The sequence below is a fragment of the Planomonospora parontospora genome (assembly GCA_014647935.1).
In the GTDB taxonomy this organism is placed as follows: domain Bacteria; phylum Actinomycetota; class Actinomycetes; order Streptosporangiales; family Streptosporangiaceae; genus Planomonospora; species Planomonospora parontospora.
Window position 1 is genome coordinate 1 of the sequence record BMQD01000019.1, and the last position, 114,744, is coordinate 114,744.

General features: G+C 73.7%; 94 protein-coding genes (1 of these 94 only partly in view). 53 read left to right on the plus strand and 41 right to left on the minus strand.

Annotated features, from left to right (window positions below; translation table 11 throughout):
* The first annotated feature begins 260 nt into the window (after positions 1 to 260).
* Both IEZ07_RS25980 and IEZ07_RS25985 read left to right on the plus strand, forming a co-directional pair.
* Positions 261 to 1,001, plus strand: a complete 741-nt coding sequence (locus IEZ07_RS25980) for an ABC transporter ATP-binding protein (protein WP_204054615.1) — start codon at positions 261 to 263, stop codon at positions 999 to 1,001.
* Positions 998 to 1,825 (plus strand): ABC transporter permease, encoded by an 828-nt coding sequence (locus IEZ07_RS25985; RefSeq protein ID WP_191897146.1) that lies wholly within the window; start codon positions 998 to 1,000, stop codon positions 1,823 to 1,825. Before IEZ07_RS25980 ends, IEZ07_RS25985 begins: the two co-directional genes overlap by 4 nt.
* A gap of 42 nt (positions 1,826 to 1,867) precedes the next feature.
* Here IEZ07_RS25985 and IEZ07_RS25990 read toward each other — a convergent pair whose 3' ends face one another.
* The gene (locus IEZ07_RS25990) at positions 1,868 to 2,467 is read right to left on the minus strand and encodes a TetR family transcriptional regulator (RefSeq protein ID WP_191897147.1); all 600 of its coding nucleotides are present in this window, start codon (positions 2,465 to 2,467) and stop codon (positions 1,868 to 1,870) included.
* A 296-nt stretch (positions 2,468 to 2,763) separates the two neighbouring features.
* Between IEZ07_RS25990 and IEZ07_RS25995 the strand changes: the two genes are divergently transcribed.
* Together IEZ07_RS25995 and IEZ07_RS26000 are read left to right on the plus strand one after the other, a co-directional pair.
* Positions 2,764 to 4,008, plus strand: coding sequence for a glycosyltransferase family 4 protein (locus IEZ07_RS25995; RefSeq protein ID WP_239320646.1), 1,245 nt, complete (start codon positions 2,764 to 2,766; stop codon positions 4,006 to 4,008).
* Positions 4,009 to 4,036: 28 nt separating this feature from the next.
* Entirely contained in the window at positions 4,037 to 5,776 is a 1,740-nt protein-coding gene (locus tag IEZ07_RS26000; RefSeq protein ID WP_204054614.1) for a serine/threonine-protein kinase, read from the plus strand.
* Between the two features lie 50 nt (positions 5,777 to 5,826).
* Here IEZ07_RS26000 and IEZ07_RS26005 read toward each other — a convergent pair whose 3' ends face one another.
* Together IEZ07_RS26005 and IEZ07_RS26010 are read right to left on the minus strand one after the other, a co-directional pair.
* Positions 5,827 to 6,897, minus strand: a complete 1,071-nt coding sequence (locus tag IEZ07_RS26005) for a CU044_5270 family protein (protein ID WP_191897149.1) — start codon at positions 6,895 to 6,897, stop codon at positions 5,827 to 5,829.
* Complete coding sequence (locus tag IEZ07_RS26010) at positions 6,890 to 7,507, minus strand: RNA polymerase sigma factor (RefSeq protein WP_373868885.1); 618 nt, start codon at positions 7,505 to 7,507, stop codon at positions 6,890 to 6,892. The genes IEZ07_RS26005 and IEZ07_RS26010 overlap by 8 nt, the downstream gene beginning before the upstream one ends.
* Positions 7,508 to 7,676: 169 nt before the next feature.
* Here IEZ07_RS26010 and IEZ07_RS26015 point away from each other — a divergent pair, with 169 nt between their 5' ends.
* A complete protein-coding gene (locus tag IEZ07_RS26015) occupies positions 7,677 to 8,303 on the plus strand; it encodes a nucleoside/nucleotide kinase family protein (RefSeq protein WP_191897150.1) in 627 nt (208 codons plus the stop codon).
* Positions 8,304 to 8,440: 137 nt separating this feature from the next.
* Here the strand turns inward: IEZ07_RS26015 and IEZ07_RS26020 are convergent, their stop codons facing one another.
* From IEZ07_RS26020 to IEZ07_RS26030, 3 genes are all read right to left on the minus strand, one after another.
* A complete protein-coding gene (locus IEZ07_RS26020; protein ID WP_191897151.1) occupies positions 8,441 to 9,463 on the minus strand; it encodes a TerC/Alx family metal homeostasis membrane protein in 1,023 nt (340 codons plus the stop codon).
* A 219-nt stretch (positions 9,464 to 9,682) separates the two neighbouring features.
* Positions 9,683 to 10,834, minus strand: a complete 1,152-nt coding sequence (locus tag IEZ07_RS26025) for an epoxide hydrolase family protein (protein ID WP_191897152.1) — start codon at positions 10,832 to 10,834, stop codon at positions 9,683 to 9,685.
* Between the two features lie 107 nt (positions 10,835 to 10,941).
* Positions 10,942 to 11,898: a phosphotransferase family protein gene (locus tag IEZ07_RS26030; RefSeq protein ID WP_204054613.1), complete on the minus strand. Its 957-nt coding sequence runs from the start codon at positions 11,896 to 11,898 to the stop codon at positions 10,942 to 10,944.
* Positions 11,899 to 12,435: 537 nt separating this feature from the next.
* Here IEZ07_RS26030 and IEZ07_RS26035 point away from each other — a divergent pair.
* The 9 genes from IEZ07_RS26035 to IEZ07_RS26075 all read left to right on the plus strand — a co-directional run bounded on the left by IEZ07_RS26035 (position 12,436) and on the right by IEZ07_RS26075 (position 22,100).
* The gene (locus tag IEZ07_RS26035; protein ID WP_191897153.1) at positions 12,436 to 13,449 is read left to right on the plus strand and encodes a glycosyltransferase family 2 protein; all 1,014 of its coding nucleotides are present in this window, start codon (positions 12,436 to 12,438) and stop codon (positions 13,447 to 13,449) included.
* Between the two features lie 362 nt (positions 13,450 to 13,811).
* On the plus strand, positions 13,812 to 14,546 hold the full coding sequence (locus IEZ07_RS26040; protein ID WP_239320643.1) for a hypothetical protein: 735 nt from the start codon (positions 13,812 to 13,814) through the stop codon (positions 14,544 to 14,546).
* A gap of 26 nt (positions 14,547 to 14,572) precedes the next feature.
* Complete coding sequence (locus IEZ07_RS26045; RefSeq protein ID WP_191897154.1) at positions 14,573 to 15,415, plus strand: glycosyltransferase family 2 protein; 843 nt, start codon at positions 14,573 to 14,575, stop codon at positions 15,413 to 15,415.
* Entirely contained in the window at positions 15,412 to 16,638 is a 1,227-nt protein-coding gene (locus IEZ07_RS26050) for a 2-phospho-L-lactate transferase CofD family protein (protein WP_191897155.1), read from the plus strand. Before IEZ07_RS26045 ends, IEZ07_RS26050 begins: the two co-directional genes overlap by 4 nt.
* Positions 16,635 to 17,414, plus strand: a complete 780-nt coding sequence (locus tag IEZ07_RS26055; protein WP_191897156.1) for an HAD family hydrolase — start codon at positions 16,635 to 16,637, stop codon at positions 17,412 to 17,414. The genes IEZ07_RS26050 and IEZ07_RS26055 overlap by 4 nt, the downstream gene beginning before the upstream one ends.
* A complete protein-coding gene (locus IEZ07_RS26060; protein WP_239320640.1) occupies positions 17,407 to 18,180 on the plus strand; it encodes an NTP transferase domain-containing protein in 774 nt (257 codons plus the stop codon). Before IEZ07_RS26055 ends, IEZ07_RS26060 begins: the two co-directional genes overlap by 8 nt.
* Positions 18,177 to 19,433, plus strand: coding sequence for a glycosyltransferase family 4 protein (locus tag IEZ07_RS26065; protein ID WP_191897157.1), 1,257 nt, complete (start codon positions 18,177 to 18,179; stop codon positions 19,431 to 19,433). Before IEZ07_RS26060 ends, IEZ07_RS26065 begins: the two co-directional genes overlap by 4 nt.
* 103 nt (positions 19,434 to 19,536) lie before the next feature.
* Positions 19,537 to 20,841, plus strand: a complete 1,305-nt coding sequence (locus tag IEZ07_RS26070) for a lipopolysaccharide biosynthesis protein (RefSeq protein ID WP_191897158.1) — start codon at positions 19,537 to 19,539, stop codon at positions 20,839 to 20,841.
* A complete protein-coding gene (locus tag IEZ07_RS26075; protein ID WP_191897159.1) occupies positions 20,838 to 22,100 on the plus strand; it encodes a glycosyltransferase family 4 protein in 1,263 nt (420 codons plus the stop codon). The genes IEZ07_RS26070 and IEZ07_RS26075 overlap by 4 nt, the downstream gene beginning before the upstream one ends.
* A 64-nt stretch (positions 22,101 to 22,164) precedes the next feature.
* On the opposite strand, the gene IEZ07_RS26080 is transcribed toward IEZ07_RS26075, so the two are convergent.
* The gene (locus tag IEZ07_RS26080) at positions 22,165 to 22,959 is read right to left on the minus strand and encodes an endonuclease/exonuclease/phosphatase family protein (RefSeq protein ID WP_191897160.1); all 795 of its coding nucleotides are present in this window, start codon (positions 22,957 to 22,959) and stop codon (positions 22,165 to 22,167) included.
* Positions 22,960 to 23,089: 130 nt separating this feature from the next.
* Between IEZ07_RS26080 and IEZ07_RS26085 the strand changes: the two genes are divergently transcribed.
* On the plus strand, positions 23,090 to 23,788 hold the full coding sequence (locus IEZ07_RS26085; RefSeq protein WP_191897161.1) for a DUF4291 domain-containing protein: 699 nt from the start codon (positions 23,090 to 23,092) through the stop codon (positions 23,786 to 23,788).
* The gene (locus IEZ07_RS26090; RefSeq protein ID WP_191897162.1) at positions 23,785 to 24,633 is read left to right on the plus strand and encodes a hypothetical protein; all 849 of its coding nucleotides are present in this window, start codon (positions 23,785 to 23,787) and stop codon (positions 24,631 to 24,633) included. The genes IEZ07_RS26085 and IEZ07_RS26090 overlap by 4 nt, the downstream gene beginning before the upstream one ends.
* 76 nt (positions 24,634 to 24,709) lie before the next feature.
* On the opposite strand, the gene IEZ07_RS26095 is transcribed toward IEZ07_RS26090, so the two are convergent.
* Entirely contained in the window at positions 24,710 to 25,612 is a 903-nt protein-coding gene (locus tag IEZ07_RS26095) for a hypothetical protein (RefSeq protein WP_191897163.1), read from the minus strand.
* A gap of 180 nt (positions 25,613 to 25,792) precedes the next feature.
* Positions 25,793 to 26,251 (minus strand): NYN domain-containing protein, encoded by a 459-nt coding sequence (locus IEZ07_RS26100; protein WP_191897164.1) that lies wholly within the window; start codon positions 26,249 to 26,251, stop codon positions 25,793 to 25,795.
* A gap of 104 nt (positions 26,252 to 26,355) precedes the next feature.
* On the opposite strand from IEZ07_RS26100, the gene IEZ07_RS26105 reads away from it, so the two are divergent.
* The 4 genes from IEZ07_RS26105 (at position 26,356) to IEZ07_RS26120 (ending at position 31,374) form a co-directional block, all read left to right on the plus strand.
* Positions 26,356 to 27,159, plus strand: a complete 804-nt coding sequence (locus IEZ07_RS26105; protein WP_191897165.1) for a hypothetical protein — start codon at positions 26,356 to 26,358, stop codon at positions 27,157 to 27,159.
* 91 nt (positions 27,160 to 27,250) lie between these two features.
* Positions 27,251 to 28,351, plus strand: a complete 1,101-nt coding sequence (locus IEZ07_RS26110) for a hypothetical protein (RefSeq protein ID WP_191897166.1) — start codon at positions 27,251 to 27,253, stop codon at positions 28,349 to 28,351.
* A gap of 129 nt (positions 28,352 to 28,480) precedes the next feature.
* Positions 28,481 to 30,007, plus strand: a complete 1,527-nt coding sequence (locus IEZ07_RS26115; RefSeq protein ID WP_191897167.1) for a hypothetical protein — start codon at positions 28,481 to 28,483, stop codon at positions 30,005 to 30,007.
* Positions 30,004 to 31,374: an AAA family ATPase gene (locus IEZ07_RS26120; RefSeq protein WP_239320637.1), complete on the plus strand. Its 1,371-nt coding sequence runs from the start codon at positions 30,004 to 30,006 to the stop codon at positions 31,372 to 31,374. Before IEZ07_RS26115 ends, IEZ07_RS26120 begins: the two co-directional genes overlap by 4 nt.
* Before the next feature lie 87 nt (positions 31,375 to 31,461).
* On the opposite strand, the gene IEZ07_RS26125 is transcribed toward IEZ07_RS26120, so the two are convergent.
* A complete protein-coding gene (locus tag IEZ07_RS26125) occupies positions 31,462 to 32,490 on the minus strand; it encodes a helix-turn-helix transcriptional regulator (protein WP_239320634.1) in 1,029 nt (342 codons plus the stop codon).
* Between the two features lie 32 nt (positions 32,491 to 32,522).
* Here IEZ07_RS26125 and IEZ07_RS26130 point away from each other — a divergent pair, with 32 nt between their 5' ends.
* Entirely contained in the window at positions 32,523 to 33,908 is a 1,386-nt protein-coding gene (locus IEZ07_RS26130; protein ID WP_191897169.1) for an MFS transporter, read from the plus strand.
* Positions 33,909 to 34,106: 198 nt separating this feature from the next.
* Here IEZ07_RS26130 and IEZ07_RS26135 read toward each other — a convergent pair whose 3' ends face one another.
* Positions 34,107 to 35,093, minus strand: a complete 987-nt coding sequence (locus IEZ07_RS26135) for a GNAT family N-acetyltransferase (RefSeq protein WP_191897170.1) — start codon at positions 35,091 to 35,093, stop codon at positions 34,107 to 34,109.
* Here IEZ07_RS26135 and IEZ07_RS26140 point away from each other — a divergent pair.
* The 3 genes from IEZ07_RS26140 to IEZ07_RS26150 all read left to right on the plus strand — a co-directional run bounded on the left by IEZ07_RS26140 (position 35,092) and on the right by IEZ07_RS26150 (position 46,732).
* On the plus strand, positions 35,092 to 35,865 hold the full coding sequence (locus tag IEZ07_RS26140; RefSeq protein ID WP_191897171.1) for a hypothetical protein: 774 nt from the start codon (positions 35,092 to 35,094) through the stop codon (positions 35,863 to 35,865). The two genes, IEZ07_RS26135 and IEZ07_RS26140, sit on opposite strands and share 2 nt — an antisense overlap.
* A gap of 411 nt (positions 35,866 to 36,276) precedes the next feature.
* Positions 36,277 to 41,322, plus strand: coding sequence for a non-ribosomal peptide synthetase (locus tag IEZ07_RS26145; protein ID WP_191897172.1), 5,046 nt, complete (start codon positions 36,277 to 36,279; stop codon positions 41,320 to 41,322).
* Between the two features lie 55 nt (positions 41,323 to 41,377).
* The gene (locus IEZ07_RS26150; protein ID WP_191897173.1) at positions 41,378 to 46,732 is read left to right on the plus strand and encodes a non-ribosomal peptide synthetase/MFS transporter; all 5,355 of its coding nucleotides are present in this window, start codon (positions 41,378 to 41,380) and stop codon (positions 46,730 to 46,732) included.
* Positions 46,733 to 46,824: 92 nt separating this feature from the next.
* On the opposite strand, the gene IEZ07_RS26155 is transcribed toward IEZ07_RS26150, so the two are convergent.
* The gene (locus IEZ07_RS26155) at positions 46,825 to 48,417 is read right to left on the minus strand and encodes an MDR family MFS transporter (RefSeq protein ID WP_204054612.1); all 1,593 of its coding nucleotides are present in this window, start codon (positions 48,415 to 48,417) and stop codon (positions 46,825 to 46,827) included.
* A 143-nt stretch (positions 48,418 to 48,560) separates the two neighbouring features.
* Here IEZ07_RS26155 and IEZ07_RS26160 point away from each other — a divergent pair, with 143 nt between their 5' ends.
* The 5 genes from IEZ07_RS26160 (at position 48,561) to IEZ07_RS26180 (ending at position 50,736) form a co-directional block, all read left to right on the plus strand.
* Positions 48,561 to 49,112, plus strand: coding sequence for a TetR/AcrR family transcriptional regulator (locus tag IEZ07_RS26160; protein ID WP_068903012.1), 552 nt, complete (start codon positions 48,561 to 48,563; stop codon positions 49,110 to 49,112).
* Positions 49,109 to 49,249, plus strand: a complete 141-nt coding sequence (locus tag IEZ07_RS26165; RefSeq protein ID WP_191897174.1) for a hypothetical protein — start codon at positions 49,109 to 49,111, stop codon at positions 49,247 to 49,249. Before IEZ07_RS26160 ends, IEZ07_RS26165 begins: the two co-directional genes overlap by 4 nt.
* Positions 49,246 to 49,530 carry a DUF4031 domain-containing protein gene (locus IEZ07_RS26170; protein ID WP_191897175.1) on the plus strand — a complete coding sequence of 95 codons (285 nt, stop codon included), beginning with the start codon at positions 49,246 to 49,248 and terminating at the stop codon, positions 49,528 to 49,530. Before IEZ07_RS26165 ends, IEZ07_RS26170 begins: the two co-directional genes overlap by 4 nt.
* Before the next feature lie 69 nt (positions 49,531 to 49,599).
* Positions 49,600 to 50,145, plus strand: coding sequence for a type 1 glutamine amidotransferase domain-containing protein (locus tag IEZ07_RS26175; protein ID WP_191897176.1), 546 nt, complete (start codon positions 49,600 to 49,602; stop codon positions 50,143 to 50,145).
* Between the two features lie 138 nt (positions 50,146 to 50,283).
* The gene (locus IEZ07_RS26180; RefSeq protein WP_191897177.1) at positions 50,284 to 50,736 is read left to right on the plus strand and encodes an ATP-binding protein; all 453 of its coding nucleotides are present in this window, start codon (positions 50,284 to 50,286) and stop codon (positions 50,734 to 50,736) included.
* Here the strand turns inward: IEZ07_RS26180 and IEZ07_RS26185 are convergent.
* Positions 50,701 to 52,137, minus strand: a complete 1,437-nt coding sequence (locus IEZ07_RS26185) for a WS/DGAT/MGAT family O-acyltransferase (RefSeq protein ID WP_191897178.1) — start codon at positions 52,135 to 52,137, stop codon at positions 50,701 to 50,703. The genes IEZ07_RS26180 and IEZ07_RS26185 overlap by 36 nt on opposite strands.
* A 3-nt stretch (positions 52,138 to 52,140) precedes the next feature.
* Positions 52,141 to 52,299: a hypothetical protein gene (locus tag IEZ07_RS26190; protein ID WP_157237508.1), complete on the minus strand. Its 159-nt coding sequence runs from the start codon at positions 52,297 to 52,299 to the stop codon at positions 52,141 to 52,143.
* 362 nt (positions 52,300 to 52,661) lie between these two features.
* Here IEZ07_RS26190 and glyA point away from each other — a divergent pair, with 362 nt between their 5' ends.
* Positions 52,662 to 53,975 carry a serine hydroxymethyltransferase gene (glyA, locus tag IEZ07_RS26195; protein WP_191897179.1) on the plus strand — a complete coding sequence of 438 codons (1,314 nt, stop codon included), beginning with the start codon at positions 52,662 to 52,664 and terminating at the stop codon, positions 53,973 to 53,975.
* 194 nt (positions 53,976 to 54,169) lie between these two features.
* Positions 54,170 to 54,811, plus strand: a complete 642-nt coding sequence (locus IEZ07_RS26200; protein ID WP_191897180.1) for a TetR/AcrR family transcriptional regulator — start codon at positions 54,170 to 54,172, stop codon at positions 54,809 to 54,811.
* A 43-nt stretch (positions 54,812 to 54,854) separates the two neighbouring features.
* Here the strand turns inward: IEZ07_RS26200 and IEZ07_RS26205 are convergent, their stop codons facing one another.
* The 3 genes from IEZ07_RS26205 to IEZ07_RS26215 form a co-directional block, all read right to left on the minus strand.
* On the minus strand, positions 54,855 to 56,333 hold the full coding sequence (locus IEZ07_RS26205; protein ID WP_191897181.1) for an SDR family oxidoreductase: 1,479 nt from the start codon (positions 56,331 to 56,333) through the stop codon (positions 54,855 to 54,857).
* A 133-nt stretch (positions 56,334 to 56,466) separates the two neighbouring features.
* Entirely contained in the window at positions 56,467 to 57,006 is a 540-nt protein-coding gene (locus IEZ07_RS26210) for a DinB family protein (protein ID WP_191897182.1), read from the minus strand.
* A 107-nt stretch (positions 57,007 to 57,113) separates the two neighbouring features.
* Positions 57,114 to 58,298 carry an RNA-guided endonuclease InsQ/TnpB family protein gene (locus IEZ07_RS26215; RefSeq protein WP_239320631.1) on the minus strand — a complete coding sequence of 395 codons (1,185 nt, stop codon included), beginning with the start codon at positions 58,296 to 58,298 and terminating at the stop codon, positions 57,114 to 57,116.
* A 277-nt stretch (positions 58,299 to 58,575) separates the two neighbouring features.
* Here IEZ07_RS26215 and IEZ07_RS26220 point away from each other — a divergent pair, with 277 nt between their 5' ends.
* A complete protein-coding gene (locus IEZ07_RS26220; RefSeq protein WP_191897184.1) occupies positions 58,576 to 59,244 on the plus strand; it encodes a phosphotransferase in 669 nt (222 codons plus the stop codon).
* Between the two features lie 30 nt (positions 59,245 to 59,274).
* Here IEZ07_RS26220 and IEZ07_RS26225 read toward each other — a convergent pair whose 3' ends face one another.
* The gene (locus IEZ07_RS26225) at positions 59,275 to 60,180 is read right to left on the minus strand and encodes a Sco1979 family transcriptional regulator (RefSeq protein ID WP_191897185.1); all 906 of its coding nucleotides are present in this window, start codon (positions 60,178 to 60,180) and stop codon (positions 59,275 to 59,277) included.
* A gap of 116 nt (positions 60,181 to 60,296) precedes the next feature.
* On the minus strand, positions 60,297 to 60,533 hold the full coding sequence (locus IEZ07_RS26230) for a DUF397 domain-containing protein (protein ID WP_191897186.1): 237 nt from the start codon (positions 60,531 to 60,533) through the stop codon (positions 60,297 to 60,299).
* 160 nt (positions 60,534 to 60,693) lie between these two features.
* Between IEZ07_RS26230 and IEZ07_RS26235 the strand changes: the two genes are divergently transcribed.
* Positions 60,694 to 61,269 carry an ATP-binding protein gene (locus tag IEZ07_RS26235; RefSeq protein ID WP_191897187.1) on the plus strand — a complete coding sequence of 192 codons (576 nt, stop codon included), beginning with the start codon at positions 60,694 to 60,696 and terminating at the stop codon, positions 61,267 to 61,269.
* Positions 61,270 to 61,446: 177 nt separating this feature from the next.
* Here the strand turns inward: IEZ07_RS26235 and IEZ07_RS26240 are convergent, their stop codons facing one another.
* The gene (locus IEZ07_RS26240) at positions 61,447 to 62,082 is read right to left on the minus strand and encodes a hypothetical protein (protein WP_191897188.1); all 636 of its coding nucleotides are present in this window, start codon (positions 62,080 to 62,082) and stop codon (positions 61,447 to 61,449) included.
* A gap of 17 nt (positions 62,083 to 62,099) precedes the next feature.
* On the opposite strand from IEZ07_RS26240, the gene IEZ07_RS26245 reads away from it, so the two are divergent.
* Positions 62,100 to 62,285, plus strand: coding sequence for a hypothetical protein (locus IEZ07_RS26245; RefSeq protein WP_191897189.1), 186 nt, complete (start codon positions 62,100 to 62,102; stop codon positions 62,283 to 62,285).
* A gap of 107 nt (positions 62,286 to 62,392) precedes the next feature.
* Here IEZ07_RS26245 and IEZ07_RS26250 read toward each other — a convergent pair whose 3' ends face one another.
* Positions 62,393 to 63,298 (minus strand): diacylglycerol/lipid kinase family protein, encoded by a 906-nt coding sequence (locus tag IEZ07_RS26250; protein ID WP_191897190.1) that lies wholly within the window; start codon positions 63,296 to 63,298, stop codon positions 62,393 to 62,395.
* Positions 63,299 to 63,611: 313 nt separating this feature from the next.
* Between IEZ07_RS26250 and pgm the strand changes: the two genes are divergently transcribed.
* Entirely contained in the window at positions 63,612 to 65,249 is a 1,638-nt protein-coding gene (pgm, locus tag IEZ07_RS26255; protein ID WP_191897191.1) for a phosphoglucomutase (alpha-D-glucose-1,6-bisphosphate-dependent), read from the plus strand.
* Between the two features lie 65 nt (positions 65,250 to 65,314).
* Here pgm and IEZ07_RS26260 read toward each other — a convergent pair whose 3' ends face one another.
* Positions 65,315 to 66,037, minus strand: coding sequence for an NADPH-dependent FMN reductase (locus tag IEZ07_RS26260; protein ID WP_191897192.1), 723 nt, complete (start codon positions 66,035 to 66,037; stop codon positions 65,315 to 65,317).
* A gap of 162 nt (positions 66,038 to 66,199) precedes the next feature.
* Positions 66,200 to 66,793 carry a MarR family winged helix-turn-helix transcriptional regulator gene (locus tag IEZ07_RS26265; protein WP_191897193.1) on the minus strand — a complete coding sequence of 198 codons (594 nt, stop codon included), beginning with the start codon at positions 66,791 to 66,793 and terminating at the stop codon, positions 66,200 to 66,202.
* Between the two features lie 272 nt (positions 66,794 to 67,065).
* Here IEZ07_RS26265 and IEZ07_RS26270 point away from each other — a divergent pair, with 272 nt between their 5' ends.
* From IEZ07_RS26270 to IEZ07_RS26290, 5 genes are all read left to right on the plus strand, one after another.
* The gene (locus IEZ07_RS26270) at positions 67,066 to 67,662 is read left to right on the plus strand and encodes a TspO/MBR family protein (protein WP_191897194.1); all 597 of its coding nucleotides are present in this window, start codon (positions 67,066 to 67,068) and stop codon (positions 67,660 to 67,662) included.
* A gap of 188 nt (positions 67,663 to 67,850) precedes the next feature.
* A complete protein-coding gene (locus IEZ07_RS26275) occupies positions 67,851 to 68,960 on the plus strand; it encodes a cellulose binding domain-containing protein (protein ID WP_191897195.1) in 1,110 nt (369 codons plus the stop codon).
* Positions 68,961 to 69,110: 150 nt separating this feature from the next.
* A complete protein-coding gene (locus tag IEZ07_RS26280; protein WP_191897196.1) occupies positions 69,111 to 69,617 on the plus strand; it encodes a low molecular weight protein-tyrosine-phosphatase in 507 nt (168 codons plus the stop codon).
* Between the two features lie 163 nt (positions 69,618 to 69,780).
* On the plus strand, positions 69,781 to 71,193 hold the full coding sequence (locus IEZ07_RS26285; protein WP_191897197.1) for a dihydrolipoyl dehydrogenase family protein: 1,413 nt from the start codon (positions 69,781 to 69,783) through the stop codon (positions 71,191 to 71,193).
* 427 nt (positions 71,194 to 71,620) lie between these two features.
* A complete protein-coding gene (locus IEZ07_RS26290; protein ID WP_191897198.1) occupies positions 71,621 to 73,009 on the plus strand; it encodes an MFS transporter in 1,389 nt (462 codons plus the stop codon).
* Here IEZ07_RS26290 and IEZ07_RS26295 read toward each other — a convergent pair.
* The 3 genes from IEZ07_RS26295 to IEZ07_RS26305 form a co-directional block, all read right to left on the minus strand.
* Positions 72,911 to 74,920, minus strand: coding sequence for a tetratricopeptide repeat protein (locus IEZ07_RS26295; RefSeq protein WP_191897199.1), 2,010 nt, complete (start codon positions 74,918 to 74,920; stop codon positions 72,911 to 72,913). The genes IEZ07_RS26290 and IEZ07_RS26295 overlap by 99 nt on opposite strands.
* Positions 74,917 to 75,807: an SIR2 family NAD-dependent protein deacylase gene (locus IEZ07_RS26300; RefSeq protein ID WP_230881763.1), complete on the minus strand. Its 891-nt coding sequence runs from the start codon at positions 75,805 to 75,807 to the stop codon at positions 74,917 to 74,919. Before IEZ07_RS26300 ends, IEZ07_RS26295 begins: the two co-directional genes overlap by 4 nt.
* Positions 75,808 to 75,904: 97 nt before the next feature.
* Entirely contained in the window at positions 75,905 to 76,093 is a 189-nt protein-coding gene (locus IEZ07_RS26305) for an FxSxx-COOH-like cyclophane-containing RiPP peptide (protein ID WP_191897200.1), read from the minus strand.
* 187 nt (positions 76,094 to 76,280) lie between these two features.
* Here IEZ07_RS26305 and fxsT (IEZ07_RS26310) point away from each other — a divergent pair, with 187 nt between their 5' ends.
* A complete protein-coding gene (fxsT, locus tag IEZ07_RS26310; RefSeq protein ID WP_301549353.1) occupies positions 76,281 to 78,839 on the plus strand; it encodes an FxSxx-COOH system tetratricopeptide repeat protein in 2,559 nt (852 codons plus the stop codon).
* Positions 78,840 to 78,852: 13 nt separating this feature from the next.
* Here the strand turns inward: fxsT (IEZ07_RS26310) and IEZ07_RS26315 are convergent, their stop codons facing one another.
* Entirely contained in the window at positions 78,853 to 80,181 is a 1,329-nt protein-coding gene (locus IEZ07_RS26315) for an HEXXH motif domain-containing protein (protein ID WP_191897202.1), read from the minus strand.
* Positions 80,178 to 81,362, minus strand: coding sequence for an FxsB family cyclophane-forming radical SAM/SPASM peptide maturase (locus tag IEZ07_RS26320; RefSeq protein WP_239320625.1), 1,185 nt, complete (start codon positions 81,360 to 81,362; stop codon positions 80,178 to 80,180). Before IEZ07_RS26320 ends, IEZ07_RS26315 begins: the two co-directional genes overlap by 4 nt.
* 245 nt (positions 81,363 to 81,607) lie before the next feature.
* Here IEZ07_RS26320 and IEZ07_RS26325 point away from each other — a divergent pair, with 245 nt between their 5' ends.
* On the plus strand, positions 81,608 to 84,151 hold the full coding sequence (locus IEZ07_RS26325; protein ID WP_191897204.1) for an FxsB family cyclophane-forming radical SAM/SPASM peptide maturase: 2,544 nt from the start codon (positions 81,608 to 81,610) through the stop codon (positions 84,149 to 84,151).
* Between the two features lie 14 nt (positions 84,152 to 84,165).
* On the opposite strand, the gene fxsT (IEZ07_RS26330) is transcribed toward IEZ07_RS26325, so the two are convergent.
* Positions 84,166 to 86,631: an FxSxx-COOH system tetratricopeptide repeat protein gene (gene fxsT / locus IEZ07_RS26330; protein WP_239320622.1), complete on the minus strand. Its 2,466-nt coding sequence runs from the start codon at positions 86,629 to 86,631 to the stop codon at positions 84,166 to 84,168.
* 336 nt (positions 86,632 to 86,967) lie between these two features.
* Here fxsT (IEZ07_RS26330) and fxsA point away from each other — a divergent pair, with 336 nt between their 5' ends.
* From fxsA to chrA, 6 genes are all read left to right on the plus strand, one after another.
* Positions 86,968 to 87,144, plus strand: coding sequence for an FxSxx-COOH cyclophane-containing RiPP peptide (gene fxsA / locus IEZ07_RS26335; RefSeq protein WP_239320619.1), 177 nt, complete (start codon positions 86,968 to 86,970; stop codon positions 87,142 to 87,144).
* Positions 87,145 to 87,327: 183 nt separating this feature from the next.
* Positions 87,328 to 88,089 (plus strand): SIR2 family NAD-dependent protein deacylase, encoded by a 762-nt coding sequence (locus IEZ07_RS26340; protein ID WP_191897206.1) that lies wholly within the window; start codon positions 87,328 to 87,330, stop codon positions 88,087 to 88,089.
* Between the two features lie 5 nt (positions 88,090 to 88,094).
* Positions 88,095 to 90,080 carry a tetratricopeptide repeat protein gene (locus tag IEZ07_RS26345; RefSeq protein WP_239320649.1) on the plus strand — a complete coding sequence of 662 codons (1,986 nt, stop codon included), beginning with the start codon at positions 88,095 to 88,097 and terminating at the stop codon, positions 90,078 to 90,080.
* Positions 90,081 to 90,227: 147 nt separating this feature from the next.
* Positions 90,228 to 90,986, plus strand: coding sequence for a hypothetical protein (locus IEZ07_RS26350; RefSeq protein WP_191897208.1), 759 nt, complete (start codon positions 90,228 to 90,230; stop codon positions 90,984 to 90,986).
* A gap of 23 nt (positions 90,987 to 91,009) precedes the next feature.
* Entirely contained in the window at positions 91,010 to 95,251 is a 4,242-nt protein-coding gene (locus tag IEZ07_RS26355; RefSeq protein ID WP_444980677.1) for a HAMP domain-containing protein, read from the plus strand.
* Entirely contained in the window at positions 95,248 to 96,387 is a 1,140-nt protein-coding gene (chrA, locus tag IEZ07_RS26360) for a chromate efflux transporter (protein ID WP_191897209.1), read from the plus strand. Before IEZ07_RS26355 ends, chrA begins: the two co-directional genes overlap by 4 nt.
* Positions 96,388 to 96,500: 113 nt before the next feature.
* Here the strand turns inward: chrA and IEZ07_RS26365 are convergent, their stop codons facing one another.
* Positions 96,501 to 97,955, minus strand: a complete 1,455-nt coding sequence (locus IEZ07_RS26365; RefSeq protein WP_191897210.1) for a carboxylesterase/lipase family protein — start codon at positions 97,953 to 97,955, stop codon at positions 96,501 to 96,503.
* A 32-nt stretch (positions 97,956 to 97,987) separates the two neighbouring features.
* Positions 97,988 to 99,037, minus strand: a complete 1,050-nt coding sequence (locus IEZ07_RS26370; protein WP_191897211.1) for an ATP-grasp domain-containing protein — start codon at positions 99,035 to 99,037, stop codon at positions 97,988 to 97,990.
* Between the two features lie 299 nt (positions 99,038 to 99,336).
* On the opposite strand from IEZ07_RS26370, the gene IEZ07_RS26375 reads away from it, so the two are divergent.
* From IEZ07_RS26375 to IEZ07_RS26390, 4 genes are all read left to right on the plus strand, one after another.
* Positions 99,337 to 101,103, plus strand: a complete 1,767-nt coding sequence (locus IEZ07_RS26375; protein WP_191897212.1) for an ABC transporter ATP-binding protein — start codon at positions 99,337 to 99,339, stop codon at positions 101,101 to 101,103.
* Positions 101,100 to 103,004, plus strand: a complete 1,905-nt coding sequence (locus IEZ07_RS26380) for an ABC transporter ATP-binding protein (protein ID WP_239320613.1) — start codon at positions 101,100 to 101,102, stop codon at positions 103,002 to 103,004. Before IEZ07_RS26375 ends, IEZ07_RS26380 begins: the two co-directional genes overlap by 4 nt.
* Positions 103,005 to 103,130: 126 nt before the next feature.
* Entirely contained in the window at positions 103,131 to 103,700 is a 570-nt protein-coding gene (locus IEZ07_RS26385; protein WP_191897213.1) for a hypothetical protein, read from the plus strand.
* A 187-nt stretch (positions 103,701 to 103,887) separates the two neighbouring features.
* Complete coding sequence (locus IEZ07_RS26390) at positions 103,888 to 104,454, plus strand: hypothetical protein (RefSeq protein ID WP_191897214.1); 567 nt, start codon at positions 103,888 to 103,890, stop codon at positions 104,452 to 104,454.
* A gap of 18 nt (positions 104,455 to 104,472) precedes the next feature.
* On the opposite strand, the gene IEZ07_RS26395 is transcribed toward IEZ07_RS26390, so the two are convergent.
* The 3 genes from IEZ07_RS26395 to IEZ07_RS26405 all read right to left on the minus strand — a co-directional run bounded on the left by IEZ07_RS26395 (position 104,473) and on the right by IEZ07_RS26405 (position 106,794).
* A complete protein-coding gene (locus IEZ07_RS26395; RefSeq protein ID WP_191897215.1) occupies positions 104,473 to 105,618 on the minus strand; it encodes an RNA polymerase sigma factor in 1,146 nt (381 codons plus the stop codon).
* A 6-nt stretch (positions 105,619 to 105,624) separates the two neighbouring features.
* Positions 105,625 to 106,032 (minus strand): YciI family protein, encoded by a 408-nt coding sequence (locus IEZ07_RS26400; protein WP_191897245.1) that lies wholly within the window; start codon positions 106,030 to 106,032, stop codon positions 105,625 to 105,627.
* Between the two features lie 144 nt (positions 106,033 to 106,176).
* On the minus strand, positions 106,177 to 106,794 hold the full coding sequence (locus tag IEZ07_RS26405; RefSeq protein WP_191897216.1) for a TetR/AcrR family transcriptional regulator: 618 nt from the start codon (positions 106,792 to 106,794) through the stop codon (positions 106,177 to 106,179).
* 125 nt (positions 106,795 to 106,919) lie between these two features.
* Here IEZ07_RS26405 and IEZ07_RS26410 point away from each other — a divergent pair, with 125 nt between their 5' ends.
* Positions 106,920 to 107,282: an ester cyclase gene (locus tag IEZ07_RS26410; RefSeq protein WP_191897217.1), complete on the plus strand. Its 363-nt coding sequence runs from the start codon at positions 106,920 to 106,922 to the stop codon at positions 107,280 to 107,282.
* Between the two features lie 93 nt (positions 107,283 to 107,375).
* On the opposite strand, the gene IEZ07_RS26415 is transcribed toward IEZ07_RS26410, so the two are convergent.
* The 7 genes from IEZ07_RS26415 to IEZ07_RS26445 form a co-directional block, all read right to left on the minus strand.
* On the minus strand, positions 107,376 to 108,341 hold the full coding sequence (locus tag IEZ07_RS26415; protein ID WP_068903086.1) for a TIGR03557 family F420-dependent LLM class oxidoreductase: 966 nt from the start codon (positions 108,339 to 108,341) through the stop codon (positions 107,376 to 107,378).
* 106 nt (positions 108,342 to 108,447) lie between these two features.
* The gene (araA, locus tag IEZ07_RS26420; protein WP_191897218.1) at positions 108,448 to 109,953 is read right to left on the minus strand and encodes an L-arabinose isomerase; all 1,506 of its coding nucleotides are present in this window, start codon (positions 109,951 to 109,953) and stop codon (positions 108,448 to 108,450) included.
* 26 nt (positions 109,954 to 109,979) lie between these two features.
* Complete coding sequence (locus tag IEZ07_RS26425) at positions 109,980 to 110,663, minus strand: L-ribulose-5-phosphate 4-epimerase (RefSeq protein WP_189235912.1); 684 nt, start codon at positions 110,661 to 110,663, stop codon at positions 109,980 to 109,982.
* Positions 110,664 to 110,811: 148 nt separating this feature from the next.
* On the minus strand, positions 110,812 to 112,512 hold the full coding sequence (araB, locus tag IEZ07_RS26430) for a ribulokinase (protein ID WP_191897219.1): 1,701 nt from the start codon (positions 112,510 to 112,512) through the stop codon (positions 110,812 to 110,814).
* Positions 112,513 to 112,565: 53 nt separating this feature from the next.
* Positions 112,566 to 113,564, minus strand: coding sequence for a galactofuranose ABC transporter, permease protein YjfF (gene yjfF / locus IEZ07_RS26435; RefSeq protein WP_191897220.1), 999 nt, complete (start codon positions 113,562 to 113,564; stop codon positions 112,566 to 112,568).
* Entirely contained in the window at positions 113,561 to 114,613 is a 1,053-nt protein-coding gene (locus IEZ07_RS26440; protein ID WP_191897221.1) for an ABC transporter permease, read from the minus strand. Before IEZ07_RS26440 ends, yjfF begins: the two co-directional genes overlap by 4 nt.
* Positions 114,610 to 114,744, minus strand: partial view of a sugar ABC transporter ATP-binding protein gene (locus IEZ07_RS26445; protein WP_191897222.1) — the 3' portion only. The gene runs 1,377 nt beyond the window's last position; 135 of the gene's 1,512 nt are visible here — the last part of the coding sequence; its start codon lies off the right edge, out of view; its stop codon occupies positions 114,610 to 114,612. The genes IEZ07_RS26440 and IEZ07_RS26445 overlap by 4 nt, the downstream gene beginning before the upstream one ends.

Sequence of the window (114,744 nt, forward strand, 5' to 3'; positions counted from 1 at the left end):
TTCCGTGTCAATTTGACCCGGTCTGGCCGATCTTTCTGGAATTCGGACCGCCCCGTTTCCGGGGCAACCCCTCGAACTTACCCGAACATCCGATTCGCGTCGAATCGAGTGGAGGTGATCAAGGGATCCCGAGTCCCGGCGTCACCGCCGGCTCCTCAGGCCCGGTGAACTTTATGCACCCTCGCCCACCTCGTCAAATCGACCCGGCCACCTCCGAAAACCCTTTGCCCGGCCCCTGTGACGGGGCGCACGCTTGGACGGTGACGATTCTGGAGGCCAAGGCCCTGGCGAAGCGATTCGGTGCGGTGACCGCCGTCCACGAGGTGAGCCTCGACGTCGGCGCCGGCGAGATCATCGGGCTCCTCGGCCCCAACGGTGCCGGCAAGTCCACCACCCTGCACATGCTCCTGGGGCTCATCACTCCCGACTCCGGGAGCATCCGCATGTTCGGCCTGGACCTGGAGCGCCACCGCGTCGAGGTCCTCAGCCGGATCAACTTCGCCGCCAGCTACGTGGACCTGCCCGGGGTGCTGCAGGTCCGCGAGGTGCTGGACGTCTTCGCCCGCCTGTACGGCGTGCGCGACCCCGGGGCCCGCGTCGGGGAGCTCATCGAACTGCTCGACCTCGGCTCCTTGCACAGGCGCAAGGTGATGGAGCTCTCCTCCGGCCAGCGCACCCGCGTCCAACTGGCCAAGGCGCTCGTCAACGAACCCAGCCTGCTCATCCTCGACGAGCCGACCGCCAACCTCGACCCGGACGCCGGAGACCGGATCCGGAGCCTCCTGGTCCGCGTCGCCCGGGAACACGGCCGGGCCATGCTGATCACCTCTCACAACATGCAGGAGGTGGAGCGGATGTGCGATCGCATCCATTTCATGTCCGCCGGACGAATCGTCGCGAGCGGCAGCGCCGCCGAACTCGCCGACGTCTACAGCGCGGACAGCCTGGAGGAGGTCTTCCTCAAGGTGGCCCGCTCGCGACCCGAGGTGACCCGCCCATGACACCCGTGACCGTGACCCATCCCCCGCTCAGCGTCCCGGCGCGCATGACGCGCATCGGAGGCGTGGTCCGCCGGGACTTCGCCGCGTTGCGGCGCAGCCCGATCCGGATGTTCGAGATCGTGTTCTGGCCGACGATCGAGTTGCTCGTCTGGGGCTTCGTGACGGTGTTCCTGCAGTCGCAGCGGGTCCCGTTCGTGGTGGCCTTCCTGATCGGGGCCGTCCTCCTCTGGCAGGTGCTGCAGAAGGCCAGCAACGAGATCTCGATCGCGTTCCTGGAGGACATCTGGAGCAGGAACCTGCTGAACGTCCAGGTGAGTCCGCTCTCCACCGTCGAGTACGTGATCGGCCTGATCCTGTTCTCCCTCGGCAAGGTGGTCTTCGCCGTGGCTGTCATGTCGGGTCTGGCGCTGGCCTTCTACGGCTTCGGCGTCACCTCCTTCGGCGCCGGGCTGGTGCCGTTCATGGCGCTGCTGCTCGTGATGGGCTGGTCCCTGGGCCTGGTGGGCATCTCGGCCGTCCTCCGCTTCGGGGAGAACGCCCAGGTCATCGCCTGGTCGCTGGTCTTCGTCGTGCAGCCGCTGGCCGGGATCTTCTATCCGGTCGAGGTGCTGCCCGCGCCGCTCCAGGCCGTCGCCTCGTTCCTTCCGGCGACGCACGTGTTCACCGGCATGCGGACCGTCCTGGGCGGCGGCGCCGTACCGTGGGACTCCCTGGCCTGGGCGGCGGTGCTGGCCGTCGTCTACCTGGCGGCGACGCTGGGACTGTTCGCGTGGACGCTGCGCTACGCCCGCTCCCACGGGAAGCTGTCCCGTTTCGGAGAGTGACCGCGGGAGGAACGGCCCCGGGAGGAGCGGCCGGGGGACGGGTCAGCGGGGACGGGCCGCCGATGCCGGGGTGACGGACATCGCCGCCACGATCACGCTGACCAGTCCCTCGACGACCTCGGTCCGGTCCACCTCGGGATGCTCCAGCCACCAGTCCCCGGTGGCCTGGACCATGCCGACGAAGGCGTGCCCGAGCACCTGGGCGCGGACCGGGTCGGGGACGTCCGACTCCGCGGCGATCACCCTGCCGAGCTCCTCCCCCAGCCCGCGCACGACCGAGGTCATCTGGGAGTGGGTCCGGCTGTCCTCCGCGCCGGCCCGATGGAAGAGGAACCGGTAGAGGTTCAGGTTGGCCGAGATCATGTCGAGGTAGGCGGTGACCGCGGAGCGGGCGCGGCCACGCAGGTCGGCCCCGGCCCTGTCGAACTCGGGCCGCAGGAGGCCCACCACGCTCCGGACGTGCCGGCCGGCCAGCGCCTGGTAGAGCCCGCTCTTGTCGCCGAAGTGCCGGTAGAGGATGGGTTTGGTGACCCCGGCCTCCGCGGCGATCGCGGCCATGGACGCCTCCGGGCCCTCCCGCCGGATCACCCGGTCGGCGGCGTCCAGGAGCGCCCGCCGCCGCTCCGGATCCCGTCCGCTCACGAGTGTCCCCTCTCGGAAGAGATCAGGATAAGCGGGAAGGCCGATCCCGGGTCCGCCGGTTCCCGCCCCGTCGGAGGATCCCGCCCGAGTGCCCCGTCAGGGAGGTCCTGCCTCCCGTAAAGGTCTCATGGCGGTTTCCAAAGGATATTTCCCTGCATCCCGGGCAGGGCCAGCCTCGCAGGACGCGCCTTCGGGCGGGCGGACCGGTCGGGCAGGGGACTCTTCAGGTGACGGGCGATTCGATGGGGAAAGCGGCGAGGAAGGCTGCGGGGAGGATTCGCGGACTGGCGGCGCGGGTGGCGCTGTGGTTGCTGCAGGCGCTCAACGCCAGGCGGGCGCGCAGGGCGCCGGCGCCGGACGCCGGGACGGTCCGGGTCCTGCTGCAGCACGCCTACGGCATGGGCGGGACGATCCGTACCGTGTTCAACCTCGCCGGCTACCTCGCGAGGGAGCGCGACGTGGAGATCGTCAGCGTGGTCCGGACGGCCAGGGAGCCGTTCTTCCCCGTTCCGCCCGGCGTGCGGGTGTCGTTCCTGGACGACCGGACCGGGCCGGCCGGGCCGCTCGCCCGGCTGCTGTCGCGCTTCCCCAGTCTCCTGGTGCCCGAGCAGGAGCGGGTCCACCACGCGTTGAACCTCTGGACCGACCTGTGCCTGGTGCGCCGCCTGCGCTCGTTCCGCTCCGGCGTGGTGATCTCCACCCGCCCCGCGTTCAACCTCGTCACCGCGCTGTTCGCGCCGCCCGAGGTCGTCACCGTCGGCCAGGAGCACGTCACGTACGGCGTGCACGCCCCGGAGGTCCTGCGCCTGGCCAAGCGGAGGTACGGCAGGCTCGACGCCTTCGTCACCCTCACCCGGGCCGACCGGGACCAGTACGCCAGGCTGCTGCGGGCCGCCCCGCCGCGGCGGCTGGTCCGCGTCCCCAACGCCCTTCCCGACCTCGCGGGCGACGTCTCGGGGCTGGAGGAGAAGGTCGTGGCGGCCGCCGGCCGGCTGGTGCACGCCAAGGGCTTCGACCGCCTGGTCACGGCCTGGAAGCACGTCTCGGCGGAGCATCCGGACTGGGTGCTGCGCATCTACGGCGCGGGCACGCGGAAGGCGGAGGACCGGCTGCGCGCGAGGATCGAGGAGGCGGGCCTGTCCGGCAGGGTGTTCCTGATGGGGCGCACGGCGGAGCTCGGCGTGGAGCTGTCGAAGGCGTCGGTCTACGTCGTCAGCTCGCGCTACGAGGGGTTCGGCATGACGATCCTGGAGGCGATGAGCAAGGGCGTGCCGGTGGTGAGCTTCGACTGCCCGCACGGGCCGGGGGAGATCATCACGGACGGGCACGACGGGCTGCTCGTGGGTTCCAAGAAGCCGTCCGCGCTGGCCGAGGCCGTCTGCCGGCTCATCGAGGACCGGGAGCTGCGCCGCAGGCTCGGCGGGAACGCCCTGGTGACGGCCGCCGGGTACGACCTCGACACGGTCGGCGCGATGTGGGACGAGCTGCTGGACGACCTGACGGAACGCAATTCAACCGGGATGAAAGCGAACTTCCGGTAATCTTGCCGCTCTCTCCAGGAGGTGGCAGGTGGCCGAAGCAGGTGCCGTGGCGGTCCCGGGCTACGAGGTGTCCGGCGTGCTCGGTCAGGGCGGTTTCGGGATCGTCTACCGGGCCCGGCAGCTGGCCGTGGACCGGGAGGTCGCGCTCAAGGTCGACAACCGGGTCCTGGTCTCCGAGCGCGACCGGCGCCGCTTCATGCGCGAGGTCACCTCGGCCGGGGCGCTGTCCGGCCACCCGCACGTCGCCCACGTCTACGACGCCGGGGTGCTGCCCGACGGCCGGCCGTACATGGTGCTGGAGCTGTGCCCGGGCGGGTCGCTGCTGGACCGGCTGCGCGCCGAGGGGCGGCTGGCTCCCGCCGAGGTCGCCGACATCGGCGTCCGGATCGCCGACGCGCTCTCGGCCGCGCACGCCGTCGGCGTGCTGCACCGCGACATCAAGCCCGCCAACATCCTGATCAACCGCTACGGCAACGTGGTGCTGTCGGACTTCGGGCTGGCCACCATGCCGTCGGCGGGCGGCGAGATGTCGGTGACCCGCGAGTCGCTCACGCCCGCCTACGCGCCGCCCGAGGCGTTCGAGCTGACCGAGCCCACCGCGGCCGGGGACGTCTACTCCCTGGCCGCCACGCTGTACGCGCTGCTGTCGGGCCGCCCGCCGCGCTTCCCGGAGAGCGGCGTGGCCAACCTCGCGGTCATCATGGCCCTGCACCGGCAGCCGATCCCCGAGATCCCGGGGGTGCCGCCGGAGCTGACCGAGGTGCTCCGGCAGGCGATGGCCTCGGACCCGGCCCGGCGCACCCCCTCGGTCGCGGCCCTGCGCGACGCCCTCACCGACCTGCGCCTGGCGCGGCACGCCGCCTCCCTCCCCTTCTCCCCCGCGACCCCGTCGGCGGCTCCGTCGGCGACCCCGTCCGGGTTCGCGGCGGGGCTCCCGTCGGAGGCGCCGTCCGCCACCGGGCCCTCGCCGTACGGCATGCCGCCCGGACGGCCGCCGTCCGGTCCGTCCGGAACGGGCGGCGGGCCGGGCGGTCAACCGGTGCGCGCGCATCTGACCTCGCCCGGCCTGCGGGAACTCGCGCACACCCAGGCCCCCGCGGTTCCCACGACGTCCGGCGGGTCGAACGGCAGGGTGTTCGCCGCCGTGGCGGTGGCCTTCGTCATCCTGCTGCTGGCCGGGGTCGGGCTGATGTACATGGAGGGCGGCATGGGGGGCGGCCTGTCGGCCGGGTCCTCCTCCACGGGGAAGAGCACCGATGGGTCCGCGGCGGGCGGGGGTCCGGCCTCCACCGGGAGCGAGGGTTCCGCCGAGGAGGAGGCCCCGGCGAAGTCCGCCGCGATCGAGGGGGTCGACACCGTCACCGCCGGCTGCCCCGCCGCCGGGGTCTCCGGGGCGGGGGCCGCGTGCGTGGCGGAGGCCGAGTGCTGGAGCGGTCTGCTCGTCATGGCCGGCGACGCGAGCGCGGGACGGGTCGGCTGCGAGGAGACGCACTACTGGGAGACCTACGCGGTCGCCACCCTGCCGTCGGACGTCTCCACCCACGTCCAGCAGGTGGTGGAGAAGAACCCGACCGTGAAGAAGGTGTGCGCGTCGCGGATCATGCTCGCCTCCCGGTACGGCGACGCTCGCAAGATCGCCGCCGGGAAGTGGCGCTCGACGGTGCTGCCGCCCTCGAAGCAGCAGTTCGCCGACGGCGACCGCACCTACCGCTGCCTCGGGGGGATCCTCGGGCCGGAGGAGACGGGCACGCTCTTCCGGCCGTCCTGATCCGGTGCCGCGGCGGGCCCGGCCCCCGGTGGCGGGCCCGCCGCGGGCGGTCAGGACCGCTGCCCGGGCCGGTCCACGATCGTCGAGGCCAGCTCAGCCGTGACGTAGGCGCTGCCCGCGGGGAACGCCACCTCCCCGCCGATCACCTCGTCGCGCAGCCACACGGTCCGGCTCCCCAGGTAGCGGAAGGTGTCCGGTTCGAGGACGAGGTAGCGGCGCTCCCGCTCCTCTCCCGCGGGACGGTGGAAGACGCCCAGTCCCGCCCGGCCCGCCGCGTCGCGGACGCCGAGCTCCACCGCCACCCCGGGGATCCTCGCCAGCGCGCGGTAGATCGCCGCCTCCAGCTCCGGCGGCATGACGGCCCGCTGGCCCAGGTAGACGGAGAGCACCCGGAAGGCGCGGGCGTCGGAGGGCTCGGCCCCGCCCGGATCCTCCCTCGGCAGGTCGATCCAGTGCCGGTCCCCTGTGACGTGCGCCAGGAGCTCGTCGGGGTCCGTAGGCAGCCTGCGGAGCCTCTCGGCGTACTTCTCCGGTGAGAGGTCGTCGTCACCCGGGTCCGGTGGCACGTCCTGGATCCGGAAAGCGCCGTCCAGGTCGTATCCGGCGTTCTTCCGGCCGTCGTAGCGGAGCCACTCCTCGTGCTCCTGCACCTCGCCGTCCCCGTTCGGCTGCACGGTGACGTACCTGCGGTACTGCCACTGGTCCGGGCGGGGGGTCGCGGCCACCGGTCGGGACTCGGCGACGAGCGCCGCCCGCTCCAGCACCACGGCCGTCTCGGCGTACCGTGCGGCCACCGTGGGCGTCGCGGGTGCGCCGTCCCCGCCGCCGGGCGGACCGGTCGGCGCGACCTGTACGGCCACCAGCGCGAGGGCGGCCGCCAGCCCTGCCATCCCGGCCAGCGCGATCCTTCCCCGGTTCATCCCGGCCGGCACGATCCTTCCCCGGTCGCCGGAGCGCGGGAATCCCGGGCGGCCGGGCCGGAGGCGGCGACGGCCGGAGGCCGTCCCTGCTGGAGCGGTCCGCGCGGCCGCCATGAGGCGCTCCCGGGCGGGCCCGAGCCGGTCGGCGTCCGCCTCCGGCGCCTGCGCTCGCATCTCGCGCAGCGCGCTCAGCTCATCCATGACGCTCCTCCTCGGTAGCCGTCGGGTCGGCGCCGCCGAGCGCGGCGCGGGTCTTCCTCCTGGCCCGGTGGAGCCGTGAGCGGACCGTGCCGACGGGGATCCCCACCGCCTCGGCGACCTCGTCGTAGGTGAGGTCGGCCCAGGCGACCAGCAGCAGCACCTCCCGGTCCCCGGCCGAGAGCCCGGCCAGCGCCCCGGCCAGGTCCTTCTGCACGGCCGAGGCGCTCACCCGGGCGTCCACCCGGTCGGCGTAGCTCTCGGCCACCTCGTCGGCTCCGGTCCTGGCCAGTGCTCGGTAGGACCGGATCTCCACCCGGCGGTGCCTGCCGATGAGGTTCCCGGCGATGCCGTACAGCCAGGGGCGGGCGTCCGGCCGGGTCAGGTCGTAGCGGTCACGCCGCTGGAACGCCGCCAGGAACGTGTCGGCGACCACGTCGTCGGCCAGGGAGTCGCCCAGCCGCCGGATGGCGTAGCGGTGGATCTCCGGCGCGTACCGGTCGAACAGGAGCGCGAACGCGTCCGGTTCCTCCAGGGATCTCCGGATCACCTCGGCGTCGCCGACGTCACCGGTGTCCTCGGCCGCCCCGGCGCGGCCTGTGTGCGCGATCAATCCGGCTCCGATCGTCCGGCCCCGGAGCTCCGGGGTCCGTCATGGTGTTCACCTTCCTCTCACCCGATGCGCCGCGGAGGGTTCACGGCCGGTTCCGCGCCGCCGTGCCGTCGGGAGCCTGCGAGCCCGCCGGTCCGCGGGCGGCGTTCACCGTTGGCAGGATGGCAGGGTGCGTGTACGACCCATCTCCATGTCGTCTCTGGCCGAGGAACTCGCCGACCGGATCGCCGCGGCGCCTCCGGACTCCTGGGTGCGGGTGGCGGTCGACGGCGCGCCCGCCGCACGGCCCGGTGACCTCGCGGACGCGCTGGCCGGGCCGCTCCGGCTGCGCGGCCGCGAGGCCATGCGGGTGTCCGCATGGGACTTCCTGCGTCCGGCCTCGCTCCGCTTCGAACACGGCAGGACCGACCCGGACGCCTTCTACGAGGACTGGCTGGACGCGGGCGGCCTGACCCGCGAGGTGCTGGCACCGCTGGACCCGGGCGGTTCGGGAAGGGTCCTGCCCTCGCTGTGGAACACCGCCACCGACCGGGCGACGCGCGCGCCGTACGTCACCCTGCCGCCGGGGGCGGTGCTGCTGCTGGACGGGGCGCTGCTGCTGGGCCGGTGGCTCCCGCTCGAGCTGACCGTGCACCTGCGGCTCTCCCCCGGCGCGCTGGCCCGCCGCACCGACCCGGAGCTGCGCTGGACCCTGCCCGCCTACGAGCGCTACGAGCTGGAGGCCGAACCGGCCGAGACGGCCGACGTCGTCGTCCGGGCGGACGACCCGAGGCACCCCGCGGTCGTGATCGGATAGCCCGGCGGTGCCAGGCCGGTGCCGTGCCAGGCCGGTGCCGTGCCGGTGCCGTGCCGTGCCGGTGCCGTGCCGTGCCGGATCGGACCACCGCCGGAACGCCGCCCGCCGCGGTCCCTGTCCCGCGTCCGGCCCGCGGGTCACCTCCCGTCCGTGTTCCCGCCCCGGTCGCCGTCGCGCTCGGGGCGCGGGTACACCGTTCCGGCGTGCGCCCGCTCCTCCGGATGCCGCCGGACCCGCCTGAGGCTCAGGACGACGGTGACGAGCAGCACGGTGAGGATCACGCCGAGCGATGCGAGGGTGGGGATCTCCGGAATCTCCGCCGACACCTCCCGGTGCAGGAAGACCAGGATGAGTTTGACGCCGATGAACGCGAGGATCGCGGAGAGCCCGATCGACAGGTAGACCAGCCGCTCCAGCAGCCCTTCGAGGAGGAAGTAGAGGGCGCGCAGGCCGAGCAGGGCGAAGGCGTTGGCGGAGAAGACCAGGAGCGGGTGCTGGGTGATCCCGAAGATCGCCGGGATCGAGTCGAGCGCGAAGAGCAGGTCGGTGCTGCCGATGGCGACGAAGACGAGGAACAGCGGTGTGATAACGCGTCTGCCGTCCTCCCCGGCGACGAGCCGGCCGTCGTGGAAGTCGCCGGTGACGGGGAGGACGCGGCGGACCCAGCGCAGCAGCGGGTTGTCACCGGGGTCGGGGTCGTCGTTCCGGTGCCGGAAGAGCTGCACGGCGGTCCAGAGCAGGATCAGGCCGAACAGCAGGAACGTCGGCGAGAAGAACGAGATCGCCGCCGCGCCCGCGGTGATCAGGACCGCCCGCATGACCAGGGCGGCCGCGATGCCGAACAGCAGCGCCTTCTGCTGGTGGCGGGCGGGCACCGCGAACCGGCCCATGATGACCACGAAGACGAAGAGGTTGTCCACCGAGAGGCTCTTCTCGACGATCAGCCCCGCGAAGTACTCCGTCGCGATGTGCGGACCCGCAAGCGCCCAGAGCGCGAGCCCGAAGACGACACCTGCCCCCAGGTAGAACACCGACCAGAGGGCGGCCTCCTTCATTCCCACGGCGTGCGGACGGCGGGCGGCCACCACGAAGTCGAGGACGAGCAGCACGACCACGATCCCCACGACGACGGCCCAGGCCCCCAGCGAGTCGATGGTCATCTCGTCCTGCTTCCGTCCGCTGCACGAACACCACCTCATCTCGTCTTCCCCCCCGCCGCCCGCCGTACCCCGGGCGGCACCGCCGGAGGCGGCACGAGGTGCGGTGGGACGGGCCGCGCACCGCGACGGCCGGCGCGTACGGGGGCGCACGGCCGGGCGTACGGCCTGCCGCCCGGCCGGGCGGCGGGGCGCACGGCTCGGCGTACGGCGGGGGCGGCGTCAGCGGAACCGGCGGAAGAACTCCCGCACGTCCCCGACCAGGAGCTCGGGCTGCTCCAGCGCGGCGAAATGGCCGCCGCGGTCGAACTCGGTCCAGTGCACGATGTTCTCGCTCCGCTCGGCGAGCCGGCGGACGGGCGGGGCGATCTCGCGGGGGAAGACCGCCACCCCCGTCGGGGTCGCGGAGGCCTCCGGCCGGCTCCGCTCGCGCGCGAACTCGTGGTACAGCCGCGCCGAGGAGCCCGCGGTGTTGGTCAGCCAGTACACCGTCACGTTGGTGAGCAGCCGGTCGCGGTCGACCGCGTCCTCGGGGACCCGCTCCGAGTCCGTCCACTCCTTGAACTTCTCCGCGATCCAGGCCAGCTGCCCGGCCGGGGAGTCGGCCAGGCCGTAGGCGAGCGTCTGCGGCCGGGTGGACTGGATCTTCATATAGCCGGACATGTCGTCCAGGAAGCGGCCGAGACCGTCCAGCCGGGCCCTCTCGCCCTCGGTCAGGTCGTCCGGCTCCCCCGGCGCACCGGTGGGGACGGTCAGCAGGAAGTTCAGGTGCACGCCGGCGACGTGCCCGGCGTCGGCCAGGCCGAGCTCGCGGGAGACCATCGACCCCCAGTCGCCGCCCTGGGCTCCGTAGCGGTCGTAGCCCAGCCGGTTCATCAGCACGGCCCACGCCCGGGCGATGCGGCGCACGCCCCAGCCCTTCTCGGTGGTCGGACCGGAGAACCCGTAGCCGGGCATGGACGGGATGACGAGGTGGAAGGCGTCGGCGGGGTCGCCGCCGTGCGCGCGGGGGTCGGACAGCGGGCCGATGACGTCCAGGAACTCCACCACGGAGCCGGGCCAGCCGTGGGTGAGGACGAGCGGCAGCGCACCGGGCTCGGGTGAGCGGACGTGCAGGAAGTGCACGTTCTGGCCGTCGATCACGGTGGTGAACTGCGGGAAGGAGTTGATGTGCGCCTCGTGCGCCCGCCAGTCGTAGGCGGTGGCCCAGTGGCCGGCGAGCTCCCTGAGGTAGTCCGGCGGCACCCCCAGGTCCCAGCCCGCGTCCGGCAGCCCGTCGGGGAACCGGGTACGGCGCAGCCGGTCGCGCAGGTCGTCGAGGTCGGCCTGGGGGACGTCGATGCGGAAGTGCCGGATGGCGGCGTCGTCGCTCATGTCCACCACACTGCCATCCGGCGCGGCGGGGGCTCGCCCTCCCCCGCGCCGGGCCCTCCGCGGTCAGGTCCGGGCCGTGCGGGTGCGGAGCCACTCCAGCGCCGCGGTCAGGCCCGGCCCGTGCGGGTACGGAGCCACTCCAGCGCCGTACGGCCCTGCGCCCGCTGGAAGGCGCGGAGGGTGGGCAGGCCCGGCGGGTCGGGCTGCCTGGCCTGGCGGACGAAGTAGCCGGCGAGCGCGGCCAGGACCGCGGTCACCGCCTCCGGGTCGGCCGCCCGCCCGACCGGGTGGGCCGTGAAGACCTCCTCCGCCGGCGGACCGCCCTGCATCCGCACACTCGGCAGCAGCTGCAGCAGGTCGAACCAGGGTGCGCCGGTGAAGGCCCACGGCCAGTCGACCACCACCACTTCCCCGGGGGTGAGCAGCAGGTTGTCGGCCCTGATGTCGCCGTGGACCAGGCTCTCCCCCCGGATCGCCTCCGGCCAGCCCTCCTCCAGGCCGGCCAGGGTGTCCAGGTGGCGCGCGGCCCACGGGTCCAGGCCGGCCAGATCGTCCTCGCCGGCGTCGCGGGCCTCGGCCAGCAGCCGCCAGCCCCGGAGCTGCCCGTCGAGCCTCTCCTGCGCCGGCGGGGCGGGGATCGGGGACGGGGTCAGCGCGGCGGCCAGCCGGTCCAGCGCGTCGAGCACCCGCGCCAGCTCGTCGGCCCGCCACGGGGCGGCGGGCGGGCGGCCGTCCACGTCCTCGAAGAGCAGCGCCACCCAGCCACCGGAGTCGAAGGAGGCCAGCAGCCTCGGCGCGGGCACGTCCTCGGGAAGTGCGGCGGAGATCCGGGCCTCGGCCCGGTAGATGTCGGCGGAGAGCGGGTTCGGCTCGGGGCCGACGGCCTTGACGAACGCGCGCCGCCCATCCGCCAGGGTCAGCCTGGCGGCGGCGCCCGGGGAGAACCCGCCGGTCTGCGTCACGGCCTGGGCCACCGGTGCGCCCAGGCGGTCCTCGACCGCCCGGCGGATCTCCTCGGGCACGTCCTGCCAGGGCAGGCGCACGCCGGTCGCGGGAACGTCCACGGCCCCATCCTGCCGGGGGCGCGCCGCGCGGTCGAACCCTTTTCCGTCCCTTCTCCGGTACGGCTGGGCCGCCCTCCGCGTGCCACCGCCGCGGCCGCGTCCCTGGTCACGCCCCCGTCGGCGGCGGTGCCCGGCGGAGACCCCTTCCGGCAACCGGAGCGTCACCGTGGGAGCGCTCCCAATTTTTGGTCCCGACGTATTGAACAAAGGATCGGGCCCTACTACGGTGGTCGCAAATGAAAGCGAACCCGACGGACGGGGCGCCCTCTCATCTCCTGGAGGGAAGTCCCCGGACAAGAAAAGAATACTTACAGTAAAGTCGCGCGACCGGTGCATTCCCCCGCGGACCCCGTCCTCGCCGACGCTCCGCGCCAACGGGACGCATTCCTTCATGCTCCCGGGGCGCGCGACCGGTGATACACCGGGAAATGCCCGCCGGTCACCACGCGGAAATCCCGCGGACCACACGGTGCTGAGCTCTTGAAATTCGCGACCGATGATGCCCTGCCATTCTCGGCCGCCAGAGCGGCTGGATCCATGACGACGATTTCCCTGATCGTTCCGTGCTACAACGCGGCCCGGACGCTGCACCTGTGCCTGGAGTCGGCGCTGTCCCAGACCCGGCCGCCCGACGAGATCGTCGTGGTCGACGACGCGAGCACCGACGGTTCCGCGGCGATCGCGGAGGAACTCGGCTGCCGTGTCATCCGGCTGCCGGAGAACCGCGGGGTCTCGGCCGCCCGCAACGCAGGCGTCGAGCACACCACCGGCGACGTCGTCTTCTTCCTCGACTCCGACGTGGCGCTGCGGCCCGACGCGGTCGCCAACGCCGTGGAGATCCTCCAGCGCGATCCCGGCTACGGCTGCGTGCACGGCATCTACGACACCGAGCCGCTCATCGACGACGGGCCGATCGAGCGGTACCGCATCCTGCACGCCGTCCACTGGCGCCGCCGCCAGCTGGGCGAGGTCGGCAGCGCCGTGTTCGCCCTGGCCGCCGTCCGCCGCGAGGCCCTGCTCACTGCGGGGAGGTTCGACGAGGGGCTGCGGGACTCCGAGGACGTCGAGTACAGCAGCCGGCTCGCCCTCCGGTGCCGCATCGTGCTCACCGACGCGGTCGCCGGTCGTCACGACGACGGGAGCCGGCTGCTGCCGATCCTCACCGAGCAGTGGCGCCGGGCCCTGCCCGTGATCCCGCTGATGGCGAGGGCCGCGGCCCGGGGTACCGCCGGCGACGCCAAGCTGGCACGGGCGAACCGGCCGGCCGGGATCCTCGCCTGCGGGCTGGCGATGGCGTCGCTGCCGCTGGCCGCGCTGCACCCCGCCCTGCTCGCGGCGCCCGCCGCGGCGGTCACGGGGTTCGTCCTCGCCGACCCCGGGTTGCTGAGGTTCGTCCACCGGCAGCGCGGAACGGCCTTCACCGCCTATTTCATGGCCGTCCACCTCGCCGTCCACGTGGTGCTCGTCGCCGGCCTGGCCGCCGGCTCCCCACGGGCGATCCCCTCACTCCGCGCCATGGTCAGAAAAAGGAGGCCGATTCCCGGCCGATGACCGCGGGATCGGAAATCATCCACCGGACAGCACGTTCACATGAAGAATATGGAGAAGCGCGGCATGCTCTGCGCCGAAACTCACCGAAGCGAAACGACGGCCGCGGACGCACCGCGTCCGAATACGGCGGACGGGCGACCCGGAACCGCCCCGGCCCGCGAGCTCCGTACGCGGGCAGCCGATACGCGCGCGGTGTCCGGAACGACGATGGAACGGTCAACGAAAAGAATGGCGCCGAAATCACGTGTCCCGATGCCGGATCCCCCGGGGACGGGCACGGCCGTCCCCGGCCCGACCGGTGACCGGTGGGCCGGGACGTCCCCCGCGATGACGCGGCGGCTGCAGAGAAGGGTCCGGACCTCATGACCACGCAGCACGGCAGGCCTCCCGCGTCATCGCCCGGCGAAGGGGTTCCGGCCGCGGAACCCGGCCGCGCCGGCGACGTCGTCCTGACCGCCCGGCGCGGCTGGGCCCCCCACGTGTGGTGGATCGCCCTGGCCGCCGGGACCGTCGGCGCCGCGGTCTCCTGGCTGGCCCCCCACGGCAGGGAGATCCAAGCCGCGTGGGAGCTGGTGGTCAAGCTGCTCGCGTTCGCCTGCCTGTGCTGCGCGATCGCGTTCTTCCCATGGGTGTCGCGGCGCCTGCACTGGCTGCTGTACATCCCGTTCGTCTTCTTCACCGCGTACGTGATCCCCCGGGTCAGCTGGTTCTACTACGGCGACGCCGGACGCCTTCAGGGCGACGGCTTCTACACCCACCTGTACCTGCTGCTCTACCCCGGGATCGTGCTCACCGTCGCGGCCGCCTACCGGATCGGCGGCGGCACCCCGGGCCGCTGCCTGCAGGTCGCCGTCAGCGGCATCCTCATCGTGTTCTCCGGCCTGCTCGACGTCATGTGGCAGGTGGTCAACCCGGTCGAGATCCCCGAGCTCATCGACGCTCCGCACATCAACCTGTTCACCGGCGGGCCGATCTCGTTCGGCGCGGCGATCGTGTTCACCCTGGCGCACGTCCCGGTCGTCGTCGCGGTCAACCTGCTCCCCCTGGACCGCTGGATCGGCCGCCTGCTCGGGGCCGGGGAAGCCGCGGCACGGTGACCGGGACCACCACGAGGAGGCGAGGCGTGCCGTACGCCCACGACGTCCCCCGCGCCGGCGGCGCGGCCACGGACCCGAGCGCCGGCCCTGCCACCGGTGCGGTCACCGGCGCGCCCGTCGGCATCTCGGTGGCGGCGCCCGCCTACAACGAGGCGGACAACATCGCGGCGGCGGTGACGGAATGGCGGGACTACCTCGAAAGCCACCCGGCGGTCGGCGTCTGGGAGATCGTCGTCTGCGACGACGGGAGCACCGACGCGACCCGCGCCATCCTGACGGACCTGCAGCGGCGGTGCCCGGAGCTCGTCGTCGTCGGCTTCGACCGCAACCGCGGCGCGGGTGCCGCGATCGCCGCCGCGATCGCGGCCACCCGGCTGGACTGGGTCGTGCTGCTCGACTCCGACGGCCAGTTCCCCATCGCCAACCTCGACCGGTTCCTCACCCACCTGCAGGCCGGTGACGGTACCGCCTTCTCCGGGGCCCGGATCCACAAGGCCGATGCCCTGGCCTACCGGTGGGGGTCGGCGGCCAGCGGCGCGGTCAGCAACCTGCTGCACCGCACCCGTTACCGCGATTTCAACTCGATCTTCAAGGTGGTGCGCGGCCCGCTGCTGCGCGCGCTGCCGCTGGAGTCCGGCGGGATGAACTGCTCGACCGAGATCACCGCCCGCGTCGCCGAGGTCGGCCACGCCTGGGTGGAGATCCCGATCGAGCACCGCGAGCGCGGCGGGGGCAGCCGCGGGTGGCGGTTCTGGCGCGGGGCCCGCGACCGCGCCCTGTTCGTTGGCTACCTCGGCTACCGGCGGTGGCTGCTGCGCCGGGGCGTGCTGCGCGCCCCGGACGCGCCCGCGGCGGAGGAGGTCCGATGAGCCCGCCGTACTCCTCCCCCGGCCCCGGTCTCGGCTCCGGCCGCACGTCCGTGGCCCTGTTCAGCGGCGGGCGCGGCGGGGCCAGCATCGCGCGTCGGCTGCTGCGGATCCCCGGGGTCGAGCTCTCCCTGCTGATCAACGGCTACGACAACGGGCACTCCACCGGGGCGCTCCGGCGCTACCTGCCCGGGATGCTGGGACCTTCGGACTTCCGCAAGAACCTGCTGCTGCACCTCGACGGCGGCGACCCGCGCCAGGCCGCGCTGAGGAGCGTGCTGGAGCACCGGCTGCCCGCCGGGAGCACCCGCGACGACCTCGCCGGCCTCGTGGACCGGCTGGCCCGCGGGAGGACGTTCGGGATGCTGCCGCCGGAGGTGCGAACCCCGATCGTGCGGGACCTGACCGTCTTCCTGCGCCACCTCGACGGGCGTCCGCACGGGCTCAGCCTCTCCGACTGCGCGCTCGGCAACCTCGTGTTCGCCGGCGCCTACCTCCGGCTGGGCGGTGATTTCAACGCCGCGGTCGGTTCGTGCGCGCGGACGTTCGGCTCACCGGCCCGGCTGGTGAACGTGACCGGAGGCGAGAACGCCTTCCTGGTCGCGCTCAAGGAGGACGGCCGGCTCCTGGCGGACGAGGCCGACATCGTCGCCCCCCAGGACGCCGCCGCCATCACCGACCTGTTCCTGCTCCGCGAACCCGTCGTCCCGGAGTCCCGGACCGCGCTGCAGGCGCAGCCCGCCGAGCGGCTGCGGCGGACGCTGGACCAAGCCCGCGCCGGGATCTCGCTAAACCCGGAGGCCCGGGACGCGCTCCGGCACGCCGACCTCATCGTCTACGGCCCGGGCACACCGCACTCGTCGCTGCTGCCCAGCTACCTGACCCCGGGCCTGGCGGACGCGATCGCGGCGAACCGGGCCGCGGCCAAGGTCTTCGTCGTCAACATCCGCGACGACCACGACGTCCGGGGGCTCGGCGCGTCCGACCTGGTGGACCGCACCCTGGCCTATCTCGGGGACCCGTTCAACGAGCGGCGCACCGTCACCCACGTCCTCTGCCACCGGACCGCCGCACCGGCGGGCGTCACCGGCGGCGGCCGGGCGGGGGTGCGCTGGATCACCGGAGACCTGGAGGATCCCGGGCGGCCCGGCGCGCACTGCGGCCGGCGCACCGTCTCCGCCCTGACCGGCATCGCCGCCGAGGCGCCCCTGGTGGGTGCCGGATGAACCCGGCGCCGGGCCCGATCGCCACCACCGCCACCGCCGCCACCACCGCCGCCACCGCGGCCAGGGCGATCGCCGGGCGGCGGGCCTGGTTCTGCGACCTCGACGGCACGCTCGTGGACTCCGGCCCGGTCCACGAGGCGGCATTCCGTGACGCGATCACCGAGATCGCCCCCGAGCTGCTCGGCTCCTTCCGGTACGACGCGCACGCCGGGACGGGCACCCGCGAGGTGGTGGCCGGCCTGGGCGCCGCCGGCGACGTCGCCCGGCGGCTGGTCCGGCGCAAGCAGGAGCTGTACCGCGGCTACGTCGATGCGGGGATGGTGGCCCTCTTCCCCGGCGCCCGCCGGCTGCTCGACCTGCTGGCCGACCGCGGCCGCACGCCGTACCTGGTCACCGGTGGCAGCCGGGGGTCGGTCGAGCGGGTCCTGGCGGCCTGCTCGCTGGGCGGGTGCTTCCGCGGGGTGCTCACCGCCGACGACGTCCCGTGGAACAAGCCCGACCCCCGGTTCTACCTGCGGGCCTGCCGTGACTGGGCCGTCCCCCCGGACGGCGCCGTCGCCGTGGAGGACTCCGTCCACGGGGTGGCCTCCGCCGTCGGCGCCGGGCTCGTGACGCTGCAGGTCCACGCGGCCGGGCCCGCCGCCGGGGCGGTCGCGGTGCGGGACCTGGAGGAGATCGCGTCCTTCCTGGAGGCGGAGGACGGCGGCGGTTTCGAGACGGAACCCAGGACCGGGCCCAGAACCGGGCTCGAGACGGAGGACGGCGACAGTGAGTGACCGGCGCGTCTGCGCGGTGATCCCGGCGGCCGGGCGGGGCAGCCGCCTCGGGCTCGACATCCCGAAGATCATGATCGAGGTGGCCGGCGGCGTCACCGTGTGGCACCTGCTGCACCGGCGGCTGCGGCCGTGGACGGAGCACGTGCACGTCGTGGTCTCCCCCGCCGGCGAGGGCCCGTTCCGGGACCTGGCGGCCGACGAGATCGCCCGCGGCACCGTCTCGGTCGGCGTCCAGGACGAGCCGAGGGGCATGGGCGACGCCGTCTTCGGCGCCGCCCCGCACTGGGAGCCGTACGACGCGGCCCTGGTCGTCTGGGGGGACCAGGCGAACCTGTCCCCGGAGACCGTGCGCCGGGTCGTGCACGCCCACCGGCGGGAACATCCGGCGGGGCGGCCGGGGCTCACCCTCCCCCTGGTGCCGATGCCCGACCCGTACGTCGAGTACGAGCTGGCCGGGTCGGCCCTGGTGCGGGTGCGGCAGTCCCGGGAGGGCGACGAGTGCCGCCCCGGCGGGCTCAGCGACGTCGGCGTGTTCTGCCTCAGCACGGACGGGCTGGCCGCGGCGTGGGAGGACTACCTGGCCCGCGCCGTCCCCGGGGCGGCCACCGGCGAGGTCAACTTCCTGCCGTTCCTGCCCCACCTGTCGCGGTCCTGCGGCCGGCGGGTGACGGTGGTGCCGGTCACCGACCCCGACGAGGCACGCGGCGTCAACACCGAGGACGACCTCGCGTTCGCGCGGCGGGCGTTCCTGCGGAGCCCGGAGTGACGAAACGGCCGCACCGGGTCCACGTCGTCTGCTCCGAGCTCCCGCCCGACGTCGTCGGCGGGCTCGGGCGGTACGCCGAACGGCTGACGGCCGCGCTGGAGCGCTCCGGCGTCCCGGTGGAGGTGTTCGGGACCGCCGGGCCGCACTCCCGGTCCCCGCGCACGGAACGGGCCGGCGACGTCACGCTGCACCGGGTCCGCACGGTCGGCGCCGGCCGCGCCGGGGACTCGCGGACACCGCTGCCCGTACGGCACCTGGCCCGGATCGCCGGGCTGATCGCGTTCAACGTGCGCGTCGCGGCCCGCATCCTGCGCGCGGGCGCCGGCCGGCCCGGGTCGGTCGTCGTCGTGCACGACTGGATGGGCTGCCTCGCCGGGATCCTGTGCCGGGTGCTCGGCCGCGCACCGGTGGTGTTCCACGTCCACAGCCGCGAGTTCGACCGCGGCCCGTCCCGGCGCCGGTCCCCGGTGGCCGCCGGCATCGCCGCGCTCGAGACGCTCCAGGCCCGCACGGCGCGGCTGATCGTGGTGCCGAGCGAAGGCATGCGCGACGACCTCGCGGCCCGCGGCTGGCCGCGCGACCGGCTCCGGGTCGTGCCGCACGGCTTCGAGGACCCCGCCCTGGTACGGCTGGCCGGGCTGCCCGGCGCCGACCGCGACCGGCTCCGCGCGGAGGTCCGGCGCCGCCACCTGCCCGGCGGGCGAGGGCGGCTCGTCGTCTTCGCCGGGCGGCTGTCGCCGCACAAGGGCGTCCGCACGCTGATCCGGGCGGCGTCCGCGGTGGCGCGGGAGCACGACGACGTGCGGATCGTGCTGCTGGGCGCGCAGGTCCCGCGCACCGGGGACAACGCGGAGGTGGCGCGGCTGATCGAGCGGGAGGGCGTCGGCCGGCACGTGGTCCCCGGCTACCGGTTCCTGGCCTCCTCCGAGGTGTTCGCGCACTTCCTGGCCGCCGACGTGTGCGTCTTCCCGTCCGTCTACGAGCCGTTCGGGCTGGTCGCCGTCGAGGCGATGGCGCTGGCCCGGCCGGTGGTCGTCGGACCCGGCTACTCCCCGGAGGTGGTCGGGGACGGGGCTCTCCGGTACGGGCGCGACTCACCGGAGGAACTGGCCGCCGCCCTGCTGCGCTGCCTCGGCGACCCGGAGGCCGCCGCCCGGCTCGCCGTACGCGGCGCCGCGCACGTCCGCGAACGGTTCACCTGGGCGCGCACGGCGGAGCTCACCCTGACAGCGTACGGCGAGGCCGTCCGGTGACGGCGATGACACCCGTGACGTCCCGACCATCCGGCACCGCCGTGACGGCCGTGCCGTTCCCGCCGCCCGCGCCGCTCGCGACGACGGACCGCGAGGCCGTCCGATGACGCCCCGCGGGACGGCCGGAGGCCTGCGCGCCCGGGCCGCGCGGCTGCTGCACGGCCGCGGCTGGGCGGTCGGGCCGACGGTGACGGGCGCCGCCGCCAGCGGGGTGACCGCGGCGACCGGGCTCGTCATCGCCCGGGAGATCGGCGCCGCGGCGTTCGGCCACTTCACCGTGGTCCTGACGATCGCCACGATCCTCACCGTCGGCATGCTGATGAGCCTGCACTACGTCATGTACCAGGAGCTGCCCCGGGCCGAGGCCCCGGACCGTCCCGCCCTGGTGACGACGGCGCTGCTGTCCGCGCTGGGACTGACCGCGGCCCTGACCGGCGCCGGGCTGCTGGCCGCCGGGCCGCTGACCGCCCTGCTCGGCGTCGACGTCCGCACGCTGTGCTTCTCCCTGGCGCTGGCGGCGGCGATGACGGTCAACCAGCTGACCGAGAGCTTCCTGCGCGGCCTGAAGCGGTACGTCCTCACCGCCGTCCTGAAGTTCGCCGTCGCCGTCGCCTACCTGGGCGGCTCGTCCTACTGCCTGCTCGTCCTGGGCATCCGGGACGCCGAGTTCTACCTGGTCGCGCTCATCGCCACGAACGCCGTCTTCGCCGTCGCGGCCGTGGCGGGCTGCGAGATCGCCCCCCGCTCCTGGTCGCCGGCGCTGGCGCGCTCGCTGTACCGGCACGGCGGCTACGTGACCGTCCTCGCCGTGTTCACCGCCCTGGTGTTCGGGGTGGACGTGATCTTCCTCAACCACTGGGCGGGCCCGGCCGACGTCGGCGTGTACTCGGTGTACAACGGCTTCCCCAAGCGCCTGTTCGGCGTCCTGTTCACCGACGGGATCGGCCTGGTGCTGCTGCCGACGCTGGCCACCATGGACAAGCCCGCCCTGCTGCGGCGCATCGGCAGGATCACCCCGGCGGTCGCCGCGGCCACGGTGCTCCTGTCGTTCGCGGGCAGCACCGTGTTCTTCCTCCTGCTCGGCGAGCAGTACCCGTACGAACTCGACCTGATGGCGCTGTCGGCCGCGGGGATGGGCGCCCACATGCTGTTCAACCTCTACTCCACCGTCCTGCTGATGGACGGGGTGCGCGGCGCCAAGGTGCTCATCGGCTGCATGGCCGCCGGGACGCCGGTCGCGCTCGCCTGCCAGGCGGCGCTCACCGCCTGGCAGGGCCTGGCCGGGGCGCTGGTGGCGTTCGCGCTGAGCAATCTCATCCTCGTCGCCCTCGTGGCCGCCGCCGCGACCCGGACGTACCGGCGGGCGGCCCCGGCGGGCGCGGCCCGTTCCCAGGAGACCGCACCGTGAAGATCGTCCACGTCATCAACCAGTTCCCGCCCAACATCACCGCGGGGCTCGGCCGCTACGCCGAGGAGATCGTCCCGCATCTGGCCGGCCACCGGCCGCTGGCGGTCTTCACCCTCAACGACACCGGTGACCGGCCGGTGCACGAACGGCGCGGCGCCGTCACCGTGTACCGGCCCCCGGGCCGGATCCTCGGCGCGCTCGGCCGCAGGCGGCGCCTCAACCGCACCCGCCGGACCGAGTTCGCCCTGCTCGCGGCGAACGTCGTGGCCAGCAACTGGCGGTACTTCCTGCGGCTGCTGCGGGCGGGCCGGAGCGGGCGGCCCGACCTGGTCGCCGTGCACGACTCGACGAACTTCCTCGCCGGGCTGCTCTGCCACTACGTGCTGCGGCTGCCGGTCGTCCTGCACGTGCACACCACCGAGTACGGCGTGGCCCCGCAGCGCAGCATCACCGATCCGCTCGGCGTGTTCGCCGCCGTCGAGCGGTGGCTGGGGCGGATCGCCCGCCGCGTCGTCGTCGCCACCCCGGAGGTGCGCGACCAGCTCACCGCCGCCGGCTGGGACCCGGCGGCGATGGACGTCGTGTGCCTGGGCGGCACGTTCGAGCGGGTGCTCGCCGACCCCGGCCTCGACCGGGACGGGCTCCGCACGGGCGCCGCCGCCCTGCGCGCCCGGCTCGGCATCCCGGCCGGGGATCCGGTCCTGCTGTTCGTCGGCCGCCTGGAACGGCAGAAGGGCGTCTACCAGCTGCTGGAGGCGATGCCGCGGATCGCGGCCGCCGTCCCCGGGCTGCGGCTGGTCCTCGTCGGGGAGGGCGACCGGGACGGCATCGAGCGCATCGCCGCCGAGGCCGGGCTGGGCGGGCGTGTCCTCACCTCGGACGGGTTCGTCGACGGCCGGGCCCTGCTGGAGTACTACACGATGGCCGACGCCTGCGTCTTCCCCTCCCTGTTCGAGCCGTTCGGCCTGGTGGCGACCGAGGCCATGGCCCTGGCCAGGCCGACGATCCTCGGCGACGGGTTCTCCCGGATCTTCCTCGGCGACCCGGAGCGGCCCGCGACGCGGTTCGTGCGCGCCGCCGACCCCGGAGACATCGCCCGCTGCGTGATCGACGTCATGACGGACCCGGAGCTGCGCCGCGCGCTCGCCGAGAACGGCGAGCGGTTCGTGCGGGAGCGGTTGAGCTGGGCCCGGGCCGCCGAGGAGACGCTCGCGGTGTACCGGTCGGCGCTGAAGGAGGCCGCCCCCCGCAGTCGGTAGCCGTCCCGCCCGTCCAGCAGGGCCGCCACCGCGTGGCAACCGGAGACCGGACCCGCCCCCGAAGTCAGTGACCGCCCAGCAGGGCCACCACCGCGTGGTGGTCGGAGGCCGTACCGGTCTCCACCACGTCGGCCCATTCCAGGCGGGCGGCCAGCGGCTGCGACAGCATGATGTAGTCGCTGCGCGTGTCGACCAGCACGCCGGCGCCGCCGCGGGGCGCGGTGGCCCAGCGCGACGAGCGCGGCCGGGCCCGCAGGGCGTCGACCCAGCCGGCCTTCTCCAGCCGGTCCATCACCTCGAACCGGGGCGGCCGGCCGTACTTGTCGATCCCGGCCTCGGCCAGGCGGTCGGCCAGGTCGTCCGGGTAGGGGTCGTGGCGGGAGAGCCCGTTGAGGTCGCCGACCAGCAGGCAGTCGCGCACGGCCAGCAGTTCGGGCGGGAGGAGGCGGAGCAGTTCGTCCGCCTCGGCCAACCGCGCGTCCTCGTCGCTGGCGACGAGGTGGGTGCCCAGGACGAGCAGCGGGTCGCCCCCTCCGGGGGAGGCCAGCTCCACCTCGACGGCGCAGTGCGCCATGAACGGCGGCGCGTGCACCGCCCGGCGCAGGATCGGCGCGCGGGACGCCAGGCAGACGTTGTACCGCCGGCCGCTCGGCCGCCGGTTCGCCGTCCCGACGACCAGGTGCTCGTCCCCTGCGGGGATGCCGATCGCCCCGGCCAGCTCGCGGAGCCGCCCGCCGTCCTCCCAGCCGACGCACTCCTGCAGCACCAGCAGGTCGGGCCGCTCGGCCGCCACGATCGAGCGGATCTCGTCGAACCGCTCCTCGCCCCCGACGAGCACGTTGAAAGACAGAACCTTCATGCCTCAGACGTTCCCACAAGCCCGCCGCGTACCGGACATCGGCGGACCCGGATGCTCCGTACGGCGGGACCCGCGCCGGGACCGGTAATCCTGTTGCCCGGCCGGGACGGGTTTCGCCACGCTGGTGGGCATGTCCCCGCCCTACCGGCAGATCCGTGCTGTTCACACCGACGACTCCGTCACCGTCTACCAGGCCTACGACCCGTCCATCGCCGGGCCCGCGGTCGCGGCGCAGCGGTTCGTCCCACCGTTCAAGCGGGAGCGGATGACCTGGATCAAGCCGTCGTTCCTGTGGATGATGTACCGCTGCGGCTGGGCCGCCAAGCCCGGGCAGTCCCGGGTCCTGGCGATCGAGATCACCCGCGAGGGCTTCGAGTGGGCGCTGGCCCGCTCCTGCCCGAGTCACCCCGGACGCGACGCCGGCGACGCCGGCCGCGACGCCTGGGCACGCCGGCTCCGCCGCAGCCCGGTCCGCGTCCAGTGGGACCCCGAGCGCGACCCGCACCTGAACGCCCTGCCGTACCGGTCCATCCAGATCGGGCTGTCCGGCGAGGCCGTGCACCGCTACGCCGACGACTGGACCGTCTCGATCACCGACGTCACCGACCGGGTCCACGACGTCCACGCGGCCGTCCGGGCCCGTGCGCAGACGGCCGGTCTCCTGCCGGTCGAGCGTCCCTATCCGCTGCCGCCGGACCTCGCGCGGATCGTCGGCGCCACGGCGGACGGCTCCGAACCGGCACCGGCCCGCACGCTGCCCGGCGGTGCAGCACGGACTCGGGTGAGCCCGGACGGGACGGCCGAGTCCCACGGCGAGCGCGGCCTGTGACGGTCCCGAACCAGCCGTTCCGCTGGGACCTGGTCCGTCGCGACCGGCTCGGCGGCCTCCTGCGTGACCACCCCGGAAGCAGGTTCCCCTACGTGGACGAACTGGTCGGCTGCGCCGCCAAGGTGGTGGCCCGCAGCGCAGACGGCGACCTGTACTTCGTCGGACGCTCCGCCGACAGCGTCCACGACCTGCTCTCCGGCGCCCTTGCCCGGACCTCGCACCGCGACCGGCTGCACCTGCTGCCCTTCTCCCACCGCCTGGACGGCCCGCTGCGAACCGCCGAGGTCCGGCAGCTGCGGGCCAACCTCGACGCACTGGGCATCACCCCGTACGGCCTGGCCCGCCGCGGGCGCCCGATCGTCTTCACCGACCTGGTGTACGGCGGAGCCACCTTCACCCACCTGTACGGCCTGCTGCGCGACTGGATCTCCGACGAGCGGGAGACCTGGGACGTCATCCGCCTCAAGCTGCGCTTCCTCGGCATCACCGCACGGGAGAAGACCAGTCCCAACACCTGGCGGTGGTGGCAGAACGCCCCGTGGACCGGGTCTCTGCCGCGAAGGGCCGTGACGAGCGTGTCCGTCGCACCGCGGTTCTGGAGCTACCTCGGCGACGACCAGCACAAGCTCACCCCGTCGTTCCGGCGGACCCTCTGGGCCGACGAGGCGGTCACCGTACCGCGCCGCGACGATGCGACCCTGAACGCCCTCGCCCAGGCGGTCGCCCTGGTGGAACTGGGCCGCAGCCGCCGGGTGCGCGACGACCTCGCCCGCCGGATCACGGCGGAACCGTCCTTCGCCCGGCCCTGGCTGCGCTCGCTGACCCTGCAACTGCGCCGGGGGTGACCGAGGTCCGAGCCTCCGCGCCGCGGACGTCCGGTGAACAAGGACCGAGGCGCGTCGATCGCGTACGCCGCTCCGCTCAGCCGGCCGGGTGGATCCGGAGCAGGCGCTCGCGGTCGCGGGGGTCGGCGGTGCCGCGGGCGAACCAGTCGGTGAGCCGCCGCAGGACGTCGTCGTCCGTGCCCGTGTCCAGCAGCAGTTCGGAGCCGATGAGGGCGGCGACCTCCTCGAACGCGTCTCCGTGATCGGTCAGCGTCCAGCCGCGCCAGTGGTGCGCCGGCCACGCCGGATCGAGGAGGCAGTCCAGCGACCACCAGTCCAGGCGGCGGCCGGGGACGTCCAGGAGGGCCCCGTTCCAGGGGACCGACTCCAGCGCCGCGAACCCGGTGGCCTCCTCCTGGGCGGAGGCGAGCACTGCGGGCCCGGCCAGCAGCGGCTCGGCCAGCCCACTGGCCCAGCAGCCGCCGAAGGACAGGCGGCCGCCCTCGTCGCGGACGGCGATGAGGGTGGGGGCGACCTGGGCCAGGTCGTCATCCTCGGTGGGCGCCAGGGCCCACTGGCCCGCCAGCGGAGACGGCGGTTCGTCCAGGTAGAGCACGGTGTCGTACGGCAGGCCGAGATACTCCATGACCTGGTACAGCCCGCGCGGCACCCACGTCACCGTCCAGCCCGGCCACAGGGCGGCCATCATCCTGAGCCAGGCGCGGACCTCTCTCAGGCCGGTGCGGGGGTACCCGGCGATCTCACGCTCGTTGTGCACGAGGAGCCGCCGCTCGCCCAGGTCGAGCAGCGCCACGGCCCGCCACCACACGGAGTTCATCCAGAAGGCCGCGTGGCCGCCCTGCTGCCGGCGGATGAAGCCGAGGGTGCGTTCGGGGCCCCAGAGCAGGTCGCGGTGGAAGGTGGCGGCGCCGCCGCGCCGCGACCAGACCCGGTGCCCTCCGCGGTCGACGACGACGTAGTGGGCGTTCCCCGCGCTCATGACCGCCAGATTAGACGGATTTCATGCAGATTAGACGGATTCCACGACCACGCGTGATCGCCGGACCGGACGGGCCTCGGCCACTCATGACCGCCGGGCCGACCGGGCCTCGGCCGCTCATGACCGCCGGACCAGGCGGGCTTCAGGGCCCCCGGACCGGCCGGGTCCACGGCGAGGCGGTCAGGCGGCCAGGTCCAGGGGCGGTTCGAGGGAGATGACCTGGCCCGCCGTACGGCGCAGCCTGCGGCTGAGAGCGCCGGGGCGGGAGACCACGACGACCTGGACGCCGCGGCCGCGGAGCCAGTCGGCGAGGTCGGTGAAGGCGCCGTCGCCGGAGCCGATGACCACGCGTTCGAACCGGATGTGCAGGTGGTCGAGGCGGATCACCTCGCGCAGCGCCTCGTCGGCGCCGTCGCGGCCGGAGCGGACCAGGAGCTGGATCCCGGCCAGCGCGAGGCCGACGGGGAGCATGGCGCCGTGGTTGACGGCGGCGACGTACTGGTCCATGCCGCCCGCGGGGACGCGGCGACGGTAGAGGCGCATCATGGTGACGACCTCGCCGAGGGCGGGGCGCGGGGCTCCTACCAGGTTCTCCACGTCCAGCAGGTGGACGGTCCGACCCTGCGACAAGTTGCGCATGAAATGCCCCTTTCGCCCACATATCACCACATGTCTTGCACTTTAATGCTGGAAATCGCTGGAATTCAAGGGAGGCGGGTGGAACTCCTGTTACGATCCGGGCCGTGAGTGAACCACTGGACGCGCTGGAGCAGCGGATCGCCGAGCTCCGCGCCGAGGTGCGGCGGGCGGTCAAGGCCCGCGACACCTCGCTGGCCCGGCTCCTGCGGGCGGACCTGCGCCGGGCCGAGCGGGCCTGGGACGAGGCGGTCGTCACCGAGGAGGCCGGGAAGCCGGCGGAAGAGGCGGGCCCCGCCCTCCGCGAGTCCGGCGCGGCGCTGATGCCGATCCGGGAGCAGGTGCACCAGGCGCTGCTCCTGCTGGGGGTGCCGACCGCCGCCAAACTGGTCGTCGCGGTCAACGAGGCGTTCTTCGCCGGCGGGCTGCGCAGCCCGCAGCTGTCCAGCCTCCGCCGGGACGAGGAGCGCTCCTTCCGCAGCGATCCCTACGCCCGGCCGTACTACCTGTGCGCGGCGCTGACCGACCGCCTCTCCCCCGCCCGGGGGCTGCTGGCCGACAGCACCTGGCCGCTGGAGGTGCGGGTGGTGGGGCCGCTGAGCCCGCGGGTCGACTTCCTCACCACCGCCGTCCGCATCGCCGAGCACCTGACCCGGCTCGCCGAGCCCCCGCCGGGCGCGGTGCGGCTGCTCTCGCGGATGGCGCAGAACATCCCGGGGGCCGTGGAGGGCGGGTTCGGCCCGGCCGACCCGGCGACCGTGGTCGGGGCGGCCCGGGCCGAACTGGAGGTGCACCTGCCCGCCGACACCGCCCAGCGGGCCGAGGTGGCGGCGCGGGCGGGCGATCAGCTGACCGACGTGGAGCGCCTGTTCGGCGCGGCCGCACTGAGCACATTGAGGGGAGCCTGCTGATGGGCGGGCATCACGAGGTCCTCCGGGGACACGACCGACACGGCGGGCGCAGCAGAGGAGCCGTCCTCCACGACCGCTCCGGGGGCGTGCGGTGAGCCGGCTGGACGACCTGCGCGGGCCGGTGCCGGCCCGCGCGCACGACGCCCGGGCCATCGCGGCGCTGGCCGCCAATCCCGGGTGCGCCCGGCGGTCGCTGCTGGACGCCGCCGGGGTCGACAAGGACGCCGCGGCCCGGCACGTCGGCTTCCCCGCGCCCTTCGGCCAGTCGCAGTTCGCGATCACCCGCGGGAACGTCTTCGAGTCGCTGGTGAAGGAGAACGGCTGCGCCGAGCTGCTGCGGCTGCTGCGCGAGCTGATGGGGCTGCCGATCGCGCAGGTCGGCTACCAAGACGTGGAGAACGTCGGCGCGCACCTGCGGGCCTCGCACACCCGGGCCCTGATCGACCGGGCGGCCCGGGAGAGCGAGGACTCGGCGGTCTTCTACGACCACCCGCTGCTGAGCCTGCGGATCGCCGGGCAGACCTCCTACCTGGAGCCGGACGTGGTGGCGTTCCAGCTCGGCGGACGCTTCCACGTGGTGGAGATCAAGTCGTTCTCCGTGATCGACGGTCAGGCCGAGCCGGAGAAGGTGGCGGCGGCGGCGCGGCAGGCGGCGGTCTACGTGCTGGCGCTGCGCGCGCTCATGGAGGAGCTGGGGCACGACCCGGAGCGGGTCTCCCACGACGTGGTGCTCGTCTGCCCGGAGAACTTCGCCAACCGCCCGGTGGCCTCGCTGGTGGACGTGCGCAGGCAGCTGGCGGTGCTCCGGCGGCAGCTGGCCCGGATGACCCGGGTGGACCGGCTGCTGGAGGACCTGCCGGAAGGGCTGACCTTCTCCCTGGAGCCGGACGCCGACGGCGTGCCGACCCGTTCGGCGGGCGAGCTGGCCGAGGCGCTGCGCCGGGTGCCGGCCCGGTACGCGCCGGACTGCCTGGCGGCGTGCGACATGTGCATGTTCTGCCGGGACGAGGCGCGCGGCTGCGGTTCCACCGACCTGCTCGGCCGCCAGGTACGCGACCAGCTCGGCGGCGTCTCCGGGATGGACGAGGCGCTGGGCCTGGCCGAGGGCACGCGTGAGCCGGAGGAGGGCCAGGAGGAGATCGCCCGCCTGCTCCGCCTGGCCGACCGCCTGCGCCGGGAGTGCGTGGCATGAGCGAGCGGACCGGAAGACACAGCCGCCTCGCGCTCATGAGACCGACGGAGGAGGCCGCATGAGCGAGCGCAGCGAGCGGACCGGAAGACACAGCCGCCTCGCGCTCATGAGACCGACGGAGGAGGTCGCATGAGCGCGCTCACCGCGCTGGCGCGGCTGCGGGCGATGCGGGAGGGCGTGGCGCAGCGGATCACCACGGTCCGGCACTGCCACGTCTCGGACCGCCCCATGGTGTTCGTCCCGCTGAAGATGGCCGGTGAGGCCGCCGCCCCGCTCGGCGCGATGGTCGGCACCGACCCGGACCACCCCCGGCTGCTGGTGGTGCCGCAGCCGCGCAACCGGAACCTGCGGTTCGCGTTCACCGCCGAGCTGGCCGAGGTGCTGCTGCCGTACGTCGAGGGTTTCCAGAAGCGGACGGAGACGGTCGAGCGCAAGGGCGGCGAGCCGTACGAGCGGTGCCTGGAGGCGCCGCAGGTCCTGGTGCCGAACCGGCCGGCGGCGGAGTTCACCGGGCTGCTGGGCCGGTCCACCCGGTTCCGGCGGGTCGACGGCCCGTATCCGGTGCACCCGTCGGTGCCGCTGCTGGGGCGCTGGCTGACCTACTTCGCCGACCGGTCGCGGCAGCCGGGGTCGTCGCTGCTGCTGGCGGCCACCGAGGCGCTGGGCACGCACTGGGCGACCGGGCAGAGCGCGCTGGAGGACGCGAACCTGGCGGCGCTGCTGGGCTGGATCGACCCGCCCGCCGGGACGACCGGGCGGCGGGCCGCCGAGGAGGCCGAGGATCCGCTGCTGTGGCCCCCGGCGGGACCGGCCACCGATCCGGGGTTCGACAACGAGGTACTCGCCCCCGCCGTGCAGGCGTACGAGGAGGCGCCGACGGACCGGGCGGTGGAGCGCGTGGCCGAGGCGCTGCGCACCCAGCTGGAGCCGACGTGGCGGCTGATGTGGCGCTCGGTGGAGCTGCTGCGCGCGCTGCCGGAGGGCTCGCGGGTCGCCGGGCGCTGGGAGTCCGACCGGGGCTCGTTCACCCGGTTCGTCGAGCGGATCGCCGAGGGCGGCCCGCCGCAGGCGCGCCGGGACGGGGCGGTGAGCGCGGCGGCGCGGCTGGCGGGGCTGGAGCGGGCCCGGGCCTCCTACGACGTGCAGCGGGCCTACGACGATCCGCTGGTCATGGCGGAGTACCGGCTGACCGGCGAGGCGTTCGCCGGGGTGGTGACGGCGGTGGAGCCGGAGCACTTCGAGGGCGAGGGCCGCTCGCGCAAGCTCCGGCCGCTGGTCACCGTCCGCACCGAAGATCCGGTACGGCTGGCGCCGGGCGCGGCGGTGGGCAGCCCGGAGCGGCGCGGCCACGGCGCCGAGGTGGTCGAGGTGGTCGCGGTCTCCGGCGCGGGCGGGGTGCCCGGCGGTGGGACGGGCGGGGCCGGCGGTGGGACGGTCGAGATCGTGCTCAAGGTGACCAAGGGGATGGGTCGCGGGAAGACGCCCGCTCCGGGGGCGGTGCCCGAGCCGGGCGAGCGGGTCTGCTACACCTCGCTGACCGACGACTTCCAGACCTCGGCGGCGCTCCCGGACCCGGAGGAGACGCCGTGGACCCACGGCGGCCCGCCCGAGGAGTACGTGCCCGGTGACGACGACGCGCAGGAGGAGTGGGAGTGACGCTCAAGGTCGTGCGGGACCCGGCCCCGGAACCGGTCCCGGCCGGGCCGCGGACGCCCGCGCCGGTGCCGGGCCTGACCCCGCGGCAGGAGGCGGCGGGGGTGGTCGCGGGCGTGCTGGCGGACCTGCCGCGCCATCGCGGCGTGGTCGTGGACTCCCCGCCGGGGGCGGGCAAGTCGACGCTGGTGGTGCGGGCCGCCGGGCACATCGCGGAGACCGGCGAGCCGCTGATGATCGTCGCGCAGACCAACGAGCAGGTCGACGACCTGGTGGAGCGGCTGGCGACCGAGCATCCGGATCTGACGATCGGCCGGCTGTCGGCGAGCGGGTACGTCACGCCGCAGCGGATCCTGGCGCACCCCGGCGTCTCGGTGGCGGGCAAGCTGCCGGACCTGGGCGATCCGGCGGTGGTGGTCGCCACGGCCGACAAGTGGGCCTGGGTCGGGGACCGGACCTGGCCGTGGGCGATCGTCGACGAGGCGTACCAGATGCGCTCGGACAAGCTGCTGCGCATCGCCTCGCTGTTCGAGCGGTCGCTGTTCGTGGGCGACCCGGGGCAGCTGGACCCGTTCTCGATCGTGGACGGCGACCGGTGGGCGGGCCTGTCGTGGGATCCGGTGCAGAGCGCGGTCTCGGTGCTGCTCCGGCACAACCCGGACCTGCCGGTGCACCGGCTGCCGGTGTCCTGGCGGCTGCCGGCGTCGGCGACGCCGGTGGTGTCGGAGGCGTTCTACCCGTTCACCGGGTTCCGGGCGGGCACGGAGCACGCCGACCGGTCGCTGGAGCTGACGGTGGACGGTATGCGGACCTCCTACGACCGGGCGCTGGAGGAGGCGGCGGGTTCGGGCTGGGCGCTGTACGAGCTGCCGAGCCGGCACACGGTCCGCACGGACGCCGAGGCGGTCCAGGCGGTGGCGCTGCTGGCCGTACGGCTGCTGCAGCGGGCGCCGGTCGCGCACTCGGAGCGCGGCAGCCACCCGGTGACGGCCGACCGGATCGCCATCGGGGCGGCGCACCGCGACCAGGTGGCGGCGATCCGGGCGGCGGGGGTGCCGGAGGAGATCACGGTGGACACCGCCAACCGGCTGCAGGGGCGGGAGTATGACGTGACGATCGTGCTGCACCCGCTGTCGGGGCGGCGGGACGCCACGGCGTTCCACCTGGAGTCGGGGCGGTTGTGCGTGCTCACCTCCCGGCACCGGCACGCGTGCATCGTGGTGGCGCGGGCGGGCATCCCGGAGCTGCTGGACGCCCACCCGTCGGCGGAGCCGGTGCAGCTGGGCGTGCCGGTGAAATTCCCCGACGGGTGGGAGGCCAACCAGGCGGTGCTGGCCCACCTCGCCAAGCACCGGGTGGCCTCCGACTGAGCGGCGGCCCGGCGGGCTCGCGGGCGCGGTCGGCCGGCCGGTCGGCCAGTGGATGTGATCGGCCGGCCGGTGGTCGCGGCCGGCCGGTCAGTGGGTGTGGTCGACCGCGGGGACGTCGGGATGCGCGCGGAGCCAGGCGATGCGCTCGCGGCTCTCCTCGTCGAGCGGGGTGTAGACGACCATCCGCGCCTCGGGCGGCGACGACAGGGCCAGACTGGTCGAGACGGTGCGGATCAGCCCGACGGTGCAGTGCTGGAAGATCTTCATCCGGCTGCCGGGCCTGGCCACGTCGTGGGTGGCCCACATGCGGGCGAAGTCGGGGCTGGCGGCCGACAGCCGCCGGACGAATTCGGTCCAGGCGGGTTCGCCGAGGTGCCGGCCGAACCCGGCGCGCAGGGTGGCCACCATCTGCGGCAGCTCCTCCTCCCGGTTGACCACCGGGTTGCAGCAGTCGCGGGTGGTGAACAGCTGCCAGAGCGCGTTGCGGGTGGCGGGCGGCTGCGTCGTCGTGCCGGGGAAGAGCCGCTCGTAGGTGGCGTTCCAGGCCATCAGGTCGTAGCGGGCGTTGTAGACGGCGGCGGGAAGCGGCCCCAGCTGGTCGAGGATGATCCGGGTCTCGGGCTCCAGGCCCCGGTCGCCTTCCGTCTCGGCCACCGCGGGCACGTCGGCGAGCCGGTAGAGGTGCTCGTGCTCGGCCTGGTCCAGGCGGAGGGTGCGGGAGATCGCGTCGAGGACCTGCGTGCTGGCGTTGATCGGCCGGCCCTGCTCCAGCCAGGTGTACCAGGTGACTCCGACCCCGGCGAGCTGGGCGACCTCCTCGCGGCGCAGTCCGGGGGTACGGCGGCGCGAGCCGGGGGGCAGGCCGACGTCCTGGGGGGTGACGCGGCCGCGGCGGGTGCGCAGGAAGGCGCCGAGCTCGGCGCGCCGGTCCCCCGGCGGGATCCGCTCCGGCGCTCCGGGCCGGACGTCCGCGCGGGGCTTCTCCGGTCCCCCGGCGCGGGCGCCGGTCCACGCATCGGTCCGGGCGTCGGGCTGGGTCACGGTCACCCCTCCATGCTGGTCGCTGAGCGGCAGGTCTGCCAGGTGCCGGTGGTACCAGGATCGGCAGGCTCTCACCACCATGATCCTCCCGCCGCCAGGCTCGTGCCATGACCGCGATCTCCACTCCGAGCAGGACTCCGGCCCTGCGTGCGCCATGGCTGCTGACGATCCTGCTGACCGGGCAGTTCATGGCCGTCCTCGACGTCTCCATCGTCAACGTCGCCTCCCCGGTGCTCCGTTCCGATCTCGGCACGTCCGGCTCGGGGCTCCAAATGATCATTTCCGGTTATACCGTCGCCTACGCCATGCTCCTGATCACCGGCGCCCGCCTCGGCGGCCGGTACGGCGGGCGGCCGCTGTTCCTGTCGGGGCTGGCGCTGTTCACCGCCGCCTCGCTCGCCTGCGGCCTGGCCGTCTCGGCCGGGCAGCTGATCGCCTTCCGGCTGCTGCAGGGGGCGGGGGCGGCCCTGATGGTGCCGCAGGTGCTGAGCATGATCCAGACCGGTTTCGAGGGGGCGGCCCGCGCCCGCGCGCTCAGCCTCTACGCCGCGGTGATCTCCGGGGCCGCGATCGCCGGTCAGGTGCTGGGCGGGGTGCTGGTCTCCGCCGACCTGCTGGGCGGCGGGTGGCGGCCGGTGTTCCTGGTGAACGTGCCGATCGGCCTGGTCCTGCTCGCCGCCGGCGTCCGGCTGCTCCCCTCCGCGGGCGGCGCACCCGCCGCCCGCCGCCCCCTCGACCTGGCGGGCCTGGTGACGCTCTCCCTGACGGTCGGTCTCCTGGTCGTCCCCCTGGTGCTGGGCCACGAGCAGCACTGGCCGCTGTGGGGCTGGGCGGCGCTGGCGGGGAGCGCGGTCATGGCGGGGGTCTTCGCACTGGTGGAACGGCGGGCCGCGGCCCCGCTGGTGCCGGGCCGGGTGTTCGGCGCGCCGGGGGTGCTCGCGTCGGCGCTGGCGGTGTTCGGGGCGATGGCGACCTACGGCGGTTTCCTGTTCGCCGTCACCCTGCACCTGCAGGGGCGGCTGGGCGACAGCCCGGTCGCCGCCGGGCTGACGTTCCTGCCGGGGATGGTCACCTTCGCCGTGGCCAGCCTCAACTGGCGTCGGGTGCCCCAGCACCTGCACCGGCGGATGATCGTGGCGTCGTTCGCCGTGGCCTCGCTCGGCTACCTGGGCCTGGCGGCGGCGCTGGGCGGCGGCGGGCACGGGCAGCCGTTGCTGGCGGCGGCGATGGCGGTGACCGGACTGGGGCTGGGCGGGACGTTCAGCCCGGTGCTCGCGGTGGCCCTCGCCCGCGTCGCGCCCTCCGACGCCGCCGACGCCAGCGGGCTGTTCGTGATGGTCACGCAGCTGGGTCAGGTCCTGGGGGTGGCGACGTTCGGCACGCTGTACCTGAGTCGCGGCTCGGCCGCGGAGACGGGGACGGCTCTGGCCGTCGCGGCCCTGGCCGCCGGGACGTGCGCGCTGCCGCTGCTCCGGGCACGGCCCGGCCGCTGAGGGGCGGTCACCCGGCGCCTCCCGGTCGGCGTGCCCGAGGTCCAGCGCCTCGCGGACGCCGGCCGCGTCCTCCGGGTCGGGAGTGCGGGTCTCCGGCCGTGCGGCCCGGTGCCCGGGGGCACGGCCCGGCGTCCGAGGGCGTGAGGGCGGCCGGGACCGGGTCCCTTCCGGGTCCGGTCCCGGCCGGAGGGGGCGGGCTCAGACCGTGCGGCGCCACACGTCGATGGCCAGCACCTGGCGCATGCCCACCGAGAGGTAGAGGTCCAGCGCGGGGGTGCTGTTGTTGGCGTCGACGTGCAGGTAGGTGCCGACCCGGCCGCGCCGCGCGTCGGCGGCGAACGCCGTGCGAAGCATGAACCGGCCCAGGCCCCGGCCGCGGTGGGCGGGCAGGACGGCGAGCTGGCGGACGTAGCCGCAGTTCTCGTCGCCGGCGAACATGTCGGTGCCCAGCAGCATCGCGGCCGGTTCACCGTCGATCCGGGCCACCAGCAGCTGGGACCAGTCGGTGCTGGCCGAAGCATCGAGGTCGGCGGACCACTCGCCGAACCCCTTGGGGGTGAACCCGAAGTGGTCGGCGAAACCCGCCTGCTGGACCGCGTGGCCCTGGCGGCGCACCTCCTCGGTCAGGCCGTCGTGCAGCGTCAGTCCGGCGGGCGGCGCGGGTTCGGCGACCTGGCCGGCGTGGTCGGCGAGGAGCCGGATGAAGCTGGTGGCGGGGGCGAATCCCCGGGCGGCGGCGACGGCGCGCTTGCCGCTGTCCTCCCGGTACAGGCCGATGTCCAGCACGGCGCGGTCGTGGCCGAGCCCGGCGGTGATCCGCCGCGCCCGCTCGGTCACGGCGTCCCAGAGCCCGCCGGTGAGGGCCTGGGCGTCGGGGTGGACCACCACGTCGACGTCGACGTTGTCGCTGGCGCCCTTCCGGCAGGCCCAGGCCCAGGCGACGAGGCGGCCGCCGGCGTCGTGGACGAGCCAGCCGTCCCGCTCCCGGTCGAAGGCGGGGTCGTTCAACTGGTCGGCGACGTCGTCCAGGGTCATGTCGGCCTTGCCGATCACCTGCGTGTCGCACAGGGAGATAAGCCCGTGGACGGCGGCGGCGTCGGCCGCCTCAGGCCGCCGGGCCGTGTACCCGGCGGGAGGCGCATATGCGGTGGGGGTCGCGGCGGCGTCCGGTGTGGTGGTGTTCATGTCTGCGAGCGTGCCCGGCCCGACTTGGGATCGGCTGGGTCGCGGCTTGGCCCGGAGTGTCGAGCGCCCGGTTGATGGGCTCACCAAGGTCCACCTCGGCGAGTTCGGCGTCCAGGTGGCGGGCCAGGGCGGCGACGCGGCGGGCGACTTCGCCCAGCAGCCATCCGGTCTCGGTTACCGCCTGCGGTTGCGACAGACTGAGGGCATGACCGAGGTGCGACCCGCTCCGAATGCCGACGCGGCTCGATGGCTGCTCCGGGCCGATGTCGAGTGGTGGGATCTTGTTCGCTACGGCCCACCGGGCTTCGACGTGTACGTGCGTATCGCCTTTGCCCATGGGGCGGAGGGCGTCTACCCGCAGGGAGAAGATCGCGCCGTTCACGTGGCACTCGCGACTCTCGCGACATGCACGACCACGCCTTCCAGCGGATACGCGGCGATCTGGGAGGGATGGGGCGGACACCCGCCGGATCCCGAAGCGCCACGGGTGGCCATTCCGAATCGGGAGATGCTGCTCTTCACCGGCCCTGTCGAAGTACTGAGCGACGCGCCCACTCTCGCCTGGTACGGCTCTGCGCTGGGCTGTCAAGACCCGCACCTCGTGTGGCCCGAAGATCAAGCCTGGTGCCTGGCCTGCGAGGTCGATGAGGAGATCGAATTCACCGTCGGATGTTCCGTCGAGGCGTCCCAGGCTCTGGCCAAAGCCCTGCCCGGTGCTGTTCGACGGGTGCACTACGGAGATCCGGCACCGATGTACCTCGACCAGGCCTAGCACCGGCAGCACTCGCACGTCGGCACGAGAGTGCGTCGATCGCGTCAGGGACGTCCGACGGGCGTCACGGGATGTCACCGGACATCGTCGCCATCTACGACGTGGAACTGGACTCCGGCCCGCTCTCGATGACCTCGATCACTGCCGTCGCGATACCCCGCCGCCGGACTTCCGCGTTCACGAACAAGTCCGCCGAAGCGGAGCAAGCTCACCGGAGTGCGCAACACGGAGCGCGGGCACCGGCGGAACGTCGCGGACGCTCCTGGAGAGACACCCGAGATAATTAGTTCTGCTAAATATCTTTAGGGTAACAGAGCGATCTTTGCCCTATCTCCGCCGGACGCCTTTTGCCACCCTTGCCCGCGTACGACCCCGTACACCCTTTTTCCGCATACCAGAGGAGAGCAAAGGGTGGCTGGCAGCCTCGCGCTGCTCGAACCGGTCCACAAGGCCTTCGAGCAGCAGGTACGACGCACTCCGCAGCACACCGCGGTCATCACCGGGACGACCCGCACGACCTATGCCGAACTGAACGCCCTGGCCAACCGGATCGCCCACGAGCTCGCCTCCCGGGGAGTGGGGCGGGGCTCGACCGTCGGCGTGTGCCTGGACCGCGACGAGACGCTGATCGCGGCGCTCCTCGGGGTCTGGAAGACCGGCGCCGCCTACGTCCCGCTGGACGCGGCCTTCCCGGCCGACCGCCTGGGATTCGTCATCGAGGACGCCGGGGTGTCGCACACGGTGGCCTCCGCGGAGCAGGCCGGGCGGCTGCCGGAGCGCGGCCTCGTCCCGGTGGAGACGGTCGGCCACCGCCCGTGCGGTGATCCGGGGCTGCCGAGCGACCCGGGCGATCCGGCCTACGTCATGTACACCTCCGGATCGACCGGCCGCCCCAAGGGCGTCGTGATCGAGCACCGCAGTGTGATGACTCTGCTGCGCTGGGACTCCGGGCACTTCGGCGCCGAGGAGCTCGCCGGTTTCCTCGCCTCGACCTCGGTCTGCTTCGATCCGTCGGTCCCACAGCTCTACCTGCCCCTCCTTGTGGGCGGCACGGTGATCATGGCCGACAACCCCCTGGCGCTGCACACCCTGCCCGCCAGGGACGAGGTCACGATGATCAGCGCGGCGGCCTCGGCGCTGACCGCGCTGCTGCGGGAGCCGCTGCCGGCGAACGTGCGCACGGTGCTGTCCAGCGGCGAGCCGGTGAGCCGGGCGCTGGCCGACCGGGTCTTCGCCAACCCCGGCGTGCGGCGCATGGTGAACCTGTACGGGCCGACCGAGTGCACCGTGCACTGCTGCGCCCACGAGATCTCCCGGGACGAGAAGGGGGAGCCGCCGATAGGCACGCCGTACGCCTGGTCGGAGCTGTCGGTGCGCGACGCCGACGGCGCGGAGCTCGGCGACGGCGAGCTCGGCGAGCTGTGGGTGGCCGGCCCGCTGGTCGGACGGGGCTACCTGAACCGGCCCGAGCTGACCGCCGAGCGGTTCGTGGCCGACGCCGCCGGCGTGCGCCACTACCGCACCGGCGACCTGGTCCGCAGGGAGGGCGGGGTCCACTTCTACCAGGGGCGGATCGACGACCAGGTGAAGGTCGCGGGCTTCCGCGTCGAGCTCGGCGAGGTGCAGGGCAGGCTGGTACGCCACCCGCTGGTCGGCCACGCCGTCGTGCTCGCCCCCACCGACGAGGAGGGCACCCGGCGGCTGGTCGCCTACGTCGAGCCGGCCGGTCCCGGCCTCGACGCCGGGGAGCTGAGGTCCTGGCTGCGCGGCTGGCTGCCCGACTACATGATCCCCGCCAGGATCGTGTTCCTCGACGCCATCCCCGTGGGCCCCACGGGGAAGGCCGACCGCTCCCGGTTGCCCGCGGTGGCGTTCCCCTCCCCCGCCCGGGGCTCCTCCCCCCAGGATCCCCCGGTCCAGGACGGCGCGCCGGTCCGGCATCCCTCCGCGCACGGCTCCCCCGCCCCCGGCGGGACCGAACGAGGCCGGGACGAGACCGGACGGGCCTCCGACGAGACCGGGCGGGCCCGGGACGAGACCGAGCGGCGGCTGGCCGCCGTCACCGCCGAGGTGCTCGGCGTCGAGCGGGTCGGCGTCCACGACCACTTCCTCGACCTGGGCGGGCACTCCCTGGCCGCCGCCAGGATCTGCGCCAGGATCGAGCACGAGTTCGGGGTCCGGGTCCCGCTGACGGCGTTCCTGGCCCGGCCCACGGTCGCCGAGCTGGCGCCGTACGTCGCCGGGGCCGCCCCGGCCGGGACGGCCCCGCTGGTCCGCCACGCCGGGCGGACCCGCTATCCGCTGACCGGCGTCCAGCGCGGCATGTCCCTGCTGCGCGAGGTCAGCCACAACCCCGGTGCCACCGCCATCGCCTTCCGGCTCGGGCTGCGCGGCCTCACCTCGGCGGAGCCGCTGCGGGCCGCGCTGGACGGGATCGTGCACCGCCACGAGGCGCTGCGCTCCGTCATCGTGGACGGCGAAGCCGCCGAGGTCCGGCCGGCGTCGCCGGTCCCGCTGGCCGAGCACCGCCCGGCCTCGGAGGAGGAGGCCGGCGAACTGCGGCGGGCCGCGGTCGCCCGCGGCTTCGACGTCTCGCGGGAGTCGCCGCTGCTGCGGGCCACCCTGCTGTGGTCGGGGCCGGACAGCGCGGAGCTGGTGCTGCTGACCGACCACACCGCGTTCGACGGCTGGTCGCTGGGGGTGGTCATGCGGGAGCTCCTCGACGGGCTCACCCTGTCCGGCGCCCTGCCGGATCCGCCGCTCCAGTTCGGCGACGCCGCGCTGCGCGAGCAGGAGACCACCCCGGACGCCGAGGCGCTGCGCGCCTTCTGGGCCGAGGAGCTCGCCGGGGCGGTCCCGCCGTACGAGCTGCTGCCCCGCACCGACGACCGTCCCAGCCGGCTGCGCGGCGAGCGCCTGGTGCGCCGGATCGATCCGGCGACGGCCGCGCGGGCCGGCGAGCTCGCGGCCGAGTGCGGCACCACCCCGTTCGCCGTCCACCTGACCGTGCTCGGCATGCTGGTCGCCGGGCTGACCGACCGGCGCGACGTCCTCCTCGGCGCCGCCGTGGCCGACCGCGCCGCCCCCGGCCTGGAGTCCGTGGTCGGCCTGCTGGTCGACGTGGTGCCGGTACGGCTGCGCCTGGAGGACGGGCTGCCGCTGCGCGAGGCGGTACGGCGGGCGGGGGCCGCGACCGCCCGCGCGATGGACCACCGGGCGCTGCCCGCGCGGGAGCGGGCCGACGCCGGCGGCGTCGAGCGCCCGCCCGGCGCGGTCCTGACACCTGTCACGCTCTCCGTCCAGCCGCCCGAGGTGCCCGTCTCCGTGGAGCGCGGGGGCGTCGGCGTGGACCTGCTCGGCGAGCTGGCCGCGGGCGGCGCACAGGCGCCGCTGATCGTCTACGTCAACGCCACGGCGGACGGGCCCGAGCTCCAGGTCGAGTACGACCTGGAGCACCTGGACCGGGCCGGGGCCGAGGTCCTCACCGACCGCCTCCTCCGCCTGCTGGCGGACGTGCTGGCCCGTCCCGACCGGCCGCTGTCGGAGTTCGAGGTGGTCGGCGCGGAGGAGCGGGCCGCACTGCTGGCCGCGGGGACCGGCGTGCCGCTGCCCGCCGGCGCGCCGCGGACCGTGGTGGAGGCGGTGCTGGAGCAGGCCGCCCGGCGCCCGGACGCGCCGGCGGTCGCCGACGCCGGCGGCGTCCTCACCTATGGCGAGCTGACCGGTCTGGCGCGGCGGGTGGCCGCAGCGCTCGGCCCGGCGGCCGCGGGCGCCTGCGTGGGCGTGTGCCTGCCCCGCGACCGGTACCTCCCCGCGGCGCTGCTGGGCGTGCTGCTCGCCGGAGCCGCCTACGTCCCGCTCGATCCCGGCCACCCGCCCCCGCGCCTGCGCCACCAGGTCGACGACGCCGACATCAAGATCATCGCCGCGGCGGGCGAGGCGCTGGCGGCGGCCCGGGAGCTGGGCGGCACCGTCGCCGACCTGTCCTGGCTCCCGTCGGCGCAGGCCGTACCCGGCCGGGTCGCACCGGAGCGGGCCGTACCGGAGCAGGCCACGCCTGGCGGAGGCGTGCCGGAGCAGCCCGTATCGGAGCGGACCGGCTCCGGCGGGGCCGTACCGGGACAGGGCGGCTCCGGCGGCCTGCCGCGGGTGGGCCCCGGCGACCTCGCCTACGTCCTGTACACCTCCGGCTCCACCGGCAGTCCCAAGGGCGTCGAGGTCACCCACGCCAACCTCGCCGCGTTCGCCACCTCGATGACGGTCGCCCCGGGGATCGGGCCCGGCGACGTGATGCTCGGCCTGACGCCGTTCTCGTTCGACGTGTTCGGCTTCGACCTGTGGGTGAGCCTCTGCCACGGCCTGCGGCTGGAGCTGCTGGGCCGGGACGACGCGCTCGACGCGCGGGCCGTGGCGCGGCGGATCGAGGAGAGCGGGGTCACGCTGATGACCGCGACCCCGACGACGCTGCGCATGCTGGTCGCCTCCGGCTGGCGCGGCGGGAAGGTGCGGGTGGTCAGCATCGGCGAGGTGCTCGACCCCTCCCTCGCGGGCGACCTGCTGGAGCGGGTCTCCGAGCTGTGGAACGCCTACGGCCCCACCGAGACCACGATCTACTCCACCATGGCCCGGGTCACGGCCCCGGTCGGCGACCAGGTGCCGATCGGCACGCCGCTGGCCGGGGAACGGGCCTACGTGCTGGACCGGGCGGGCCGCCTGCTGCCCGCCGGGACGCCCGGCGAGCTGTGGATCGGCGGCGCCGGCGTGGCCCGCGGCTACCGGGGGCGGCCGGAGACGACCGCCGCGGCCTTCACCGACGACCCGCTGGACCCGCCGGGCGGGCGCCGCTACCGCACCGGCGACCTGGCCCGCTGGCGGCCCGACGGCACGCTCGACTTCCTGGGCCGCCGGGACCGGCAGGTGAAGGTCCGCGGGCACCGGATCGAGCCGGGCGAGATCGAGGCGGCGCTCCGGGAGCACGTGGCCGACGCGGTCGTGACCGTGCACGGCGGCGACCACCTGGTCGGGTACCTCGCCGCACCGCCCGGGACCGACACCGGCGAACTGGAGCGTTCCCTGAGCGCCCGGCTCCCCGATCACCTGGTCCCCCGCCGCTGGGTGGTCCTGGACGCCCTGCCCGTCACGGCCTCCGGCAAGGTGGACCGCGCCGCGCTGCCCGAGCCCGGCGGCGCGGCCCCGAAGGCGCCGCCGGGCACCGAGGCCGAGTTGCTGGTGGCCGAGATGTGGGCCGCCGTGCTGGACCGCTCCGGCATCGGGGCGCACGACGACTTCTTCGCCCTCGGCGGTCACTCCGCGACCGCCGCCCTGGTGGCGGCCCGGCTGGGCGACGCGCTGGACCTGCGGGTGCCGGTGCGCCTGCTGTTCGAGCACCGCACGCTGTCCGACTACGCCGCCCGCCTGGAGGCCCTGCTCCTGGCCGACCTGGAGGAGACCCCGTGACCGAGCCGCCCGCCGAGACCACCGATCCGGTCACCGAGCGGGCGAAGGAGGCCTCATGACCGTCAGCGACGAGCGCCGGAGCGCTCTGGCGGCCCGGCTGGCGGCCGCGCGCCGGGCCGCCGCCCGGACCGTCCCGGCGATCCCCGCCAGGGAGGCGGCGGACGGCCCGGCCCCGCTGTCCCCCGCCCAGGCGCGGTTGTGGTTCCTCTCCCAGCTCGACGACCTGGCCGCCTACAACGTGCCCGCCGCGCTGCGGCTGCGCGGCCCGCTGGACACCGCCGCGCTGCTGGGCGCCGTGCGCGACCTCGCCGACCGGCACGAGGTGCTGCGCAGCCTGGTCACCGGCGAGGGCGCGACCCCGGTCGGCCCCGACCGGGTGCCGGTCGCGGTGGAGGACCTCGACGGCCCCGAGCTGCTGGAGGCGCGGCTGCAGGAGGAGCTCGCCCGCCCGTTCGCGCTGGACGCCGAGCCGCCCGCCCGCGTCCTGCTGCTGCGCCTGCCCGGCGGCGACGAGCACGTGCTGGCGCTGACCGTGCACCACATCGCCTTCGACGCCTGGTCGCGGAACCTGGCGCTGGCCGAGCTGGCCGCCCTGTACGCGGCCCGGCTCGGGGCGGCGGAGCCGCCCGAGCCGCCCCGGCTGCAGTACGCCGACTACGCGGCGTGGCTGGCCGGGCGGCCGGAGGGCGACCTCGCCTGGTGGACCGAGCGGCTGGCCGGGCTGGAGCCGGTCCTGGACCTGCCCGTGGACCGGCCCCGGCCGTCGGTCGCCGACTGGTCGGGCGCCGCCGTCCCGGTACGGCTTACGCCCGCGCTGACCGCCCGGGTCCGCGAGGCCGCCGCCGGGACCGGCTGCACGCCGTTCATGGTGCTGCTCGCCGTCTGGCAGGAGCTGCTGGGCCGGATCTCCGGCACCGACGACGTGCCGGTCGGCGTGCCCGAGGCGGGGCGGCTCCACCCGGACACCGCGCGCATGCTCGGCTGCTTCGTCAACACGCTGGTGCTGCGCGGCGACCGGTCCGGCGAGCCGACCGGGCGCGAGCTGCTGGCCCGGACCAGGGACGCCGTGCTGGACGCGCTCACCCACCGCGACGTGCCCTTCGAGCGGATCGTGGAACACCTGCACCCCGAGCGGAGCCTGGCCGTCACGCCGGTCTTCCAGGTGCTGCTCAACGTCCTGGACGACCGCCCCGCGGCGCTGGACTTCCCCGGCCTGACCGCCGAGCCCGTGCAGGCCGCGCCGCGCACCGCCAAGTACGACCTCAACCTCGCCTTCGTCAACGGGGGCGAGGCCTACGACGGCGAGCTGACCTACCGCACCGACCTGTTCGACGAGGCGACCGCGCGCCGCCTGACCGGCTGGTACCTGAACCTGCTGGAGGGCGTGCTCGCCGACCTGGACGCGCCGGCGGCGGCCGTACCGCTGGAGCCGGTGACCGGGCCCGTCGCCGCGGGCCCGCGGATCGGCATGGACCTGTCGCGGCCGCTGCACGAGGTGATCGGCGACCGCATCCGGAGCGCGCCGGAGGCGGTGGCCGCGGTGGACGCCGCCGGGTCCCTCACCTACGGCGAGGCGGACCTGCTGGCGGACCGGCTGGCGCGCCACCTGTCCATGGCCGGCGTGCGGCCGGACGAGCCGGTCGGCGTGCTGGCCGGCCGGCACACCGGGCTGGTGCCCGCGCTGCTCGGCGTGCTGCGGGCGGGCGGCGCGTACATGCCGATGGAGCCCGCCTATCCCGACGACCGCCTCGCCTACATGGTGGAGACGGCCGGCGCGCGCGTCGTGCTGGCCGACCGCGAGCACGCCGGGCGGGTCCCCGGCACGCTGGTCCTGCCCGACCTGCTGGCCACGGAGCCGGAGGGGCCCGACGGGCCGGGCGGGCCGGTGGACGCCGGCGTCACCCCCGGCCACCTGGTGCACGTGATCTTCACGTCGGGGTCCACCGGGCGGCCCAAGGGCGTCGGGATCGAGCACCGCTCGGCGCTGCACTACCTGCACGGCGTGGCCGAGCTGGTGCCCGACGCCCACGCCTCCTACGGCGTGGTCTCCACGATCGCCTCCGACCTGGTGATGACCTGCCTGTACGGCGCGCTCACCCGGGGCGCGGCGGTGCACTTCGTCGACCAGGAGACCGCCACCGACCCGGAGGCGTACGCCGCCCGCCTCGAGGCGCATCCCGTCGACGTGGTCAAGATGGTGCCCAGCCACCTGGAGCTGCTGGCCGCCCACGGCGACCTGGCCCGGGTGCTCCCGCGGCGGCTGCTGATCCTCGCCGGTGAGGCGACGTCGTGGGAACTGGCCGGGCGCGTCCGCGCGGCCCGCCCCGACCTGGAGGTGCAGATCCACTGCGGGCCGACGGAGACGACGGTCTCGGTGCTCGGCGGCCGGGTGCCGGACGGGCCGCCGGGGCCGGGCTCGGTCCCGCTGGGCCGTCCGCTGCCCGGCGTCGAGTGCCACGTCGTGGACTCCGCGGGCCGTCCGCTGCCCGCCGGGGTTCCGGGCGACCTGTGGGTGGCGAGCCCCAGTCTGGCCCGCGGCTACCTGAACCGGCCCGACCTGACCGCCGAGCGGTTCGTGCCCGACCCGGTGACCGGGACCGGCCGCTGCTACCGCACGGGCGACCTGGTCCGGCTGAACTCCGCCGGGCTGGTGGAGTTCCTCGGCCGGGTCGACGACCAGGTCAAGATCAGAGGCTTCCGGGTGGAGCTGGGCGAGGTGAAGGCCGCGCTGCAGGAGCAGCCCGGGGTCCGCGAGGCCGCGGTGCTGCCGGTCGGCGAGGGCCGCTCCCGGCGGCTGGCCGCCTGGGTGACGCCCGCCTCCGTGGACCCGGCCGCGGTCCGGGCGGGGCTGCGCGAGCGGCTGCCCGACTACATGGTCCCGCCCTCGATCACCGTCCTCGACGAGCTGCCGCTCACCCCGCTGGGCAAGGTCGACCGGGCCCGCCTGCCGCTCCCCGAGGCGGCGCCCGCCGCGGCACGGGTCGCGCCGCGCACCCCGGCCGAGCTGCGGATCGCGGCGGTGTGGGCGGACGTGCTGGGCGTGGCGGAGATCGGCGTCGACGACGACTTCTTCGCCCTCGGCGGCGACTCCTTCCGCGCGGTGCGGGCGGTCCGGGAGATCGACCCGGCGCTGCGGGTGATCGACCTGTTCACCCGGCCCACGGTCCGCGAGCTGGCCGCCCACCTCGAACACGGTTCCGCGGACGCCGGCTCCGGGCTGCTGCACCGCCTGGCCGGTCCGCGGACGGCGAGCCGTACCCTCGTCTGCCTGCCCTACGGCGGCGGCTCGGCCGCCGCCTACCGGCCGCTCGCCGCCGAGCTGGCCCGCACCTCCCCCGCCACGGCGGTGCTCGCCGTGGAACTGCCCGGACACGACCCGGCCCGGCCCGGCGAGGCGATGCTCCCGCTGCCGGAGCTGGCCGAGCGGATCGCGGCCGAGCTGGCCGGGGTCTCCGGCCCGATCGCGCTGTACGGCCACTGCGTCGGCTCGGCCGCCGCGACCGAGGTGGCGCTCCGGCTGGAGGCGGCGGGCAAGGCCGTCGCCGGCGTCTTCGTCGGCGGCAGCTTCCCCGACGCCCGGCTGCCCGGACGGCTGTCGGCCTGGTGGAACCGGAGGTTCCCCGCCCACCGGTGGGCCTCCGACCGGACGCAGCGCGACTTCCTGCGCATGCTGGGCGCCCTGGACGAGGACTTCGGCGACACCGAGGTCATGCTGCGCGGCCTGCGGCACGACGTCGGGCAGGCGCAGGCGTGGTTCAGCCGCCGTCTCGACCCCGCCTCCGGCGAGGAGCGCAGGCTCGCCGCGCCGCTGCTGTGCGTGGTCGGCGACCGGGACCGCGCGACCGAGCTCTACCGGGAGCGCCACCGCGAGTGGGGGGCGTTCGCCGACCGGGTGGAGCTGGCCGTGATTCCCCGGGCCGGTCACTACTTCCTCAAGCACCAGGCCGGGGCCCTGGCCCGGCTGATCGACGGGCACCTGGACCGCTGGGCCGGCGGGGACCTGCCCGAGCCGGTCGGGGAGGTCGAGGTCGCGGGCCGCGGCGCACGCCGGGACCTGCGCCGCTTCTACACCGTCGCGGCCGGGCAGACCGTGTCGCTGCTCGGCGCGGCGCTGACCTCCTTCGCCCTGGGCGTGTGGGCCTACCAGGAGAGCGGCCGGGTGCTGGACTACGCCCTGGTCACCATGCTCGCCCTGCTGCCGTCGCTGCTGGCGGCGCCGCTGGGCGGCGCGGTCGCCGACCGGGTGGACCGGCGGCTGGTCATGCTGGTCTGCGACGGCGTCTCCGCCGCGGCCACCGCGGCCCTGGTGGTCCTGCTCTGGCTGGGGCGGCTGGAGGTCTGGCAGGTCGGCGTCATCGCCGGGCTGCTCTCGCTGGTGTCGGCCTTCCACCGGCCCGCCTACCTGGCGGCGGTGGCGCAGCTGGTGCCCAAGCCGTACCTCATGCAGGCCAACGCGCTGGCCAACCTCGGCACCGGGCTGGGCATGCTCGTCGGCCCGCTGGGCGGCGCCGCGCTCATCACGGTGGTCGGGCTGCACGGCGTGGTGGCGGTGAACATCGCCACCTTCCTCGCCGGGCTCGGCACGCTGCTGCTGGTCCGCTTCCCCGACCGGCTCTTCCACCGCATGGAGGAGTCCTTCGGCCAGGCCATCGCCGGCGGCTGGCGCTTCCTCGTACGGCGCCGCCCGCTGATGATCATGATCGGGTTCTTCGTCGTGGAGAACTACCTGGGCATGCTCGCCCTGTCCGTGACCGTGCCGGCGGTGCTGTCGTTCAGCGACGTCACGGGGGTGGGCCTGGTGACCGCGATGCAGGGTCTGGGGGCGGTGCTGGGCTCCCTGCTCATGGTGTTCTGGGGCGGCACCGAGCGGCGCGCAGTCGGCATGGTCGGCTTCGTGATCGGGTTCGGGGCCGGGGTGCTGCTGGTCGGGCTGCGGCCCTCGCTGGTGCTGGCGGCCTTCGGCGGGCTGGTGTCGTGGGCGTTCCTGACCGTGCTGAACGCGCACTGGCTCGCGCTCATCCAGCTCAAGGTCGGCCTGGAGCTGCAGGGCCGGGTGCTGGCCACCAACCAGATGCTGGCGGTGTCGATGACGCCGCTGGCGTTCCTCACCTCACCGGTGCTGGCCGACGAGGTCTTCGGTCCGCTGCTGGCTCCCGGCGGGGCGCTGGCGGACACGGTCGTCGGCGACGTCGTCGGGGTGGGGCCGGGGCGCGGGGTCGGGCTGCTGCTGGCCGTCTGCGGCGCGCTGCTGATGCTCTGGGGCGCGCTGGGGCTGTGGTACCGGCCGCTGCGGCGCATGGAGGACGCGCTGCCCGACGCGGTCGCGGGCGCCGAGATCGCCGAGGACCTGGACGCGGTCCAGGCCGAGGCCGACGCGGTCCTGGCGGAGGGCGCCGGCCGGGGCCGGTGACCCCGGGTGGGCGCCCGCCCGGCCCGGTGATCCCGTCCCGGCGACGGTCGGGCCAGGGCCGAAACCGGGGCGGTGGCCCGTCCCGGCGGCGGTCAGTCCAGCGCGGGGACCGGGGCGGCCGGCTCGGCGGCCTCTCCGGTCCTCCCGCTCTCCCCGGGGCCGCCGCGCAGCGGGATCTCCTTGATGAAGGCGGCCAGCAGCGGGACCACGACGGCGAACAGGATCGCCCACCAGAACACGCCGGAGATGGAGGCGGCCAGCGACTCCAGGAAGCCGGTGCGCACGGCCGCAGGCAGCTGCCCCAGCGCCTCCGGGGTGACCTGGCCGCCCGCGGTGGCGAGCTTCTCCCCCTCCGGGCCGAACCGGGTCGTCAGCTCGTCGCCGAGCCGGTTGTTGAAGACGGCGCCGAACAGGGAGACGCCGAACGAGCCGCCGATGGAGCGGAAGAAGGTGGCGGTGCTGCTGGCGACGCCCAGGTCCTTCGCCTCCACGCTGTTCTGCGCGATCAGCATGGTGGTCTGCATCAGGAAGCCCATGCCGAGGCCCAGGACGGCGATGAACACCCCGGTCTGCCAGGTGGGGGTCTGCACGCCCATCAGGGACAGCAGCCACATGCCGAGGGCCATGCCGACGCCGCCGACGACCGGGTAGGCCTTGTACTTCCCGGTCTTCGTGATGGCCCGGCCGACGAACAGGGAGACGATCATGGCCGCGCCCATCATGGGGAGCAGCAGCAGGCCGGAGTTGGTGGCCGAGGCGCCCTGGACGGTCTGCTGGAACAGCGGCAGGAAGTTGATCGCGCCGAACATGGCGAAGCCGAGCAGGAAGCCGATCAGCGAGATCAGCGTGAAGTTTCGGTTGCGGAACAGGCCGAGCGGCATGATGGGCTCGGCGGCGCGGCGCTCGACGGGGACGAACAGCGCGAGGGTCACCACGGCGAGCCCGACCAGGCCGAGGATCTGCGGCGAGCCCCAGGCGTACTCGTTCCCGCCCCAGGTGGTGATGAGGACCAGGGCGGTGATGCCGGTGGAGAGCAGGGCCGCACCGAGCCAGTCGATGCGGTGCTCGGTGCGGTGCCTGGGCAGCTTCAGCTTGACGGCGAGCAGCGCCAGGGCGGCGAACCCGACGGGCAGGTTCACGTAGAAGGCCCAGCGCCAGTCGAGGTGGTCGGTGATGAACCCGCCGACGAGCGGTCCGGCGATCATCGCCAGGGACATCACGCCGGCCATCATGCCCTGGTACTGGCCGCGCTCGCGGGGCGGGACCAGGTCGCCGATGATCGCCATCGCGTTGACCATCAGGCCGCCCGCGCCCAGCCCCTGGAGCGCGCGGAAGGCGATGAGCTGGGCCATGCCGCCGTCGGGGCCGCCCAGGAGGCCGGAGCCGGCCATGCCGCAGAGCGCCGAGCCGATCATGAAGATGACGATGGAGCCGAGGAAGATGTTCTTCCGGCCGTACAGGTCGCCGATCTTGCCCCAGATGGGGGTCGAGACGGTGGTGCCGAGCACGTAGGCCGTCACCACCCAGGAGAGGTGGTTCAGGCCGCCGAGCTCGCCGACGATGCGGGGCATCGCGGTGCCGACGATCATGTTGTCCAGCATCGCCAGGACCATCGCCAGCATCAGGCCCGGGAGGACCACCATGACCTCGCGCCGCCGTGCGGGTGCCGCTCCGGTCTGTTTCACTCGTCCGCCCCCAGGGAGAGAATCCGCCTTACCTGCCGACCGGCAAGTGTCCGATATGCTAGGAATGTAGGCGGCTTACTTGCCGGCCGTCAAGTTGGTTTCCCGGCCGCCGGCACAGTGACGACACGACGACGAAGGACACCATGCGGGAACAGGCCGACACGCGCACGCGCATCCAGGAGATCGCGCTGCGGCTCTTCGTCGAGCAGGGCTACGAGGCGACCTCGCTCCGGGAGATCGCCGAGATCCTCGGCGTGACCAAGGCCGCCCTCTACTACCACTTCAAGACCAAGGACGACATCGTCGCCAGCCTGGCCGAGGAGCGGTTGCGCATCGTCGAGGAGCTGATCGCCTGGGCCGAGGCCCGGCCGCGCACCGACGAGACCCGGCGCGAGCTGCTCCACCGCTACGCCGACGGCCTCTACCACGAGCACCACCACCAGATCATGCGGTTCTTCGAGCGCAACCAGACCGCGATGAAGAACCACCCGGTGATGGAGAAGACCCGCGAGCGCATGCTCCACCTGATCGGCTTCCTGGTCGAGCCCGGCGATTCGGCGGTCGTCCGGCTGCGGAGTTCCATGGCGCTGTTCGCCCTGCACGCCTCCGGGTTCCTGCTCTCCGGCGACGACCTGTCCGACGACGAGCGCAGGGCCGCAGCCCTGGAGGTCGCGCTCGACCTCGTCCGGCGGTGACGGCGGTGACGGCCGCGCCGGTGACGATGACGGTCACAGCGGTGGCGGTGACCGCCGCGGCGGTGACGCCGGTGACGGTCGCGGCGGCGCTCCGGGGGCGTCCCCGGCCCGCCGGACGCGGGGCGGTGCGCCGGTGAGCGTGCTGATCGACCCGCCGGCCTGGCCGGGCCCCCGCGGCCTGCTCTGGTCGCACCTGGTCAGCGACTCCTCGGTCGAGGAGCTGCACGACTTCGCCGCCCGGCTGGGCGTGCCGCCCCGGGCCTTCGACCGGGACCACTACGACGTCCCGGAGACCGTCTACGAGCGGGCCCTCGCGCTGGGCGCCGAGGCGGTCTCCTCCCGCGAGCTGGTCGCCCGGCTCACCGCCGCGGGACTGCGCAGGCGCAAGGTCCGCCGCCCGGCCGGAGAGCCCGCATAGGTCCCCTCCGACCGGGCATGACGTGCCGCTGGAGAGCGCGTACGCGCACGCCGGACAGAAGGGGAGATCATGCTCAACGGCAAGACGATCGCGTTCCTGGTGGCCCCCGAGGGCATCGAGCAGGTAGAGCTCACCGAGCCGTGGCAGGCCGTACGGCAGGCGGGCGGCACTCCGAAACTGATCTCCACCCGGGCGGGGGAGGTCCAGGCCTTCAACCATCTGGACCGGGCCGACCGCTTCCCGGTGGACGCCGTGGTGGACGAGGTCTCGGCGGACGACTTCGACGGGCTGGTCCTGCCCGGCGGCGTCGCCAACCCCGACCTCCTGCGGACGGTGCCCGGGGCCGTGCGGTTCACGAAGGCGTTCTTCGAGGCGGGAAAGCCCGTGGCGGCGATCTGCCACGCGCCCTGGACGCTCGTCGAGGCCGACGTGGTCGGCGGCCGGGCTGTCACCTCCTGGCCCAGCCTCCAGACCGACCTGCGCAACGCCGGCGCGACGTGGGCCGACCGGGAGGTCGTGGTCTGCGACGCCGGGCCCAACACCCTCGTCACCAGCCGCAAGCCGGACGACCTCAAGGCCTTCTGCGAGGCCGCCCTGGACGCCTTCTCGGGCTGAGCGCCATCGGCCGCGCCGCGGGTCCCCTCCCGCCGGACCGGGACGGGGCCCACGGTGCGACCGGTTCCGCCCCGCCGGGCGGTTAGGCCCGTCCTTGCGGGGCAGGGGTCGGCAAGGCCACCGGGGAAGGGGGAGACCGTGGAAGCCACCATCGCGTTGCGCCTGCCGCGCGACGCCGCGAGCGTTCCGGTCATCAGGCAGATGCTGGACTCGTCGCTGGGCGCGCTGGGCGTGCAGGCGCACATCCGCGACGACATCCAGCTCATGCTCTCCGAGGCGTGCTCCAATGTGATCAAGCACGCCACCGAGAGCGACGACTACATGGTGCGCACCGAGCTCTCCAGGGACCGGTGCGTGATCAAGGTCGTGGACGCCGGGGGCGGCTTCGAGTTCTCCGGGACCCGCCAGCAGGCCGCACCGACCGCGGAGTCCGGCCGGGGACTGCAGATCATGCGGGCCCTCGCCGACGACATCCACTTCGTCAAGCGGCGGGAGAAGGGCTCGATCGTCTGCCTGGAGAAGGTGCTGCACTTCGTCGACGACGCCCCCGGCGCGTCACTGCTGCTCGACGATGAGCACCAGCTCCGATAGGGCCGCCCGGAGGTGGTCGGTGATCGTCCACACGTCGGGGACCATCTCCCGGCAGGCGACCACGCCGACGTCCAGCGAGCCGTCGTAGGAGAAGACGGTGACGTTGAGGCCGCCACTCATGTCGGTGATCACCGACACGGGGTGGTAGGCCAGCAGCCGGGCGCCGCTGACGTACAGGGGGAGCTGCGGGCCCGGGACGTTGGAGATCACCACGTTGATCGGTCCCGCGGTCCCGGCGAACAGGTCGAAGGCCGCCCGGGCGGCCAGCCCGGTCAGGGCCGAGGGCATCATGTCGCTGACCTGCTGGAGCCAGTGGGCGGGCGCCAGCGACGAGCGGTCCTTGATCACCGTCATGGCGTCCCGTACGGCCAGCAGCCGCTCCACCGGGTCGGCGATCTGCGTGGCCAGCTGGGTGATCATGAGGGTGACCTGGTTGCCCGCGCTCTGGTTGCCCATCGTGCGCAGTGAGAACGGCACGCCCGCGACGAGCGGCCGGTCGGGCAGCGCGTCGTGCTTGATCAGCCACTGCCGCAGCGCCCCGGCGCAGACGGTCATCACCACGTCGTTCACCGTGACGCCGAAGGCGTTCTTGACCCGCTTGACGTCCGCCAGCGACAGGGTGGTGAAGGCGAACCTGCGGTGGCCGCTGATCCGCCCGCTGAACGGGGTGCGGGGCGGGGTCATCCTGGGCAGCGCGGGCGCCGGGTCCCGGCCGGTCAGCCGGCCCGCAAGATCACGCGTGACGCGTGAGACCAGCCCCGCGCCGGGCAGCTGCGAGACGACGGGGATCTCGTCCAGGTGCGGGACCGCGTCGACGAGGAAGCGGACGGTGTTCGCCGGGTTGGCGACGGCCTTGGCCACGCCCTTGGCGAGCATCTCCCCCGTGCTGATCCGCTCCTGGTCCCGGGGCGCGGGGACCGAGGACGTCGCGGTGGGCTCGGGCGAGGTGTCCAGCAGCGCGGCGAGCACGTCGGCGCCGGTGATGCCGTCGACCGCGGCGTGGTGGACCTTGGTGTAGAGGGCCATCCGGTCACCGGCCAGGCCGTGGATGAGGTACATCTCCCAGAGCGGTCGGCGCCGGTCCAGGGGGCGGGCGTGCAGCCGGGCCACCTGCTCGCCCAGCTGCTCGTCGCTGCCCGGCGGGGCCAGGCCGAGCTCGCGCACGTGGTAGTCCAGGTCGATCCTGGGCTCGTCCACCCAGTACGGGTGGTCCAGGCCGAACGGGACGAAGGCCAGTCTCCGGCGCAGCGGCGCCGCCAGGTGGAGCCGGCCGGCCAGCAGGGAGAGCAGGTCCCCCCGGGTCAGCACGCCGTCCAGGATCGCCAGCCCGGCGATGTTCGCGACGTTCGTCGCGGTCTCGAAGTTCAGGAACTGCGTGTCGACCGCGCTGAGTTGCCGCATCGCCTACCTCCGGAGGGTTCCGTTCCCATCCTGCTCCCTCCCGGTGGTCAGGGCCAGCACCGCGAGCACCACCAGGACGACGACGGACAGGACGAGCATCGCCAGGCCGGCGATGCCGAGCACGATCACAATGGTCATGATCTCGCTGATCATCTGCCACACCGCAAGACTGTGCCCTGATTCATCCGCTGTCATACCGGTTTTTGACTCCGGCGTGAACCGTGCGGCTCCCCCGCGCTCCCCGGAAACCGCTTCTGCACGGCCGGGGCCGCCCGCCCGAACCGGCCGCCGGTCCTCCACGGTGCACCGCCCGCCGCGGCAGGATCCGCCACCGGACGGTCGGGCCTCCGGCACCGGCGCGCCCGCCTCCTCGACCCGCGGAAGAGGCACAGGCGGGCACCGGACGTCGGGCGGGTGTTCCGCCGGGACCGTCCGGAGACGGATGATGCCGTCATGGACCGGCGGGAGCAGGGCGGGGCCCCGGTACGGCCCCCGCCGCCGACCGCCCGTGAGAGGAGAAGCCAGTGGAAGACGGCGCGGACGAGCGCAGCCGGATCGCCCCCTGGGCCCCGCCCCGCGCGCGGCGGCGGCTGGCCGGGCTGGAGTCCGCCCTGGGAGGGCTGGACGCCGACGGGGTCGCGAAGGCCGCCGGGGAGGCGCTGGCCGGGCACCTGCGCCGGCTCGGCGAGGATGGGATCGTCCTGTACGCGGGCACGAACACGATGAGCGCGCGGGCCCGCGCGGTCTGCGAGCCCGCCCTGGCGAGCCGGCCGTCGATGGGCTGGCCGGGCGAGAAGTTCCAGACCGGGCTGGAGGAGCTGGACGTGCTGGAAGTGCTCGCCCCGCTCCAGGTCGCCGCAGTGATGGGCGGGGGATTCGCCGAGGTCCGGCTGCAGAGCGCCACCCTGGCCAACCTCGCCTGCTACACCGCCCTGGCCCGGCCGGGCGACACGGTCGCGGTGCTGCCGGAGGCCGCGGGCGGCCACGCCAGCCACCACGCGCAGGGCGCGGCCGGGGTCCGGGGGCTGCAGGTGGTGGATCTTCCCTACGACGCCGCCGGATTCGACGTCGACCACGCGGCGCTGCCGGGCTTCCTGCGCGCGCACCGGCCCGCGCTGGTGGTGGTCGGGGCGAGCCTGATGCTGTTCCCGCACGACGTCGCCCGGATCCGCGCGGCCTGCGACGAGGTGGGCGCGCCGCTGGTCTACGACGCCTCGCACGTGGCCGGGCTGATCGCCGGGAAACGGTTCCAGCGGCCGCTGGACGAGGGTGCGCACGTGGTGACGATGTCCACCTACAAGTCCTTCGGCGGCCCGCCCGGCGCGGCCGTGGTCACCCGGGACGAGGAGATCGCCCGCCGGGTCTCGGAGGCCGCCTACCCGGGGCTGACCGCCAACTACGACGCCTCCCGGCTCGCCCCGCTGGCCGTCACCGCCGCCGAGCTCGCCGAGGACGGCCCCGCCTACGCCGACCGGTGCCTGGCCAACGCCGCCGCCCTGGCCGCGGCGCTGGCGGGCGAGGGCTTCGCCGTCGTGGCGGCCGAGCGGGGCTGGACCGCCTCCCACCACGTCGCGGTGGACGCCGCCGCGTTCGGCGGCGGGGACGAGGCGGCCCGGCGGCTGGCGGCCGGAGGCGTCTTCCTCAGCGGCATCGGCCTGCCCGGCCAGGCCCCCGGCGAGCCCATGCGCGGCCTGCGCATCGGCACCCAGGAGGTGACCCGCCGCGGCCTCGGTCCCGACGCCATGCGCGGGATCGCGGTCCTGGCGCGCCGGCTGCTGATCGACGCCGAGGACCCGGCGAGGGTCCTGCCCGACGCCGTCGCCCTGCGCCGTCCCTGACGTCCCGGGCCCCGGCCGCCCCCTGTCCCGTCCGGCCCGCCGGGGCCCGGGGCGGTCAGTCCGTACGGTCCTCCCATCGGCCGGCCCCGCCGCCTCCCGGGCGTTCAGTCCGTACGGTCCTCCCGCCGGCCGGCCCCGCCGCCTCCCGGGCGGTCGCTCCGTACGGTCTCCCCGAGCATGTCCAGGAGCGCCCCGTGGAGCCGTGCCGCGGCCTCCCGAAGGACGCCCAGCGCAACCGCGACCTGCTCGTCGCCGCGGCCCGGCGGCTCTTCGCCGAGAAGGGCCTCGACGTCCCGCTGGAAGAGGTCGCGCGCAGCGCCGGGGTGAGCATCGGCACGCTCTACAACCGCTTCCCGGACCGGGCCGAGCTGGTCGGCGCCGTGTTCGCCGACCGGGTGGAGGCCACCAGGCTGCTCGCCGAGGAGGCGCTGGCCCGTCCCCGCGCCTGGGACGGGCTCGTCCACTTCCTGGAGGGCGTCTGCGCGCTGCAGGCGGCCGACCGCGGCTACAACGACCTGGCCGCGGGCCGCGGGCCCCGCTCCCCCGCGACCGAGCGGGCCCTGGCCGACGGCTACGCCCTCATGCGGCGGATCGTCGAGCGGGCCCGGGAGAGCGGCGACCTCCGCCCCGACCTGGTCCTGGAGGACATGGTCTTCGTGGTCTGGGGGCACGCCCGCACCGTCGAGGCCACCGCCGGCATCGCCCCGGAGCTCTGGCGGCGGCACCTGGCGCTGCTCCTCGACGCCTTCCGAGCCCCTGCCGCGCACCCCCTCCCCGTGCCCCCGCTCACCCCGGAGCAGGCCCGGGCCGCGCTCTCCTCGCGGTGCACGCCGTGACGAGGGTGAACGGCTCCGAACCCATCGACTTTACATTGTAGATTTACTTTTTGGAGAGGGCCCGTCGGCGGGCACCGCGCTCCGCCGCCCCGGCCACGTTGCGCGGCATCCGGCCGAAGATCAGGCTGTGGAAGGGCGAGACCGCCCACCAGTAGAGGTGGCCCGCCAGACCGTGGGGGTGGAAGAGCGCGCGCTGGCCGTACACCGTCCGGCCGCCGGACCGGTGCACGCTCAGCTCCAGCCAGGCGAGGCCGGGAAGGCGCATCTCCGCGCGGAGCCGGAGCAGCCATCCCGGCTCGACCTCCTCCACCCGCCAGAAGTCGACCGCGTCGCCGACGCGGAGCCGCCGGGGGTCGCGGCGCCCCCGGCGCAGCCCCACCCCGCCCGCCAGGCGGTCCATCAGCCCGCGCAGCCGCCACGCGGCGGGCAGGGAGTACCAGCCGTTCTCGCCGCCGATGGACTCGATCACCTCCCACAGCGCCTGCGGCGGGGCGTCGACGCGGCGGGCCCGCCGGTCGGTGTAGAGGGTGCCGCCCGCCCAGTCGGGGTCGGTGGGCAGCGGATCGCTCGGCGCGCCGGGCGTCGAGGCGGACGACCAGCGGGTGGCGACCTCCGCCTCCCGGATCCGCCGCAGCGCCAGGGCGACCGCCTCCCTGAAGGGAACCAGGCCCTGGGGCGGGTCGGGCAGGTAGGCGGCGATGTCGTGCTCCCGGCAGACGGCCTCGTTGCGCAGCGACTCCACCAGCGGGCGGGCGAGGACCGCGGGCACCGGGGTGACCAGCCCGACCCAGTGGCTCGACAGAGCCGGGCTGAGCAGCGGAACCGGGATGATCACCCGCCGGGGCAGCCCCGCGACCTCGGCGTACCCGCGCATCATGCCGGCGTAGCTCAGCACGTCCGGCCCGCCGACGTCGAAGGAGCGGTTCACCTCCTCCGCCACGCCCGCCCAGCCCACCAGGTAGCGCAGGACGTCGCGGATGGCGACGGGCTGGGTCCTGGTCCGGACCCAGCGGGGCGTCGTCATCACCGGGAGGCGCTCGGTGAGGTGGCGCAGCATCTCGAACGAGGCCGATCCCGACCCGATGATCACAGCCGCCCTCAGCACCACGGCGGGCACTCCCGATCGGAGGAAGATCTCCCCCACCTCGGCGCGGGAGCTCATGTGCGGCGAGAGGTCCTCGTCCGGCGCGAGGCCTCCGAGGTAGACGATGCGCCGGACACCCGCCCGCTCCGCGCAGGCCGCGAACGTCTCGGCGGCCCGGCGGTCCGCGGCGGCGAAGTCCCTCCCCGCGCCCATCGTGTGGATGAGGTAGTAGGCGACGTCGACGCCGTCGAGCGCCGCCCGGGTCGCCTCGGCGTCCGCCGCGTCGGCCCGGGCGGTCTCCACCCGCTCCGCCCACGGCTGGTCCCGCAGGCGGCCGGGCTCGCGCGCCATGCACCGCACGTCATGGCCCGCCGCCAACAGTTCGGGCACGAGCCGCCCGCCGATGTATCCCGTGGCTCCCGTGACGAGGCATCTCACGTGGACATTCTTCGTCAGGCGGACAACGGAGGTTGCCTTCCTGGCCGTTTCATGACGTTTCAATGGTTTCCGTGCGTCGCGAGCGCCGATCCCGCCCTCGGGCCGATACGGCCCGGCCAGGGCGGTGCGAGGGTCACTCCCCGGTGAGCCCGTCCACCGACTCCCGGAGGAGGTCGGCGTGACCGTTGTGCCGTGCGTACTCCTCGATCATGTGGACCAGGATCCAGCGCAGGCTGGGCGCCCGGCCGTCGGGCCAGGTGCGCCGGGCCCGCTGCTCCAGGCCTCCGGCCGCCAGCGCGTCCTCGGTCAGGGAGCGGGACCGGGCCACCGCGTCCCGCCAGAGCGCGCGGAGCTCCTCCGGCGGGTCCCCGGCGGCCGAGCGCCAGTCCCAGTCGGGGTCGGCCTCCCAGTCCACCGTGTCCCACGGGGACCGCCGTTCCTGCCCGTGCAGCCAGCGGGAGAACCAGTCGTCCTCGACGTAGGCCAGGTGCTTGAGCAGGCCGCCCAGGGTCATCGGCGACGCGCCGACGGTCGCCCTCAGGCCGGAGGCGTCCAGTCCCGCGCACTTCCACTCCAGGGTCGCGCGCTGGAAGTCCAGGAAGCCCAGGAGGGTGCCGGCCTCGTCGGCCTCCAGAGGAGGCTCGGGACGGCCCTGATCGTCCAGCTGGGTCATGCGCGGGAGTCTAGACATCGGCCGCCCGCCGGACCAGGGGAGAGAACGGCCCGCAGGGATATTCCTGGATCGTGACTCCTCCGCTCCCTGAAGGGAGCGGCTTCTCGCTAAGCCGCTTGCGCAGCCTCACGAAGGGCAAGCCCTGCCCTGAGGATGTTGACCGCCGCGTTCACGTCGGCATGCGCGGCATGCCCGCACGCCGTACAAGCGAACGCGGCCTGGGTGACGCGGTTCTCCTTCGCCACGTGCCCGCATTCGGCGCACGTGCGGGAGGTGTTGCGGGGCTCGACCGCGATCAGCTCTCGACCGGCGCTTTCAGCCTTGTACGCGAGGACCGTCAGGAACACCCCCCAACCCGCATCCAGGATCGAACGGTTGAGTCCGGACTTGGCGGCGACGTTGCGGCCGGGGGCCTCGATCGTGCCGGACGCCGAGCGGGTCATGTTCGCGATCCGCAGATCCTCGTGCACGATCATGTCGTAGTCGCGGACCAGGGCGAGCGCGGTCTTGTGCGCGTGGTCGAGGCGCTGCCGCCGCACCGTGGCGTGCAGCGCGGCGACCCGGGCCACCGCCTTGCGCCGCCGCGTGGAGCCCCGCTTGGTGCGGGCGAGGTCGCGCTGCGCCGTCGCGAGACGATCGGCGGTCGCGGCAAGGTGACGCGGGTTGGCCACGTGTGTGCCGTCGCTGGTGGTGACAAGCGAGGCGACGCCCAGGTCGATCCCGGCCACCGCGCCCGTGGCGGGCAGCGGCTCGGCGGGCACCTCGTCGCACGACAGGATCACGTACCAGCGGGAGCCCTCCCGCTTCACGCTGATCGTCTTCACCCGGCCCTTCACGGGCCGGTGCCGGTGCACCCGGACGTGGCCGACGCCCTGGAGACGCACGAACGTGGCGGTCGGGTGGCCGGGCTGGGAGTCCCACCGGCAGCCGTCGCCGTCCTTGGGCCACTCCACCGTGTCGAACCGGCCGCGCCCCTTGAAACGCGGGAAGCCCGGCGTGCGCCCGGCCTTGACCCGGTCGAAGAACGCGCGAAACGCCTTGTCGAGGCGGCGCAGGGTGGCCTGCTGGGAGGAGAAGCTCCAGCGGCCCTGCCCGTCGGGGTCGTCGCCGCGGATGTGCTTCAGCTCGGCCGACTGGTCGCCGTAGCGGATGCTCACGCCCGCTTTGGCGTAGGCGGTGCGGCGGTGCTCCAGGGCGGCGTTGTAGAGCTGCCGGTGCTCCTCCAGGCACGAGGCGAGCGCCGCCGCCTGTCGAGTGGTGGGGCGCAGCAGGAACTTCAGCGACCTGCGCACCCCCACCTCCCATCACGTTCGGTAACGATAACACCACGATACGGGCTGGCACCGGTAAAATCGGGAAGGACATTCATGATGCGCGGACCTGACAGGTCAGGGCACGCTCGGGCCTTGGCGGCCCTCCCGCTTCTGATTCCCCCGTCGCCTGAAGGCGACGGTCCCCTCGGAAGGATCTGATGGAGTCCGGTCCTTCCGTGGCCGTTCCCCTCGGCCAGCGGGCGGAAGCGCCACGGGCCGATCAGACGGCACACGCGGACGGAGCGGGAGAACGGCTGTGGAACTGATCGCCAAGGGCAGGAGCGCCGACGTCTACGCCCTCGACGGGGATCGGGTGCTGCGCCGCTACCGCCGGGGCGGGCCGACCCGCAAGGAGGCCCGGCTGATGGCCTATCTCGCGGCCCGGGGATATCCCGTTCCGCGGGCGCACGAGGTCACCGACACGGACCTGACGCTCCAGCGGCTGCACGGGCCGACCCTGCTCGAGGCCCTGCGACTGCGGCCCTGGCGGGCGGCGGCGTACGGCCGGCTGCTCGGCGGGCTGCAGAACGAGTTGCACGCCATCGCCGCACCTGACTGGCTGCCCCGCCGGTTCGCCGGCGCGTCGAACCACCGGGTCCTGCACCTCGACCTCCACCCGGACAACGTCATCCTCACCGAGCGCGAGCCGAGTGTCATCGACTGGTGCGACGCCGCCGCCGGCGACCCGGCGGCGGACGTGGCCCAGACCCTGGTGATCCTGGGTACCGGCGACGCGCCGGGTCCCGCCGCCCGCCTCGTCAGGGGCGTCTTCCTGCGGGGGTTCCGGAGCGTGTGCCGTACCGACCCGGGGCCGCGCACCGCCGCGGTCGTCGCGGCGCGCCTGGCGGACCCGAACCTCACGGCGACCGAAGTGGTGCGGCTGCGCCGCCTGCGGCCGCCGGGCGCCGATCCGGATCCCGGGTGAACCGTCCGTCTCCGCCGGACCGGAAGGACGTTACAGCTCCTCGCGGATGCGGGTGAGGATCGCCGCGGTCTCCGACGCGGGCTCGGCCGCGATGCACAGGCGCTCCATCACCTCCAGGTAGCGCTCGACCTCGTCGCGCTTCTCCAGGTAGACGGCGCTGGTCAGCTGCTCCATGTAGACGATGTCGGGCAGGTCGGGCTGGGCGAAGCGCAGGATGCTGAACGGCCCGCCCGCCGCGGCGTGGCCGCCGATGCTGAACGGCGCGATCTGGACCGTCACGTTGGGCAGCTCGATCGCGTCGAGGATGTGGTCGATCTGGCCGCGCATGACCTCGGGCCCGCCGAGCGGGCGGCGCAGCACCGCCTCGTCGAGCACCGCCCACAGGTGGGGCGGCTCGGAGGCGCGCAGGAGCCGCTGGCGCGCCGTGCGCAGCCCCACCCTCCTGCGGAGCTCGGCCTCGGAGGCGTCCGCGTGGCCCAGCCTGATCACGGCCCGCGCGTAGTCCTCGCTCTGCAGCAGGCCCGGGACGAACTGGACCTCGTAGTTGCGGATGACGGAGGCGGACTCCTCCAGGCCGACGTAGGTCTCGAACCAGCTCGGCAGGACGTCGCCGTAGTTGTGCCACCAGCCGGGCTGGTTGGCCTGCTCGACGAGGCCCAGCAGCGCCCCGCGCTCGCCCTCGTCCAGCACGCCGTACAGCGTCAGCAGGTCGGCCACGTCCCGGATCCGGAAGCCGACCCGGCCGAGCTCCATCCGGCTGATCTTCGAGTGGGAGGCGCGGATCGTCCGGCCCGCCTGCTCCAGGGTGATGTGCCGCGCCTCGCGGAGCCTGCGCAGCTGGGCGCCGAGCACGATCCGCAGCACCGTCGAGCTCCCCCGCGGCCCGGCCATGGGGATCGGATCGGCGGGCTCGTCGTGGGCGTGGGATCTGGTCATCGGCGGTCCTTCGTGCACGGAGTGCGAGTCTGCGCCCACCCCTCGTGGTCGTCGCGGCCTTCACGGTACTCCGGCGGGCCGCCCCGGACCAGATGGAACTTTATTCTTCAACCGCCTCAGTCGATGAGGTCGTCGAACTCGCCGTCCTTCACACCCCGGACGAAGGCGTCGACCTCCGCGCGCGTGTAGATCAGCGCCGGCCCCTCGGGGTCGCGCGAGTTCCGTACGGCCACCGCGCCGCCGGGCAGCCCGGCCACCTCCACGCAGTTCCCGCTGGGGTTGCTGAAGCGGCTCTTGCGCCACCGCGCCTCGCCCAGGAGGGCCGCGGCCATGCCGTTACGCAGCTGATCCATCCTCGCCTCTCACCGAATCAGGCAGGGGAACACTGGAAGCAGCATAGACCCGTGTGCAGATGCACGTGCATCTGTACTTGCGTTTGCACATCACCCCCAGGCAAGATGACTGGGCTAGACCCCTCGTTACGCGATCGCCGCCTCTCCCCCAAGGTCGCCGATGACTGGTTATCCACGGCACGACGTCGCTTCCGTCCGGGCAGAGATCTGCGGATGGGAGCGCTGGCTGTCGATGCTCGACCACCTGCTCCCGCCCAGCGGCCTGCCGCCCTGGTCGGACGGGGACGGCCAGCTCGACCAGCTGCAGATGGCGGTCCGGAGCCTGCGCGACGAGCCGTGCGCCACCCGGACGGCCCGGGACTTCACCTCGGCCTCCCTGCGGTCCTGGGGACTGGCCGCACTCGTCGACGACGTCACCCTCGCGGTCTCGGAGCTGGTGGCCAACGCCCTGCGCCACGGGGTCGTGAACGCGTCCTACGCCCCCTCCCGCAGGCACGCCAGGATCGTGCTGTGCAGCACGGAGCGCTCGGTGCTGTGCGCGGTCACCGACCCCTGCGACCAGGGGCCCCGGCTGCGGGACTTCGACGACGAGGCGGAGAGCGGCCGCGGGCTGCAGATCGTGCGGGGGGTCAGCCACACCTGGGGGTGGTCCCCGCTGGAGACCGGGGGCAAGGCCGTGTGGGCGGCGTTCCTGCCCTCCGCCGTGCACGCCCGGCACCTGGAGTCCTGCCGCTGACCCGTCCCGCAGGACCCCGCCGGTTTCCGGACCCCGATCCCGCAAGACCCGGCCGGTTTCCAGACCCCGGCCCCGCAGGACCCCGCCTCCCGGGCCGCCCCGCCGGCCGCTCCTCGCCTCCTCGTCCGCCGGCGCGCGGAGGTGCCGGCGGACGAGGAGGCACCCGACACGGAGGAATCAGGCGATCTTGACGGTGATCTCCCCGCCCAGGTGGAAGCCGCCGCTCAGCTCGAGGTCGTCCCCGCTCCAGAACCGGCCCGGGTCGTACCAGTTCGGGCGGCGCCCGCCGGGCAGCAGGCCCATCGCCTCGTAGGTGACGGCCACGATCTCGGCGCAGTAGGCGCTCTCCAGAGCGCTCTCCTCCCCGCCGCGCTTGAGGATCCTCGGCAGCCGGCCGCGGGCCCACCGCCCGGCGAGCCGGGCCGTGGAGGGGAACGGCGTGCCGTCCAGGCGGGCGATCGTGCGCAGGACGGCCTCCTCCATCTCGGCGGTCGTCTCCGGCTCGAGCTGGCGCAGCCAGCCGCGCTGGCCGTACCGGGTGGCCCAGACCTGCACCGCCTCGCGCAGGTCGTGCAGCTGGACCCCGCGCTGGTGGGTGCCCGACCACATGTCGGGCAGCGACCTGCCGAGCTCGGCGTGCCACATCAGCGGCGGCATGTCGTCGATGACGACGGACATCCCGACGTGGTTGACCGGGCTGTTGGTCACGGTCTGGATGGCCCGGTCCGGCACCGAGCGCCCGCGGAACAGCCACACGTCGCCGGTTCGTGTCAGGTCCAGTGCCTCGTCGAGGCTGATGCTCGTAGCGGACATTCCCATACTCTAAGTACATGCGCTGGTGGAAGATACTCGGCCTGGCAGGGATCGCGGGCGTCGCGGCGACCGGAGCGGTGGTCGCGCGGGCGGAACGGCGCCGCCGCGCCTACACTCCCGACGAGATCCGCGTGCGGCTCCGCTCCCGCCTGGAGGAGGCCTCGGCGGACGCCCCCGCCGGGCAGGGGACCGACGAGGAGTAGGAACGCCCCCGCCCGGCCGGTCCGCCGGCCGGGCGGGACCGCGGACCCGATCCGCACGCCGCCGGGACCGGGGACGAGGACCGGGGACGGGGGCGGGGACCGGGGTCTCAGCCCGTCCCCGACGGCTCCGCGGGCGGCGCCTCCGCGGCGTAGATCCGCCAGGCCGCGGGCAGGACCGTCCAGCGGCGGCCGGTGACCGGGCCGGTCAGCTCGCCGTCGGCGTTCACCGGGACGGGATCGCCCGACACGGCCACCTCCCCGCCCCGGTCCGTGACCACGTCGCGCAGGCCGAGGTGGGTCCCGCGGCGCAGCCGCAGGGCGTAGGCCAGCCTGGCCAGCGGGCCCGTCGTCGCGGCGACCACCACGTCCACCCTCCCGTCGTCCGGCCGGGCGCGCGGGGTGAGGGGCGTGCCGCCGCCGATCGTGACGCCGTTGCCGACGGCGACCATCAGGACCCGGCGCCCGTGCGCGAGCGGCCGCCCGTCCACCGTCACCCGCAGCCGCCACCCCCGGCTCCGCACGCCCGCGAGCAGCCCGCCGAGGGGGTAGGCCAGCTTCCCGAGCACCGGTTTGAGCGGCGCCGCCCGCTCCGAGGCCTCCGCGCCCGCGCCGAGGTGGACGGCGTTGACGACGATCCCTCCGTCGTCGTCCACCAGCAGGTCCATCGGACGGCGGTGCCCGGCGAGCACCACACGGGCCGCGGCCCCGGGATCGGACGGGAGCCCGAGCGCGCGGGCGAAGTCGTTGCCGGTGCCCAGCGGGACGAGGCCCACGGTCCGGGCGCCGAGCTCGCCCCGGCGGTGCAGGGCGGCGACCACCGCGTGCAGCGAGCCGTCCCCGCCGAGCACGACCACGTCCCGGCCGGGGCAGGCGCCGAGCACCCCGTCCAGTCCCCCGCCGGCCTCGGCCTCCACCACGTCCGCCCCCCGGCGCAGCGTGCCGAGGGCCGCCTCCAGCGCGGCCTCGCCCGCACCGCCCGCCCTCCTGTTGCAGATCGCCAGCAGCTCGGCCATTGCCGTCCCTCCGCCCTCGGCCCGGCACCGGCTTCTCCGGTCACCCCGGCCGGACCCTGCCCCCGGGAGCGGCGGTCACGCTCCCCTGGCCTCCCGGGTACGGCTCCGCCGCCGGGGCCCGCCCCGCCGGGCGGAGCCGTACCCGCATGGAGCCGTACCCGCAGGGCCCTGAGGCCGCGGTCACCGCGGCTGCGGCTGCGGCTGCGGCTGCGGCTGCGGCTGCGAAGATCCGCACGGTGGTCACGGCGCGCCCGTCGAAACCCTCAAATGACGGGTATGTAGCGTTGTCGGTGACGATATTGAGGAGACTTCGATGACGCATGAGCGCGCCGGGCAGCCCGCCCGGCCGTCCGACCTGGTGGACGTGGCCCGGCTGGTGACCTCCTACTACGCGCTGCGCCCCGATCCCGGAGAGGTGGGCCAGCGGGTGGCGTTCGGCACCTCGGGGCACCGCGGCTCGGCGCTGAACGCCGCGTTCAACGAGGACCACATCCTGGCCACCAGCCAGGCCATCGTGGAGTACCGGGCGGCGCAGGGCGTGGACGGCCCGCTCTTCCTCGGGGCCGACACGCACGCCCTGTCCGAGCCCGCCCGGGTCTCGGCGCTGGAGGTGTTCGCGGCCAACGGGGTGACGGTCATGATCGACGACCGCGACGGCTACACCCCGACGCCCGCGGTCTCGCACGCGATCCTCTCCCACAACCGCGGGCGGACGACCGGCCTGGCCGACGGCGTGGTCGTGACCCCTTCGCACAATCCCCCGGGTGACGGCGGTTTCAAGTACAACCCGACGCACGGCGGACCGGCCGACACCGACGCCACCTCCTGGATCCAGGACCGGGCGAACACGCTGATCGCCGACGGGCTGAAGGAGGTCCGGCGGATCCCGCTCGCCCGGGCGCTGGCCGCCGACACCACCGTCCGGTACGACTTCCTCGGTTCGTACGTCGGCGACCTGCCCTCGGTGGTGGACCTGGACGCGGTCCGCGCGGCGGGGGTGCGCATCGGCGCCGACCCACTGGGCGGGGCGAGCGTGGCCTACTGGGGCGAGATCGCCGAGCGGCACCGGCTGGACCTGACCGTGGTCAACCCGCTGACCGATCCCACCTGGCGCTTCATGACGCTCGACTGGGACGGGAAGATCCGCATGGACTGCTCCTCCCCGCACGCCATGGCCTCGCTGATCGCGAACCGCGACGCCTTCGACGTCTCCACCGGCAACGACGCCGACTCCGACCGGCACGGGATCGTGACCCCCGACGGCGGCCTGATGAACCCCAACCACTACCTCGCCGTGGCCATCTCCTACCTGTACTCCCACCGGCCGGACTGGCCGGCCGGCGCCGGGGTCGGCAAGACCCTGGTGAGCAGCGGCATGATCGACCGGGTCGCCGCCGGTCTGGGCAGGCGGCTGGTCGAGGTGCCCGTCGGGTTCAAGTGGTTCGTGCCGGGCCTGCTCGACGGCTCGCTCGGCTTCGGCGGGGAGGAGAGCGCGGGCGCGTCCTTCCTGCGCCGCGACGGCTCGGTGTGGACCACCGACAAGGACGGCCTGATCCTGGCCCTGCTGGCCGCGGAGATCATCGCGACCACCGGCCGCTCCCCCAGCGAGCACTACGCCGACCTGGTGGTGCGGTTCGGCGACCCCGCCTACGCCCGCGTCGACGCCCCGGCGACCCGGGAGGAGAAGGCCGTGCTGTCCAGGCTCTCCGCCGAGCAGGTCACCGCCGACACCCTGGCGGGCGAGCCGATCACCCGGGTGCTAACCTCCGCGCCCGGCAACGGCGCCGCCCTCGGCGGCGTCAAGGTCTGCACCGACAGCGCCTGGTTCGCCGCCCGGCCCTCCGGCACGGAGGACGTCTACAAGATCTACGCCGAGTCCTTCAAGGGCCCGGACCACCTGGCCGAGGTCCAGCGGGAGGCCAGGACCCTGGTCTCGGCTTCCCTGGGCTGAGAGGCCTCCGTCTCCCGGGCCGGGAGCCGAGAGGCCCGGCGCCCGGCCCGGGACCGGACGTGCGGTCACACGGGGATCTTCTCCGCGGTCTTCTCCGGGATCACCACCGGCACGGGCGTCTGGGTCCTGCCCTGGAGCGCCACCGGAGCCGTGCCCGAGACCTTGTCCAGGGAGACCCTGTCCGGGACCCTGCCGGACAGGGTCTCCAGTACCTTCCCGGGCGCGCCCTCCAGCGCCGCCTTCCCGGACGCGGCCTCCCGCGAAAGCACCCCCGCCCGCGAGCACAGCGCCTCCACGACGGCGCCGAGCCGGTCGCGCGCCACCGGGTCGGCGAGGCGGCCGGCGGCGTCGAACTGCCGCAGAACCGGAGAGGCGGACAGGTCGGCCCCGTACACGACGGCACCGGCGACACCGAGCGGGCGCCGTAGGGCGGTCTGCGCCCACATCGCCTCGTGCGGGCGGACACAGGCCGTGACCACGGCGACGGGCTTGCCCAGCAGGACTGCGCCCGCGCCGGGCCGGGACGCCCACTCCAGCGCGTGGAGCAGCTGGACCGGCAGGACGCTGTGCTCGGGGGCGGTGATCAGCAGCCCGTCCGCACCGGACAGGAGATCGCAGAACTCCCCGGCGGACCCCGGAAGCGGGCCGTCCGTGAAGGGCGGGATCTTCCCGAGCCCCTCCCACACCGTGAAGTCCGCGGAGACGGGCAGCTCCCGCGCCACCGCCTCCAGCAGCCTGCCGACGTGTGCCGCCGGCCGCAGGCTTCCCGCGATCCCCACGATCTTCATCCCCGAACCCCTTCCCCTGAGCGACGTCACGGCGCTTGTGCCCGAGGAAGAAGGCAACGAACATGATCGGCGTACCGATAGTGCATGAAGTTGCCATTTCGTAGCAAAGGTACATATGCGGCATATGTCACCTGCGGTGACCCGTGTGCCGCAGCTCCGCCGTCAGTCCCGGCGCCCGCCCTCCGCGGCTCTTCCCGCCTCGGCCCCGGCGCCGACGTCCCCCGTCTCCGCCGCCACCCCCTCCCGTCCGTCTTCCCGCCCCGCACGGGCCCGAGCGGCCAGGTCCGGCGCCGCGTCGGCGATCCGCTGCCTCATCGGCCGCCGGCTCAGGGCCTCCAGCACTTCGTCGACGAGCCGGCTCAGCGGAAACGACAACTCCGCCTCGAGCTCGGCGGCCGCCGCGGCGGTGGCCGCCCATTCCGCCTCCAGCATCGGGAGCAGCGCCTCGGCCTTCTCGGTGGGGTGCACGATCCGGCGGCGCGCGTCCGCTCCCGGCATCAGGACCACGAACCCCTCCCCCGCCATCTGGGCCACCGTCTGACTCGCCGCGGAGTGGGTCACCCCGATCGCGTCCGCCAGTTCGCGGATGGAGGAGGGGCCGAACGCGGCCAGCGCCCGCAGGACGGGGGTGAACCGGGGGCGGAACCCGGCCTCCCCCAGCTCGGCGTAGACGGCCGCGACGTCCGCGTCCAGCAGTTCGAGCAGGTGGCGCAGGCGGGTCCCGAGCAGGCCCGGCCCGGAGTCGAGGGGAGGCATCCCATCAACATAACAGCGCTGTTGCATCCATCCCCTCACCGGGTCGTCCCGTCTCGGCGCGGCGCGCGCGCCGGAGCGCGAACCGCCTCCCGGGCCGGGCGTCATCTCACCGGCCGGCCCTCCTGGACCGGGCGCCACCTCACCCACCCGCCCTCCCGGACCGGGCGCCATGCCATCCGGGCGCCCTCCCCGCGTCAGGCGTCATGCCATCCGGGCGTCGGCGTGCCGCCCTTGACGCGGCATATCACCGGTGGCCGGGGTAGGGGCCGACCATGAAGACGACACCATCCAGCATCCCGTCCTCCGCGCGGACGGGCTCGGGGCGCCGTCCGGAGGGCGACGCCCCGAGCCGGGCGCGGCGCCGTACGGAGGAGATCGTCCGGGCCCGCGCGGGCGTCCGCGGCCGCACCCTGGCCAGGACGCTGCTCGCCGTGAGCGCGGCGGCCGCCGTCGGAAGCCTGGCGACCAAGCCCGCCTCCCTGTGGTACCGGCGGCTGCGCAAGCCGTCCTGGCAGCCGCCGTCACAAGCGTTCGGCCTGGTGTGGACACCGCTGTACGGCCTGATCGCCGTCGGGGCGGCCCGTGTCCTCGACCGCCGGGAGGGGACCGACCGCACCGCGTTCGCCGCCCGCCTGGCGGCCAACCTCGTCCTCAACGCCGGCTGGAGCCTGGCCTTCTTCCGCGGCCGCTCGCCCAAGCTCGCCCTGGCCGAGATCACCGCGCTCAACGCCTCGAACGCGGACCTGATCAGGCAGGCGTGGGCGACCGACCGGGCCGCCGGGGCGGTGCTGCTCCCCTACGGCGCGTGGACGCTGTTCGCCACCGCCCTCAACACCGCGATCGTCCGCCTCAACCCGGCGGAGGACTGAACCGGGGACCGCACCGGAGACCGAGCCGGGGACCGGGCTGAGGACCGCACCGGAGACCTGGCCGCGGGCTGAAAATTACATCGCCGCACCGGCGGAGCCGCAGGTCGGCGCGGTGCCGGGGAGCGGCCCGCTTCCCCTGGCCCGGTGCGGATGCCTAGCATCGCGCCGAGCCACGACGGGAGCGGGCGATGCGCAGAGGCGAGACGGTGCTGGCGGTGCTGGCGGTGCTGGCGGCGATGGCCGCCGCCCTGGGGTTCGTGCTGGCGGGTACGGCGGGCGCCGCGATGTCGGCGCGGGCCGCGCCGACCAGGATCATGGCCCTCGGGGACTCGATCACCGGCTCCCCCGGCTGCTGGCGGGCCCTGCTCTGGCAGCGCCTCCAGGAGGCCGGGCTGGCCGCGTCGGTGGACTTCGTCGGGACGCTGCCGCCGCAGGGCTGCGGTTTCCCCTACGACGGCGAGAACGAGGGGCACGGCGGCTTCCTGGCGACCAACGTGGCCGACCAGAACCAGCTTCCGGCCTGGCTCTCGGCGACGCGGCCCGACATCGTGATGATGCACTTCGGAACCAACGACGCGTGGAGCAACCGCTCCACCGCGACCATCCTGGCCGCCTACGGCAGGCTGGTCGACCAGATGCGCGAGAGCAACCCCGACATGAAGATCCTGGTCGCCCAGATCATCCCGATGAACCCGGGCTCGTGCGGCGAGTGCGGCCGGCGGGTCGCGGCGCTCAACGCGGCGATCCCCGGCTGGGCGGCGGGCAAGACGACCGCGCGTTCGCCCGTCGTGGTGGTCGACCAGTGGACGGGTTTCGACACCGCCACCGACACGGGCGACGGGGTGCACCCCAACGCGGCCGGTGACCGGAAGATCGCCGACCGGTGGTTCCCCGCCCTGACCGCGCTGCTCGGGGCCGGACCGACCGCCACCCCGACCGTCACCCCCACCTCGACCCCCACCGTCACCCCCACGGGCAGGCCCACCTCGACCCCCACCGGAAGCGGCTGCACGGCCGCCTACCGGGTCGTGAACCAGTGGTCCGGCGGCTTCCAGGGCGAGGTGACCGTGCGGAACACGGGAGCCTCCGCGATCAGCGGCTGGACCGTGGACTGGACCTCCGGAGGCGAGCGGGTCAGCCAGGCCTGGAACGCCGCGGTCACCCAGGCCGGCTCCGCCGTGACCGCGAAGCACGCCTCCTGGAACGGCTCCCTGGCGGCCGGGGCGAGCACGTCCTTCGGCTTCCTCGCCTCCGGGACCCCCACCGTCGCCCCCATCATGTCCTGCACGGCCGGATAGCCGCTCCGGCGAGCGCCTCGGAGGGAGCGGCCCCTCCGGGGCGCGGGGCGGTCCTGCATCCCCGGCCCGCCTGCGGTCCCGATGGTCCTTCTGCGGTCCCGGCCATCCTGCGGCGCGGACCGGTCCTGCGGATCGCGGAGAATGGACGCCATGAGCTATCGCGTCTGCGTGGTGTGCCTGGGGAACATCTGCCGCTCCCCCATGGCCGAGGTCGTGCTGAGGAAGGCCGTCGCCGACCGCGGCCTGGACGGTCTCGTCACCGTCGACAGCGCGGGCACCGGCGGTTGGCACCAGGGCCGCCCGATGGACGAGCGCGCCGCCGAGGCGCTGGCCGGTCGCGGCTACGACGGTTCCGCGCACCGCGCCAGGCAGTTCCTGCGGGAGTGGTACGGCCAGGCGGACCTGGTGCTCGCCATGGACCGGGAGAACCTCCGCGCCCTGCGCCGGCTTGCCCCGCCGGGCGCCGACGTGCGGCTCTTCCGGTCCTTCGACCCGGCCGCCCCGGAGGGCGCCGAGGTGCCCGACCCCTACTACGGCGACCACGAGGGTTTCACCGAGGTACTGGAGATGATCGAGGCCGCCGCCGAGGGGCTGGCCGGGGAACTGGCGGAGAGGTTGCGAGCCCCGCATCCGCGGGAGTCCGCCCCGCGCCTGTAAGGGACCGCGGCTGACCTCGGGTGGGAGGGCCGGACGAGTGCCGCCGGGCGGACCCGGCGCACCCGCGTTGCGATGGTCCCGCGCGGCTGGGGAAGATACGGGTGCGGTGGAACCGGCACGGTGACACGGGATCTCCGGCGCGCGTTCCCGACAGGAGGCAGTGGTGGCGGACGAGTTCGACGTGATCGTGATCGGTGCCGGGCCGGCCGGTGAGAACGTCGCGGACAGGGCCGTGCGGGGCGGGCTGAGCGCCGCGATCGTGGAGGAGAACCTGGCCGGCGGCGAGTGCTCCTACTGGGCGTGCATCCCCAGCAAGGCGCTGCTCCGCCCGGTCGAGCTGGCCGCCGAGGCCCGCCGGGTGCCGGGCCTGGACGTCGGCCCGATCGACGCCGCCGCCGTGCTGGCGCGCCGGGACGAGGCCGTCTCCCGCTACGACGACGCCGGTCAGGTCGAGTGGATCGAGGGCGTGCCGGCGGAGTTCGTCCGGGGGCGGGGACGGCTGGACGGCCCGCGGCGGGTCCGGGTGGACCTGCCCGACGGCACCTCGCGGTCGCTGACCGCCCGGCACGCGGTCGTACTGGCCACCGGGAGCCGCGCCGCGGTCCCGCCGGTGCCGGGCCTGGCCGAGGCCGCGCCGTGGACCAGCCACGAGGTCACCGCCGCCGGGGCGGTCCCGGAGCGGCTGGCCGTGATCGGCGGGGGCGTGGTCGCCTGCGAGATGGCGCAGGCCATGCACGGGCTCGGCGCGCTGGAGACCACGGTGCTGGTGCGCGGGGAACGGCTGCTGGAACGGCTGGAGCCGTTCGCCTCCGACCTGGTGGCCGAATCGTTCGCCGCCTCCGGCATCTCCGTGCGGACCCGCACGGAGGTGACCCGGGTGGAGCGGCCCGCGCCGGGCGGGCCGGTGACCGTGCACCTGTCGTCGGGCCCGCCGGTCGAGGCCGACGAGCTGCTGGTGGCCACCGGCCGCCGGCCCGCCGTCGCCGGCCTGGGCCTGGAGAGCGTGGGGCTGGCCGGTGACCGGCCCGTGGCCGTCGACGACAGCATGCGCGCCACCGGCGTCGACGGCGGCTGGCTGTACGCCGTGGGCGACGTCAACGGCCGCGACCTGCTCACCCACATGGGCAAGTACCAGGCCCGCGTCTGCGGTGACGTCATAGCCGCCCGGGCCAAGGGCGAGCCCGACGACCTGCCCGCGCTGCGGGACCTCGCAGGCGGCTACGGCGCGCCGCAGGTGGTCTTCACCGACCCGCAGGTCTGCGCGGTCGGCCGGACCGAGGCCCGCGCCCGCGAGGAGGGCTTCCCGGTCCGCGCGGTCGAGTACGACCTGGGCGCGGTGAGCGGCGCCTACCTGCTCGGGGACGGTTACCGGGGCCGGGCCAAGGCCGTGGTGGACACCGAGCGGCGGGTGCTGCTGGGCGTCACCTTCGCCGGCCCCGGCGCGGCCGAGCTGCTGCACGCCGCCACGATCGCGGTCACCGCCGAGGTGCCGCTGGAGCGGCTCTGGCACGCGGTGCCGTCGTTCCCGACGGTCAGCGAGATCTGGCTGCGCCTGCTGGAGGCCTACGGCCTGTGACCTCCCGGCCGGTACGGCACGCCGCTCCCCTCTCCGAGGAGCGCCGGAGCGAGGGGAGCCGGCCGACGGCGTCGCAGAGGACCGCGACCAGCGCTATGCTGCTGCCGCGGACGACCCAGGGTGATCATCGGGGCACGGGTTCCCCCTGGTAGTCGGCTGCCCAAAAAGCCACCATTTTCCCTCCGGCAACGAGGGTCGCTGCAGCTCTCCCCTCCGTTCTTCACGATGGGCTGTTCCCGACGACGCTGGCAGGAGCAGAGGGGACGAACGGATCGTGGGAGCGGAGCCTGGGGTGCCCCCGGCGGCTCCGGACGCCCCGCGATCCGATGATCCCGGCCCTCGGGAGGAGACTCCGCCGTCCTCCGGCGGGTCCCGCGGGGCGGGGACCCGGTCGCGCTGGGACCTCATCCGCATCTGCGCGGGTTCGATGTCCTCGACCGTGGGGTTCCGGACCCTCGGGGTCACCTACCCGCTGCTGGCCCTGTCCCTGACGAAGTCGCCGGTGCACGTCGGCTGGGCCGGTTTCGCCCTGACCCTTCCGACCCTGCTCTTCTACGTCCCGGCGGGTCTCCTCGTCGACCGGATGACCGCACGCGCCGTCATGGCGGCCACCGAGGCGGCTCGCCTGCTGGCGGTGGCGAGCGTGTTCCTGGCCGTGCTCTTCGAGGGCGTCACCCTCCCCCACCTGCTGGCGGCGGCCTTCGTGGAGGGGACCTTCTGGGTCGTCTACTCGCTGGCGGAGACCGCTCTGATCCGATCCGCGGTACCCCGGGCGAGTCTCGTCGGCATGCTGGCCACGAGTGAGACGAGCTCCCACGTCGCGGTGATGGCGGCCAGGCCCGTGGGAGGGTTCCTGTTCGGGCTCGGCCACTGCGTGCCGTTCGTGATGAACACGATCCTCTTCCTCGCCTCGCTCACCGCCGTTCTCACCCTGCCGGGCGGCGGGGAGCGCCATGTCCTGCGGACTGCGCCCCCCGGCGGTGGGAAGACGTCGTTCCTCCAGGAGATGACGGCCGGCGTCGGGGAGCTCAGGAGCCATCGCTTCCTCCGCAACGCCATGGCGCTGACCACGGTCACGAACCTGATGATCAATATGTTGATCATCGTCTTCGTCGCCGGTTCGGTGACCCAATCCCCCCTGGAGGTCGGCCTGGTCCTCGCGGCCAGCGGCCTGGGCGGTGTGCTCGGGTCGGCTCTGGCGCCTCCGCTGCGGCGCCTGCTCCGGCATCCGCTGCTGGAGCCGCGCCTGGCGCCGCTCGGGCCTCCCCGGGAGATCCTGCTCTTCGCCCACATGTGGATATGGGCGTTCGCCCTCCTCATCCCGGTCGTGGGCGAGTCTCCCGGTTTCTTCGGCGCCGCGCTGTTCCTGATGGGGTGTGCCGGAGCGCTCAGCAACATGTCCGTCAGGGCCTTCGAGATCGATCGGGTCGCCGAGGGCAAGCTCGCCCGGGTGGTCAGCGTGCACCGGCTCACCACCCACGGGGCCGTGTGCCTGGCGGCGCCGCTCGGCGGGTTCCTCGTCTCCGCGGTGGGGGTGCCGGCGGCGACGAGGAGCCTGTTCCTCGTCATGTCCGGCATCACCCTGTCCGTGGCCGTTGCGGTCCCGCTCCGGAGGGTCCTCCGGAGCGGGACCCCCGCCGGTCCGCCCGTCTCCGGCCGGATCCGCCGACGGCCGGAGGACCTCGGCCCGCCCGTCCCGGAACCGGCCTGCCGCCGGTCAGACCTGTTCCGCCAGGCGGTCCGCCTCTGCGGTCAGGTGCGGAGGAAGCCGCGGAGCCACCGCGGTCTTCGCACGCCGAGCCAGACCGGCCGCTGAGGGTGCGTCACCGGCCAGCTCCCTGACCCTGGCCGCGTACAGCAGGACGGGGCCGTGGTCGCCTGCTTCGGCCAGTACGGCCGTGATCTCCCGCTCCGCCTCGGCGGCCCGCCCTTCGGAGGCGAGCGCGAGGGCGTACGCCGCCCGGGTGGACGGCCACTGCAGCGGCCGGACCCGTTCGAGGTCGTGCAGGGCCTCCGCCGTCCGGCCGAGGTCGGCCAGGATCTCGCCCCGCGCCCGCAGCGCCTCCGCGGCGTCCCCCTCCCGGGCGAGGGCGTCGTTGAGGACGTCCCGCGCCGCGTCGGGGTGCCCGCCGTACCACAGGGCCCAGGCGAGTTCGGTCTGGATGGCGGTGTCGCCGGGGACGCGCCGGATCGCGGAGTACAGCTCCTGCACCGCGACCGCGGGCCGCCCCTGCGCCAGCCGGAGCCGCCCGATCCCGGCGAGCAGCCGGCCCACCGCGGTGGTCGCGCCCAGCGTCTCGAACAGGACCGCGGCCGTGCGGTAGTGCGCGACCGCCTTCTCGAAGTCCTCACGCCGGTGCGCGACGTTGCCGAGGAAGGATTCGATCTCCGCGCGGAGCCACGTGTCGTCCCCGCACCTGCTCAGCGCCTCCTCCGCCTGTTTCGCGGCCAGTCCGAACTCGCCGTCGCGGAAGGCGAGCTCGGCGGCGCGCAGGTACTCGTCCGGGGTGGCCCGGCTCTCGACCGGCTCGGCGGCGCGGCCGTGCTGGAGGATGGGCTGGATGAGCCGCTCGTGCGAGAGCTCGCACCAGCGCGCGCCCGCCCGGAGGTCCTCCCGCAGGATGTGGCGCTCCACCAGCGCCCTGACCACGCGGTTCGGCTCCCCTGCCGTGAGGGTCTCGCCCTGGTAGACGATCTCGCGCTTGCCCTGCTCCGTGATGAAGTTGCGGTGCAGCCAGGTCCGCAGGCGATCGGTGTCCCCGTCGAGGTGATCGCGGGACACCTCGGCGATCATCCGTTCGAAGAAGCCGGTGAGCGACCGGTCGGCGTCGGCGAAGCGGCGCACGTGCTCGGCGGTGATGACCCGCACGTCGGCGGGGAGGGAGCGCCACATGGTGGAGCAGACGACCTGGAGCTGGACCGGCTCGACCACCTTCGCGTCGGCCACGACCTCCTCCCCGAGCGCCTTTCCCACCCGGATCCTGCGCAGGTCCTCCACCAGCCCTTCGGCGGCTCCCGGGGCGAAGGACCGGCCGGTGCCCTCCAGCGGACCCTCCGTCGCCCGCACCGCAGCGGCCGTGTCGAGCGCGGCCAGGGGGAACCGGCCCCGGGGCATGCCTGCCAGTTTGGGCTCGTGGGGAAGGATCGCCGCCAGGTAGTCCTCGCGGATCGACACGAGCAGGCGCAGGTGCGGATCCGCGTCCAGTGCCTCCACGAGCTGGTCGATGAACCATTCCCGGTACGGCTGGCGGTGGGCGAGGTCGCCGAACAGCTCCTCCGCCTGGTCGATCGCCGCCAGGGTCAGCACGGGATCTCCGTACGGATCCTGGCGCGGCGGTCTGCGCCGCAGGAACCCGCGGAGCGTCAGGCCGGCCAGCCTGGTGGGCGTCTCCTCCGGCGACCAGGACGACAGCAGGGCGAAGACGTGCGGGTTGTGCTGCGAGAGCGCGGCCGAGGGGAAGGGGGAGCCGTGCGACACGCGGCCGATCGGCAGGATGTCGACCGTGGTCGGATCCATCAGCGGGAGCACGCCTGCCTGGATGAGCGAGGTCTTGCCCACCCCCGAAGGGCCGTAGAGGATGGTCAGCCTGTTGGCCTGCCAGAGGTCCGCGATCTCGTGCGACTCCCTGGCCCGCCCGAAGAAGCGGGCGCTGTCCTCCCGCCGGAACGCCCGCAGCCCGACGTACGGTTCGGCCGCCGGCGCCGGGCGGGCATCGTTCGGGTTCACGGCATCGACCCCATCCGCCGCCGCAGCTCCATGCAGAACTCCTCGGCGGTCCCCCAGAAGATGGAGATCCGCCAGTCCTCGTAGTATCGGGCCAGTTGCCGCTGCACGTCCTTCACGTCCGCCTTGCTGGTGTCGAGCGAGGGGGCGAGCTGCACGCTGATGTGCCTGCGCCGGTTGATGCCGGGAACCGCCCTCAGCAGCCCGCGGAACAGGACGCGGAACGTCCAGTCCTGCAGGCTGTAGCCGATGAACAGCAGGGGCCGCCGGGTCAGCGCCGCGAGGATCGAGGTGGGCAGCATCCGCTGGCTGCCCGCGACGCCCTCAGCCGCGAGGCTGGTGAGGAACTCCAGGTAGTCGTCCTCGGCCAGCACGATCGACGTCGGGTCCTGCAGGTTTCCGTGAAGGTGGTAGATGAGCGGCGTGTCCGGCTGGGGGTTCCACCCGGCCTCGTTGCTGAACAGCTTCTCGGCGTAGGCGATGTCCTTGTTCCACGGGCAGACGGCCACGTTCGGGCGTTTCCCCACCGCTTTAAGAGAGCGGAAGATGAAATCGTCGTAGTTGGTCGTCAAATATACCGGGAGGGGGAACTCCGCCAGCAGCCCGTGGGGTTCCAGCGGATGCAGGAAATCCGGGGGATCCGCCGCGTCCAGCTCGTCGCAGACCAGTCTCTTGACATGCACGGCGTCGCCGTATTTGATCGCCCCGAACTGCGCCACCCGGGGGAGGTCGTGGTCGTCTCCGTAGGGATATCCCCAGCGGCGCGCCATTTCCCGGCTGAGCGCCGTTCCCGTCGGCAGGGTCCCCACGCACGCCCCCGAACCCAGGAACGGCGTGCAGTCCCCGCTTCTCAGCTGGTAGATCAGGCGCTCCCATTCGGCGTCACCCATGTCGTACACGCACGGCACCACCTCGTCGACCGCCGGCCCGGCGGATCACGGGCCGATGCCGTACGACTCTATTGGCCCGGTCAATGCCCGGCAGGGGTCATGCCGCTCCGGACTGGGCCTTGATGGAGGCCGAGAATCCCGCCAGCGGAGGCCGGTCGTCCAGGAGGAGCGACCGCAGCATCCTGTTCAGGCCGTCGTTTCCGATTCCCCGGACGTCTTCCAGGGAAATTCCGTCGAGATCGATGAGAACCGCCGCGGCTTCGGAGCCCGCCTCGCCCTCGCGCATAAGCACTCCTCCACTTTCCCGGTCCATCCCGGAGTTACGGCCGGCCCGGAAACAGCGCGGCCGCCCTGCCCTCCGATCGCCCGGGACCTTGATACCGGTGTTCAAATCATTCTGGGATACCCCACCCCGTGAATCAACCTTTAGGATGACCACAGGATTGTTTCGGCTCACAGGGTGGAGGCCTCAGGTGGCGGAGCTTTCTCACACGGTGAACGCGGTGCCCGAGCGATCGCCTGAGGTCTGGGAGAAGGTGCCGCCGCGCAACAGGAACTTCACCGGCCGCGAGGAGCTCCTCACCCGGCTACGCCGGGGCATCAGCACCGTGACCGCCGTCGTCCCCCAGCCTCAGGCGCTCCAGGGCCTGGGCGGCGTCGGCAAGACCCATCTGGCCATCGAGTACGCCTGGCGCTACCGGTCCCACTACGACCTGGTCTGGTGGATCCCCGCCGACCAGCGCGTCCTGGTGCCGTCGGCGCTGGCCATGATGGCGCCCCACCTCGGCCTGCCCAGCGCCGCGACCACCGGTGTCGAGGAGGCGGCCGAGGCGGTGCGCCGGGCGCTGCAGAGCGGCGAGCCGTACCGCCGCTGGCTGCTGATCTTCGACAACGCCGAGGACCCCGCCAGGATCGAGGAGTTCATCCCGCTCGGGCCCGGGCACGTGCTGATCACTTCGCGCAACCCCGACTGGGAGGACCGTTTCGAGACGCTCCAGGTCGACGTGTTCGAGCGCGAGGAGAGCGTGGAGTTCCTCCGCAGGCGGCTGCGGCGGGAGATCTCGGACCAGGACGCCTCCCGGCTCGCGGAGAAGCTCGGCGACCTGCCGCTCGCGCTGGAGCAGGCCGGGGCGCTCCAGTACGAGACCGGCATGTCGGTCGACGAGTACATCGAGCAGCTCGAGGAGCAGGCCGGCCGGCTGCTCGGCGCGAACAAGGCGTCGGGCTACCCCCTGTCGATGACGGCCGCCTGGCAGGTCTCGGTCTCCATGCTGCAGGACCGGCTCCCCGAGGCGGTCAGGATCCTGCGGTGCTGCGCGTTCTTCGGCCCCGAGCCCATCCCCCGTGACATCTTCCGCCGGGGCGGCAGGACCATCGGCCGCGGCACCGGGGAGAAGGCCGATCCGCTGCTGAGCGCGATCCTGTCCGACCCCATCATGCTGACCAAGGCCCTGAGCGAGCTGCGGCGTTTCGCCCTCGCCAGGATCGAGCCCGAGACACGCACCATCCAGGTCCACCGCCTCGTTCAGGCGCTCCTGCGCGACGGCCTGTCCGGTGAGGAGCAGCGGACGGCGCGGCGGGAGGTCCACCTGCTGCTGGCCGGCGGCGCACCGGCCGATCCGGACGACAGCGCGAGATGGCGCCTGTTCGAGGAACTGGTGGGCCACGTCGCCCCTTCGGAGCTCGCCGAGAGCACCGAGCCCGTCGTGCGCAGGTTCGCCCTGAACATCGTCCGCTACCTGTACCAGGCGGGCAACTACCAGTCGGCCCTCACCTTCTCGGAGGACTTCATCGGCAGGTGGTCCGAGAACAGCGGGCCCCGGCACCCGGACGTGCTGGTCGCGCGCAAGCACCTGGGCAACGTGCTGCGCGGGCTCGGCCGGTACGCCGAGGACTACGAGCTCGGCAGGGAGACCCTGGAGCTCATGCGCGAGGTCCTCGGGCCGCAGCATCCGGAGACACTGTCGATGACCAACACCTTCGGCGCCGCCCTGCGCGCCCGGGGGGAGTTCATGAGGGCCCGCGAGCTCGACGAGGAGTCCCGGCAGGCCCACGAGCAGGCCTTGGGGCCGGCCCACCCGTCCACTCTGCGCGTGATGAACAACCTCGCCCTCGACTACGGCCTCACCAGCGACTACATGCTCGCTCGGAGGCTGCAGCAGGAGACCTACCTGGAGCAGAGCGACGCTACCCAGGGGATCAGCAAGTCCTCCCTCCTGCTGTCGTGGAACGGCCTGGCCCGCGTCGTGCGGCTCTGCGGAGACTACGCCGAGGCGTGCGACCTGGGTGACGAGGCGCACGCCTACGGGGTGCAGGAACTGGGCCCCGACCATCCCGTCACCCTGCTCACCGCCAAGGACCTGTCCATCGCCCGGCGCCGGGCCGGCGACCTCGCCGAGGCGCTGGACATGGCGCGCGACGCGCACGCGCGGTTCCAGCGGCTCTTCGGCGACGAGCACCCCGACACCATGGCCGCGGCGGTCAACCTCTCCAACGTCCTGCGCACGACCGGTGAGCTCGACGAGGCGTTCGCCGTCGCGCATGAGACCGTGCTCCGCTATCCCCGGGTCTACGGCGAGGACCACCCGTACACCCAGGCCTGCCGGAGCAACCTCGCGATCCTGTACCGGCTGCGCGGGGACGCCGAGACCGCCCGGGCCGTCGACGAGGCGGCCCTGGAGAGGCTGACCGCCACGGTCGGCCGGACGCACAACTACTCACTGGCCTGCGCCGTCAACCTCGCGACGGACCTCGCGCTGCTGGGTGAGACCGCCGGGGCGCGGGAGCTCGGTGAGGACACCCTCGGACGACTCCACGCGCTCTTCGGCGAGGAGCACTACCTCTCGCTGCTGTGCGCCGCCAACCTCTCGCTCGACCTGCGGGCCGCCGGCGCGGAGAAGGAGGCGGAGCGGCTCCGGACCGAGACCCTGGAGCGCTACGAGCACAGCCCGCTGTCGTCGGTCCAGCCCGACATCCTGGCGGCGGTCGCCGGCCTGCGCATCGACACCGACTTCGACCCGCCGCCGATCTGACCGGGCACCGCGGTCAGGTGTTCCGCCTGGTCCACTCCTCGCGGTGCCGGTCGGCCTCGCGGTGCGCCTGCGCCGCCGCCGCGGGGTCCACCGGTTGGGCGAGGAGCCGCTCCAGCGTTCCCCTCATCACGGCGACGAACTCCTGCCCCTGCTCGGTCAGGCACCCGCTGGCTTGGAGCGTGCCGGTGACGAGGTGGGCGCCCTCCCGCCAGCGCGCGAACTCCACCTGGGCCCGGAAGCCCGCCTCCCCGCTCTCGAACCGCCGCTGCCGCTGCCAGAACCCCGCCACGCCGAGGTAGGCGTAGGCGCCCTGCAGCAGCCCGTAGACCGGCCGCGGGTCGGGCCGCCAGGGCGCGTAGTGGCGCTGCCCGTCGTCCGGCAGCGTGAGGTCGACCATGTCGGTCAGGGCGGTCAGCTTGGCGTGCTGGACCTCGTGGGCGAAGGTCTCCGCGAATCCGAGCCCGTGGCGGGGCTCCGAGAGCGCCATCGTCCCGAACGTCTCCCGGGACGTCGCGCTGTTCTGGCCGGAGGCGGGCGCCTGGATCGGGGTGAGGACGCGGGTCGCGGCGGCGACCTCCTCGGCGACGGTGCCGTGGTGGGCCGTCAGGATGCGCCAGGCGTCCCGCAGGCACGACTGCCACCAGCGGCGCCGCTCCGCGCTCAGCCTCGGCTCGACGACGTCGGCCACCGCCCACCGGTACGGGTCCAGGTCGTCGACGACCAGGCTGAGTCCCGGCCGCACCGCCAGCCGGTGCAGCGCCTGCCAGCCCGGTCCGTCCCGGAGGGGGTCGGCCCGGACCGTGAACCGGCCGAAGCGGAGTTCGGCTCCGTCGCCGTCCCCGGTGCCGCCGGTACCGGTGCCGTCCGGCCGCACGGCGACGTCGGCCACCTCCCCGAGCCCGGCGGGCAGGGTGAGCAGGCCCAGGGACGGCAGCATGACGTCCCTGCCCGCGACGGGAAGCCGGAGCTCGCACGCGGTCTGCGATCCGATCGCGGCCGACAGCGCCAGCGCGCCCAGCCTCCCGGGATCCTCCTCACCGGTCCGCCGGCTCAGCGACCGGTAGGTCCGCCACGCCCACGCCCCCGCCGCCGGGTGGAGCAGCACCCGCCCGACCCGGTCCGCCGCGCGGTTCTCCATGTCCGACAGGAGCCCGTAGGCCTCGGCCGCCAGTTCGGCATGGGGGTGCCGGGCCGCCGCCGCCTCCTCGACGACCCCGCGCAGCAGCAGCAGGTTCTTCAGGCGCTGCGCCGCCGCCAGTTCGCGCACGGCTGCGGCCCCGCCCCCTCCCGCCGCCAGTTCCGCCAGGGCCGTCCCGGAGAGCGGCCGGGTGAAGAGTCTCATCTGCTTCCCTTCAGCAGGGCGACGTCCCGGGCAAGTGTGGCGTGGATGTGGGTGATGAGCCGGTAGAGGTCGGGACAGTAGACCGAGGGCGCGAGGAACCCGGTGCCGGTGTTGTAGCGGTGCGCGTAGAGCCCGCCGCCGCAGACCCGGGCGAGGTCGCATTCGAGGCAGGTCTTCGCCAGAGCGAGCTCGCCGATCTGGCGGGCCGCTATGGCCGGGTGGGCGAGCACCTCGTCGAAGGAGTTCCGCAGGACGTGCATGCGGGTCGCGGTGGCGCCGTGGTAGCTGGACTTGAGGATGTCCGACTGCTCGATGCTGCCGTCCGTCTCGACGACTGCCATCCGCACCGGTGAGAGCCCGACCGTCTCGGTCCGCGAGGGCCGTCCGGTCAGCAGCCGCATGATCTCGGTGAACAGCCGGATCTCCGTCTCCTCGGCGGGGGCGCCGTACCAGCGGTCGAAGATCGGGATCAGCCAGTCGGCGTACGGCGTGGCGGCCGACTCCGGATCGCGGAAGGGCGGCGGCGCCGACCAGTTGCCGTGCGGGAGCAGGAAGTCGACGGCGGGCGGATCGAAGGCGAGCAACGCCTCGTAGGTGGCCACGGGGTCGTTCCGGACGTCGATCGTGCAGAGCAGGCCGCTGAAGAGGTGGTGGAAGCGGCCGAAGGCGAGCCCTCGGAGGGAGCGGGAGACCGCCTCGTGGCTCCCCCGCCCCCCGGCGAAGCGCCGGTGGCGGTCGTGGGCCTCCTCGTCGCCGTCCAGGCTCACGCCCACCCGGATCTCCAGGGCGTCGAACAGCCGCAGGAAGGCCTCGTCGAGCCGCACCCCGTTGGTCTGCACCGCGATGTGGGCCCGCGTCCCGACGTCGGCGGCCGCCGCTCTGATCACGTGCACGGCGTGGGAGATGAACTCCGATCCGGCCAGGAGCGGCTCCCCGCCGTGCAGGATCACCTCCACCTCGGCGAGGTCGTGGTCCAGCGCGTGCTCGGCGATGCGCAGCGCCGCGCGGTCGGCGATCGCCTCCGACATGCGGCGCGGCTGGGCCTTCCACGACTGGTCCGCCATCTCGTACATGTAGCAGTACGCGCAGGCCAGGTCGCAGCGACTGTGGATCTTCAGGATGAACTGCTGGAAGGCCGACGGCCGCCATCCCGAAGCCAGCAATCCGTCCACGTCGAGCATTGCTGGAAACATGTTTTCGGGTGGCAGATTTTCGGTTTTGGGTTCTTTTGGCAACCGCGGCACACCTCTCTTGCGCCATTTACCATTTCGCCTGACTTCTGATCGATAGTCAAGATTTCAATCCGCGGGCGCCGGAATCGTTACGGAGCGCGCACCCGCCGCCGACCGATTTCCCCCTGCGATACGGATGTCGTTCCCCTATCCTGCGCTACGTAATGTGGTCTCAACTCGGAGGCTGATCAGCGGTGCACGAGTGGCCGTCGACCCTCGACGTCGGGGAACTGATGGCCGGAGGCTGGCGGCCGACTCCGTTCCGGCAGTTCATCCTGAAGATCCACAGCCGCTGCGACCTGGCCTGCGCGTACTGCTACATGTACGAGATGGCCGACACCAGCTGGCGCGGCCGCCCGAAGCGGATGGCGCCGGAGACCTTCGCCGCCACGGCCGCGCGGATCGCAGAGCACACCCGCGCCCACGGTCTCGGTGAGATCGAGGTCGTCCTGCACGGCGGCGAGCCCCTGCTCGCCGGGCGGGAGGCCATCCGCGACCTCGTCACCCGGATCCGCTCCGCGGTCGGCGGCGGCACGCACGTCCGGGTCACGCTGCAGACCAACGCCACCCTGCTCGACCACGGCTACCTCGACCTCTTCGACGAACTGGACGTACGCGTCGGGGTCAGCCTCGACGGCGACGAGGCGATGCACGACCGCAGCCGCCGGCGCGCGAACGGGCAGGGCAGCCACGCCGCGGTCGTGAAGGCCCTCGGCCTGCTCACCTCACCCGCCTACCGGCACCTCTTCGGCGGCCTGCTGTGCACCGTCGACCTCAGGAACGATCCGCTGGGCGCCTACGAGGCGCTTCTGGAGTTCGACCCGCCCGCCGTCGACTTCCTGCTCCCGCACGGCAACTGGTCGGCTCCTCCTCCGGGCCGCGATCCGCGGACGAGTGCCACGCCGTACGCCGACTGGTTGATCCCGGTCTTCGACCGCTGGTACCGCTCCCCCCGGCAGCCCACCCGGATCCGGCTGTTCGGTGAGATCATCCATCTCCTCCTCGGCGGCGCGTCGGCGAGCGAGGCGGTGGGCCTGTCCCCCGCGGCCATGGTGGTGGTGGAGACCGACGGCGGCATCGAGCAGTCCGACTTCCTGAAGTCGGCCTACCAGGGGGCGCCCGAGACCGGACTGCACGTGGCGCGGGACTCCTTCGACGACGTCCTGCTCCTGCCCGCCGTCGCGGCCCGCCAGATCGGCGAGCTGGCCCTGTCCGCCGCCTGCCGCCGCTGTCCCGTCGGCCGGGTCTGCGGCGGCGGGCTGTACGCCCACCGCTACCGGGAGGGCCACGGGTTCGCCAACCCCTCGGTCTACTGTCCCGACCTCCTCCGCCTCATCGAGCACGTCAAGCACACCGTCGAAGCCGACCTGTCGGCACGGATCCGAGCACACCGTCGAGGCCGACCCGTCGGCACGGACCAAGGAACGCCCATGAAACTGCGCGAGCACCGCATCCCGGCCAAGATGTTCTCGGAGCTGGCCGCGGGCGGCGGCGGTGCCGGCGCGGTCGCCCAGCTCGCCGCCGCCCAGCGCAGCAAGCACGTGCTCCTCGTCCGCGGCGTGATGGAGACGGCGCGGGTCACCGGCCATCCGCAGGCCGCCCTCGCCCGCCGTGCCTACGACCTGCTCGCCGTCATCCAGCGTGACCACCCCGGCGCCGTCGACGCGGTCCTGCGCCATCCGTCGGTGGGCGCCTGGTCCCGGCACACGGTCATGGCGCTCAGGGCCGGGGACGACCGGGCGACGCCGGCGCAGCTCGCGGCTCTCGCGGCCGCCGCGGCGATCCGGTCCGGCACGGTCTGCGAGATCGACGTGCCCGCGGCGGAGGGCGTGGTCACCCTGCCCTCACTGGGGCAGGCGGTCCTGTCCCCCACCGTCTCGGAGGCGACGGTCCAGTGCTTCGCCGACGGCGCGGACATCATGGGCGGCAACCTCGCCGTGCGGGTCCCCCGCGACCCGGGGTCGGACGCCCCCGCCTGGAGGGGGCTGCGCAGCCTGTCGGCGGAGTCGGACGGCGCGCCGTTCCGCGTCGTCGTCGACGATCTCGACCCCTACCGCATGCCGGGTACGGCGAACATGGGCGGGCGGCTCACCCCCGCCGAGGCTGGGCGCTGGCAGGCGGGCCTGGACGGGGCGTGGAGCCTGCTCGTGCGCCACCACCGGGCCGTCGCCGAGGAGGTGGGCACCGCCATCTCGGTGCTCACCCCCCTGGCGGCTCCGCCCCAGGGGCAGTCGAGCGCCTCCTCCCGGGAGACCTTCGGCTGCGTGGCGCTGTCCACCCCGCCGGACGCCATCACGTTCGCGGTCACCCTCACCCACGAGACGCAGCACGCCAAGCTCTCGGCCCTGCTCGACATCGTGCCCCTGACCGAGCCCGACGACGGCTCCCGCCACTACGCCCCCTGGCGGCCGGACCCCCGTCCCGTCCCGGGTCTGCTGCAGGGGGCCTACGCCTACGTGGGGGTGACCGGCTTCTGGCGGCGCCAGCGCCGCCTCGAGAGCGGTGCGGCCGCGCTGGAGGCCGGAGCGGAGTTCTCCCGGTGGTGCGAGGCCGCGCGCCTGGTCACCGCGACCCTGCTTAGCAGCGGGAGGCTGACCCCACCTGGAGAGGTCTTCGTCTCCACGATGGCGCGGCGCCTCGACCGGTGGTCGCGGGAACCGGTTCCGGCCGGAGCCCGCGCGCTCGGCCGCGAGCGCGCGGACCGGCACCGGGCCCTCTGGCTCGAGCGCAACGGCTGACCCCCGGCCGGCGGTCAGAGGGCGGGCGGGTCGAAGTCGAAGTCGAGCCGCTCGCCCGCCCTCGCGACCCGCACGTCGGGGTGGTCCTCGCCCAGCACCCTGCGGTAGCGGTCGAAGGTGTCCGCCGCCAGGGCGCCAGCCTCCCCCTCCTCCCCCGCGGCGCGCAGGTCCACCACCAGGTTCGCCGCCGAGGCCAGCGTCAGCGGGTGGTCCTCACCCAGGAGGTTGCGCAGCCTGCCGAGCGTGTCCGCGCCGAACACCCTGGCCTCCTCCCCGTCCCCCAGGGTCGCCAGGTCGCTGACCAGGTTGATGGCGCAGGTGAGCGAGTAGTGGTGGTCACGGCCGAGCCGGCGGTCGAGGCCCTCGAGGGACTCCCGGTCGAGTCGGCAGGCCTCCTCGACGTCGCCGTTGACCCGCAGCAACAGGGCGCGGTTCATGTCGCAGCCGTACCTGAAGGGGTGGTTCTCCCCGAAGATCCGCGGGTAGCGGCGGGCGGTGTCCCGCAGCAGCTCCAGCGCCTCGACGGTCCCTCCCATCGCGCGCAGCGTGTTGGCCATGCATAGGGCGGCCGCGAGCGTGTCGGGATGGTCGCGGCCGAAGACGCGCTCCACCCTCTCGAACGTCCGCTGCGCGATCTCGAAGGCCTCCTCGATGAGCCCGGCCCGGCGTTTGGCGATGGACAGGTCCTTGGCCGTTCGCAGGGTCCAGGGGTGGTCGGCGCCCAGTGCCTGGACCCCGAACTCGTAGGCGTCCTCTCCGAGGTCGCAGGCCTCGAAGTACTCGCCCCGGAGCCGCACGATCCGGGCCAGGCCGTTCCACGAGCTGAGCTCCTCGACCTTGCTGGAGTTCGGGCTGCGCCGCTGCTCGGTGAACGCCTCGTTCTGCAGGTCGAAGGCGCGCTCGTAGTCGCCGACCAGCAGGTAGTCGACGGCGAGGTTGTTCAGCGCCCGCAGCGTCCGGGAGCTCTTCGGGCCGAACTTCTCCCGGTGCCGGTGCAGGGACTCCCGGTCATGCTCGAGCGCGGCGGTGAAGTCGCCCCGCGTCCGGAAGTCGGCACCGTGGCTGTTGGTGAGCAGCAGGGTCTCCTCGTGCTCCGGTCCGAGGGACGTCCTCATCAACTGGAGGGTCCTCTGGTTGAGCGCGAAGGCCTCCGCGTAGTCGCCGAGCTCGCGCAGGACGATGCCGAGGTGCCGCTGCGCGGAGAGCACCCAGGGATCGGACTCCCCCGTGGCCCGCCATTCCTCCAGGAACTCCTGCGCGAGGTCGCGGGCCGACGGGTAGTCGCCGGAGGAGTAGAGGTAGCGCACGGTGTCGAGGGCGAAGCGCCGCACGGCGGGGTCCGCCGCCGTCTTCACCTGCGCGGGAGTCACGTGGCCGAGCAGTTCGGCGTAGAGGGGCCAGTTCTCGGTGTCGTCGGGGCGGTCGGGCGCGGCCGCGGCGAGCAGCAGGTGCACCTCCTCCCGGAATCCCTGCCGGTTCTCCTCACCCACGTCCTCGCGCAGGAGCGCCTGGACCAGGCGGTGCACCTGGATGGTCCGGCTGCCCGAGTCGATGCGCACGAGGGCGTAGCGGCCCAGTTCACGGATCGCCTTGCTCAGCAGGATCGGGTTGGCCAGCAGCCTGCCCAGCCGCGACCGGGCCGTCCTCTCCTCGTCGAGCCTGCCGAACACGTCCCGGGGGATGGGCTCGGGCCCGAAGAAGGCGCAGCACCGCAGCAGCTCCACTGCCTCGGGCATCTTCGCCTCGAGCTGCGAGACCGACAGCGCCCAGGCGGCGGTCATGGAGAGCGGGTAGTCGGACGGCTTGTTGGCGTCGAGCAGTTGGGTCGTCTGCTCCTTCAGCAGCCGGAGGTACTCCTCCACCGACATGCCCGTCTCCGCGTGCAGGGCCCCCGCCTGCTCCAGCGCCAGGGGCAGGTCGCCGAGCTCCTGTGCCAGCCGGCTCGCGTCCTGGGGGTTGATGCCCTTGAGCACCCGCTTGCGCAGGAACTCGATGCTCTCCGTCCGGCTGAAGACGTCGACGGGAATGGTATCGACGACCCCCTGCCAGGCGTGGTTGCGCGAAGTGATCAGGACGTGTCCCGGGCCGCGCGGGACGATGTCGTTGATGTCCTCCGGCTGCTCGGCGTTGTCGAAGATGAGCAGCCACTTGGCGTACGGCTCGCCGCGGCGCAGCGCGTCCAGCACCGCCGCCGACGCGTCCTCGATGCCCGCCGCGCTGGAGGGCGGCAGGCCGAGGTGCGGCGCGAGGCCGGCCAGCGAGGAGCGCACCAGCATCGGCTGGTCCGCCGGGATCCACCAGACCAGGTCGTACTCGTGCCGGTAGCGGTAGGCGTACTCGATCGCGACGTGGGTCTTGCCGACGCCGCCGAAGCCGTGCAGGGCGTGCGGAACCACCGCCGTCACATCGGAGGTGACGCTGTCGTGCAGTTTGTCGAGCAGTTCACCGCGTCCGGTGAAGTTCTTATTCCTCTGTGGCACTTTGCCCCACACCAGAGGCTGACGTCCCAATGCTCCAGGGATATCCGAACCTGCAGAAATCGACATACCACAGCCTCCGCTCGCCCGGCCTGAGACCAGCCTAGGGATTCAGTCGGCGCAGATGCATACACGCCGAAGTCAGCGTCCCATGGCCGGCGCCCCGGTGCGAGGCCGTCCATACGGAACCATCGATCCCGCCAGGCCGTAAACAGCCTCCGCCCCGCGTTAGAAACGGCCGTCGGGCATGGAAGGATATGGATGTCACGGGAAGCGCGGACGGGCACGGACGCGCACCGGACCGTCATTGGCACCAGTACGTTGATGCAAGGAGTCCGCGTGAGCGAAGAAGTTGCCGACAGCACAACCGAGTACGGCGCCGGCCTGATCGACGTGAGCGGACTCGACCTCCACGATCTCGACGAGATGGGCGAATCCAGTCTTGACCACGCATTGCGGCTCCTAGCCGACGATGAGAACACCGGACCGGTGGCGGGATTCCAGTCGTCCATATAAAAGATCTTGACTTCGGCGCCATCTTTGTGGGACATAAAATGTCACAGGGGGTCTTTTCCCAACACTCAGGGCGGCGCAGTGGACGATGCGGACTGGCAACGGCTGATAAACCAGCTCCGCAGGGGTGACTGCACGCCCTTCCTCGGCGCCGGTGCCTGCCGGACCCTTCCCACCGGCACCGCATTGAGCCGCGAATACGCCGCCCGTTACGGTTATCCTTTCGCCGACGCGCACAATCTCGCCCGCGTGATGCAGTACGTCGAGGCGGTGGTGCGCGATCCGGTGGACCTCAAGGACGAGGTCTGCCGGCTCCTCCAGTCGCACGGGCGTCCGCTCCCCGGCGACCCCACCGATCCGCACGCACTGCTGGCCGGGTTCCCGCTCAGGGTGTTCCTCACCACCAACTACGACAACTTCCTGCACGAGGCGCTGCGGGCCGCGGGCAAGGAGCCGCGCAGCGCCGTCTCCCCCTGGTGGGACGCCAACCCGGCCGACGTCCCCGCGCTGCCGGAGCCCACGGCCGAGCGGCCCCTCGTCTACCACCTGCACGGGACCTGGTCGCATCCCGCCTCGCTGGTGCTGACCGAGGCCGACTACCTGTCCTACCTCGTGAACATGGTGGACGCCTCCGCGGGCGACGGCAGGCATCCGCTCCCCACGCCCGTCCTGGAGGCGATGACCCACCGGCCGCTGCTTTTCATCGGCTACAGCCTGCAGGACTGGACGTTCCGGGTGCTCTTCCACGGCCTGGCCCGGAGCACCCCGCGCAGCAACAAGCGCCGGCACGTGAGCGTGCAGCTGATGCCCGAGGTCAACGACTCGGCGGGCGACGCGGTGGACAAGGCCAAGCGCTACCTCGTCCACTACCTCAACGGCTGGAACATCTCGATCTTCCTCGGCACCGCGGCGGAGTTCTGCGAGGAGCTCCGCCGGAGAATGGGGTGAGCGCCATGGAGACCGCGGCACGCGGAGACGGCGGAGCGGCCGGGCCGTACGTGGGCCTGCGTCCCTACCGCAAGAGCGAGCACGATCTGTTCTTCGGCCGGGAGCGGGAGGCCCGCGAGATCGCCACCATCTGGCAGGCGACCGGGCTCACCGTGCTGTACGGCACGTCCGGCGTCGGCAAGACCTCCCTGCTCCACGCGGGGGTGCTGCCCCGTATCGAGGCCGAGCGCGCCGACGTGCTGCCGGTCGCGCGTGTCTCGCCGCGCGGGATCGCCGCACCGCCCGCGCGGGCCGGGGCGGGCCTGCACGTCCTGGCGCTGCTGTCGGCCTGGGCACCGGACGAGCCGCTGTCGGCGCTCGCCGGGCTGACGGTCGCGGAGTTCCTGGCCCGGCGCCCGGAGCGGCACGACCGGTACGGCGACCCGGTGCCGGTGCTGGTCGCCGTCGACCAGGCCGAGGAGCTGTTCAGCGGCCCCGCTCACCAGGAGGCCGACCGGACCGAGCTCCTGGCCCAGCTGGCACAGGCGGTGGAGGAGCACGACGGCCTCCATCTGCTGCTGTCGTTGCGCGAGGAACACCTGGCCGCCGTACTGCCCCACGAGCGGCCGCTCGGCCGCGGTTCGCGGGCCCGGTTCCACCTGCGGCCGCTCGCCCGCGCCACCGCGCTCGACGCGGTGACCGGGCCGCTGGAGGGCACCGGCCGCGGCTTCGCCCCCGGCGCCGCGGAGCTGCTCGTCGACGACCTGCGCACCGTCGAGGTCTCCGACGCCGAGGGCCGGGCGACCACGCTGGCGTTGGAGTCGGTCGAACCGGTCCAGCTCCAGGTCGTCTGCTCCGCGCTGTGGGATGCGCTGCCCCCGGACCTCAGCGAGATCACCGTGGAGCACGTGCGCCTGCACGCCGACGTCGACCGGTTCCTGACCGGTTTCTGCCGGCGCGCGCTCGCCCGGGTCGCGGCCGAGCACGGCATCCCGGCCACGGAGATCCAGTTCTGGCTGCGCAACGCCTTCATCACCGAGCACGGCACGCGCAACACGGTCTACGAGGGGCTCCACGAGACGGCGGGCATGCCGAACGCCGTGGCCAGGGCCCTGGAGGACCAGCACCTCCTCAAGGGGGAGCACCGGCTCGGCATCCGCTGGTACGAGCTGCAGCACGACCGGCTGATCGCCACCGTGCGCCGGTCGGAGCGGCCCGCCACCTATCTGGCGGACGCGCGGGCCGCGCTGGCCGGGCGGCGCTGGGAGACGGCGCAGCGCCTGGCGGAGGAGGCGCTGCGCGCCTCGGAGTTCGGCGAGGCGTGGGTGCGCGCCGAGGCCCAGGAGATCCTGGGGGCGGCCGAGGCGGCGCGCGGGGAGACGGAGAGCGCCCGGCGCCGCTTCGAGGAGGCGGCGGAGACCTTCGCCAGCCTCCAGCAGTTCGACGGGGTGGCCCGGGTGCTGACCGGGAGCGGGCGGCTCCGGCTGGCGGAGGGCGATCACGCCGGGGCCGTGGAGCTGTTCAAGGGGGCCCTCACCTGGGCGCCCAACGACCTGCCCGCCCGGCTGGCCCTGGGGCAGGCGCTGTGGCACGCGGGGCAGCCGCGCGCCGCGCTCGCCTGCCTCAACGGGGCCGTGGCGCTGGCGGCGCGGCCCCCGGCCGACGCGCTGGCCCTGCGCGGGGCGATCCACGCCGACCTCGGCAGGCCGGCCGAGGCCCTGCGCGACCTGGACCGGGTCCGCCGGGACCAGCAGCCGGACACGGTGGCCGCCCGCGCGCTGGCCCTGGCCCTGCAGGGGCGTTTCGACGCCGCCGAGCAGGAGATGCTGGACGCGGTCGCCGCCGAGTCCGGCAGCGGACCGGCGCTGCTGCGGGCGGCGCGCGTGCACGCCCTGCTCGGCCGGAGGTCGAGCTCGGCCGCGCTGGCCGCCCGCGCGCTGACCGCCCGCGTCCCCGGTCTCCCGCCCCATCTGCGGCGGCAGGCCGAGGAAGTGCTGCGGGCGTCGGCCTGACCCCGGCCCTCCCCGCGGGCGGGCGCCGGCCCGTCACACGGTCCGCGGCCTCCCGCGCTCTCCCGGCGGAGCGGGCGCGGACGTCACGGGATCCGCACGATCCCTGAGCGGCCCGCTGCGATCCGGATGCGGGGGTAGGTGGGGGGCATGACATCTTCCTCGCCTGATCAGAGCGGCCCTGTCCCCTCGCTGTTCCGCCGGGTGGCGGCGCTGCGCGGCGGCCGCGCGGTGCACACCCGCGGGCGGTTCTTCCACGCCGCCTTCCGCGTCCTCGGCCGCACCGACCCCTACCTCGGCATCCCCGTGCTCGACGAGCCCGGCGAGCGGGAGGTCCTGGTACGGCTCTCCAAGGGGGCCTCTCTGCCCGGCGCCCTGCCCGACGTGCTCGGCCTGGCCGTCCGGCTCCCCTGCGACCAGGCGCCCGGCGGCGACCTCGACCTGCTGCTGGCCACGATGGGCTGGCCCCGGTGGCTGCCCTTCCCGAGCGCGGGGTTCGGCTCCGGGGTCTTCTCCACACTGATCCCCTACCGGCACGCGGCCGGGCGGATCCGGTTCCTGGCCGTGGCGGCCGACCGGGGCCGCGCCCGCTCCGCCGACCCCGACGAGATCGCGGAGTCGGTCGCGGCGGCCCCGCTGGACTTCGTCCTCGGCGTCGAGGGCTACCGGCGGCCGTTCGCGCGGCTGAGCCTGCACACCGTGCTCCCGGACGGGGAGTTCGCCGCCTTCGACCCGATGCTGAACCGCCATCCGGCGCTGAGTTTCCCCAGGTCGTTCCTGCGGGTGCGCGAGGCGGCCTACGCCGGTTCGCGGCGGGGGCGCGCCCGGGCCGGGGAACGGACCGGGCAACGGGCCGGGGAGGCGGGGGCGGGCCCCCGCCCGGACCGTTCCGGCCTTACCATTGCCTGACCTCCTGCCGGTCGAGACAAGCGATGGTGGACATGGTTGAGATCGCCGACGGTCCCGTGAAGAACGGGACCGCGACCGCTTCGGGCGTGGACGAGCTGGACCTGCGCCGGCTCCTCGCCGGGCTCACGGCCGTGCGCGACGGCGACTTCGGCACCCGCCTGCCCGGTGAGGGCGACGGCCTGCTGCAGGAGATCGCCACGGTCTTCAACGGCATGGTGGACCAGCTGTCCCTGTTCACCTCCGAGGTGACGCGCGTCGCCCGCGAGGTCGGCACCGAGGGGCAGCTCGGCGGCCAGGCCGACGTGCCCGGCGTCTCGGGTACCTGGAAGGACCTCACCGACTCGGTCAACGCCATGGCGGGCAACCTCACCGGCCAGGTGCGCTCCATCGCCCAGGTCACCACCGCGGTGGCCAAGGGCGACCTGTCGCAGAAGATCACCGTGGACGCCCGCGGCGAGATCCTGGAGCTGAAGAACACCATCAACACGATGGTCGACCAGCTCTCCTCCTTCGCCGACGAGGTCACCCGGGTGGCCCGCGAGGTCGGCACCGAGGGCAACCTCGGCGGCCAGGCCGACGTCAAGGGCGTCTCCGGCACCTGGCGCGACCTCACCGACTCGGTGAACTACATGGCGGGCAACCTCACCGACCAGGTCCGCAACATCTCCCAGGTGGCCACGGCCGTGGCCCGCGGCGACCTCTCCCAGCGGATCACGGTCTCGGCGCGCGGCGAGATCCTGGAGCTGAAGAACACCATCAACACGATGGTCGACCAGCTCTCCTCCTTCGCCGACGAGGTCACCCGGGTGGCCCGCGAGGTCGGCACCGAGGGCCGGCTGGGCGGCCAGGCCGACGTCAAGGGCGTCTCCGGCACCTGGAAGGCGCTCACCGAGTCGGTGAACGTGATGGCCGACAACCTCACGGCCCAGGTCCGCAGCATCGCCGAGGTGACCACGGCGGTGGCCAAGGGCGACCTGTCGCAGAAGATCCGGGTGGACGCCCGCGGCGAGATCCTGGAGCTGAAGGAGACCATCAACACGATGGTCGACCAGTTGTCGGCCTTCGCCGACGAGGTCACCCGGGTGGCCCGCGAGGTCGGCACCGAGGGCAACCTCGGCGGCCAGGCCACCGTCCGCGGGGTCTCCGGCACCTGGAAGGACCTCACCGACAACGTCAACGTCATGGCCTCCAATCTGACCAGCCAGGTGCGCTCCATCGCCCAGGTGGCCACGGCGGTCGCCCGCGGCGACCTCTCGCAGAAGATCACCGTCGAGGCCAAGGGCGAGGTCGCCGCGCTGGCGCAGACCATCAACACGATGGTCGACACGCTCAGCGCCTTCGCCGACGAGGTCACCCGGGTGGCCCGCGAGGTCGGCACCGAGGGGCAGCTGGGCGGCCAGGCCCGCGTGCCCAACGTGGCCGGCACCTGGAAGGACCTCACCGACAACGTCAACTCGATGGCCGACAACCTGACCAGCCAGGTGCGCTCCATCGCCCAGGTCACCACGGCGGTCGCCCAGGGCGACCTGAACAAGAAGATCGACGTGGACGCCCGGGGCGAGATCCTGGCGCTGAAGACGACGATCAACACGATGGTCGACCAGCTCTCGTCCTTCGCCGCGGAGGTCACCCGGGTGGCCCGGGAGGTCGGCAGCGAGGGCCGGCTGGGCGGCCAGGCCGAGGTCGAGGGCGTCTCGGGCACCTGGAAGCGGCTGACGGAGAACGTCAACGAGCTGGCGGGCAACCTGACCCGCCAGGTCCGTGCGATCGCCGAGGTGACGAGCGCGGTGACCTCGGGCGACCTGACCCGCTCGATCACCGTCGACGCCGAGGGCGAGCTCGCCGACCTCAAGGACAACATCAACTCGATGGTGAAGTCCCTGCGCGAGACCACCCTGGCCAACCAGGAGCAGGACTGGCTCAAGTCCAATCTGGCGCGCATCTCCGGGCTGATGCAGGGCCACCGGGACCTGGCCGTCGTGGCCGAGCTGGTGATGAACGAGCTGGCCCCGCTGGTCTCCGCCCAGTACGGCACGTTCCTGCTGGCCGAGGAGGGCCCGGCGGGACCCGAGCTGCAGGTGGTCGGGACCTACGGCCACCGGGAGACCGCCCGCCGCCACGGCTTCGGCGACTCGCTGGTCGGGCAGGCCGCGCTCGCCCGGCGTCCCATCCTCGCCGAGGACGTCTCCGCCGGGTACATCACCGTCTCCTCCAGCCTCGGCGGGGCCGCGCCGGTCAACCTGATCGTGCTGCCGATCGTCTTCGAGGACCAGGTGCTCGGCGTGATCGAGCTGGCCAGTCTCAACCGCTTCACCCAGGTGCACCGGACCTTCCTGGGGATGCTGGTGGAGACCATCGGCGTCAATGTCAACACCATCGTCGCCAACGCCCGCACCGACGCCCTGCTGACCGAGTCGCAGCGGCTGGCCACCGAGCTCCAGGTCCGCCAGGAGGAGCTGCAGCGCTCCAACGCCGAGCTGGAGGACAAGGCGGAGCTGCTGGCCCGGCAGAACCACGACATCGAGACGAAGAACCGGGAGATCGAGCAGGCGCGCCAGGAGCTGGAGGACCGGGCCCAGCAGCTCGCCCTGGCCTCCAAGTACAAGAGCGAGTTCCTGGCCAACATGAGCCATGAGCTCCGCACCCCGCTCAACTCGCTGCTCATCCTGGCCCAGCTGCTGGCCCAGAACCCCACCCGCAACCTCACCGCCAAGCAGGTCGAGTACGCCAACGTCATCCATTCGGCCGGCACCGACCTGCTCCAGCTGATCAACGACATCCTCGACCTGTCCAAGATCGAGGCGGGGAAGATGAACCTCAGCCTGGAGCCGCTGCCGCTGCGGCAGCTCCTGGACTACGTCGAGGCGACCTTCCGCCCGCTGACCACGGAGAAGGGCCTCAGGTTCGACGTCACCGTCGACTCCGACGTGCCCGCCGAGCTGCTCGTGGACGAGCAGCGCCTCCGGCAGGTGCTGCGGAACCTGCTGTCCAACGCGGTGAAGTTCACCGAGGAGGGCTCGGTCGGGCTGCGCATCGAGCGCGCCGCCGAGGTGGAGCTGCCGGGCGCGGAGGGCCAGGAGGTCCTCGTCTTCCACGTGGTGGACACCGGCATCGGCATCGCCGAGGAGAACCTCTCGCAGATCTTCGACGCGTTCCAGCAGGCCGACGGGACCACCAGCCGCAGGTACGGCGGGACCGGGCTGGGACTGTCCATCAGCCGGGAGATCGCCGCGCTATTCAACGGCGAGATCCGCGCGGTCAGCGCCGTCGGCAAGGGCAGCACCTTCACCCTCTACCTGCCGCTTCCGGAGAACGCGGCCGCGGCCGGCCGCTCCGGCTCCGCGTCCGCCGCGGCGCCGCCGAGCGCCCCGGCCGAACCCGCCCGGTTCACCGGGGAGCCCGAGCGTCCGGGCGGCGGGGACGTGCGCCGCCTGCTCGTCGTGGAGTCCCGCGTCAACGGGCTCCTGTCCCAGCTGGCCGAGAGCGTGGTGGCGGACCTGCCCGAGACGCACGGGCAGGTCCGCGTGTCCACCACGGACGACCCGGCCACCGCCCTGGCGGCGCTGGCCCGGGAGGACCACCACTGCATCGTGCTCGACCTGGGCATGCGGCAGGACGCCGCGGCGGAGTTCCTGCGCGGGCTCGACCGGAGCCCGGCGCTGCGCGGGGTGCCGGTGCTCGCCCACCACAGCCGCACGCTCTCGCGCCCGCAGGAGGACCTGCTCCAGGGGCGTTCGGCCACCCAGCCGCTGGAGCGCCTGCCCAGCCTCGACGAGCTGCGCGAGCGCATCACCCTGCACCTGTCGGCGCAGCAGCCCGGCGACGTGCTCCCCCTGGTCCAGTCCAGCCCGGACGTCCGCCCCCAGGAGCCCGGCGAGCCGGACACGGCCCTGTCGACCCGCAAGGTCCTGGTCGTCGACGACGACGTCCGCAACGTGTTCGCGCTGACCAACATCCTCGAGCTGCACGGCATGCAGGTGCTCTACGCCGAGAACGGGCGCAAGGGCATCGAGGTGCTGTCCCGCAACGAGGACGTCGACCTGGTGCTGATGGACATCATGATGCCGGAGATGGACGGTTACGCGGCCACCGCGGCCATCCGGAAGATGCCGCGATTCGCGGACCTGCCGATCATCGCGGTGACCGCCAAGGCGATGCAGGGCGACCGGGAGAAGGCGCTGGCGGCGGGGGCGACCGACTACGTGACCAAGCCGGTCGACGCCGAGGACCTGCTCACGCGCATGCAGCGCTGGGTCGGCGTGTGAGCCGGCGGCTCGCCGAGGTCGCCTCCGTCTTCCTGAAGCTGGGCGTGATCGGGTTCGGCGGGCCGGCCGCGCACATCGCGATGATGCGCGAGGAGCTGGTACGGCGGCGCGGCTGGGTCTCCGACGAGCGCTTCGTCGACCTGATGGGCGCGACCAACCTCATCCCGGGCCCGAACTCCACCGAGCTGGCCATCCACCTCGGCCACGAGCGGGCCCGCGGGAAGGGGCTGGTCGTGGCCGGGGTCTGCTTCATCCTCCCGGCGTTCGCCATCGTGCTCGCCCTGGCCTGGGCGTACGTCCGCCACGGGCAGGCCCCTGCGGTCGAGGGACTGCTCTACGGGATCAAGCCCGTGGTCGTGTCGATCGTGGTGTGGGCCCTGGCCGGCCTGCTGCGGACCGCGGTCAAGGGCCCGCTGACGGCGGCCGTCGCCGCGGCCGCGTTCGCGGCCTACCTGCTCGGGGCGGACGAGCTCCTGGTTCTGGCGGCCGGCGGGGTGCTCGTCATGGCCGTGCGCACTCCGCCGGTCCGCCCGCCGGGCGGTGGGCGGACCGGCCTCGGCGGGATCGCCCTGCTGCCCGCGGGGCCGTACTTCCCCGACCCGTCCGGCGGCCAGCTCGCGCAGCTCTTCCTGACCTTCCTCAAGATCGGCTCGGTGCTGTACGGCAGCGGCTACGTGCTGCTGGCCTTCCTGGAGGGCGACTTCGCGGAGCGGCTCGGGTGGATCACCCGGACGCAGCTGCTCGACGCCGTCTCCATCGGGCAGGTCACCCCCGGGCCGGTCTTCACCACCGCGACCTTCCTCGGGTACGTGATAGCCGGGCTGCCCGGTGCGGTCCTGGCGACCGTGGCGATCTTCGCGCCCTCGTTCGCCTTCGTCGCCCTGCTGACCCGGATCGTCGACCGCATCCGCGACCGCGTCTGGTCCTCGGCGTTCCTGGACGGGGTCAACGCGACGGCGCTGGCGCTGATGGCGGGGGTCACGGTCGAGCTGGCGGGCGAGGCGTTCGTCGACCCGCTCACCGTCGGCCTGGCCGCGGCGGCCCTGCTCCTGCAGTGGCGCACCAGGCTCAACACCGCCTGGTTCATCGCCGCCGCCGCGGCGGTCGGCCTGGTCCGCGCGCTCGTCACCGGATGACTCCGCGGCCCGGCCTCCGGTCGCGCCGGGACCGCACGCGGCGGTCCCGGGCGGAGCGGGAACCCGCGCGGCGGGCTCACGGCCCCCGCGCGGACATCATCCGCGCGGCGGGCTCACGGCTCCCGCCACAGACGTCCCTCGGCGGCGAGCGGGTCGCAGGCGAGGTGCCCGGGGTCGTCGAAGATCCGGACCGGTCCGCCGGGCCCGCCGTACGGTGGCCAGCCGGGGTCGCCGGTGGCCGCGAACCCCGTCCAGGCCGCGTGCACGGTGCGGGCCAGGTCCGGCGGGGGCGCGGGCCCGCACAGGCGCTCCACCCCCTCCGCGTCCAGGTCGTCGAAGACGAACGGCAGGTCCACGCAGTGGCCGGCCCCGACGGTGCCGTCGCGCGCGGGCGAGCGCCAGCGGAACTCGTAGGCGTGGACGGACCTGCCGGCGGCCGCGCAGGCCCGGGCCAGGCGCAGGGCCGGCACCCGGAAGAGCCGGTCGGTCAGGATCTGCCCGAGCACCTCGCGGCCGGCGGGCAGCCGCTCCTCGTAGAACCGCCGGGCGTCGGGACCGGCGCCGAGCGCGCGCAGGGCGTCGCCGTACTCCCGCTCGCCGAGGGGACCGGGCCGTGAGCGCACCAGCGCGTTGAACTCCTCCCGGGTGGTGCCGACGAGCAGCGCGGCCGGGTGGGCCGAGCCGTCGCGGATCATGTCGTACGGGCTGCGCACCACGGTCTCGCCGTCGTTGACCGGGTTGAACCCCTTGGGGCCCGGCCCGAAGACCGCGCCGAGGGGCCCGGGATCCGGCTCGCCCGAGCCGAGCGAGCCGTACGCCGCGGCCAGTTCCTCCGGGGTGAACGCCGAGAACGCCTCGCGGGTGGGCGGCACGCCGAGGCGGCGGGCGAGCGCGCGGGCCGCCTCCCGGGCGGGCTCGACCGGCTCCCAGGTCACCGATCCGCCGCTCATGTCGATCACGCGGTGGAGCAGCCCCGCGGCGGCGGGCGCCGCGAGCAGGGTCACACTCGCCTGGCCGCCGGCGGACTGCCCGCCGACGGTCACGTTGCCGGGGTCTCCGCCGAAGGCGGCGATGTTGTCGTGGACCCAGGTGAGCGCCCGGATCCAGTCGAGCACGCCGAGGTTGGCCGGGGCGTCGTCCAGCGGCAGGAACCCCTCCACGCCCAGGCGGTAGTTGATCGCGACGAACACCAGGCCGTCGCGGGCGAAGGAGGCGCCGCGGTACCACGGGCCGGCGTTGCCGCCCGCGTTGAAGGCCCCGCCGTGGATCCACACCAGCACCGGCAGCCCGGCGGCCCCGGGGTCGGGCGTGCGGACGTTGAGGTTGAGGAAGTCGTCGCCCGCGACGAGAGGTTCGGGCACGTCGCCCCCGCCGTCCTGCGGCTGGGGGGCGGTCGGCCCGCAGGTCCGGCAGGACCGCACCCCGTCCCAGCGCGGCGGGGGGACCGGGGGCGCGAAGCGCAGCGCGCCGACGGGGGGCGCGGCGTAGGGCACGCCGAGGAACTCGGCCACCCCGCCGGTCCAGCGCCCGCGCACCCGCCCGCTCGCGGTCACCACCTGGGGGTCCATTCCCGCTGTCTACCCGCCCGGCGGGCGGCGGATCAGTTCGGCGCGGTGACGGGTTCCTCTCCAGTGGGAGACCTCCCGGCCGCCCGGGGCCCGCCCGGCACGCGGAGCCCGTCCACCGCGGGGGGCACCTCCGCCACGGCCGGGGGTTCCTCCGCGACGGGCGCAGGAGGCACGAACGGCGCGAGCGGCCGGTGCCCCGGCACCGCGACCGGGACGCCCGTTCCCGCCCGGCGGGCGGCCGCCTTGCGCTCGATCAGGTCCAGGATCGGGTCCCGCAGGTCCACGTGGCCGAAACCGCCGAAGGCGGGGAAGGAGTTGGTCTCCAGGATGACCGGGCCGCCGCGGCCGCGCAGCAGGTCGGCGCTCATCAGGTCGAGCCCCGCCGCGCGGGCCGTACGCTCCACGACGGCCACCTCCTCGTCGGTGAGGGCCACCGGGCGGCACACGTCCCCCGGTCCGTTGGAGCGGAAGTCGCCCGGCCGGCCCGTCTGCTCGACCGCGGCGACGAACCTCCCGCCGACGACGACCACCCGGTGGTTGCGCCCGGCCGCCTCGGCGACGAACCGCTGGACGAGCAGCGGCCTCCCCCGGCCCCGGATCGACTCGGCCTTGGCGATCAGCTCGTCCTCCCCTCTGGCGAGGGCGACCTCCGAGCCCCGCGCCCCGTCCGGCTGCTTGAGCACGACGGGGTAGCCGTAGGCCCGGGCGAAGATCCTGAGCTCGCGGTCGCCCGGGCAGAAGGCGGTGGCGGGCGTCGGCACGCCGTACGCGGCCAGGCGCACGTGCGTGGCGAACTTGTCGGCCGAGCGCAGCACGGCGGCGGTGGAGTTCAGGTGCGCGATCCCGTCCTCCACCGCGCCGAGGACGGTGAGACCCGGCAGTGCGTCGGTGGACATCTGGTGGACGATCCCGTCCACCGCCAGCGGGAGCCCGCCGGCGCAGAGCCGCGGTCCCCGCTCGTCGAGGGCCACGCTCAGTTCGCTCCAGGAGACGACGAGCGGCAGGTGCCCCCGCTGCCGCGCGCCCTCCTCCAGGTATTTGATGTCATCGTTCGCGGGACCTTCGCCGATTATGATCAGCAAGCGGAGTCCCGACCCGCTCACCCCGTTTTTCATACTCTGCGTAGTGCCCTGATTACATAAAGTCACTCACTGTCGGGCATGGGCCCTTTCCTCCTGCGGAAAACCTGTTGACGAGATGCTTAGCCTTAACGGGCCCTTCACCGCCCGTGGTGACCGGCGTCAACCGAGACCCGTGAGGAGCGTGCTGCCTGACGATGTCCCCCGAACCCCCGGATACCGCCGCCCCCGAGCCGGAAACCGCGACCCGGCCGCCACGACCCCGCACCCGGCCCCTCGCCGGGATGCGCTCGCTGTGGCGGATGAAGTCCTACCTCCGCCCCTACTCCACCCGCCTGGCCGTCATCTGGGCGGCCTCCTTCCTCGGAACCGGGATCGGGATCGTCATCCCGCTCGTCGGCAGGGAGGTCGTCGACGGCCCCGTCGCCCGCGGCGACGACTCGGGCCTGCTCCCCCTGGCACTGCTCGCCCTCGCGCTGGGCGCGGTCGAGGCGCTGCTCATCCTGGTGCGCCGCTGGCTGCTGGCCGACGCCGTCATCGGCCTGGAGACCCGGATCCGCGACGACCTCTACCGGCACCTGCAGCGGCTGCCGATGGCCTTCCACGGAGCCTGGCAGTCCGGCCAGCTGCTCTCGCGCGCGACGACCGACCTGTCGACGATCCGGCGGTTCCTCGGCTTCGGCATGCTCTTCCTCGTGCTGATCACCGCGCAGATCCTCACGGTGACCGTCCTGCTGCTGCAGATGTACTGGCCGCTCGGCCTGCTGGTCGCCGCGTCGGCGGTGCCGGTCGTGGTCACCTCGCTGCGCTTCGAGCGCCGTTACATCGACGTCTCGCGCCGGGTGCAGGACCAGCAGGGCGACCTGGCCACCGTCGTCGAGGAGTCGGCGGCCGGCATCCGCACGATCAAGGCCTTCGGCCGCGGCCGTCACGTCTACGGCGCCTTCGACGCCGGAGCCGGCGAGGTCTACCGGACCGCGATGGAGAAGGTGCGGCTCTCCGCCAGGTTCTTCACCTTCCTGGAGGTGATCCCGAACGTCACCCTCGCCGCCGTGCTGCTGCTCGGCGCGCTGGCGGTGGGCTCGGGCGCGCTGTCGCTGGGCACGCTGGTGGCCTTCACCACGCTCATGCTCCAGCTGGTGTGGCCCATCTCGGCCCTCGGCTTCATCCTGGCGATGGCGCAGGAGGCGATGACCGCGGCGGACCGGGTGATGGAGGTGCTGGACGTCGAGCCCGCCATCACCGGGGGCGTCCGGACGGTCTCGCGGCCGAGCGGGCACCTGCGCTTCGAGGGCGTGGAGTTCCGCTTCCCGGGCGCCGCGGAGCCGGTGCTGCGCGACGTCTGGCTGGAGGTTCGGCCGGGCGAGACGGTCGCGGTCGTGGGCGCGACGGGTTCGGGCAAGACCACGCTGACCGCTCTGGTCCCCCGGCTGCACGACGTCACCGCGGGCCGGGTCACGATCGACGGTCACGACGTGCGCGACCTGTCGCTGCCCGCGCTGCGCTCCATGGTCGCCACCGCCTTCGAGGAGCCGACCCTGTTCTCCATGAGCGTCCGGGAGAACCTCACGCTCGGGCGGCCGGACGCCACCGAGGAGGAGGTCGAGGCGGCCCTGCGGGTCGCCCAGGCGGAGTTCGTCCACCGGCTGCCGTGGGGGCTGGAGACCAGGATCGGCGAGCAGGGCATGTCCCTGTCCGGCGGCCAGCGCCAGCGCCTCGCCTTGGCCCGCGCGGTCCTTTCCCGGCCCCGGGTCCTGGTGCTGGACGACACCCTCTCGGCGCTCGACGTCGAGACCGAGGCCCTGGTGGAGGGGGCCCTCCGGCACGTGCTGCGGGACACCACCGGGATCGTGGTCGCGCACCGCGCCTCCACCGTGCTGCTCGCCGACCGGGTCGCCCTGCTGTCCGGCGGCACGATCGCGCACGTCGGCCGCCACCAGGAGCTGATGGCGGGCGTGCCGGAGTACCGCGCGCTGCTCTCCGCCGACCTGGAGGAGGACCCGGGCGAGCGCGCCGGTCTCGATGACGACTTCGACGATGACGTGGACGCGGAGGGGGCGCTGCGGTGAGCGACCAGAAGACGACGGACACGGCGGACACGGCGGGCACCACCGATGCGACCGGGGCGACCGGCGCGGTGCGGGACTGGCGCGGTGTCGCCGCCGAGGACCGGGACGAGATCCCGGAGCAGGTGTCGCTCCTGCTCCGGGACCGCTCCCGGCGGCTGCTCGGCGACCTGCTCCGGCCGTACCGCAGGCGGATCGCGGTGCTGGTCGCGCTCATCGTGGCCGGCAACGCGGCCTCGCTCGCCATCCCCTACCTGGTCAAGGTGGGCATCGACGACGGCATCCCGCCCATGGTCGCGGGCGAGGGGCCGGCCGTGCTGGTGACGGTCGTCGCGGCGCTGCTGACCGCCGCGGTCGTGCAGGCGGTGACCCGGCAGGCGTTCCTCGGGATGTCCGGCCGGATCGGCCAGCGCATCGTCCTGGAGCTGCGGCGGCGGGTCTTCCGCCACTTCCAGCGGCTGTCCCTGTCGTTCCACGACGACTACACCTCCGGGCGGGTGGTGTCCCGGCTGACCTCCGACATCGACGCCATCTCCGAGATGCTGCAGTCGGGCTTCGACGGCCTCGTCACGGCCGTGCTGACCCTCGTCGGCACCGCGGTCGTGCTGCTCTTCCTCGACGTGCGCCTCGGGCTGGTCGCCCTCCTCCCGCTGCCGGTCCTGCTGCTGTTCACCCGCTGGTTCCGGCGGCAGTCGAGCCTGGCCTACCGCCGGACCCGGGAGACCGTGGCACTGGTGATCGTCCACTTCGTGGAATCGATGACCGGTATCCGGGCGGTCCAGGCGTTCCGCGGGGAGCCCCGCAACCAGGAGATCTTCTCCCGGCTCAACGCCGACTACCGGGACGCCAACGTGCGGAGCATGCGCCTGATCGCGATCTTCATGCCCGGCGTCAAGCTCATCGGGAACGTCACGACCGCCGCCGTGCTCTTCTACGGCGGCCTGCTGGCCTCCGGCGGCTCGGTGACGGTGGGCGTGCTCGCCGCGTTCCTGCTCTACCTGCGCCAGTTCTACGAGCCGATGCAGGAGATCAGCCAGTTCTACAACACCTTCCAGTCGGCCGGGGCGGCGCTGGAGAAGCTCTCCGGCGTGCTGGAGGAGCGGCCCGCGGTGGCCGAGCCGCGCGACCCGGTCCCGCTGGAGCGCCCGGCGGGCGCCATCCGGTTCGAGGGGGTGGAGTTCTCCTACCGGGACGGCACCCCGGTGCTGCCCCGGACGGACCTGGAGATCCCGGCGGGGCAGGTCGTGGCGCTGGTCGGCGCGACCGGGGCCGGCAAGACCACGCTGGCCAAGCTGGTCGCCAGGTTCTACGACCCGGTCTCCGGCCGCGTGCTGCTGGACGGGGTCGATCTGCGCGACCTCGGCGAGGACGCGCTGCGCGCCGCGGTGGTCGTGGTGACGCAGGAGAACTTCCTGTTCAGCGGCACGGTCGCGGACAACGTCAGGTTCGGCCGGCCGGACGCCACCATGGACGAGGTCGTCGAGGCCGCCCGTTCCGTCGGCGCCCACGACTTCGTCTCGGCGCTCCCCCAGGGCTACGACACGCCCGTCGGCAAGCAGGGCGGGCGGCTGTCGGCGGGGCAGCGGCAGCTGGTGGCGTTCGCCCGCGCCTTCCTCGCCGACCCCGCCGTGCTGGTCCTCGACGAGGCGACCTCCAGTCTGGACGTCCCCGGCGAGCGGCTGGTGCAGCGGGCCATGCGGACGATCCTGTCGGGCCGGACCGCCCTGGTCATCGCGCACCGGCTGTCGACCGTCGAGACCGCGGACCGGGTGCTCGTGATGGACGGCGGGGTGATCGTGGAGGACGGCCCGCCGGAGGTGCTCATCGCGCGAGCCGGCCGCTTCGCCGGCCTGCACCGGGCCTGGCTGGACAGCATCTCGGATCTGCCGCGCCCCTCCGGCTGAGGGCCCGGCTCCGGAGGGGGCCGGGGCCGGTGCGGCACGCCGTCGCAACCGAGACACAAGTGGATCACCAGTGTGCCCTGTGATGCTCCGCGGGGTAAGCGAAACCGCGTCGCAGGAGGCACACGTATGAGGAAGAAGGCATTGTCCACCGCGGCGGCCGCCCTGACCGCTCTGGCGGCCGTGGCCGTGGCGGCTCCCGCGCCCGCGTCCGCCGCGGCCGTGACGATCGAGGTCGAGCGCTCCTACGCCGGGACGGTGCGGGAGTGGATCGACCCGTTCACCTGTCCGACGAACATGGTGCTCACCGGCCGCTCGCACTACGGCGACGAGAGGGCCCCCACCACCTACTACTGCAGCTTCATCCTCATCAACGGCGAACAGGCCCAGGTGCGGATCGGCGAATGGACCTCCCGCCAGAAGGAGAGCAGGGCCGACTACAGCGCCCTCGACCACCAGGTGGTCGTCGGCCGGTGGCACGAAGGCGACGAGAACGGCTACACGAGGTACCGCCCCGCCACCGTCTACTGGCGGGGTCAGCAGGTGCTGCTGGCCGACGGGGACATCAGCGGCGCGTACAGGGAGAGCAGCCACACCTGGCACGCGGACCAGGTCAAGGTCCTGACCGGTCGCAAGCACAGCGGGGACGAGAACGGCACGACCTACTACCGGTTCGCCACCGTGACCGTCGCGGGCTGACCCCGCTGGCCGCCGCCCTCGAAGCGGCGGCGATCCGCCGGCCGTCGCGCCGGGCGGCGTGACCGGCAGGAGCCTGCCGTTCCCGAAGCGGTCCCCTCCTTGGGCACCCCGGGAGCACCCGGCCGGGCTCCGTCCGGTCTTCACCGCCGTCTTGCGCGTGATCGCATTTCGAAAGGAACCGAAGACAATGAGAACGTACGGCAAGGCCCTGTCCGTCGTCGCCGTGGTCGCCGCACTGTCGGCCACCACCATGGCCGCCCCCGCCTCGGCGGCGGTGACGATCAAGATGGAACGCATCTACAGCGAGACCGTGTCCGAGTGGTGGGGCGTCCAGTTCACCTGCCCGCCGAACCAGGTGCTCACCGGCCGCTCGCACTACGGCGACGAGAACGCGAAGACCACCTACCACTGCAGCCGGATCCTGATCGACGGCGAGCAGGTCCAGGTGCACGCCGGAGACTGGACCCCCGCGCAGCGGGAGAGCAGGGCCGACTACAGCGCCCCCGACCACCAGGTGGTCGTCGGCCGGTGGCACGAAGGCGACGAGAACGGCGACACGAGGTACCGAACCGGCGCGATGTACTGGCGGGGCCAGCAGGTGCGGCTGATCGACGGGGACACCAGCCGCGAGTACAAGGAGAGCAGCCACACCTGGCAGGCGGCGTACGGCAAGGTCATGACCGGCCGGGTCCACTACGGGGACGAGAACGGCAAGACCTGGTACCGGTTCGCCACCGTGTCGTTCGAGGGCTGACCCCCCGCGCCGCACGGCTCAACCGCGCAGTCGCGCGTTGAGCCGTGCGGCCTGCCGCGTGAGGTGCTCGCATTCGGGAAGGCTGGGCGCCGCTCGGGCGGCTTCGGCGTACAGCCGCGCCGCCGTCACCGGGTCGCCGTCGCGCTCGTGCAGGTACGCCGCGACGGCGGCGTGGCGGGGCAGCGCGGGGTCGAGCCCGGCCAGGGCGGCCAGGCCGGCCCGCGGGCCGTCGGCCTCGCCGACCGCGACGGCCCGGTTGAGGCGGGCCACCGGGCTGCCGGTGAGACGCACCAGTTCGTCGTACCACTCGACGATCTGCACCCAGTCGGTCTCCGCGGCCGTCCGGGCGTCGGCGTGGAGCGCGGCGATGGCCGCCTGGGCCTGGAACTCGCCCAGGCGGTCGCGGGCCAGGGCCGTCTGGAGCACGCCGACGCCCTCGGCGATCAGGCGGGTGTCCCACCGGCCGCGGTCCTGCTCGGCGAGGGGCACGAGCCTGCCGCCGGGGCCGGTCCGGGCCGGCCGCCGCGCGTGGTGCAGCAGCATGAGCGCGAGCAGCCCCGCCGCCTCCGGGTGGTCGATCGCGGCCGCGAGCCGCCGGGTGAGCCGGATCGCCTCGGCGGCGAGATCGACGTCGCCGGAGTAGCCCTCGTTGAAGACCAGGTAGAGCACGCGCAGCACCGTGGCGACGTCACCGGGCCGGTCGAACCGGACGCCCGCGACGGTCCGCTTGGCCCTGCTGATGCGCTGGGCCATGGTCGCCTCCGGCACGAGGTAGGCCTGCGCGATCTGGCGCGTGGTCAGGCCGCCGACCGCGCGCAGGGTGAGCGCGACGGCCGAGGCCGGTGTCAGCGACGGGTGCGCGCACAGGAAGTACAGCCGGAGCGTGTCGTCCCCCTCCTGGACCGGGCCGGGCGCGGGCTCGTGCTCGACGCGTGCCTCGCGGTGCCGCCGGGAGGCGTCGCTGCGGGCGGCGTCCAGGAACCTGCGCCAGGCCACGGTGACCAGCCAGCCCTTGGGGTCGCACGGCGGGTCGTCCGGCCACACGCGCACGGCCTCGACCAGGGCGTCCTGCACGGCGTCCTCGGCCGCCGCGAAGTCTGCTCCGCGACGGACGAGGACGCCGGTCACGGCGGGGGTGAGGGTCCGCAGCAGGACCTCGTCCACCGTGCGTCACTCCGTGATGGTCGGGGGCGCGGCCAGGAAGGGGCGCACCTCGAGCCACTCGTGGATCGGCTTCCCGCCCGCCCCCGGAGCCGCGGACAGCTCTCCGGCCAGTTCGAGCGCCCGTTCGTAGGTCTCGACGTCGATCACCATCCAGCCGGCGATCAGGTCCTTGGTCTCGGCGAACGGCCCGTCGGTGACCGGCGGCCGTCCCTCGCCGTCGTAGCGGACGAACGTGCCCTCCGGGGAGAGCGCCTGACCGTCGACGAACTCGCCGGTGGCCTCCAGCCGGTCGGCGAAGTCGTGCATGTACCGCACGTGGGCCGAGATCTCCTCCGGCGTCCACCGGTCCATCGGCACGTCGTTGACCGGAGCCGGGGCGCCGCGGTAGTGCTTCAGCAGCAGGTATTTGGCCATCGTGTTCTCCTCGGTGCTCGTGCGGCCCATTGTGGCCGTGTTCGCTCCGGAGACGGAGCCGCACTCGGATTCTCGACATCCCGCCGCGATGTTTTTCCGGCGGACTTCGGCGGCCCCCTGACACCCCCGCTCCGCGGGGCCGTGTCACCGGGGCCGCAGCCCGTCGAGGATGATCCCGGCGATGTGCGCGGAGCGTTCCTGACCGGCGTCCTCACCGGCGTGGCGGATCGCGGCGAAGGCGCCGGCGACGATCGCCATCACCTCGTCGGCCGTGACGTCGTGGCGTACGACGCCGGCGCGGCGGGCGCGGTCGAGCAGGCGTGCGACCTGGTGCGTGAGGTCCGCCGCGGCGTCCGGCGCGGCGTCGCGCAGGTCGAACTCGGCGGCCGCGAGCGCGCTCTTCACCGCCGCGTTCTCCGCGCCCGAGGCCGTCATCCGGGACAGCAGGGTGAACAGGGCGGCCGGATCGCCGGTGCCGGCGAGCGCCTCACCCTCCGCCACCAGTCGCCTGATCCGGTCGATCGCAACGGCGAGGTACAGCGCCTCCTTGGTGGGGAAGTGCCGGTGGACGGTGCCGGGGCCGACACCCGCGCGGCGGGCGATCTCGTCGAGCGGGACACCCAGGCCGTGCGCGGCGAACAGCCGCTGCGCGGTCCGCAGCACCCGCTCACGGTTGCGGCGCGCGTCGGCCCGCAGCCCCCGGTCGTCCCCGGGAGGCGTCACCGGCTCGGCCGGAGTGCGGTCAGGCGTTCGGCTGGACATCTCACCCCTAGCTTAACCGGGGCAGAGCCCCGTATGCTGCCCGGTATAAACGGGGCGACGACCCGTTTAATGCCCGCGCCGTTCCGCCGCGGCCGGATCCCACCGGACACCAGGAGGCCGCTCCGATGACCACCCGTGAGCAAGCCCGCACCCTGATCCTGCGGATGCAGGAATGCTTCAACACCCGGCGGTTCGACGAGGCCGCCGACCTGTTCACCCCCGGCTTCCGCAACCACCCGCTCGGCGCCACCGGGTTCGAAGCGGGCAGGGAGGCCTGGCGCCAGGTCGTCGCCCGGTTCCCGGCCATGCGCGTCGTCGCCGACGACATCCTGGTCGACGGCGACAAGGTCGCCGTGCGCTCGTCCGTCGAGGGGATGACCGCTCCGGGCGGCGGCGCCCGGCCGGTGCTCATCGAGATCTTCCGCGTCGCCGACGGCCGGCTCGCGGAGGCCTGGGGCGTCACCGAGGGCCCGGACCCGCGTCGCTGAGCCCCTGTGCCGGGGCCGTCCCGCGGTCTGCGCCACGTGGCGCGGGCCGCGGGACCGGGCAGGCGGACGGTCGCTCCGGCCGTGCCGTACGGCTCACCCCCGCCGCAGGGCGGGCAGCAGTTCCTTCTCCGACCACTCGATGAACGCGCGCTGGTGCTCGGCGCCGATCTGGACCAGTGCGACGTGGGTGAACCCGGCATCGGTGTAGGCGCGGACGGCCTCGACGACCGCCTCCACGTCGGCGCCGCACGGGATCTTCTCCGCGACGTCCTCCGGGCGCACGGTCTCGGCTGCGGCGGCGAAGTTGACCGGGGCCGGCAGCTCGGCCATGACCTTCCAGCCGGGCAGGGCCCAGCGCCAGAGCCGGTGCGCGCGCTCCACCGCCGCGTCGCGGTCCGGGTCGTAGCTGATCGCCAGCTGGCCGTAGACCGGCCTGCCCTGGCCGCGCGAGTCGTTGAACCAGCGCACCAGGTCCGTGTCCGGGTCCACCGCGACGAGCGCGTCGCCGTACCGGGCGGCGATGTCGCCGGACTGCGTGCCGGAGGCGGCGATCGCCAGCGGCACCGGCTGCTCGGGCAGGTCGAACAGCTTGGCCGAGTCGACGTCGAAGTACTCGCCCCGGTAGGTGAAGTAGCCGCCCTCGAAGAGCCCCTTGATGATCTCGATGGCCTCGCGGAACATCTCGTGCCGGGTGTTGACGGGCGGCCAGCCCTGGCCGATCACGTGCTCGTTGAGGTTCTCCCCCGCGCCCAGCCCGAGCGTGAACCGGCCGCCGGACAGCACTCCCACGGTGGCCGCCTTCTGCGCCACCACCGCCGGGTGGTAGCGCATGATCGGGCAGGTCACGTAGGTCATCAGCGGCAGGCTCTCCGTGGCGTACGCCGCCGCGCCGAGCACCGACCAGGCGTACGGCGAGTGCCCCATCTCCTCCAGCCACGGGAAGTAGTGGTCGGAGACGACCGCGTAGTCGAAGCCGGCCCGCTCGGCCGCGACCACGTCGTCCACCAGCTGCCGGGCGGGCGTCTGCTCGCACATCATCGTGTATCCGATTCGCGTCATGCCCGGGCTCCTACCCGCCCCTTCCCCGATCTCTCCCCGGGGCGGGGCGGGCAGGACCCGTCCGACGCGGCCGCCGGCCCCGAGCCGGGCCGGGCCGGAAGCCCTGTCAGAAGCCCTGGGCCAGGCGGTAGTAGGCCTGGTTCCAGCGCAGCTCCTTGGCGAACTGCCGGGAGGTGGTGTCGGCGTCGATGACGAGCAGCTCGACGCCGAGCATGTCGGCGAAGTCGGTGAGCTCCTCGGCGCCGATCGCGGCCGACAGCACGGTGTGGTGCGGGGCTCCGGCGGTGAGCCAGGCCTCGGCGGAGGTGCGCAGGTCCGGCCGGGGCCGCCACACCGCGCGGGCCACCGGCAGGTTCGGCAGCGGCGCGGCGGGCTCGACGACGTCGATCTCGTTGGCGACCAGCCGGAACCGCTCGCCCATGTCGGCCAGGCCGACCACCACCGCGGGGCCGGGCTCGGCGTCGAAGACGAGCCGGACCGGGTCCTCCCGGCCGCCGATGCTCAGCGGGTGGATCTCACACGACGGCGTGCCGGAGGCGATCGTCGGGCAGACCTCCAGCATGTGCGCGCCGAGGATGAGCTCCTGGCCCGGGTTCAGGTGGTAGGTGTAGTCCTCCATGAACGAGGTGCCGCCGGGCAGGCCCGCCGACATCGTCTTGAGCGTGCGCAGCAGCACCGAGGTCTTCCAGTCGCCCTCGCCGCCGAAGCCGTACCCGTCGGCCATCAGCCGCTGCACGGCCAGGCCCGGCAGCTGCCGCAGGCCGCCGAGGTCCTCGAAGTTCGTGGTGAACGCGCCGAACCGGCCCGCCTCCAGGAAGCCGCGCAGGCCCAGCTCGATGCGGGCGGCGTAGCGCAGCGAGTCGTGGCGCTCGCCGCCGGAGCGCAGCTCGGGCGCGACCTTGTAGACGTCCTCGTACTCGCCGACGAGCACGTCGACCTCGGCGTCGGACGCGGCGTCGACGGCGGCGACCAGGTCGTTGACCCCGTAGGTGTTGACCGAGACGCCGAAGCGCCGCTGCGCCTCCACCTTGTCGCCCTCGGTTACGGCCACGTCCCGCATGTTGTCGCCGAAGCGGGCCAGCCGGAGCGAGCCGACCTCGGCGCGCCCGGCGGCGGCCCGGGCCCAGGCACCGATCCGGGCCGCGACCGACGGGTCGCCGACGTGCCCGGCGACGGTCTTGCGGGGCACGCCGAGCCGCGACTGGATGTAACCGAACTCGCGGTCGCCGTGCGCCGCCTGGTTCAGGTTCATGAAGTCCATGTCGATGGAGTCCCAGGGCAGCGCCATGTTCGCCTGGGTGTGCAGGTGCAGCAGCGGGGTGCGCAGCGCGTCCAGCCCGGCGATCCACATCTTGGCCGGGGAGAACGTGTGCATCCAGGCGATGACGCCGATGCAGGCGTCGTCGGCGTTCGCCTCCAGGCAGACCCGGCGGATGGCGTCGGCGTCGGTGAGCACCGGCTTCCACTCCACCCGGAACGGCACGGCCTCGGCGTCGTTCAGCGCCTGGGCGATCTGCCTGGACTGCTCGGCCACCTGGCGCAGCGTGTCCTCGCCGTACAGGCCCTGGCTCCCGGTGAGGAACCAGATCTCGCGGCCGTTGAGGGACTTCATCTGTTCGGACTCCTTGTACATGCGGTTCAGCGCTGGCCGTAGACGTTCTGGTAGCGGTCGTGGAGGCGGTCGATGTCGGCCTGGGCGATCGGCAGCGGCTCGCCGAGCTGGCGGGCGACGTGCACGGTCCGGGCGACGTCCTCGCACATGACGGCGGCCTTCACCGCGGCCCGGGCGTCCTTGCCGATGGTGAACACCCCGTGGTTCTGCATGAGCACCGCCGGGGAGCGGTGGCCCTCCAGCGTGGCGACGACGCCCTTGCCGATGTCGTCGTTGCCGATCAGCGCGAACGGTCCCACGGGGATCTCCCCGCCGAACTCGTCGGCCATCGCGGTGAGCACGCACGGGATCGCCTCGCCGCGGGCCGCCCAGGCCGAGGCGTAGGTCGAGTGGGTGTGCACGACGCCGCCGACGTGCGGCATGGCGCGGTAGACGTAGGCGTGCGCGGCCGTGTCGCTGGACGGGGCGAGGTCGCCGTCGACCAGGTTGCCGTCCAGGTCGCACACCACGATCGACTCGGGCGTCAGGTCGTCGTAGGAGATGCCGCTGGGCTTGATGACGAACAGGTCCTCGCCGGGCACCCGGCCGGAGACGTTCCCGGCGGTCCAGGCGACGAGGCCGTAGCGGACCAGCTCGTCGTGGAGGCGGCAGACGGTCTCCCGCAGGGCGGTGACGGCGCTGACGGCGCTGCCGGTGATGGCGGTGGTCATCGGTTCTCCCTGGCCGGCCGCCGAGGCCGGCGCGAATCGGTGGAACGGTGGTCGGAGGCGCCCGCGGGCGCGGGCCCGGGCACGGGCACGGGCACGGACGCGGGCGCGGGCGCGGGCACGGACGCGGGCACGGACGCGGCGGGACGGCTCACGCGCCCGCCTCGCCGGCCTCGTTGCGCAGGGCCCGCAGCCGGTGCAGGACGTCGTTGCGGCCGGCACCGGCGGCGCCGGCGGAGTCCTCGCCCCGGCCGAAGTGGTCGTGCAGGCGGCGGTACTCGGCGTACAGCCGGTCGTAGGCGTCGGCCCGCTCCGGGTCGGGCAGGTAGGCGGCCTCGGTGCGCTTGCCCATCGCGGCGGCGGCGGCGGTGATGTCGGGGTAGGCCCCGGCGGCGACGGCCGCGTGGATCGCCGAGCCGAGGGCGCAGCCCTGCTCGGAACCGATCACCGACAGCGGGCGGCGCAGCACGTCGGCGTAGACCTGCATGAGGAAGCGGTTCTTCAGCAGCCCGCCGGCGACCACGAACTCCCGCACCGGCACGCCGGAGGACTCGAACGCCTCCACGATCGTGCGGGCGCCGAAGGCGGTGGCCTCGATGAGCGCCCGGTAGGTGTCCTCGGGCCGGGTGGCGAGCGTCTGGCCGACGACCACCGCCGACAGGTCGTGGTCGACGAGCACCGACCGGTTGCCGTTGTGCCAGTCCAGCACCACCAGGCCGTGCTGCCCGACCGCCTGCTCGGCGGCGAGGGCGGCCAGGTGCTCGTGCACCGAGACGCCCTTGCGCTCGGCCTCGCGCTCGTAGGAGCCGGGCACGCAGGTGTCGACGAACCAGCCGAAGATGTCGCCGACGGCGGACTGGCCCGCCTCGTAGCCCCACAGCCCCGGCACGATCCCGTCGCGGACCACACCGCACATGCCGGGGACCTCGGCGAGGCTGTCGGAGGGCATGATGTGGCAGGTCGAGGTGCCCATGATCGCGACCATCTGGCCGGGCCGTACGGCGTCGGCGGCGGCGGCGGTGACGTGCGCGTCGACGTTGCCGACGGCGACCGCGATGCCCTCGGGGAGTCCGGTCCACCCGGCGGCCGTCGCGGACAGCGTGCCCGCGAGGCCGCCGAGCGGCACCGGTTCCGGGCCGAGCTTGCCGGTGAGACCGGCGAGGGCGGGATTCAGCTCGGCCAGGAAGTCGTCGGACGGGTAGGTCCCGTCCTGGCGGATCGCCTTGTAGCCGGCCGTGCAGACGTTGCGGGTCTGCACGCCGGTCAGCTGCCAGACGATCCAGTCCGCGGCCTCGATCCAGTGGTCGGCGGCGGCGTAGACCTCGGGGTCCTCCTCCAGCACCTGCAGCGCCTTGGCGAACTGCCACTCCGAGGAGATCTTCCCGCCGTAGCGGGGCAGCCAGGTCTCGCCCCGCTTGGCCGCGGCGGCGTTGATCCGGTCGGCGTGCGGCTGGGCGGCGTGGTGCTTCCAGAGCTTCGGCCAGGCGTGCGGCCGGGCCGCCAGGCCCTCGGTCTCGCACAGGGGGGTGCCGTCGGTGGTGGCCGGCAGCACCGTGCAGGCGGTGAAGTCGGTGCCGATGCCGACGACCTGCGCCGGGGAGATCCCAGCGGCGATGATCGCCTCCGGCACGGCGGTGCGCAGGACCTCGCGCCAGTCCTCGGGCGACTGCAGCGCCCAGTCCGGCCCCAGCCGCACGTCCGTGCCGGGCAGCCGGTCGTCGATCACCCGGTGGGGGTACTCGTGCACGGCGCTGCCCAGCTCGGCGCCGTCGGCGACCCGGACCACCACGGCGCGGCCGGACAGCGTGCCGAAGTCGACGCCGACCACGTATCGGTCGCTGTTAGCGTTCACACTCTCTCCTGGTTCGGAAGGATTCACGAGGTACGGCTCCGCGGGGGGACGGGTCACGCCCGGCGCGCGGAGATGAGGCGCTGGAGCAGGATGAAGGCGAAGAGCAGCAGCCCGATGAAGATCTTGGTCCACCAGGAGCTGAGGGTGCCCTCGAAGCTGATGATCGTCTGGATCAGGCCGAGCACGAGCACCCCGAGGACGGTGCCCGCGAGGTAGCCGGACCCGCCGGTCAGCAGGGTGCCGCCGATGACGACCGCGGCGATCGCGTCCAGTTCCATGCCGAGCGCGTTGAGACCGTACCCGGAGAGAGTGTAGAGCGAGAACAGCACGCCGCCGAGCGCGGAGCAGAAGCCGCTGATCGTGTAGACCGCGATCTTCGTCCTGGCCACGGGCAGGCCCATGAGCAGCGCCGACTGCTCGCTGCCGCCGATCGCGTAGACGTTGCGGCCCAGGCGGGTGTAGTGCAGCACGTACGCCGCCGCGCCCGCCACCGCCACCGCGATCAGGACGCTCACCGAGACGGCCATCTCACCCGGCAGCGCGATCCGCGCCTGGGCGACGGCCGTGTAGGCCGGATCGGTGATCGAGATCGAGTCGGTGCCGATCACGTAGCACAGGCCGCGGGCCAGGAACATGCCGGCCAGCGTGACGATGAACGGCTGGATGTCGAAGTAGTGGATGATGCAGCCCATCGCCAGGCCGAGCGCCGAGCCGATGAGCAGCACCAGCGGGACCACCAGCAGCGGCGGCCAGCCGCCGTCCGTCATGAGGCTCGCCGAGACCATCGTGGACAGCGCGACGACCGCGCCGACCGACAGGTCGATGCCGCCGGTGAGGATCACGAAGGTCATGCCGACCGCGACCACGAGCAGGAAGGCGTTGTCGATGAAGACGTTGAGCACGACCTGCCCGCTGGCGAACCCCGTGTAGCGCACGCCTCCGGCGACGAACATCGCCGCCAGCAGGCCGGCCGTCGCCAGGACGGGGATGTAGGCGCTCCGGAGGCGGCCGGGCAGCCGCAGCCGGGCGGAGGTCAGGATGCCCGAGCTCATGCCGGCACCTCCACCTTCTCGTCGTCGGTGGCCTGGGGCGCGGCCGGTCGGCGGCGCCCGCGGCGCTGGAAGACCTTCTCGCGGAAGGCGGGGGACTGCACCAGGCACACGACGGTCACCACGAGCGCCTTGAACAGCAGGGTGGTCTCCGGCGGGATGCCGATCGAGTAGATCGTGGTGGTCAGCGTCTGGATGACCAGCGCGCCGAGCACGGTGCCGCCGAGCGAGAACCGGCCGCCCATCAGGGAGGTGCCGCCGATCACGACGGCGAGGATGGCGTCGAGCTCGATCCACAGGCCCGCGTTGTTGCCGTCGGCGCTGGAGACGTTGGAGCTGATCATCAGTCCGGCGATGCCCGCGCACAGGGCGCAGAAGGCGTAGACCGCCACGGTCAGCCCGCGCGAGCGGATGCCCGCCAGCCGGCTCGCCGTGGCGTTGCCGCCGATGGACTCCACCAGCATCCCCAGGGCCAGGCGGCGGGTGAGGAACGCGGTGAGCGCCAGCACGGCCAGCACGATGAGGATGCTGAACGGGAGCGTCAGCCAGTAGCCGCCGCCGATGAGCTTGTAGGAGGCGCTGTTGACGGTGACGATCTGGCCGTCGGTGATCAGCTGGGCGAGACCGCGCCCGGCGACCATGATGATCAGCGTCGCGATGATCGGCTGGATGCCGATGCCGGCGACCAGGAACCCGTTCCAGGCGCCCAGCACCAGGGCGAGGCCCAGGGCCAGCCCGACGGCGGTCAGCACGCCGCCCACGTCGTTCTGGTCGGGCAGGCCGCTGATGTGCAGGCAGGCCAGGGCGCCGGAGATGGCCACGACCGAGCCGACCGACAGGTCGATGCCGCCGGTGGCGATGACGAGCGTCATGCCGATCGCCACCAGGATCAGCGGCGCGCCGAAGCGGAAGATGTCGATGAGGCTGCCGTAGAGGTGGCCGTCCTTCATCTCGATGGACAGGAAGCCCGGCGTGAACGCCACGTTGGCGGCCAGCAGCAGGAGCAGGACGGCGGCCGGCCAGAAGAGGCGGTGCCTGACGAGCGCGGTCATGCGCGGCCTCCGCTCGCGATGGTCTCCATGATCACTCCGGTGGTGAGGCCGTCGTCGTTGGGCAGCTCGGCCACCAGCTTCCGGTCCCGCAGGACGGCGACCTTGTGGCTGAGGCGGAGCACCTCCTCCAG

What these genes read in the sequence shown, in the direction of transcription:
- IEZ07_RS25985 (WP_191897146.1), top strand. Translation starts at nt 998, where the DNA reads ATGACACCCGTGACCGTGACCCATCCCCCGCTCAGCGTCCCGGCGCGC.
- IEZ07_RS26005 (WP_191897149.1), bottom strand. Translation starts at nt 6,897, where the DNA reads ATGGATGAGCTGAGCGCGCTGCGCGAGATGCGAGCGCAGGCGCCGGAG.
- IEZ07_RS26020 (WP_191897151.1), bottom strand. Translation starts at nt 9,463, where the DNA reads ATGACCATCGACTCGCTGGGGGCCTGGGCCGTCGTCGTGGGGATCGTG.
- IEZ07_RS26025 (WP_191897152.1), bottom strand. Translation starts at nt 10,834, where the DNA reads ATGAGCGACGACGCCGCCATCCGGCACTTCCGCATCGACGTCCCCCAG.
- IEZ07_RS26035 (WP_191897153.1), top strand. Translation starts at nt 12,436, where the DNA reads ATGACGACGATTTCCCTGATCGTTCCGTGCTACAACGCGGCCCGGACG.
- IEZ07_RS26040 (WP_239320643.1), top strand. Translation starts at nt 13,812, where the DNA reads ATGACCACGCAGCACGGCAGGCCTCCCGCGTCATCGCCCGGCGAAGGG.
- IEZ07_RS26050 (WP_191897155.1), top strand. Translation starts at nt 15,412, where the DNA reads ATGAGCCCGCCGTACTCCTCCCCCGGCCCCGGTCTCGGCTCCGGCCGC.
- IEZ07_RS26055 (WP_191897156.1), top strand. Translation starts at nt 16,635, where the DNA reads ATGAACCCGGCGCCGGGCCCGATCGCCACCACCGCCACCGCCGCCACC.
- IEZ07_RS26070 (WP_191897158.1), top strand. Translation starts at nt 19,537, where the DNA reads ATGACGCCCCGCGGGACGGCCGGAGGCCTGCGCGCCCGGGCCGCGCGG.
- IEZ07_RS26080 (WP_191897160.1), bottom strand. Translation starts at nt 22,959, where the DNA reads ATGAAGGTTCTGTCTTTCAACGTGCTCGTCGGGGGCGAGGAGCGGTTC.
- IEZ07_RS26085 (WP_191897161.1), top strand. Translation starts at nt 23,090, where the DNA reads ATGTCCCCGCCCTACCGGCAGATCCGTGCTGTTCACACCGACGACTCC.
- IEZ07_RS26095 (WP_191897163.1), bottom strand. Translation starts at nt 25,612, where the DNA reads ATGAGCGCGGGGAACGCCCACTACGTCGTCGTCGACCGCGGAGGGCAC.
- IEZ07_RS26100 (WP_191897164.1), bottom strand. Translation starts at nt 26,251, where the DNA reads ATGCGCAACTTGTCGCAGGGTCGGACCGTCCACCTGCTGGACGTGGAG.
- IEZ07_RS26115 (WP_191897167.1), top strand. Translation starts at nt 28,481, where the DNA reads ATGAGCGCGCTCACCGCGCTGGCGCGGCTGCGGGCGATGCGGGAGGGC.
- IEZ07_RS26130 (WP_191897169.1), top strand. Translation starts at nt 32,523, where the DNA reads ATGACCGCGATCTCCACTCCGAGCAGGACTCCGGCCCTGCGTGCGCCA.
- IEZ07_RS26140 (WP_191897171.1), top strand. Translation starts at nt 35,092, where the DNA reads ATGTCTGCGAGCGTGCCCGGCCCGACTTGGGATCGGCTGGGTCGCGGC.
- IEZ07_RS26135 (WP_191897170.1), bottom strand. Translation starts at nt 35,093, where the DNA reads ATGAACACCACCACACCGGACGCCGCCGCGACCCCCACCGCATATGCG.
- IEZ07_RS26150 (WP_191897173.1), top strand. Translation starts at nt 41,378, where the DNA reads ATGACCGTCAGCGACGAGCGCCGGAGCGCTCTGGCGGCCCGGCTGGCG.
- IEZ07_RS26160 (WP_068903012.1), top strand. Translation starts at nt 48,561, where the DNA reads ATGCGGGAACAGGCCGACACGCGCACGCGCATCCAGGAGATCGCGCTG.
- IEZ07_RS26175 (WP_191897176.1), top strand. Translation starts at nt 49,600, where the DNA reads ATGCTCAACGGCAAGACGATCGCGTTCCTGGTGGCCCCCGAGGGCATC.
- IEZ07_RS26185 (WP_191897178.1), bottom strand. Translation starts at nt 52,137, where the DNA reads ATGCGGCAACTCAGCGCGGTCGACACGCAGTTCCTGAACTTCGAGACC.
- IEZ07_RS26210 (WP_191897182.1), bottom strand. Translation starts at nt 57,006, where the DNA reads ATGACCCAGCTGGACGATCAGGGCCGTCCCGAGCCTCCTCTGGAGGCC.
- IEZ07_RS26225 (WP_191897185.1), bottom strand. Translation starts at nt 60,180, where the DNA reads ATGACCAGATCCCACGCCCACGACGAGCCCGCCGATCCGATCCCCATG.
- IEZ07_RS26230 (WP_191897186.1), bottom strand. Translation starts at nt 60,533, where the DNA reads ATGGATCAGCTGCGTAACGGCATGGCCGCGGCCCTCCTGGGCGAGGCG.
- IEZ07_RS26235 (WP_191897187.1), top strand. Translation starts at nt 60,694, where the DNA reads ATGACTGGTTATCCACGGCACGACGTCGCTTCCGTCCGGGCAGAGATC.
- IEZ07_RS26240 (WP_191897188.1), bottom strand. Translation starts at nt 62,082, where the DNA reads ATGTCCGCTACGAGCATCAGCCTCGACGAGGCACTGGACCTGACACGA.
- IEZ07_RS26245 (WP_191897189.1), top strand. Translation starts at nt 62,100, where the DNA reads ATGCGCTGGTGGAAGATACTCGGCCTGGCAGGGATCGCGGGCGTCGCG.
- IEZ07_RS26250 (WP_191897190.1), bottom strand. Translation starts at nt 63,298, where the DNA reads ATGGCCGAGCTGCTGGCGATCTGCAACAGGAGGGCGGGCGGTGCGGGC.
- pgm (WP_191897191.1), top strand. Translation starts at nt 63,612, where the DNA reads ATGACGCATGAGCGCGCCGGGCAGCCCGCCCGGCCGTCCGACCTGGTG.
- IEZ07_RS26260 (WP_191897192.1), bottom strand. Translation starts at nt 66,037, where the DNA reads ATGAAGATCGTGGGGATCGCGGGAAGCCTGCGGCCGGCGGCACACGTC.
- IEZ07_RS26265 (WP_191897193.1), bottom strand. Translation starts at nt 66,793, where the DNA reads ATGCCTCCCCTCGACTCCGGGCCGGGCCTGCTCGGGACCCGCCTGCGC.
- IEZ07_RS26270 (WP_191897194.1), top strand. Translation starts at nt 67,066, where the DNA reads ATGAAGACGACACCATCCAGCATCCCGTCCTCCGCGCGGACGGGCTCG.
- IEZ07_RS26275 (WP_191897195.1), top strand. Translation starts at nt 67,851, where the DNA reads ATGCGCAGAGGCGAGACGGTGCTGGCGGTGCTGGCGGTGCTGGCGGCG.
- IEZ07_RS26280 (WP_191897196.1), top strand. Translation starts at nt 69,111, where the DNA reads ATGAGCTATCGCGTCTGCGTGGTGTGCCTGGGGAACATCTGCCGCTCC.
- IEZ07_RS26290 (WP_191897198.1), top strand. Translation starts at nt 71,621, where the DNA reads ATGTCCTCGACCGTGGGGTTCCGGACCCTCGGGGTCACCTACCCGCTG.
- IEZ07_RS26300 (WP_230881763.1), bottom strand. Translation starts at nt 75,807, where the DNA reads ATGGGTGACGCCGAATGGGAGCGCCTGATCTACCAGCTGAGAAGCGGG.
- IEZ07_RS26305 (WP_191897200.1), bottom strand. Translation starts at nt 76,093, where the DNA reads ATGCGCGAGGGCGAGGCGGGCTCCGAAGCCGCGGCGGTTCTCATCGAT.
- IEZ07_RS26315 (WP_191897202.1), bottom strand. Translation starts at nt 80,181, where the DNA reads ATGAGACTCTTCACCCGGCCGCTCTCCGGGACGGCCCTGGCGGAACTG.
- IEZ07_RS26320 (WP_239320625.1), bottom strand. Translation starts at nt 81,362, where the DNA reads ATGCTCGACGTGGACGGATTGCTGGCTTCGGGATGGCGGCCGTCGGCC.
- IEZ07_RS26345 (WP_239320649.1), top strand. Translation starts at nt 88,095, where the DNA reads ATGGAGACCGCGGCACGCGGAGACGGCGGAGCGGCCGGGCCGTACGTG.
- IEZ07_RS26350 (WP_191897208.1), top strand. Translation starts at nt 90,228, where the DNA reads ATGACATCTTCCTCGCCTGATCAGAGCGGCCCTGTCCCCTCGCTGTTC.
- IEZ07_RS26355 (WP_444980677.1), top strand. Translation starts at nt 91,010, where the DNA reads ATGGTGGACATGGTTGAGATCGCCGACGGTCCCGTGAAGAACGGGACC.
- IEZ07_RS26365 (WP_191897210.1), bottom strand. Translation starts at nt 97,955, where the DNA reads ATGGACCCCCAGGTGGTGACCGCGAGCGGGCGGGTGCGCGGGCGCTGG.
- IEZ07_RS26375 (WP_191897212.1), top strand. Translation starts at nt 99,337, where the DNA reads ATGAAGTCCTACCTCCGCCCCTACTCCACCCGCCTGGCCGTCATCTGG.
- IEZ07_RS26385 (WP_191897213.1), top strand. Translation starts at nt 103,131, where the DNA reads ATGAGGAAGAAGGCATTGTCCACCGCGGCGGCCGCCCTGACCGCTCTG.
- IEZ07_RS26390 (WP_191897214.1), top strand. Translation starts at nt 103,888, where the DNA reads ATGAGAACGTACGGCAAGGCCCTGTCCGTCGTCGCCGTGGTCGCCGCA.
- IEZ07_RS26400 (WP_191897245.1), bottom strand. Translation starts at nt 106,032, where the DNA reads ATGGCCAAATACCTGCTGCTGAAGCACTACCGCGGCGCCCCGGCTCCG.
- IEZ07_RS26405 (WP_191897216.1), bottom strand. Translation starts at nt 106,794, where the DNA reads ATGTCCAGCCGAACGCCTGACCGCACTCCGGCCGAGCCGGTGACGCCT.
- IEZ07_RS26410 (WP_191897217.1), top strand. Translation starts at nt 106,920, where the DNA reads ATGACCACCCGTGAGCAAGCCCGCACCCTGATCCTGCGGATGCAGGAA.
- IEZ07_RS26415 (WP_068903086.1), bottom strand. Translation starts at nt 108,341, where the DNA reads ATGACGCGAATCGGATACACGATGATGTGCGAGCAGACGCCCGCCCGG.
- araA (WP_191897218.1), bottom strand. Translation starts at nt 109,953, where the DNA reads ATGAAGTCCCTCAACGGCCGCGAGATCTGGTTCCTCACCGGGAGCCAG.
- IEZ07_RS26425 (WP_189235912.1), bottom strand. Translation starts at nt 110,663, where the DNA reads ATGACCACCGCCATCACCGGCAGCGCCGTCAGCGCCGTCACCGCCCTG.
- yjfF (WP_191897220.1), bottom strand. Translation starts at nt 113,564, where the DNA reads ATGAGCTCGGGCATCCTGACCTCCGCCCGGCTGCGGCTGCCCGGCCGC.
- IEZ07_RS26440 (WP_191897221.1), bottom strand. Translation starts at nt 114,613, where the DNA reads ATGACCGCGCTCGTCAGGCACCGCCTCTTCTGGCCGGCCGCCGTCCTG.